This window comes from Pantoea deleyi, from assembly GCF_022647325.1.
In the GTDB taxonomy this organism is placed as follows: Bacteria; Pseudomonadota; Gammaproteobacteria; order Enterobacterales; family Enterobacteriaceae; genus Pantoea; species Pantoea deleyi.
Genome location: NZ_CP071406.1, coordinates 1 through 115,343 on the forward strand (window position 1 = coordinate 1; position 115,343 = coordinate 115,343).

The window sequence follows — 115,343 nt, forward strand, 5'->3', positions numbered from 1 at the left end:
ATGCCAAGAAAAGAACCAGATATCCTGAACATAGCGGAGGCGTTTAGCGAAACGGATAAACGCACCGGTGAAGTTGTTACGCTGACTCCCAACAGCAATAACACCGTGCAGCCGGTAGCGCTGATGCGACTTGGCCTGTTTGTTCCCACGCTTAAATCCACCGCACGCAGCCAGAAAAACCAGATGAACGCCATGGACGTGACTCAGGATCTGAAACAGTTATCCCTGGTCAGGTCAGAAGGCTACGACAACATCAAGATCCTGGGTGCACGGCTGGATATGGATAACGATTTCAAAACCTGGGTCGGGATCATCCGCGCGTTTGCCACGCATGAGTGTCTGGGAGACACGGTAACGCTCTCATTCGTCGAGTTTGCCAAACTCTGCGGCATACCCTCTGCGCGGCTCTCCTCGAAGCTCAGGAGCCGTCTGGACGCGTCGCTGACGCGCATCGCCTCCAATACCCTGACATTTACCAGCAAAGGCGGCGAAAACTACACCACGCACCTGGTGCAGTCGGCTAAATACAGCATCAAGAAGGACACGGTAACGCTGCAGGCGGATCCCAAGATCTTCGAACTCTACCAGTTTGACAGAAAGGTTCTGCTTCAGCTGAAAGCCATCAATGAGCTGGCACGCAAAGAGTCTGCTCAGGCGCTCTACACCTTTATCGAAAGCCTGCCGCCAAAGCCCGCACCGATCTCCATGGCCCGTCTGCGCGCCCGGCTTAACCTGACCTCGCGCGTGATCACCCAGAATGCCACGGTCAGAAAGGCCATGGAGCAGTTAAAAGAGATTGGCTATCTCGACTACACTGAAACGCGTCGCGGCTCGTCAGTCTACTTCTGGGTTCACTATCGCCATCCGAAGCTGCGCCCGGCCGAACTGCCGCTCAGTAAGTCCGGCCTGATCGATGATGAGATGGATGAATTTGACGATCTGGATATCGACCCCGGCGTAATCGATGTCAGCCTGCCTGAACCCTTGCTCGAAGAGGAGAGCAGTGAACTGGTCATGGTGTCGCGCGAAGAAAAAGAGTTACTCAACAAGATCCGCAAGCAGAAGAAGCTGTAAGGGACGAGCGTTGCATACCGCAGATCTCCCGGCACCTTTCAGCAACCACTGTAGTGAGTCACGTTACTCGCTACAGTGGATATCTGCAAAATATCCTCTCCCGAACTCACACTTACTGCTTACTGCTTACTGCTTACTGCTTACTGCGCGCCTGGCCTGCTGCGGCGCAGGCGAAGTCCGGCTGCTGACGATGTGACAGGGTCAGGCCAGCTTTTACTCGCTACAGTGGTTACTCACTGCGTTCAGGAGAGAAGAGGGGCTGATAAACCTCTACTGTTAACTCGCTACAGTGGTTATTTTCTCTTTTCAGCAGATGACAGCCCGGACTGACGCAGGACGCGGCACGGTTCAGGGGCCATCATCCCGCCTGCGCCTTTCCTGATTTACTCGCTATAGTGGTTATCTGACCTGTCAGGGCACTTTAATCTGCCATTTCAGCTCTGTTCTGATCCGTGTTTTACTCGCTATAGTGGTTGCCCGCTCACTTTTTCGCTAAATTGCCGGTTTATCAGACGGATTAGCGCGCGGGCAGAGGAAACGTTCTCGCTACAGTGGTTATCAGATGAGTACAGAAAAGCGCAGTTTACTCACCATAGTGGTTGTTAACATGTAAGCGCTGTGATTGCAGCGGCCACATAATCAAGATTGTAAGTACTCACTATCAATATGAACCAGGTTTTCAGGTTTTATCCCCACGCTATTGCTCTGGCTAACGGATACACCACTACTCGCTACAGTGGTTAGCCATCAGCAATCCTGATCTTGTTTGAATGATGCCCGCCATCAGAACAGCCCCGGCACCGTGCCTCTCTGACGCCCGCCGACAGCATTACACTCCCGTTTACGCCGCACAGGGCGCCCGTTGCGGCTCTTCTCGCTATAGTGGTTACCCTAAAAGAAAACCTTAACGGGCGGTTAAACCAGCAGGCGGCCAGAACCGGCGTACGTAAGGAGCCGCGATGGCGGGTGGTGTGCATTAATCCGCTGTGCCACTGAAGGCACGGGCTGAGGTGAAAGGGTACTCGCTACAGTGGATAGCCGGTGCATTGTGTTATCCGGTTCAATGATGGCCTTTCCGGGATCTCTTTCTCTGCCGGACAGGATTACTCGCTATAGTGGTTATCTACAGAAGCTCAGCGGCGCGGTGGTGTAACCACGGGATCTCGTGACGTGGTCACGCAGGGGAAGAGAATATCGCAGGGCAGGGGGAGGGGGAGTATGTCTCTTTCTGCCGGCGGCAAAAAAAAGCGGCACTGAGAAGTGCCGCCTGACCAGGCTGTGCTGCGCGAAGGTTACATCGCTTCCCGGTATTCGGGCCAGGCGACAGACTGCGCCTCGTAGCGACCCGCCGCGGCAAACAGCGTGCCCTGGAAGTTGATAACCCCTGCCGCTTCCAGCCACATCCACTCTTCAGCCTGCACGATACCCGCCGCGATAACGGTGATCTCCAGCGCTGAACAGCATTTAATAATGGCCTGTACCACTGCCTGCTTAGGTCCGCTGCGATGGACGTCGCGGGTGATGCCGGCATCGATACGAATGCGGTCAGGCTGAATGTGGGTGAGCAGGGATAATCCTGCTGAACCGTCACCGAAATTGTCGATCGACAGGCTGATGCCGACGGCTTTCAGGGCGCGCACAGCGTCAGAGAACGCCTCCAGCTGCGAGATCACCGCGGTTTCACTCACTCCGATCACCACCTGCTCGGGCACCAGTCCTGCCTGCCCAATGGCGGACACGATCTGCGCGACAGCATCGGGAACGATAACCAGCGTCATCGGCAGCAGGCTGACGTAGAGCGTCATGCCGTCCGGGCAGACTCTGCCGGCATGGCTGAGGGACTGCTTAAGCGTTTCCAGGTCTTCGGTATAAAGCGCATCGCCGGCAACCGCCTCAGACGCTGCCGGACGTACCGTGGTGGCTTCAATCGCCGTCACGCGACGTGCCAGCGGATCCACGACCGGACGGAAGCTGACGCCTTCTGTCTCCGGACGCGACGCGGGCACCTCGTTGTGTTCAGAAATAAATTCCCAGTAACCCGGCGGGAGAACCTCGTAATAGTTCTCTTTCTCGCGGGATTCGACGAAGGTACGCAGGAATTGCAGTGCCCGATCATCATAGGTCAGCTGATATTTCGACGTTCCCTTATCCAGCACCGCCTGCAGCAGTGATGAGCGGTCATGTTCACGCAGGTCGAACAGCGACATGCCCGCGTTACCAAAGCGGCGGTAAGGCGCATAGTCACGCATCAGTTCCACGACATTATGATGCCGGCGGTCGGCACAGATACGCTCATAAACCGCGAGGATGCCCGCTTCAGGGCCCTCAAGCAGCTGGAAGAAGTGCGTACCGTTGAAAAGCAGAATGCCGGTCACGTCGTGAGCCGTATTGATTTTGCTGGCGTTATCGACCATCTCTGGCAGGGTTCTGACCGGAAAATCATCTGAAATATGGCTGCGGTAAATGATGGTAGTTAACATGTGCAGCTCCTGTTCATATAGTTGTTGCGCACACGCTAACATTGTTCAAAAAATGTTTCATCTCTCTTTGCAGGATCCCGCACAGCGTGCACCACGCAAGGCGGCACTAAGCGAAGCGGCAAACGGCTGAGCGGTAAAAGATATCAGAATGTCCTGATAACGGTGAACCGCAACACGACAATCGATCGCGCCGGATTGCTTTAAAAACAGTCACCACGCAGTTTCCAGTGAAGCCACTGGTCCAGGGCCTGCTCGTCCAGGGGTTTCGAATAGAAGAAGCCCTGTGCCTGATCGCAGCCATATTCCGTCAGGGAAGCCACCGTATCCGTACACTCAACCCCCTCTGCCACCACGGTGTAGTCCAGCTCTTTCAGCATGGCGATGATGCTGCGGGCAATAATGCGTGAAGCCGTATCGGAGGAAAGCTCGCTGATCAGGGATCGATCCAGCTTAATGACGTCCAGCGGCATACGGCGCAGATAGCTGATATTGCTGTAGCCGGAGCCAAAATCATCGAGTGAAATCGTGAATCCCCGCTCCCGGAGCATCTCCAGCCCGCGCAGGGCGGTCGGGCTTTCCAGAATACGTTCCGTCTCCAGACATTCAATGCCCAGCAGAGAGGTCGGCAGCTTAGCCCTTTGCATCTTACTTTCCAGCTCGGCGGCAAATCCCTCGCGGGCAAAGTCCCGTACGCTGACGTTAATCGTCAGGGGCAGCTGAATGCAGTGATTTCGCAGACGGCTGAGGCGTTCGATGGCCTGATCGATGATCCACACGGTCAGTACGGAGAGCAGATCTGTCTGCTCTGCCAGCGGGATAAACGCGCCGGGTGAAAGTTCGCCCCGGCAGGGATGCTTCCAGCGGATCAGCGCTTCCAGTCCGACCGGTTTCCCCTTCTGCAGACAGATTTTCGGCTGATACACCATATAAAGCCCGATATTCTCACGCAGCGCGGTTTTAAGATCGGTCATCAGCAGGAAATCTTCCGAGCGCTGCGTTTCTGCCTCTTCGTCAAAGCGCTGCGAGGGCAGCCCGCGGCCTACCGCTTCATTCAGGGCCGTGCTGGCGCGACGTAATACGTCAGACGCTGACATGCTGCCCGCCACAAAACCTGCTTCTCCGGTGTGCGGCGTCAGGGCGACAGAGAGCCCTTCATCGATGTCTGCGCTGATCCCTTCCAGACGCCCGGCGACCCAGGCTGCGCTGAGGCGGCTATCCGCCCGTGTCAGAATGGCAAACCGGCCCGTAGCCACGGTGTAGATCATCTCGCCGACCGCCGGACGCAGGCGCAGCGGCAGCAGGGTCGCCATATCTTTCAGCAGACTCTCGACCGGGCCCATCCCCATGGTGCGGGCCATCTCATAAGCCCGAGACATATCGATACAGTCGATCAGCACCAGACGGCGCGGCGTGATATCCCCGGCCACGGCCAGATACTGTAAATCACGGATCAGGCGCTGACGGTTAGGTAACCCGGTGACCGGATCCGTAAATCCTGCCGAGTGCCAGGCCTCCAGAAAGGACATCACCAGCGTGGAGAGCAGCGTCAGTGTGGTGATCTGATCGAAGGCAAAGGCATGGGGCTCGGTGTCGGTAACGCAGAGCGTGCCAAGGATGATACCGTCGCGGGTTTTCAGCGGCACACCGGCATAAAAGCGGATAAAGGGCGCACCGGTAATCAGCGGATGGGTGACAAACCGCACATCGTGATAGGTATCCGGGACGATCACCGCGCTGTCGCTGTCAACAACATGGCGGCAGAGGGAATCTGCGCGCGTAGAACGCTGCAGATCAAAATTATGAGACGCGCGGATGGTCTGATACTCATCATCCAGCACCGAAATAAAGCTGCCCGGGATCCCCAGAGCCTGGCTGGCCAGCCGGACAAATTTGCGCAGCACGTCATCGCGGCTCTCATCGGGGTCGCGCAGCGCCTGCAAGGCACGGCTTCGGCGCTCACTGTCGCCGTGTAAATGGTTAAGCATGTGTGTAAAACCCCCGCACCGGCTGATTACGGAGCGAAAAAGAAAACGGCCCGGAGCGAAATGTTATTCGGGCGGCAGGCAATAGTGCGTATTTTTTATTTTCATCTGAATGATAGGTGACGGCGCGGCAGGTGTCTCTTATTATTTTCTTTAACGCATAAAAGGGGGATTTACGATTCGAAAATTTAATCGAAGCAGGGATAGCGGCTTTCTGGCGGCAGATTTTATATTTGCAGGCTAAGCGTTAAGAAGTATGAATAATTATTTCCCGCCCGTGAACATTTAACATCCGGACAGATTACCGGTGATATTAACCCGGTTTTAACCGCAGCACGCCGGAAGCGTCAGACCGTGGATCGCGGCCCGCCCAGGCGTGAAAAGATAACCCGTTCAAACAACAGCTAAAAGCCGGGATGGCGCAGAAGCCCGCAGGGGAAACTGGTCGGCCTGCACCCGGCTGAAAGGGAAGAATCCACTCTGATGCTGGCGTTCACACAGCCTGTCAGTCAGCAGACAGTTTAGCGCTGGATATCATTCAGTGACTGGGCCGGACGACGAGGCGGTGGATTCTGTGCCAGCCATGCACGTACCTGTTCAATCTGCGGCCCGTTTTCGCGGATAGCGCGCGTCAGTCGCTCCTGTGTCGTTCCCAGCTCCTGTGTCCAGTAGGTGATCTGCCACTGTTCTCGGATCTCGACCTGCGACAGATCGTCGGGCGAGCGACGCTGGATAGCGTGTTTCATTTATGTCCTCCTCGGGTTGCAATGATTCGCCCGAAAAATGCCTCAGGCGAAACGCTTATCCTGATCAAGAAAGAAGCAGTGAGATAGCGGATTAATCCCTGAATGGCTTCCAGGGGGAATAACAGGATAATTCCTGGCCCGGGAAATAAGGCACTCAAACAAAATAGAAAAGTCCTCTTTCGGTCAAAATATGCCGCTTCGCTTGTGGCAGGATGAGCCGTAAATGGCTGACCTGATATTTGACAATTATTTAAAATAGTCAATTATTCACAGGTCTTTTCTCTGACCGCTTTCGGATCGCTTCGCTTTTAGTGATGACGCTGCTGTGATCGCTGGCGGTTCCACCCCTGTTAAAGGAGCGTTGTTTGGTTAATCGTCCCCCCCAGCCACCTGTACTTGTTCAGAGTAATGTGCGTGAACTTCGTCTGGCCGCCGGACTCTCTCAGCAGAGTGCGGCTGAACGTTTTGACCTGAGCCTGCGTGTCTGGCAAACCAAAGAAGCCGCGGGCAACCCGGCCTTATTAAGTCAGGGCGAATATGAATTACTGCTGTTGCTGGCCGGGCGTCATCCGCATTACGTGCTGGCACCCCACAATAAAAAATAGCCACGGCGTGAAAGCCTGATATTCACGTCAGGATAAAGGGCGGCTGAAGATAAAAAAAGTGCGCGTTGCCGACTTGAAAGTGCGCAGCTTATCCCTATTTATGAAGATGACCGGGAGAAATAAACCGGTCAGATGAACTTTTGGATGAACCTGTTCAGGAGATTATCACTATGTCATTACAACCCTTCTCAGCATTTCCTTCGCTGGCAGATTCTGTATTTTCAGATCGCTTCAGCCGTATCGATAAATTATTCAGTCAGCTTACCGGCGACACGCCGGTGACCTCCGCGCCTGCTTACGATCTGCAACGGTCTGAGACCAACCGTTATACGCTGACCGTCAGTGTACCGGGCTGGAAAGAGCATGAACTGGAGATCGAGCTTCGTGGCGGCCGGTTGTCCGTGGCGGGGCACAGAGAAAAAGAGGGCCAGGAAGCGTCTGGCGAGGCCCGCCAGCAGGAGAGTGGCTGGATCCATCGCGGTATCGCCCGACACGATTTCCAGCTGAGCTTTTCGATTCCCGAGCACATGAAGGTCACCGGTGCCGCGCTGGCAGAGGGCTTACTGAAGATCGATCTGTATCAGGAGATTCCGGAGAGCGAAAAACCGCGTCGTATCCCGATTGCGACCGACGGTCCGCGCACGCTTGAACATCAGTAAGGGTATCCGGGCGGAAACGGCTGAGGCTGTTCCGCCCTTTTATAATCCGGAAGAAAGCGCGGGGAAACCGGGGTCAGGCGCGTGTGGACTCAGCCTTAACCGGTGCCCGCAGGGCAGTATCAGTACCGGTCAGCATGACCGGTTCGCCGGCCTCAAGACTGGCGTGAAAGGCCGCCTTCATTGAGGCGCAGATACCATCGCCACACCACATGATATGATGCTCAAAACGTTGCCGGGCCACGGCAGGCACGCCAGACGCTTCTGCAGCCACTTCGACCCGGAATCCCTGGCCATTCAGCCGGATCGCCTCCATCCAGATTTCAGTTTCATCCGTGACGCTGACCGCCTCAAGAAACAGCGGCACGGTGCTGCGCCGAAGGGCGCCCCGTGCCAGCCGCTCCCACTGCCTGAGCACCGCGTGGTGAAAGCGCGCCTGACGCTGCGCGGCGCCTGCACTGAGGTCACTGCGCAGCCAGAGATTGAGCGGCCGCAGATAGCGGTTGACGTAATCATCACCACAGTAGTCTGTGCTCATGATCTGCAGTTCACGTTCGATATCGGCGTCAGAGTGCGAGGCCAGCAGTTGCAACATATCCTCTTCGCGGCAGGCCCAGCCACCCGGCAGCGTCACGCCGGGCCAGTTAAGCGCAGCGTGGATATCAAAAAGGGTATGGCCGCCTGACGTCATTTCGCGCACGCAGAGCGCGCGCGTAAGCTGCTGATCGGAATAGCCAGACGCACCCGGGGGTGTTATCAGTCCGGCCCTGCGCCAGCGGCGCAGCGTTTCTGGCAGGACACCGACGAGACCACAAACTGTGTCGGTAGAGTGATGAGGCATAGTGGATATCCGGAAAACTTAACGATCCCCTGTTCTGGGAAGATAAGCGGATTATGCGCGCCAGGAGTAAATAAAGAAACTATCATTTCCAAATTATTTGGCTTAGTGGATACCGGGGCCAGGCATGACGTTAAGCGGTGAGGTGGAGAGGCGGTCAGGGCAGAGGCCGGGCACAAAGATGCCCGGCAGCAGGTAACGCGTTACCACTGGTACTTGTTAGAATCTTCCCAGTCTTTGACTTCTTTCTCGGCACGATCTTTTTCGTAGCCGTAGCGTTCCTGAATTTTGCCGACCAGCTGGTCACGCTTCCCTTCCACAACGGTCATGTCGTCATCCGTGAGATCGCCCCATTTTTCCTTCACCTTGCCTTTGAACTGCTTCCAGTTACCGCCAATGCGATCTTCGTTCATGGTGATTCTCCTGATTACGGTTTTAGTCCAGGGACCTGATGGATATCTGTATTGCCTGATGGCTGTCAGATGGATCAAGCATGGCACAGCTTTTGCTTTTTGCAGCGAGGCGGTGTGAGCGGCATCAAACTCTGAGTAAAAGAGCGGCCGCAGCAGGCGATTCTCGGATGGCGCTAGGCGGGACGGCGTGCAGGCCAGCGCACTTCGGGCAGGCTATTCAGGGCCGGACGGGCAAACAGAAAGCCCTGGTAATAGCGGACGCCGGCACTTTCCAGCCAGAGCCACTCTTCCATTTTTTCAACGCCTTCTGCGATGACGGTAATCTCCAGCGCCTGGCAGCACTTCAGGATCGCCAGCACGATGGCCTGACGCGGGCCGCTGCGATGGATGTCAGTGATGAGCTTGCGGTCAATCTTCACCTTATCAGGCTGAAAATCGGCTAACAGGGATAAACCGGCAAACCCGGCGCCAAAATCGTCGAGCGCCAGGCTGATCCCGGCGGCTTTGAGCTGCTTAACCGCCAGATGAAAGGCATCGAAGCGGGAGATGATCTCATCTTCCGTCACCTCGACCACGATCTGCTCCGGCCGCAGCCCCTGTTGCCGGATCTGATCGAGCAGATGCTCCACGGCATCTTCGATCACCACCAGTGACATGGGCAGCAGATTGACGGAAAGCGTCTGCTCCCGCAGTCCCAGATGCCGCGCCAGCTGGAAAGCGTAAGTCTTGGAAGAGAGATCGGCCCGGTAGCGTTCACTTTCGGGCAGCCGGGCAAAGTAGTCAGCAGGCGAAGCGCCATGCCGACCGCGGATTAACGCTTCGCAGGAAACAATCCGGCGGTGGGTGGCATCCACAATGGGCTGTAGCGCAAATTCGCAGTGCTGATCCGCGGCCGGTTGAAAGGCGGTCGGCTCAGCAGTGAGGGAGAGGGGGGTTAGCGTCCATTCGCTGGCGGGATCAATTTCGATAAAGTTCTCTTTGTCCCGCCCCTCGACGAATGACCGCAGGAACTTCACGACCCTGTCATGCCTGATGCGCTCATCATTCAGCGTGACCCGCTTCAGCAGGGCATCCACCACGGCGTGCTTCGGATAATCACGCAAATCGAACAGCGCCATGCCGGCATCGGCAAAGCGACGCGCAGGCGCGTAATCCCGCATCAGTTCAATCAGGTTAAAATGGCGATCGTCCGTGCTGATGCGCTGATAAACCCTCTGGACATTATCCACACTGCCTTCCAGTACCTGAAAAAAATGCTGGCCGTCATAGAGCAGGATCCCGGTGACCTCCGCTTCGGCATTTTTAACACTGGCGCGCTCCACCAGCGCTTTTAACCGCTCTGGCGAGACAGAACCCGCAAGCTGGCTACGGTAAATGAGGGTGGAGAGCATAAGCGGACTCGCATGGCAGAAAGTGACCTGTCAAACATATCACAGAACAGTCGCGACTAAGGGCGCAACTGCGGCCATTATGCGACGCTGCTCGCGGCATCAGCGGGAATGATCCTGCCGTCAGGCTACAGACAGAGCGGACAGATACAAAGAAAAGCCCCCGCATACGCGGGGGCAAACAGCGGATAAAGCTCATTTTTATTACGTCACGGCATCCCTGGTGAGGCGCCGGTCAATCGGGCAGGGCCTGATTATGACCCACTTTTTATTCTCCTTACCATGTTGTTATGGCAGGCTTTTAAAGCGGGAAACCATCAGTTTTTCCGATAGATTCAGGAAATTCATTGCAATTCAAATAATTACTTTCCGGACGAGACAGCTCAGGTTCAGCCTGTGAATCATCAGGTTACAAATCAATCATCTTGTCAGATAGCGGCTTAACAGAACCCATACAGTCTGCATCACGGCCTGCGGAGCATGAAACGCGCCCGCTGTCTTACCTGAAAAAGTGCCCCCTGTTTAAAGGGGGCAAGGGTAGGAGTCAGAACACACTGTAAAAAATGTGGATTTCTTTACAGAGCCATTTAAAGATAGGGCAAAACGGTCTCTGATGCCGCTGCGGTTATTCTTTTTTTTGAGGTGCATTCTCATTTGCAGAGATCTGATCATGATTAAACTTATTTAAATTCAGTGCGTTAATCGATTATGAAAACGATTTCTAAGATTTGGATTAAAGTCTGCTTTCGGTCGCCGCTTCGGCTATGACTGGCCACAATCCGCCCTTTTTTCCGCATCAGTGACCGGTCAGACAGGCAGACTTGACCTCGTCAGTGAGTAAATATACTGTTTATGTATACAGTAACATCCCACTTAACGATGCCCGGAGCCAACGGTATGTCACAGGATGATGAGATCTGGACGGCGTTCAGAGAAGCGATACGGCGTGATGACACAGGTCACTGCTCTGTCAGTACCCGTGATTTTGTGGCCGCCCTGCAGCAGCACAACGCCCCGCATTCGCTGCGGGCTGCGAACCGGTGGATAGAGATACATATCTCTACGTTCAGTGACATCTCCGTTGAGGCGGGGGAATGTCGTCTGTTTCAGGTGCCCGCGGTACGCGATTAACCGCGCCGCGGGACCGGAATAAAGTGAGCGGAAAGTGTCTCAGCCGGACCGCTGCAGAACGTGCAGGCTGATTCGCCGGTCAGACTCTGGAGACAGAGGGATGCTGCTGGCCAGCCCGATCCTGATAGTTTGCGCTGGTAACAGGGCTTTTCTCGCAGGCGATGCGGGCCCGCTTCATTGCGTTCTTGCGCTTTTTAAGCTTGATCTTCGGTAACCCTTCCTTGAACTGTGCCGTCAGTGACGCAGCCTGCTGCTCGTTCGCAACGCGACAGATAAAGAGTTTGCTCTTGGTCTGACGGCTGACATCAATGGCATAGATCTCCACGCCTCTGCTGCACACTTCATATTCTACGTCCGTAAACTGCATGTGTGGCCAAAGACCGGTTCTGGTTTCAAATTGAGCTAAATTCATGGCGACGACCTTTTTTTATTGTAAGCGTTATTGCTACCCGTCAGACAGACATAAGCCTGGTCGGGCCAGTGAGCATAGACCAGAATCAGCATTCCGCCAGTCGATTCACTGATTTAATCTGGCCCTGCCACAAATGGCTAAAATCTCAGCCAGCAGCGCGCAGAAGAGCAGCCACTGAGACCATGATTATCAGAGAACCGCCTGCTGGCATCCCACACGCACTTCTGTTCTCATCGCCCGATCAGGGACATCATCCCGCCCTCTCTGAAACCACAGGACCGTTCATCGGTAAAGCCCGGATCCCTGGCGGCACACAAGAGCGTCAGCAGGTGCCGGGGGAGGGAGCCATGAAGGGTGGCGGCTGCGCGGCAGCGGTGAGAGGCGGTCAGAGCGATCCGGCGGCATCGCCAGGAGTAACCGGTAAGCGTTGTACGCAGCGCCGGTCGCCCCATAGTTCACGCTGTGAGAGACGCAAGGAAAAATAAAAAAATATCGTCACGGCGATCTGTTAAAGCCGCGCACGATGCCGCCGATAAGAACGATCGGCATCGTAGCCATTTTTAGTTTTATCTTCTCCCAGGGGCCTCATCATGACTATTACACAGCGTCTTATGCTGATTTTCTCGTTGCTTGCAATGTCACTGATTGTATTGGTGATCATCTCGGTATCCGTGATTTCGGGCTTTCAGTCACGTTTCGAATATGTGCAGACGAATGCGATACCCAGCATTCGGGACCTGAACAAATCGATCGGCGTCACTAATCAGTTGGGTATTGCGCTTTATCGTCATTACAGCATCCGCGATGCAGAAAAATATCCGGCTGCAGAAGAGCGCATTGAGAATCTGCTGCAGCAGATTAAAACGTTAAATGACCATTACATGGCGAACGACATCTCGAATGAAGAAGACAGGGCACTGACTGAGCAGGCTGAAAAAAATCTGGATGCCGTGCGCGGCGCGCTGCCGGCCTTTCTGGCCGCCTCGCGCGGCCATGATGAAGCCGTTACGCTGCCACTGTTACAGGGTGAGAACGGCATCGGTGCCGCGGCCCGTAAGATGGAGTCTGATTATACCCGCCAGATTCAGTTAAATATCGATATCGGTGAACAGCTCCGTGCAGAGAACCAGCGTGTCTACAGCCGGACACTGTGGGCGATGTCGGTCGGCTCGCTGCTGCTGATCCTGGTACTGGCCGCGTTCTCCGCCAGGGTTATCCTGGGTATCCGAAAAAGTCTGAATGGCATGGTCAGTACCATGACGCAGGTCAGCCATACCCTTGATCTGACCCATATGGCTGAGGTTCGCGGAAAAGACGAAATCAGTAAAACGGCGTCAGCCTTTAATCAGCTGCTGGCGCGGGTGTCCGGCACGCTGCTCTCCGTCAGTCACGCAGCACAGTCAGTCAGCACCGGTTCGACCCAGATAGCGGCGGGCAACGAAGATCTATCGGCGCGTACCGAAGAACAGGCGGCCTCGCTGGAGCAGACGTCCGCCAGCATGGCAACGCTGAGCGATACGGTGCGCCAGAACGCAGAAGGCGCAACTCAGGCCAGCACGCTGGCGAATAACGCCAATCAGATGTCGATTCAGAACGGTACGGCCGTGAAGCAGATGCTGACGACGATGGATGATATCCGCGCCAGCTCGGCAAAAATCTCTGAAATCACCGGCCTGATCGAGGGGATTGCATTCCAGACCAATATCCTGGCGCTTAACGCAGCAGTTGAAGCCGCGCGTGCCGGTGAACATGGCCGCGGCTTTGCGGTGGTCGCCTCTGAAGTCCGTAATCTTGCGCAGCGATCCTCTTCAGCAGCACGCGAGATCAAGGATCTGATCTCCACCTCCGTTTCACAGGTCGAACATGGCTTAGAGCAGGCGGGCGGTGTCGGTTCAAACAGTGAAAATGTCCGTCAGGCGATTCAGCAGGTCACCGATCTGGTTAATGAGATTGCGGCGGCAACCGCCGAGCAGAGCAAAGGCATTGAGCAGGTTCATCAGGCGATCGGCCAGATGGATGAGGTCACACAGCAGAACGCCTCGCTGGTGGAAGAAGCGTCATCCGCTTCGAAATCGCTGCAGGAGCAGGCGGAGGCGCTGTCAGGCCTGGTCGCCACCTTTACGCTGGAGAGCAACAGGCGTGCCGGACCTCAGCCGCAGGCGGCGGCTGTGCGTCGTCCTGCATTCCGGGCCCGTCAGCCGGAACGCCAGGGCATAGATATGGCGCAGGCCAACTGGGAAAGCTTCTGATAGCCAGGCCGTAATATCATCGCCTCCACACCGTGGGGGCTTTTTTATTCCGGTCAGAATGAAAACGGGCGCATATGATTTAATAAACAATGAAAACGATTTCATTCTGAAAAAGGAAAGAGTAAATTAACTCTTTCGGGTTAGGATCGGCGCAGGCCCTATTTCAGTTAAAAGCCGCCATGGCCATTAATATCGAAATGAGAATCGATCAGATACAGTGCGAAGCTCAGTTATCGGCGACATCTTATTTATCTTGAATTTCTTTGTTTTCAAAACATGCATGCTGAAGACAGGCTAACGGCTAAAATGATTACATGCGGTAAGATTAATTTATATTGCTGTTTTATATGCCTATTATCAGGTTTGGCTTAAGCGAATGTTGCAGTAAATATCGTCATTTTATTCACTGTAAAATAACAGAACGCAACCTATACTCCTTTCCGTTGTGGTACGTATTTCTGAACTTTAAAGAAATCCCCTTTCTTCATAGCGATATTTCGTCGCATGAGACGCCTATGGTTATGTCACGGAAAGGGTAAAAATAAAATTACATCACACATTTTGTGCACGGCACCCCTGCACACCTCACACACATCAGAGCGGAAAGAATGAAGAAAATACTCGACCGGATTAATTTACCTGCGAAGTTCCTGTTACTGGGTTCTTTTGCGTTGGTACTGTTTATTCTCCCTACCTTCCTGTTTATTCAGACGGGCAATCAACTTATCGATACTAAAAATGTCGAGCTGTCGGGCATACCGGTAGAGAAGAAAGTCCTGAAATTACTTAACCTGTTGCAGCGTCATCGTGCTGAGAGCGCTATCGCCATCTCCCTGAATAAGGCAGATAACGCACCCCGTATGGAGCTGGTCGCGCAAATCAATACCTTATCCCGGACGATTGAGGATGATCTGCGTAAGAATGACGAACAGGCGCCGCCGCTGAAGTCGCTGCAACGGGTCACCCAGGAGTGGGACCAGCTGCAGAATGATATCAATGCAGGCCAGCTGACGCTGGCAACCAGCCTGACGCGCCACGCGCATCTGATTCAGGGTCTGCTGGACACCAATCAGGATGTGCTGGATTTCTATCAGCTGTCGCTGGATGCTGACTTAAACACCTATCAGCTGATCGTCAGTATCTACAGCCGCCTGCCGCTGCTGACCGAAACCCTGGGTCAGATCCGCGCCAATGGCACCTCGCTGATTGCGTCCGGTAACATCTCAGAGACCGATCGCAGTCGTCTGGCGTTCCAGATCGACAATGGCAGAACGGCGCTGACGCAGTTCAGCAAAAACATGGATAAAGTTTTCTCCATTGAGCCTGAGCTGAAAAGTGCGTTTTCCGGCCTGGCCCAGGACGCCAGTCAGCAGGCACAGGATGCGCTGCAGCTGGCAGATAGCATTTTTGTCAGCGGGCACGCCAGCGTGGCACCGGTGGAATATGTCCGGGTCTTTACACAGGCGATCAACCGCTATGCCGAACTGGGCAACCAGAGCAGCATCCGGCTGGAGCAGATGATGGAGCTTCAGATCGATCAGAAACGCCAGTCGCAGTATCTGCTGCTGGCAGGACTGCTGGCGGTGGCGCTGCTGGCCATCATCGTGGCCGTCATGATCACCCGCTCGGTTACCCGACCGGTTAAAGAGGCGGTCGAAGTGGCCAGCCGCGTGGCCGCCGGGGATCTGACGGCGCAGATGATCGTTTCCGGCAGCAACGAAATGGCGGAGCTGCTGAATGCGCTGCTGCGTATGCAGGAGCGTCTTTCCCAGCTGGTCTCCGATATCAAAGGTAACGCCGCCACCATTGCCAACTCTTCCGAAGAGATCGCGCGCGGCAACGGCGATCTCTCGTCACGCACGGAAGAGCAGGCGGCGTCACTGGCGGAAACCGCGGCCAGTATGGAGCAGCTGGCGGCCATCATTAAGCAGAATGCGGATAACACCCGCTTCGCGTCGGATCGCGCCGAGTCTGCGACCCAGGCGGCCCTCTCCAGTGGTGCCGCGATGGATTCCGTGATGGAGACCATGCATAAAATCCGTGGCAGCTCCGGCAAGATTGAAGAGATCACCTCGGTCATCGACAGCATCGCCTTCCAGACCAATATCCTGGCGCTGAATGCGGCGGTTGAAGCCGCGCGTGCCGGTGAACAGGGCAAAGGGTTCGCGGTCGTCGCTTCTGAAGTCCGGGCGCTGGCGCAGCGTTCAGCCAGCGCAGCAAAAGAGATCAAGGGCCTGATTGAGCAGTCAGTGGGTCATGCGCAGGAAGGGATTGCGATGGCGCAGAATGCCGGTAATAAAGTTAAGCAGAGCGTCAGCGCCATTGAACAGACCTCTCAGCTGATGCGCGACATCTCCTCCTCATCGGAAGAGCAGAGCAGCGGCATCCTGCAGGTCAATATTGCGGTAAACCAGATGGATCAGGTGACGCAGCAGAACGCCGTGCTGGTGGAAGAGTCAGCCTCGTCAGCCGATGAGCTGGCCGCGCGGGCAGTGCAGCTTCGTACGATGGTAGCCGTGTTCCAGACGGCATAACCGAGCCGGACAGCCACCCGCGGGTGGCTGTTCTTTCTGTCAACCCATCCCGCTACGCCTGATGATCCCGCAGACAGGCCAGATAACGCGCGCCCGACCGCATAACCTTCTCTTTAGCCTCCTGACGCATATCCTGACCGTCAAAAGCCCCGTAGAGCCGATCAAACTTCACGCCGGCAAGCCGATGCAGAATATCGCCTACCGTCGCGGCCGACAGCGGCAGCATATTGGGATAGCTCCACATAAACGACGCGCCATGGGCGCCCGGCGTCACCTGAATAATGTCACCCGCCAGCATGACGCCGCCATGCTCATCCCAGTGCAGCACGCTGCCACCGGGAAAATGTCCGCCCAGCCGCATCAGCGTGACAGACGGCATCAGCGTCAGTGATTCCCCCTCCCAGAAGCGGATATGCGGACTCTCCCGCACAATCCACTGCCGATCGCGGGCGTGCAGATGAATGGGCGCGTTAAAGGCTTCGGCCCACTCCTGCATGGTGGTGTAGTAGTGCGGATGCGAAATCGCTATCGCATCAATGCCGCCCAGCGCCGTGATCAGGGTGCAGGTGGCGTCATCCAGATTGGCAATACAGTCCCAGAGCACGTTGCCGTGCGGGGTGCGCAGCAGAAAGGCGCGCTGGTTGATGGCAAAGGCCGGCACGGTTTTAATACTCAGCAGCGTGTCGCTGTGCGCCTTCCACTGGTTGGCATGGCTGGCGCGCAGCGCGTCCAGCGCGATCCAGTGCTGACCGTCGGCCGGGATATACTGGCGCTCATCCTCACAGATTTTACAGTGCGGATAGGTGGCCTGAAGAGGGTAAGCGGTGCCGCAGGCGGTACATAACATGGTCATAGTGATCTCCTTTATCTCACTCAAGCTTATGCCGCCCGGCGGAAACCGCCCACCCATCATCGGGCGTGACGCTACTAAGGCTGACGACGCAGAGTGATCCGCGTCAGCTCTGAGGGGCGGCCCAGCCGGACCGCCATGCCGGGCCAGAGCGCCGTGCCGTTATTCACATAGAGCTGCATCCCGTCGACCTGATAAAGCCCGGAGACGAACCCGGCATTAGGCTTCGCAAACAGCCGATCCAGTCCGATAATCAGGCCGCCATGCGTATGGCCGGAGAGCTGGACATCCACCCCCTGCGCCGCGTTCTGTCGGGCATTGCGGGGCTGATGGTCCAGCAGGATCACCGGCGCGTCGTCCGGTGCCTGGGCCAGCGCGTGCGCCAGATCGGGCCCGGTCGCATTTCTGCCGGGCGCGGAGGCATCCGGCAGACCGGCGAGCACCAGCTTCGCGTCGCCGCGGCGGATAACGTTATGGCGGTTAAGCAGCGGCTGCAGCCCCAGCGATGCCAGATGCGCCGTCCAGATCGCCTGATGAAAGAAATATTCGTGGTTGCCGGTAATCGCCCAGACGCCGTCAGGGGCAGCAAGCCCGCTCAGCGGCGCCACATCCTGCCGCCGGTGCGCCAGGCTGCCATCGATTACATCGCCCGTTACCACGATCAGATCGGCATTCAGGGACATCGCCCGCGCCACCATCGCGCGGGTCCAGGCGGCATTAAACAGCCGGGTGATGTGCAGGTCCGTGAGCTGCAGAAGCTGATAACCCTCAAACTCCGCGGGCAGGTTAGGTAACACCAGCGTCACCTCTTTCACCGGCGGAACCCGGATGGCCTGCTCTACCCCGACTACCGCCAGCACCATCGCCAGCCCGGTGGCCAGATAACGCACGCCGGGCGCCAGCTCCAGCGGGTGACGCAGCAGCAGGGCGAGCAGCATCACGGCATCCATCAGCATCTGTAACAGCGCCAGCAGCAGAACCGTGCTGTAGGCCCAGTTAAACAGAATAATGAGCATGCGGGGCATTTCAGCGGAAAAAAGGCCGCCCGAGGTGAAGCGACTCACCAGCAGATACTGCGAAGCTAGCAGCACCAGCGCGGAGAGCAGGATCTTCAGGGCCAGAGGCAGAGACAAAGGAATAATAACGCGCACAATTACATACCAGCTGGGTAAGCTGAAAATCAGGTGAAACATGGCAATCTTCCGGTAGGGCGCCAAGCATCAGCGCAGGCAGTAAAGAGATGATCGTGCATAAAAGCGGTGTTTCGCTTTGTAGTGTATACGATGCCAGGGCAGGCGATGCTTCACGCGCTGTGCTTAAGGGAAGAATGCAGAAAAAGAGGAGGGTAGTGCAGAAGAAAACAGCGTGACCGGGCGATTGGTCACGCTGACATCACAGGGTATTAACGTAACATGCCCGACGTGGGTTCAGTCGTTTCAGTTACGCGCGTCATGGCGATCGGAATGCTTTTATACGCCGGGATGCCGCTTTTGGTATCGTGACTGTCGATGGGAACCATCACGTTGGCTTCCGGGTAGTAAGCGCCAACCGAACCCGGTGCCATATCGATAATCACGATGGTCAGGTTTTTCATCTGGCGCGAGGTGGGATTACCCTCCGGATCCAGCGCCACCAGATCGACACGGTCACCGCTCCGCACCTGCCGTTTTTCCGCCTCTTCACCGTTGATGAACAGCACATCGCGACGGCCCGTCACGCCCCGATAGCGGTCATTGAGCCCGTACAGCGTGGTGTTGTACTGGTCATGGCTGCGCAGCGTGGTGAGCACCAGATCGTGGCATTTCAGCGAGCGGGGATCTTCATTGATGCCCTGCATCACCTTAAATTCGGCACGGCCTGAAGGCGTCAGCCAGACGCGCTCCGACGCCGCATTGTAGAGCCGGAAGCCACCGGGATGCTGGATCCGCTCATTAAAGTTTTCAAACGCCGGGAAAACCGCCTCAATCGCGTCGCGGATGCGGCTGTAGTCGGCGACCATGGCTGACCAGTCCACCACGCTGTCCGGCAGCGTGGCTTTGGCCAGTGAAGCCACCAGCGCCGGTTCTGATTTCAGATGCGGCGACGCCGGATCCAGTGAGCCGCGCGAGGCATGCACCATCGACATCGAATCTTCCACGGTTACACTCTGTGCGCCGCTTGCCTGCATGTCCGTCTCGGTCCGGCCGAGCACCGGCAGCAGATAGTTGTGCTTGCCGAGCAGCAGATGTGATCGGTTCAGTTTGGTTGCCATATGCACGACCAGATCGAGGTTGCGCATCGCCGGGAAGGTCACCTGCGGATCGGAAATCGCCTCCGCCAGGTTGCCGCCGAGGCAGAGCAGCGCTTTCGCTTTGCCATCGCGCATCGCCTTGATCGCCTCAATCGCGCCATGACCATGCTTCTGCGGCGGACGAAAACCAAACACTTTCTCCAGGTTATCGAGCAGCGACTGTGGCGGGATCTCGGTGATACCGACCGTGCGGTCGCCCTGCACGTTGGAGTGACCGCGTAACGGACAGATGCCCGCACCGGGTTTACCGATGTTGCCGCGCATCAGCAGCAGGTTCGCGATTTGCTGTACGTTCTGGGTGCCGTACTGGTGCTGGGTAATCCCCATGCCGTAGCAGATGATGGTGCGTTCCGCGCTGGCGTAGAGACGGGCAATATGCTGAATCTCTTCACGCGCCATGCCGGAGACTTTCAGGATATGCGCCCAGTCGGTGCTTTCCAGATCCGCTTTCAGCGCATCGAAGCCTCTTGTATGTTCGCGGATAAACGCTTCGTCGATCACACCCGGTTTGCCCGCGCTCAGCGCCTCTTCGTGCATGCTGAGCAGGATTTTCATCACCCCTTTCAGCATCGCCGCATCGCCGCCGACCCGCACCTTGTAGTAGGTCGAAGCCAGCTCGGTCGAGCTCATGGACAGCATCTCGATCGGGCTCTGCGGCGAGGTGAAGCGCTCCAGGCCGCGTTCCCGCAGCGGGTTAATTGCGACGATTGTCGCCCCACGCTTAGAGACTTCCCGCAGCGTGCCCAGCATGCGCGGATGGTTAGTGCCGGGGTTGTGGCCGATGCAGAGCACCAGATCGCAGTGATCGAAATCTTCCAGTTCGACCGTGCCCTTACCGACGCCGATCGACTCCGGCAGTCCGACGCTGGTCGGCTCGTGGCACATGTTCGAACAGTCGGGGAAATTATTGGTGCCATACTCGCGGGCGAAGAGCTGCCACAAAAACGCCGCTTCATTCGAGGCGCGGCCCGAGGTGTAGAACTCCACGCTATGCGGGTCATCATAGCTGCGCAGATGCTCCCCAATCTCCCGGAATGCGGTTTCCCATTCGATGGGCTGATAGATGTCGGTTGCGGCATCATATTTCATCGGATGGGTGAGACGGCCTTCGCCCTCCAGATGCAGGGCGCTGCGTTCCCACAGCTCGCTCACCTTGTGTGCGGCAAAAAACTCCGGTGTGGTGCGCTTGCTGGTGGCTTCCCATGAAACGGCTTTTGCCCCGTTTTCACAGAATTCAAAAGAGGAAGCGTGTTGCGGGTCGGGCCATGCACAGCCCGGACAGTCAAAGCCCTGAGGCTGATTAACTTTGAACAGGGCGATCACATCCTGTTTTACCGCCATCTGGCCGCGGATCGCGTCGGCCACGGCCTTTAAGGCACCCCAGCCGCCAGCCGCACCCCGATAGGGTGCGATGCCTTTTGTGCGATTTTGCTCTTTCATAATGCTCCACATTGTCTCTATTTTGTTATGGGTTAAGCCTGGTACAGAAAAACGCATAGCGACGTGGGTTCTGACTAATATTTACCGAAAATCTTTCTCAAAATGTTTCGATGGGCCATGGCTGGCATAACGGAAGCACGAAATAAGAAAAATCGCTTACGGGTTTAACGGGGAAATAACCGGAACGGTCTGCCGGAAATTGTTTCAGACGTGGTGAAGAGTTATGCGACGCGACAGGCGGCGTGAAGCTAATTGTCTGTTTTAAAAGCCACATTCCGGAGTATCCTTATTTATGGCTCGGGAATAGCTTTCGGCCAGGCTCCTGTTATCCGCGCATTAACGTAAACCGGTGGCCCGGCAAGCGTTATTAGCGTAACGAAGACAGGATAGCGCAGAAGATGAGTGGTAAATAACGGCGGGTAATTACCGCACGTTCTGTTCAGTGCGTTATTTAACGGCAGATGAGATGCCCGGCTTCGGTTTATTGTTATCCGCGTCAGGCAGCCAAATAAGGCTCTGGCCGATCGGTGAGACCCGGTGGCGCTGATCGCCGGATAAAGCGTTGCGGATAAACCGGCCTGAACAGGCAGAAGGCGGGTCGGATGCAGCCGTCATGGCCTCAGCCGTTGTCCGGCTCACCTTCAGGAAACGTCGGTGCGATCTCCCCGCGTCGTGGGATGGGAGATCACCAGAAACTCCACCGGTTCATCGCGGTTATTCCGGGCCTGATGCTTCGACTGTGGCGGGATCTCAATACCCTGCTGCGCAGCGATATCGTGGAGGGTGCCATCCAGTTCCATCGTCAGCACACCCTGAAGCACAAAGAAGAACTGCCGGGACGACGCATGAAAGTGTCTTTTCTCACCGGTGCCGGGCGGCATTTTCTCATGAATGATCAGCATATCCGGACGGTTCATCAGGTACCAGCCATCGCAGCCATCGCCCCAGTTGTAGTGTTCTGCGTTCTCTTTAGCGATCATAATTCTGCTCCGTCTCTGACAGTGTGGGATGAGTCTGTTAGCGCCGGGCTGTTCATCCTGTCAGGCTTGCTGGCAGCACAGACGTTATGAAAACAGCGAGATCGTCACAGGGTGAGCAGGGGATCGCGGATTCAGGACGGGATGGCACCTGTCAGACCATGACGCGTCTGACAGGCAGCAGGCGCAGGCGTTACTTCTTACTATTCAGCCTCGATCTGAGGTCAGCGAACGGGTTATAGGTCGCTTCGCCCACATCTTTCTGGGCATCTTCGCCGGCAACCACGCGGGTACCATATTGATCGGCCTCAGTGTACTTCGAGTGCTCGTGGTCGTGACAGTAGAGACAGAGTAACTCCCAGTTACTGCCATCTTCCGGGTTGTTGGTATGGTCGTGATCGATGTGATGCACCGTCAGTTCGCGCAGGTTGGAGTAGACAAACTCGCGCGAGCAGCGTCCGCAGACCCACGGATAGATTTTAAGGGCTTTCTCACGGTAGCCACTTTCCAGCCGCGAATAGTTTTTTGGAATCAGAGCCATTGCCGATGTTACCTGTTATGCAGAGATGTTCACGATAGTGCTGCCACTATATCGCACAAGGCAGCAGAAGGAGAACTACTGCTGCCGTGCGGGAATTTCCGGCGACTGTTTACCTTGCGCGGCGCGGAAGCACGATGTCGTCAGCGCGAGGCCGGATAACGGCGATCTTTGTATTTCCGGGCCTGATTTATCATGACGATGGTGTTGATACAGGCAGGATTTACCGCGTTGCCGGACATCCTGCCCTAAATGTAATGCAGAACGCCATAAACCGCCCAGAAGATGGCGTTAGCCCCCAGATAAGTCCAGCAGCCCCAGTAGGCAATAGGTTCGCGCCGGGTGCGAAGTTTGGGCAGAAACACCAGCAAATAGAGCGCAGAGGCGATAAGCGAAACGAAGTAGAAAAATTTCATCATTCTCTCCTGATAATTATCCTTTCTTTCAGGATAGTCAGGGATCCCTGTTTTGCTTGCCCGGTACGAGGCGTTTCCTTCAGTCTGGTTCGCTGAATGGGAGCGGGGCGGTCACAACCGGGTGGGGGCGAACAGCCGCATCGGCACCCGGCTCATTGGCAGAGCACGGGCTGACACGGTTCTGTGGACGGAGAAAGCACTTTCTGACCCGGCGCGGTCGCAGCCGGAACCGTCCGCCAGCAGATAACCGCAGGCGGGCGGAGGAGAGGGGGCCGAACTACAGATGCTGCCTGAAGAAGCGGGTCAGTTTGTCGAACGGGATCAGGTCAGTGCGATCGTAGAGGTCGACATGGCCCGCATCAGGCACGATGTATAACTCTTTGGGTTCTGCCGCACGCTGATAGGCCACTTCGCTGAACTCGCGTGAGTGCGCCTGATCGCCGGTAATAAAGAGCAGCGGCCGCGGAGAGAGGGTTTCGATGTCATCGAACGGATAGAAGTTCATGAACTTCACGTTGCTGGTGAGCATCGGATGCGTGGTCAGCGCAGCGGAGCTGCCCTTCGGCGTGAACTCACCGCGGGGCGTGCGGTAAAAGTCGTAAAACTCTTTTGCCACAGGTGACGAATCCGCATCAATGTTATGCGGCGTGCCGCCGGTGTACGCCGTTTTCCCCCCGGTAAACTCCACATAACGCTGCTCTGCGGCCGCCGCAAGGATCTGTTTACGCTGCGCCAGCGTCTGGCTTTTGTTCAGCCCGTCGCGGTTAGCTGCGCCCATGTCATACATGCTGACGGTTGCAATCGCTTTCATGCGTGGATCAAGCTTCGCGGCGCTGATGACGAAACTGCCACTGCCGCAGATCCCCAGTACCCCAATCCGGTTGCGGTCAACAAAATCGCGGGTACCCAGGTAGTCCACGGCGGCGCTGAAGTCTTCGGCATAGATATCCGGCGCAACCGCGTTACGCGGCTGCCCTTCACTTTCGCCCCAGAATGAGATGTCGATGGCCAGGGTAACAAAGCCCTGTTCCGCCATTTTCTGCGCGTAGAGGCTGGCACTCTGCTCTTTCACTGCCCCCATTGGATGGCCCACTACAATCGCCGGAAGACGCGCAGTCTGACTGGCCGTTTTCGGCCGGAACAGCGTGCCGGTTACGCCCATCTGATACTGATTTTTAAAACTGACCTTTTCGCGGGTCACCTTATCGCTTTGATAAAAGTTATCGGCTCCGCGCGACATATCGGCCGCGCTGGCCGCAAAGGCACTGATCAACAGGCCAAACAGCAGGGTTAATGCTCTCATAACACGATCCTCAGGGGTTGACGACAGGAGGGCAACGGCGTGCCCGGTTAAAAACCAGTAATCAGGTCATGCGGGCCAGGCGTGCAGTGATCGTCACCAGCCCGGCGGCCAGGATCAGCAGTAGGGCGCTGAGGGCAAAGGTGGTCTGCCAGCCCGCATGGTCAAAAGCGATTCCTCCCAGCGTTGAACCTGCGGCGATCGACAGCTGGACGATGGCAACCATCAGCCCGCCGCCAGACTCTGCGTTGTCCGGAAAGGCACGGGCGACCCAGGCCCACCATCCGGCCGGCGCGGCGGTGGCCACCAGCCCCCAGATTGCGAGCAGTGGCGCTACCCACCACAGATGATGGCCGGAGAGGATCAGCAGTACCGCCACGGCTGCCATCACCAGCGGGATGGTCATCAGAGTGAAATAGAATCCACGCTGTAAAACCGCCCCGACAATGACCGTTCCGATAAATCCGCTCGCGCCCAGGGTCAGCAGCACCAGCGACAGCGTGGAAACCTCAATCTGCGTCACGGTTTCCAGAAACGGGCGAAGATAGGTAAACAGGGTGAGCTGGCCCATAAACAGCAGGCCGCAGGCGGCCAGTCCCGATCTGACGCGCGGCGCGCGCAGCAGCTTCAGGAGGCTTTGGCGGCGCGGCCGCGCGCGGTCAACCGGCATCGACGGCAACGCGATTGCCTGCCAGAGCAGGGCGATCAGCGCCACCGGGACCAGGCTGAAAACCGCTTCCCGCCAGCCAGTCACCGCGCCAAGATAGCTGCTCAGCGGCGCCGCAATCACCGTCGCCAGGGCATTCCCGCCGTTGAAAATGGCCAGTGCGCGCGGCACCTGCTCAGCCGGTACCAGCCGGATAGCGACCGCGGCAGACATCGACCAGAATCCGCCAATCACCACGCCCGTTAACGCCCGGCCAGCCATATAGGTCAGATAGTCGGGTGCCAGCGCCACGATCAGGCCGGACAGGGCCATCAGCAGCGTCAGCGTCAGCAACAGGATTTTGCGATCGAGATGACCGGCGAGTCGGGTTATCGAGAGACTGGTGATCACCGCCAGTGCGCCTGAAATCGCAATACCCTGTCCGGCCAGGCCTTCGCTGACCCGGAGATCCTGCGACAGGGGCGACAGCAGGCTGACCGGCATAAACTCCGAGGCGATCAGCGTGAAGACACAGAGCGTCATCGCCCAGACGCCGCTCCAGTGCGCTTTATTCTGCTGAGGGGCGGCGCTGAGGGTGTCATCAGTCGTCATGATCTTTCCTGTTTCAATAATTGCGGTGGCAGATGCAGGCAATCTTACGGTTTCGGTTTATATTGACTAGCTAATGAAACCTTAATGAGGTTATAACCACAGCTTATTAATCGCAGAGGGGATGGGCAGCATGAAGCGCAATATGAACGATCTGCAGGCGTTTGTTACCGTGGCGCGTGAAGGGAGTTTTACCCGTGCAGCGGCGCTGCTGGGCGTCACTCAGCCTGCGCTGAGCCAGACGATTACGGCGCTGGAAAACCGGATGGCGATCCGGCTGCTGACCCGCACGACCCGCAACGTTTCCCCCACCGCGGCGGGTGAGCGGCTGCTGCAGGCTATCGGCGACAGGTTCGATGAGATCGAAGCGGAACTGGATATGCTGACCGCGATGCGCGACAAGCCCGCCGGAACGGTGCGTATCACCTGTGGTCCGCATGTTCTGAGCACGCTGCTGCTGCCAGCGCTGACGCCGCTGCTGGCGGACTATCCCGATATCCGGCTCGAATTCGACGCCAGTCACGGGTTTCGTAATATCGTGGCCGACCGGTTCGATGCGGGTGTCAGACTGGGCGACACCATTGACAAAGATATGGTCGCGATGCCGATCAGCCCACCCTTACGGATGGCCGCCGTGGCTACGCCCGACTACTTTCGGCGTCATCCCGCTCCCCAGGTTCCGCACGATCTGCTGCAGCACAACTGCATTAACATGCGGCAGGCATCGGCTGGCGGCTTGTACGTCTGGGAGTTTGACGGAGAAGAGGGTCCGCTGAATGTGCGGGTGGACGGGCAGCTCACGTTTAATACGTCGGCTCACATCGCCGAAGCGGCGCTGGCCGGACAGGGGATTGCGTTCCTGCCGGAACAGGAGTTTGCTGACGGGCTGGCGCAGGGCACGCTGGTCCGGGTGCTGGAGCGCTGGTGTCAGCCCTTTCCCGGCTATTTCCTCTATTATCCCAGCCGCAAACAGCACTCACCGGCCTTTGCGCTGGTCAGGGAGGCGCTGCGGCTCAAAGAGAAAGCGTGAAGGCGGAAGATGCCACTCCATGGCGTAAAACTTCCTAAAGCGCTTTATTCAGAATTACTTAGAAGGACGTCGACTGACTTTGCCCCCTTTCCGACCGGCTTCCCTGGCTTTTTCATGATCATTTTTGAAATTGCCCCCACTGACTTTGCCTCCTGCACTGCCAGCTTCACTCGCACGTTCTGGATCGTTGGCAAAATTGCCGGCACCACCTCTGTACTTCTGTTGTGTCATAGGAAGACCTCATATCAATGTTCCGTTAGATAAAAAGGACTAGCTAGTCACAGCAGGAAGCATAGCCTTCCGCTTCGGTTATGCAAATCCTGAAGGCGACGTCACTGATAAGGCTGCTTTTTTTCTTGCGTCCGCGTTTCTTGGCGGCGGGAGAGCGGCGGATAAACTACGCTTAAAGGCCTGAAGAAAAAGGAGAACGTTATGGCCGATGCAACCTTAATCGACACTCTGGAACTGGGTTCTGATGATCAGAAGCAGAAATATGAAATCTATGGTGAAGATGCACAGACGCCTACCCATGCGGTGATCTACCGGCAGCAGGGTAATGACTGGCAGCCGCTGGAGGAGACGCTCACCTTCGCCGCACAGGATGAACAGCAGGAAGCGACCGGATCGATGGGCTATGGCTCCGGAGATACGCTGCCGGATCTGCGCGATCTGCCTGCCGAAGCGCGTGAGCGCTGCGAGCGGCACTGGCACGAACAGCAGGGCGGGTAAACCCGCCCGTTACCGCCGGGGCGTCCGGATGCGATAATCGCGCTCCGATTGCGCCCGCTTCATTCTCTGCCGCAGAGACGTCACGGTAAACACGGGTTGATGCCTGCTTCTGAGGCGCCCCGCCTTCGTATCGGATTCTGTGCTCAGAAATCTGCCCGTTTTCCTCCTCCCCGCAAACTGTAAAAAGTGTGACCTGCTCAGGCGGATATCGTCTACATAATCGGCATCTGAACATATTTACTGCTACAGATGTGCAACAAACTCAGGCATTAAACTGATTGCAGCAATCGCTAAAGGTTTTCGCACTGCTGGCGATAACCCATTGGCGCTGAACACGTCGATCATTGACGACCCCGACCCTCATCGCCGAGTTCTGAATGCGAACGGACCTGCCTTTAGCCCTCTCTTCACACACACCAGAAAGCGCCGACTTCGGCGCAGATTACTCAGATAAAAGCGAAAATAATAATATGTCGATCCTGAAGACGATCAAACGATGCCTGCCTGTTTCCCGTGTCCGCCGACGCAGCCAGCCCGCCAATGGCACCTGGGATTGTCGTGCATTGCCGGATTCACTGAGCGCGATTGGATTGAGTTCACGCGCGGGCGGGATCCTGATGACCTTTGTGCCGCCTGAGGCGGATTTTCAGCGGGTCAGCCAGGCGTGGCAGCGCTTCAATTCTGCCAGCCTGACGGTGCTGACGCTCTCCTCCAACGGTGCGCTGAGCAGCAGCCGGGCGCAGAGCACCTATTGCGACGGAGACGGCCCGGAGGGAAGTTACCTCTGGCTGCCGGACAGCCTGATTGCCCGTCATGAGACGCATATCGTCGATCTGCACGTCAGCGACACACAGACCGCCAGCCAGCGCATCACGGCTATTCAGCAGGAGCTGATGCGACTGCAGGTCCGCCTGCCGCTCTCGGCCGATCGCACGTTCGCCATGATCTACTGCGATGGTCTTTCAGCCTCAGAAGGTTTTCTGATGCAGGCCTGGTACAACAGCGGCCGCTTCCCCTGCCTGGCGATTGGCGGCTCAGCGGGCGGCAAAATCACGTTTGATGGCACCTGGATTGGTACCGGTGGCCGGGTGCTGCAGGGCAAGGCCGTGATTATCTTCTGTCAGATGGCCGCCGGAAAATCCTTTGCGCCTTTCAAAAGCCAGAACTTTACGCCACGCGACCAGAGCTGGCTGATTGCCGAGGCGGATCCGATCGCGCGCAGCGTCACCTCCGTGTTTAACAGCAACGGCCAGCAGCAGCCGTTTGTGGCGACGCTGTGTGACTATCTCAGCTGCACTGAAGCACAACTTACTGACCGCCTGAAGGGGTTAACCTTTGGCGTCAAAGTCGGCGGTGAGTTCTTTATTCGCTCTATCGCCAAAATCGGGCCGGGCGGCGTCACCTTCTTCTGCGATCTGGAGTTTGGCGATCGGCTTTACCTGATGCAGGAAAAGGATTTCCGGCAGGCGACACAGCAGGAGTGGCAGGCCTTTACCGCGAAGCATGGCAAACCGGCCGCTATCCTGATGAACGACTGTATCCTGCGTCGTGTCGGCAACGCCGGGCAGCTGCAGAATGCCCATTTCTTCAAGGGAATTGCCGCCGCCGGTTTTTCCAGTTTTGGCGAAATCCTGGGCGTGCCAATCAATCAGACGCTCTCTGCGCTGGTGTTCTTTAATCATGACGTCAAAGCGATGCGTCAGTTCCCGGTTGAGTATGCCGGCTATGCCGCACACTACGCCCAGCGCGCACTCCGTCGCTGGGAAGCGCTGAACAGTGTCCAGACGCGGGTGCTGGATCGGGTGATTAACTATCAGCAGGCACTGACACCGCTGATGCAGGCTCTGCCGGTGCTGGAAACGGCCACCCAGAGCCAGGGCGAAACGCTGAGTCTTGCCGAAAGCAGCATCCGTAACATCAGCCACATCGCCACCGAGAGTCAGCAGGCGCAGGGGCGGCTGGATGAAGGGCTGGATGACCTGGAAAAGATCTCCCACGGCATCAACGAGATCACGCACGGCATCAGCAACATCGCCTTCCAGACAAACATTCTGGCGCTGAACGCCGCCGTTGAAGCGGCACGCGCCGGGGAAGCGGGCCGGGGATTTGCGGTGGTCGCGGGCGAAGTGCGTCGGCTGGCGCACTCCTCGAAAGAGCAGGCTGAAGCCACGGCCAGTAACATCGGCGACGCGGTTTCCACCATCTCACGTATCCGTCTGGTCGCCAGCGATTCAGCGCAGACCGCCGCGCAGATGGCAGAGCGCAGCATCAGCGCGGCCGATACGCTCGCCGCCATGAATCAGCAGACCCGGCACGAGCGCGCCGACATTGCGAAGCATCTCGGCAGTCTGCGCGAGCTGACGCAGGGAATGGATGCGATGCAGGAAGCCGTCGCGCAGCTTAAAGTGTTACAAACGCTTTCCGGCACGCAGGTTAAGGCCTGATTTATCAGCATAAAGTGACAAAAAAATGCGGTGTAAGCGTAACGGCCAGGCAAAGCCGCCGTCAGGTTGTTACACTTGTCGGTGATTAACCACGCAGAGGTAAGAATGAAAATCAAAAGTTATGCAGCCATGCAGGCTGGCCAGGCCCTTGAACTCTACGAATACGATGCCCCTGAACTGGCAGCCGAAGAAGTCGAAGTCCAGGTCGAGTACTGTGGTGTCTGTCACTCGGATCTGTCGATGATCGACAACGAGTGGGGCATTTCACAGTTTCCGGTGATTGCAGGACATGAAGTGATTGGCCGCGTTTCTGCGCTGGGCGCAGCGGCTAAAAACAAAGGTCTCTCTGTTGGTCAGCGTGTAGGGATTGGCTGGACGGCGAAAAGCTGTCAGCACTGCGATGCCTGTATCAATGGTGAGCATGTTAACTGCCATCAGGGCAGCACGCCTACCATCATGAACAAAGGCGGATTCGCCGAGAAGCTGCGCGCAGACTGGCAGTGGGTGATCCCACTGCCAGAAAAACTGGACGCTGAAACGGCGGGTCCGCTGCTGTGCGGCGGGATCACCGTTTTCAAACCGCTGCTGATGAGTAACATCTCTGTCTCCAGCCGCGTCGGTGTGATTGGTATCGGTGGTCTGGGCCACATCGCGATCAAAATTCTGCACGCGATGGGCGCGGAAGTGGTTGCATTCAGCTCCACCCCGGATAAGAAGCAGTCGATTCTGGATATGGGTGCGGATGAGGTGGTTAACAGCCGCGATCCTGAAGCCCTGAAGCAGCAGGCGGGCCGTTTCGACCTGATCCTCAGCACCGTTGCTGTCGATCTGGACTGGAAGCCTTATTTCGCGGCGCTGGCACCGCACGGTAAGTTCCATACCGTGGGCGCTGTGCTGAAGCCGATTGAAGTCAGTGCGTTTGAACTGATCATGGGCGACAAAGCCGTCACCGGTTCATCTACCGGCTCACCGGGTCAGCTGCGTTCGCTGCTGAAACTCGCATCGCGTGCCGATATTGCGCCGCAGGTGGAGTACTTCCCGATGTCAGACATCAATAAAGCGCTGGATCATGTTCGTGCCGGTAAAGCAAATTACCGTGTGGTACTGAAAGCTGATTTCTGATGATCTGCTGATATAAAATGCCGCAGCACGCTGCGGCATTTTTTTATGCGTTTTAACCAGCCACTTATTTACCCGCCACGCTGATGCAGCAGGCTGAGCAACCGGTGCGGAATTATTGCGCCGGGATCAGGAAGTCATCCAGCGACCCGCCGTTTTCGATGGCGTCTTTAATCACAGAGGGCGTACGTCCCTGACCCGTCCAGTAACGAACCTGACCGTTCTCTTCCGTGTAGCAATATTTTGCCGGACGCTTTGCGCGTTTCTTTTTGCCGGTTTCGGCTGGAGAGAGGCTATTTACCAGCTCGGCGGGATTAATTCCCTCTTCCATTAACAGCTCCTGGTAAAACGCCAGCTTTTCTGCTTTTGCGCGCGCTTCCGCTGCCCGTGCACTTTCTTCTTCACGGCGTTCGTTTACCACGGTCTCCAGTTTCTGGTGTAATTCTTCCAGCACAGCCAGCTCAATATTGCGCGCCTCGGCCCGAAGTGTGCGGATATTGTTCAGGTTGTTCAGGTTCTTACTCATAAAATTCCTCAAATACTCAAGTTAATCAATTAAGTGCAAATTATTCAGCAGGCAAGGGTAACATTACCCCGCCCGATAATTGAAGCGCCGGACTGGCTTTATTAGCTACTAAAGTTTCATCAGGGAGGCTGATTGAGCCGGTCCGGAACAGGAATTAAGCGGAATCTGCTGGCTAAGTGTAAATCAGCGCGATGGAAGCGTAATTAGGGCAAGGGCATTCTTGCTTCCGGTTAACTGTGTTTAAATCGTGCAAAAGGTTTATTAAGGACTGGCATGAAGTTTCGCCGCAAAAATGATGGCCCGGTGCCTGTAATCTCACCGCTGCTGAGAAGCATCATGCTCTCTGGCGTATTACTCACCGCAACTGTAGTTGGTCTGGATCTGTGGACACTGCGTGAAGACTGGTATGAAACCGTAGGTAAAGCGGAAGATACGGCGGTCAATCTGTCGTTATCACAGGCGCGCCAGGCGGATGATACGTTTCTACAGACCGAAATCGCTTTGCGTGAAGTCCAGCGTGAGCTGGAAAAGCAGATGATCACGACCGGTGTGGATGGCGAGGCGCTCAGCCAGACGATGCGTCTGCTGCAGAGCCGTCTGCCGCAGCTGCACGGTCTGTTCTACTATGATGCCAAAGGAACCTGGGTAGCGACCTCCATGAGCAGCGTGCCACCGGGCATTGATAATTCCGATCGTGAATATTTTGACTATCACCGCGCCAGTCCGCGCAATAACCTGCACGTCGGCCCGGTGCTGCGCAGCCGTACCACGCACGAGCTGGTGATCCCGGTTACGCTTCGGGTAAACGATGCGTTTAACGGTTTCCGGGGCGTCTTACTGGCCACGATCAAAGTGGACTATTTTCGCCGTTTCTACAGCTACTATGAGCTTAGCGAGGGAGATGTTCTGGTGCTGATGCTGGCCGACAGCACGGTGCTTTATGCCCGCCCGATGCCGGATAGCTACATCGGCAAAAATCTCTCAGTCAGTCCGCTGTTCCTCCGGATGCTGGCGAATTCGGACAAAGGCAGCGGCCAGTGGACCGCAGCGCTGGATGGTAAAAAACGCATCTTCGGCTTTGTCCGCTCACAGCGCTATCCTCTGGTGGTGGCCGCAGGCTATGACAAGCATGCACTTTTTACTCACTGGCTGAAGAGCTGGGTTCAGGATCTGATACTGAATGCGGCACTGCTGGGGGTAATCCTTTTGCTGGGATCCTTTGTACTGCGCCAGGCACGGCATACGCTGCGTTATCAGCTGGAGCTGACCCGATTACGCGATGAACTGACCGCAGCTAATCGTACGCTGGAAAATCTGGCGCACAATGACGGGCTTACCGGGGTCGCCAACCGGCGTCATTTTGATGAAAGGCTGGCTGAAAGCCTGGAGAACGCGGCGCGTAGCGGAAAGCCGGTCTCGTTAATCCTGTTCGATATCGATTATTTTAAACGTTATAACGACAACTATGGTCATGTCGCCGGTGACGACTGCCTGAAAAAAGTGGCGGGAGTGCTGAAAAACGCGGTCCGGCGTAAAGATGAGCTTGCAGCCCGTTATGGTGGCGAAGAGTTCGCGATTATTCTGACGGAACAACCTCTCTCTGCGGCGGTGAGTCTTGCGGAATCTATTACTGCTGCCGTCAGTCAGCTCGCTATCCCGCATCTCACTTCGGAATTACCGCAGAAGCAGGTCACGCTGAGTGCAGGCTGCGCCGTATATCTGACCTCTGATCCAGAGGAATGGAAAAATACGCTGATAGAGCGGGCAGACGAGGCGTTATATCGGGCTAAGCGGGCGGGGCGTAATCAGGTTAAAAGCGAAGATCGTCAGGCGTGAGCCATCGGCTGGTTTTAACAGGATGCCGTGGAATTAAGCAAAAAATTCGGTGAGCATCAGCAAATAGATGTTAAAAAACCGCCTGAGTACGATCAGGCGGTTGTCATTCGGGCACCGGTATCAGATCAGGAAATCATCCAGTGATTTACCGGCATCCATCGCGGATTTAATGGCAGACGGCGTGCGGCCCTGACCGGTCCACTGTTTAACTTCGCCATTTTCGTCAGTGTACTGATATTTAGCAGGACGAGGCGCGCGTTTTTTCTTCTCTGCGGGTGCAGCCTGCATGCCATTTAACAGTTCGTTAGGATCGATGCCTTCCTGCAGCAGCAGTTCACGATATTTTGCCAGTTTTTCTGCTTTTTCACGGTTAGCCGCTTCAGAAGCCTGTGCTTCTTCACGACGCTCACTGACGACAACCGACAGTTTTTCAAGCATTTCTTCCAGGGCAGCAAGGTCAAGCTCGCGAGCATTGGCGCGCAGGGTGCGGATATTATTCAAGCTGTTGAGAGTGTCACTCATCAAAGTCACCATAGTCATGTTCAGATAATAAAATACAGAATAGCGGGTTCACGCTGATGCTTTTCGTCAGACCTGCTTTTTTGAAAATGCTTGCCTTCGAATAATCATAATACAGAACCGGGAGTTCAACGCTGACATATTAATCTCTTTCTCAGAGAGTTTAAACTCTAATTAACGTCTGCACCTTAAACAAAAGTAAAGTTACTCTTTTTTTACGAACATCGCTCAAAATGTCAAAAAGAAGGAGCATCTGATAGGGGGGGTAATTTAGTCACGTGATGGATTAATCGCCCTTTTGGCGAATGTCTGGCGCTGTCGCTTCGCTAATCCCACGCTGCTGAGTTCTCCGGTTAAATGGGATGCACGATGCACAACCGGATAAGAGCTGGCGTTGAGCGTAATAGCGGAGAGTGTAGCAGCAGCAGACTTTCGAAAAATTATTTCATCGTCCGCTGATAATTTAAGAACATCTGTAACCTGCTGATAATCGGATATTTTGTCATCGATGAAAAAAGCCCGATCTGGAAAGCCGCGCTGCGCGGGCGAGTACTTACCGTTCAGGCGAAGCGGAAGGTTAAAAATAAATGGACAGAAACTCATCACGCAGACATTCAATCACCTCGTTGCCGGATAAATTATTTACGTGTGCAATGAATTTTTTAACCAGAGTGTATGTCGTGAGGTTGGTTGTTACCCTGCAGACTTAGTGGGTAATAACACCACGACACATTATCGTGTAAACCGCAGCCTGTCAGGGAGCGGGGTTTCACTGACAGATACCGTACGCGCCCTCTGTGAGAGTCTGATGCTGAGTAATGCACATCGTGGCCGGCCATGATCGGATCAGATATATCAGTAACGTTAAGACCCGGCGGTGATGGACAGCCGCCGTTTATTCATCCGCTACACGACGCGGCACGAACGCAGCGTGCAGGCGTGCTGAAAGGCCATCATCTGGCAGTCATGGGTGCCGGGCACGCACTTTATGTTATCTCTCCTCCGCTTGCCGGAACAGGTGATGCGCTACACTTAACAGCCGCAGCAGAAGGTTTTGTCAGGAGGGCTGACGTGTTTAAAGGTAATAAAAAAGCGTTACCGGTTCGCTACTGTAAAACGTGCAGGAAACCGATGACATGGCGAAAAAAATGGGAAAAGTGCTGGGATGAGGTGATGTACTGTTCAGAACGTTGCCGGCGACAGCGCAATAAACAGCAAAATGAGAATGGCGCATCCGCTGAGCCTGATGCCTGACCATTAATCGTGCGGGTCAGGACGTGGCCTGACCCGGTCACACAGAGGCAGCTATTGCTGGACCTCTATCTGCTGCCAGCCTTTTCTGAACATACAATCCTTGACCAGAATCTCACGCTGACTTTCATTGGCATCGCTGGTCGAGTAGTCCGTGTCGGTGGTTTTGTACTTACTGTCTTTTGAGGTGTATTTGCCGCTCACGATATTGTCTGGCGGTAAATCGCGCAGTGCCTGAGCCTGACAGGCCGTTTCTGCCACCGTCTCCTGCTGTTCTGACGCATCGGGTTTGACCCATTTATACTGTACGCATCCAGTCAGACAGAGAGTAAAGCACATCAGCATTAGCGTTTTCATAATCTGCTTCTCAGTAATCCCGTCTGAAATGAGACGGGAAGGAAGGCGAGGAAACCGGACGCTGTGTCGGCGGGTTTCCTCACGGTATAAAGTGGGATCGCTATCCGACCTCAGAATGTCAGGCCGCCACCAATATAGGGGCCATCGATCAGGGTATGGCCAGGACGACCGTCTTTGCCATCGACACCCGCATAGCGATAACCCACTTTCAGCGTCAGCGGTCCCAGCGGCGACCAGCTAATTCCGCCATCGGCTTCCACAAAGTTTTTAACGCTATTGGCCAGGCCTTCCGGCGCGGAGTAGCCTTCGCCGTAGATCGCAAAGTCAGCAGGCAGCGAGAGTTTTACGCCGCCACCGACAGGAAAGGCAACGCCATCATCACCTTTCTTCCCACCGATATAGGTCGCTTTTACGCCTGCGGTCAGCATCAGCGGGCCAAGCGCCAGGTTATAGCCGGTGCCCGCCTGCCCGATCTGCACGCCATCCGAAGTGTTTTTGATCCACTGGCTGTCCAGATAAATCCCGCCGGATGAACGGCCCATTTCTGCATCCAGCACAGAGTAATTTTTGCCTTGTTCCGCAGTCAGGCCCATCGCCATTGCAGAAGAAGAGACGCACAGCAGTACGCCAAGGCTGATAACAGACATTTTCATTGCTGATTTATTCCACAGGATAAGATTTCAGGATGGCTGACCCAGTTACTTTTGCACGATCTCTTTAACATCGCGCTGCTGCATCTGATGCGTGTTTCCATCCATATCGCGGTAAGAGATCATGCCGGTTTCTTTGTCTTTGGCAGGCTTGCCGTGGGCGGTAATCATATGCCCGTCATTGGTGGAGATCACATAATCGCTGGAGCAGGCTGAGAGGGTGAGGGCGGACGTCATCATCACAATCGCGAAGGCGATTTTTTTGCCAGAATTTGAAGATGTCATTTTACTTACCTGTCATTACTTTTTAAGAAGATGCGGCATTATTTGCTCTGATTGTTAAACGACATGATAACAGTGCGCCTGTCCGGCTATTAATACGGGAAAAGATGATCTGGATCAATTTCAAAGATTTATTGATAAATTTAATGCCTTTTTCAATGCGGATTCCATTGGAGTTGATAATTTCATTTGAGAGCGATGCCTGAAAGAGGGAGTTTATAGAATGATAACTTTCATTGTGTGAAGCAACGACAATGCTTAATTAAGCAATAAAAGAGAAACCTCATGTTTCAATTAATCTCTTGTGGCTGCTCTCCGGTTCGCTATATTGAGTGAGCGCAAGCACACTAAACAGTCTATTTTAACAAGGATTTAATATAGATATGAGAAAGACAATTATCGCGATAACCCTCATCGCATTACCGTTTACAGGGTTTGCGGCGACAGATTCCTGTTACGCCCAGCTGGCCGATATTTCAGCGAAAATGGAACGGGCTAAAAGCCTGGGGGACAGTGCCGCCGTCGCCCGGCTCAATATTGCCCAGGATAAAGTACGGACTTATTGCTCAGACGATCGTCAGGCAAGGCGGGCTTCTCACGATGTCGCGCAGCGCGAGATGAAAGTAAAAAAGGCGGAGCTTGAGCTTCAGGACGCGCAGAAGGAGCTGGCAGAAGCAAAAGCAGAGGGGCGTACCGACAGGATCAGAAAGAAAACTAACAGAGTCGAAGAGAAAAAACGCAGACTCGAATCCGCAAAATTAGATTTGCAGCAGGCGCAGGCCGATGCTCAGCGTCTGAATTAATCTCCTAATCCTCAGAGGCTCCATCTGTGGGCCTCTGACTGATCGTAACCATTCTCTTTCTGTCGTTCACAGTATGCGATTCAATCGCTGAGAGCAGCAGCAGGCTCTCATTTAAAGCCCCGCCTTACCCTCACTGAATTCAGGCCTGTACGGCAGTTTCTCTTCTGATAACGATAACGCTGGTTTATGACAGATTGGATAGGCAGTCTGATACTTTTCCGGTCAGCCTGAAGGTTATTTGTAACGGCAAGGAGCAAAAAAAACCACTCCGAAGAGTGGTCGTATTCAGTACAAATACTTAATGAGCAAAGCTGTCAAATAAATCATTCAAAACCGGGGTGCGTCTATGCAGGAAAATATTAGCGTCTCACGGTCAGACAATCGAAGTCTTTTTTTGCTAAATAATGGAAGTCGGCATTTTAATAAACGTCATATTCAACGATATGTTAAAACCACACATATTAAATGAAACATTTGTTTATCCTGCAGGTTAATTTCAGCTGTTTTATCTTCCTGCAGTCAGAGAAGAATCTCATCGCTGTGTCTGCAGAGAGGTTACCGGGGTCAGCGATGCAGGATGGGACAGTCAGCGTTACCCGGTGACAAGGTTCAGCCCGACCGTGAAAGTGATGAGGGGCGGAAGGGCACAGGTAACGATGTAAAACCAGGTTATGCCACAAAGTGACATCTGGCGCAGAGCGGGATCATCGTTAAAGACCGGCAGCGATCTTCTGGCGATGCCTGACAGAAACAGTCAGCGACTGCATCGTGCAGCAACCTATCACTGAGACGAGTAAAGTCAGACGCTGGCAGAATTATTGGACGTTCAGTCAGCGGCAGAAATTAACACTCCTTAAGGATGACAGGAGAAGATTTGCTGCAAGCCCGATGTTTCAACGCTGAAGCTGTGAAGGTTAGTTACAACACCCTAAGTTAGCACTGATTAAAACCGCGATTAGCCTGTTAGCCCCTGCCCGTGGGTTAGCACCCCCAGACGGAGCCGATCTGAAAACCCGAGTGCTCATTGACAAGCCGTCCGCCCCGGCCCGCAGGGCCGTAACTACAGTAATTTTTAATGGATGGTGTAACTAATCCCCTAAGTTTTACTGTTCATACTGAACAGTAAAACTAGGCCCCGGAAATCACGCCCTTTACGTCGCAGGCGCCGTAAAGCCCGCTCACCGGGGCTTGCGGGATTAAATTAACTAAATCGTCGCGGTAAGGCCGTATGGCTTAACAGGAAGGGGGTAGAGCACCATATCAGCCCGCAACCTGCTGCGCCGTCTGACCTGACAGCACTGGCGGCGTTAGGCCGTTGACGCGGCATTTTGAATGTACCCCTTATTATGGGGGAGTGATTCAGATAAAATATCCGCTCTGTGAATAGCTGATTCAGACTGCAGAGCAGGGCATATCTTCCATCTGCGTGAAATTTGTAGCTAAGGTGCTCATAAATGGTCTCAAGAGCAGCAAGCGAAGACAATGTCAGAGTTTCATTAGCCGGTCTGTTTCAGTCATATCATTCCTTTTAAAGGTAAAAACAAGTTGGTCCACTCTTGCACTAACTTTAATAATCATAAAGTTACTATATGGAAATCAGAGTTTCGTCACATAACGAGATGTTCTGTTGCGATATTTATACAACACCTTAAATCAATGGGTTTTTTTATGAGGATGTTAAATATCTCAGATGTAAGTTATATCTCGGGAGCCGGTGCAGAATCTTATAGAATGGCTATTAATCTAGACATCGCAAAGGTTATGACTGCAAAATTCAAGCAATGTAATGTAAATGATTTGACTACGAATATGTTCCAGTCTGCAGTATCCGGTGGTGTATTAACCGGATACGTAGCAGTTCCGGGAACAGGAATGGTTCCTGGATGGCTTTTCGGGGCAGCTTCAGGTGCAGCTGGAGGTGCTTTCACTTACGGATTATCCTGCTGGTGGTAATTACGCAGGTGAAAACATTCGTTTTGAACACATTGCTGGTAATTGCAATCTTACTTTTAATTAACTATTTTACTGTTGATAACTTCCTGACATTCAAGAATTCAATTAGAATATTGCTGACAGGCATTTTTATAGCCTTGATAAATTATAAGTTTCGAGCAAAATAAAATATAAGTAGTCACGGCCTTTCAGCCAAATACTGGCTGAAAGTCTTGTTACAGCGACGGGCCATTATAGGTTCGATACCGCTAAGACCGCAAATCTCTCCGCTACAACGCGAGTAACGAACCGCATGATATACCTGGTTACAACGATATTGAGCGGCTTCGGTACGCCTGAAGGCGATAATATCCGCCGTCTGTGGGTTGCCGTTGAAAGCGGCGGTTCATGCCAGTGGCAACTGAACTCGCTAAAGGTGAGCTTCAGAATTGCAGACAACATTGTGCTGGTGAAGAGAAATGACGTTATCAATACCAGTTATATTTTCGATTTCGGGGAATACGGACTCAGTAGCGGCTACGGGACCGGGCGGGCGAAAGGGTTTAGCGAGAAAAGATTGCATCTGAATACAGATATCTTCCCTATGGTCGCTAATCATATCGATAATACGGTTAGTCTGAAGTTATTCGGGTGGAGACTGGAACAGAAAAGTGGCGCAGGCGTTTTAGTCGGATTAATACACAACATACAGCTATTCCAGTCTCTCAATCTACGCGTTTTGATAATGTCTCCTATACCAGCCTGGCGCCACTGCGTCTTCATATAACAGATGAGTGGCCAAAATTATCCTTAACATACAATAATTTTCGATATCCATACTGGCCCAGGAGCACTGCTTTATCGGCCTTCTTCATAACACGGCCTTCCCGCACGGCGGTGTCTGCTGTCACCGCTCAGCCCCATAGCCTGTTGAGCTGCCGTTGACTCTGGCGGCAATTTTCTTTGCAGGCCTGATGTCAGATCAAAAATCGAAACGCTTATCATTTATAGAATAAGGGCTTCTTACAGAGAGGCGGGGCGTGGAATGACAGTAAACATGGGCAGTTCTTACCGGGTTCTTGGCTATCGGCCGTCGGTGAATTCCGCCTGGCGACAGAAATTGCTGACGATGGGCATTTTACCGGGTGCCACCATCGATGTTATCCGCGTGGCCCCCCTGGGCGACCCGGTACAGATCCGCACCCGTCGCGTCAGTCTGGCAGTGCGCCAGCGTGATTTGGCCGACATCCTCCTGCAGGAGGTCCTCTGATGAAAAAGATAACCATCGGGTTGATTGGCAATCCTAACACCGGCAAAACCACGCTGTTTAACCAGCTTACCGGCGCCCGTCAGCGGGTCGGAAACTGGGCTGGTGTGACGGTCGAACGCAAAGAGGGACACTTTTTTACCGCACGGTCCGATGTCCGGCTCGTTGATTTGCCCGGCACCCGTTCACTGACGACGCTCTCCGCTGACAGTTCGATTGATGAGAGCATCGCCTGCCAGTATCTCTATCAGGATAACGCCGACCTGGTGATCAACGTCGTCGACGCCTCCAGCCTGGAGAGTAATCTGTTCCTGACCTTGCAGCTGCTGGCGCTGGGCGTACCCTGTATTGTCGCCCTGAATATGCAGGATATCGCCGCCAGCCAGAATATCAGCATCGATGTCACGGCGCTTTCGGCGCGGCTGGGATGTCCGGTCGTTGCGCTGACCTCGACAAAAGGGGACGGCATCGCGCGGCTTAAAGCGATGATCGACCAGCCGAATATTTATCAGTCACCAGAACAGATTCGTTATCCGGCCGCGATTGAAACGGCTATCACGCAACTCTGCCAGCGGATGCCTGCTGAGATCCCCTCCCGGAAAGGTTACTGGCTGGCGCTGCAGCTACTGGAAGGCGATATCAATAGCCAGAAACTTTGTCCGGCGCTGCTGCCTTTTCTGCCCGACGTTATGGCGCAGGCGGGGGGTGATCCGGGCGTAGAGATTGCCGACTCCCGTTTCCGTACCATCAGCGCCATCTGCGCCGCTGTCAGTAACATCGATCAGGCGCTGCCCGCCACGCTGACCCAACAGATTGATAAGGTGGTGCTGAACCGCTGGCTCGGCATTCCGATATTCCTGACCGTGATGTACGTGATGTTTGTCCTTTCGATTAACATCGGCGCCGCGCTGCAGCCCCTGTTTGACAGCAGCTCGGTGGCGATATTTATTCACGGCGCGCAGTGGCTGGGGTATGTCTGTCACTTCCCGGACTGGCTGACGGTTTTTCTGGCACAGGGTATCGGGGCCGGGATCAATACCGTGCTGCCCATCATTCCGCAGATTGGCCTGATGTTCCTGTTCCTCGCTTTTCTGGAGGACTCCGGTTATATGGCGCGTGCGGCTTTTGTGATGGATCGTCTGATGCAGTCGCTGGGGCTGCCGGGCAAGTCTTTTGTACCGCTGATTGTCGGTTTTGGCTGTAACGTTCCGGCCGTGATGGGCACGCGCACGCTGGATACGCCGCGCGAGCGACTGCTGACCATCCTGATCGCGCCGTTCATGTCATGTGGCGCACGGCTGGCCATCTTTGCGGTGTTCGCCGCAACCTTCTTTAACATTCACAGTTCCAGCGTGGTTTTCTCGCTCTATCTGCTGGGTATCGTCGTTGCGATTGTGACGGGCCTGATACTCAAACACACTCTGCTGGATGGCGAAGCCACGCCGTTCATCATGGCGCTGCCGGTTTATCACCGGCCTCATCTGAAAAGCCTGCTGCTGCAGACCTGGCAGCGGCTGAAAATGTTCGTCATACGGGCCGGACAGGTCATTGTTCTGGTGAGCATGCTGATTGGTCTGCTGAGCAGCTTTACCTTCAATGGCCAGCTGGTTGATGACATTAACCACTCAGCGCTGGCGACAACCAGCAAAGTGATCACCCCCGCGCTGTTGCCGATTGGGGTGACGCAGGATAACTGGCAGGCGACCGTAGGGCTGGTCAGTGGCATCATGGCCAAAGAGGTAGTGGTCGGTACTCTCAACAGCCTTTACACCACGGAGGCGCTACAGAGCAGTGCGTTTGATCCACAGACGTTTAATCTGCCTGGTGAGCTGAAAGAGGCGCTGACAGAAACCTGGGCGGGATTGTCGGCCGCGTTCAGAATCGATGCGCTGGCCCATCCCCTCGATGCCAGCAAGGGCGACGGTGAGATGGCATCCGGCCCGATGAGTGTGATGTCGGCAAAATTTGGCGGCGGTTTTGCTGCCTACAGCTACCTGATATTCGTGCTGCTCTATGTGCCCTGTGTATCGGTAATGGGCGCCATCGCGCGCGAAGCGGGTAAAAAGTGGATGGTCTTCTCGTTTTTCTGGGGGCTGAACATTGCCTATACCACGGCAACGCTCTTTTATCAGACGGTGACGTTTGCCAGTCATCCCGCTTACAGCGCGGCCTGCCTGCTGAGCGTGGTGGCAATAAACGGCATCATTCTGCTGGCAATGCGCCATGCGGGTAGCCGGTTAACGCTGCCGGTAATCGTCGGCAAGGAGAAAGAGGGTTGCACTGGCTGCCACGGCGGTTGTGACAAACAGCAAGGCCTGGCGCAGTAATCCGGCGCTGAGAGGGTCATCGCGAGCTGATAGCGCGTGCGACGCAGGCACGCCCCGGGCTCAGGTTCAGATCGGTTATCGACGGTGCAGAGGCGCCTGCACCGGCAACGTGCGTCAAAGTTAAACGAACCGCGATCACCTTTTGCCGGCCTGGAGCAGATTAAATATACTCCCGACCGGTGAGCAGAGACCGAAACGTCTCTATTAGCCAGTATTGCAGGATAAACAGGCGTTGTTTGTCAAAGCATGGGTCAATTCAGTCAGTCAGATGCGAACGGGTTACCGTTAACAGCCCTATTCAGCAGGTCCGCGCAGAAAACGGGTTGTTAACAGGGCGCAGCAAAAAGGGCGATAATGAAATTCAGATATATTGTTGTGACAGGCGTGATCCTGCTTGCTGTGGCGTCCGTCGTGATGCTTTCAGATATCATTTCCGGCCTGAAAAATTCGCCCAGGATCGTTTTTTACCACAACCATCCGGACCGGGCTTATAGCGTGTTCAGCGTTTGCAAAGATCATCCGGAACCCATTGATGACTGCTATGCGGCTTACAGTGCCGCCGTTGCTCTGGCCGATTCAGAAGATTGCACCGCAACGGGCATAGAGACCAAACGCCGCTTCAAGCGGCTTGTCGAACATGCAAAAGAAGAGACGATTACGGAAGAAATAAATTCAGATTGCCAGACAGGTAAGCAGCTCTCCTTGTTAGAAAAATGGAACCGGAAAAACGGATAACGGTGTTAACGAAAAAGAGGGAGTGTAGCCGCCATCAGCTTTGAATCACCCGAAATAAGTGGCTGTTCTCCCGATTAACGCGGCTATGTTGTCCAGGCAGATGTGATAACATTCTTTCTATGGGAGCTCTATTAATTAGAGCTTATGTTAATCTGACTTTAGTTGGGTGTTATGAAAAAGACTCTTGTTATAACGCTGATCCTGACAGCGCTGACGGGTTGTGTTGACTATCAATGGGTAAAACCGGGCATGGACAAACAGCAGGAAGAGATCGCGGAAACGCAGTGTAAAGCGCAGGCACTCAGAGACTTACCGCCAGACAATGAGATCACGGGTAAGTACACGTCCAAAGATGAAAAGCATAAAACGACGGACACCAGCTATTCATCAACCGATGAAAACGAGAGTAACCGTGATATTCTGGTGAAAGATTGCATGTACAGAAAAGGCTGGACGCAGATCGAAGTTCAGCAATAACTGACGCCACATCCTGACGCAGAAAACCCCACACCGGAATACGCTGTGGGGTGAAAATTTTATTTCTCAACCATATTGCTAATCTGATCGCGGTTAATTTCGTGTTTGTAGCCACCCGCATCTTTGTACGTTACCAGTCCGGTAGATTTATCAATTTCCGGCTTTCCTTTAGTCACAATCATTTCGCCTGATTTGGTCTGCATAACATAGTCACTGGAACAACCCGCCAGTACGGTCACTGCCGCCGCAACACAAACGGCCATAACAAAAGATTTGCTCATCACGCTTTCCTTCTTAAGGAGAAAATTATCAATATATTGCGCTATTATTTTATTTAACCTACCGATATAAAGCCAGCACAGTCACTCCTGCCGCTCGGAAATAGCACGATATGCCGATATATTCCGGAATTAAACTTATGTTAGTTAACACCTCATTTCGGGTAGTTTAGCTAAACACCAGTAATATGCGCAGCATTAAACTCCGTTGATTTGCCTCAGGCTAAGAGCAAATATATTTGCCGATCGCAGAAGGCCATCGATTAATAACGCGCTGAAGGGATCGAGAGAAAGATCGCTTCTCACCGGCACTTTTAACGCAAATTAATACACGCTGTGTGGGCATTTTACCGCACCGGTTTCCTGTTAAAGAGGGGACGAATAGCGCAGGGAATGCGCCCTGCAAGCGGCCTGGTTTTAACGCCAGACCGCCTTCATAAATTCATGCCGTTAAATCAGCGATCTGGAAGATGCTCCACAGGCTGCGACACACCTCTGTACCGGCTTACCCACAGCCTGTCCACTTTTTCTGTGGATAACTTCATGCTGAGAAGGGCGCTTAACTGCTCTGGCCGGAATGGTCACCGTCGGCGATCTGCTCCATAAATTCCACCATTGCGCCTTTGTGCGCATCGACATGCCGGATATAACGCATCAGCGTTTCCGGCTTTTTCCAGGTGCCTTCCTGCATAATCCGGGCAATCGAATAGCCTTTATCTGCCATATCCTGGGCTGCGCCGACCCTGGCACTGTGACCACTCCAGCCAGTGTAGCGATTTTTGTTAGCTTTCACCGCGCCGCTTTTCCCGGCGATTGCCCATGCCCGGCTGAAAATCTGCTCCAGTGCCCGTGTAGTCATGGGTTTATCGGTAATCTGCGCCCGGCCTGAACGATGCACGGCAGAAAACAGATAGGCATCAGGATGGCTGGCCAGCCCGGAGACTGTAATCCACTCCTCCAGTCGCTGAGTTGAATGACGGCTGAGAGCTTTGATCAGTCCACCGGTCTGCACAATCGTTTTTGTCCACGCGACATCCAGGATAATCCGGCCATCGCCGGCGCGCATAACATCACGTACCCGTAACCGCGACAGTTCACTGATGCGCAGCAAGGTGGCGTAGGCGACATGCAGGAAAGCCAGGTCACGAAGGGATTGCAGGTTTTCAGAACCTGACCAGTGCCGATCGACCATCAGCAGATCGCGCAGCCTGAACGGAACGGCCTGACCCGCCCGTTCGCCGTTGATCACCGCCACCCGGTTTATTTTCTTCATCGTACGAAAAACCAGCGGAGATGCGTTTGGCACATCCAGTCCTGCGTTACGGTGTAACATCGAGATCAGCGCAGCGTGTGAGGTGACGGTGGAGGAAGCCCGGCCGCTCTCTGCCAGGAAGGCGAGATAGTCACGAAGATCTTCCGCACGCATCGGCAGGAAAGTGCGCTGATTAACCTCTGACCACTGATGACAGATTCGCATAACGCTGATCAGCTGGCGCCAGGTATTAGGGGAGAAGGCCTCTTTATCCTGAACGAACTGCCTGAGACGCTCGGCGATGTCGTCGCTCCGGTTCACCGTCAGGTTTATCAGGGATGCTGATTCACGCATTTTTGCTCACTTATTAACCCGAAACGCCCGCGATCGCGCTACGTAAATTCTGAGGAATATGCAGGGGGATACCCGGTCAGATTTCACGTAGCGTCGCCATTTTCAGGCGCGCAAAGATTGATACCCATCATAACCCGACGATCGTTCCCTGTCATGACTTCGTATAAGAACAATTATACGAAGTCAGGATCCTGAAGCGATCTCCTGTGTATTTTTGCGCCGTTCAGGCTGGCTTGTTTGACAGGGCGGAATCGGAAAATCTGAACCGGCAGCGGTGTCGCCTCTTTTTAGCCGTATCTGAAAGGAGGGCGGGGAAAAACCAGTGAGTAATCACTTCTGCGTCTCAGAAGCGATCTTGCCGACACGACGTTGTCCGTCATAAAGTCACGCCGGTGTTCTGAATACAAACGTTTAACCGCCGATAATTAAGTTAATTAATTCTTATTAATGCTGCAGTTAAGTTATATTTCAGGGGGATTTTAAAAACATCATAAAAATACGTAAACTCTCTGCTTCCGGCAGAACTCAAGCGTTTATCATGATACTTTAAGCGCAGAAAAATCAGATGAAGGATAAAAAATAAATATCCCAATTTATACTAATTAAATAACCAAATCTCTTGTCACACGCTATCCTTAGCCGTAATATCCTGTTAATAAATCCAGGAAAAATATTTAGTTTAACCGTTAACTTTTCATTTAATGAGATTCAGAGTCGAGTCGCATCTTTAATCGCTCACCTGGAATTTAAATTAACAATTTTTAGCTAAACTTCTGGCAAATACTGCTATTTTTTGCAACAAAACCGGGTTTAAAAAAGGGATTTCAATGAAAAAAAACCTGCTATTAACGACACTTCTTGCCCTCTTTAGCATGCCTGCGCTATCGCTGGCACAGTCACCGCAGCGTTGTGTCAGCGCTTCGGAACAGGATGTCGCCAGTCTGTTTGATAAGTGGAACGATTCGCTGGCAACCGGCGAAGCGACTAAGGTATCAGAGCTTTACGTCAGCGACAGCGTGCTGCTGCCAGCACTTTCGCATCGTACGCGCCTGACCGACCAGGAACGCATCGATTACTTCAATGACTTTCTGAAAAAAGAACCGCGCGGTAAAATCAACGTTCGCACAATCAGTATCGGCTGTAATCAAGCCACAGACAAGGGTGTTTATACGTTTACCTTTAAGGATGGCTCACACGTTAAAGCACGTTACCTGTTTAATTACGTCTGGGATGGCGGCAGCTGGAAAATAGCCGCTCACCGATCTGCAGCACTGCCAGAAAAAAGCCGTCATTAGCAGCTGTTTAAACTGACATGCAGATACGGCCTCTGAATATCTCAGAGGCGCTTGCCTGAAAATCACCGTTAACTCCCTCATCGACACTGTAAAAAAACCAAAGCTCAATTCTTAATTAGCTTTGCGGATATTGTAATAACCACGCTATTTACTTCGTTCTGAACAACTGACTATTATCGCTCTCACTCTGTTAATAAATGTAACGGGCTTAATTCAGCCTGCGTGCGTTGACGTCCTTTTTTTACTGGAAACGCCATGAATCTCTCTTTTGCTTCACCCGAACCCCGTCAGGCGGCGGTCATCACCCGACGCGATCAGGCTATCCAGGCGGCGCATTCGCTGGCTGAACAGGCGAAGCCCGGTGCCGTTGAGCGCGATCAGCAGCGGATTTATCCCGTTGATCTGCTTAATGAGTTCACCCGGCTCGGGCTGGGCAGCATCAGCGTGCCGCGTCGTTTTGGCGGAGGCGGGCTGGACTATCAGACCCTGGCGGAGGTCTTCCGCATTATCTCTGCCAGCGATCCTTCTCTGGGCCAGATCCCGCAGAACCACTTTGGGCTGATTCAGTTCATCCTGGGTGAAGGCGAACCGGAACAGCAGGAAACGCTGCTGCAGGCTGTCGTGAACGGCCACCGGCTGGGTAACGGTGGTCCCGAAAAAAATACCCGTCATACGCGTGATGTTCAGGCCCGGCTGAGTGGGAAGGGGGACTCGCGGTTTCTGACCGGTGAGAAGTTTTATTCAACCGGCGCGCTGTTTGCCGACATTCTGGTTACCACCGCTCTTCAGGATGATGACAGGCCAGTGATGGCTTTTATCCCGCTGCCTGCCGCTGGCATAGAGATCGTCGATGACTGGTCTGGCATGGGGCAGCGGACCACGGCCAGCGGCACGGTCAGACTGAATCAGGTGGCGGTCGATCCGGCCTGGATTATTCCGTTGCCGTCGCCAGAGAAACCGACGCTGCGCGGTGCTGTATCGCAGCTCATCCAGGCGGCGATCGATGCCGGCATCGCGCAGGGCGCGCTGGACGATGCGCTGGCGTTCGTCCGTGATCATTCCCGTCCCTGGGTCGATGCCGGTGTGGCGCGCAACGCGGACGATCCTTACATTCTCGCCGATATCGGCCGCATCAGTACCGAACTGAGCGCCGCCAATGCTCTGCTGCGAAGGGCGGCCCGCGTGCTCGACGCCATCGATCCGGCCGCGCTGACAGCCGAAAACAGCGCAGCCGCCTCAATCGCCGTGGCAGAAGCTAAAGTGCTGACCACGGAGATCGCCCTGCGCGCCAGCGAAAAGCTGCTGGAGTGGGGCGGCAGTCGCGCGACGCTGTTACAGCATGGTCTGGATCGCCACTGGCGCAACGCACGCACCCACACCCTGCACGACCCGGTGCGCTGGAAAACCCACGCTATCGGCAACTACTACCTGAATGCAGTCTATCCCGCGCGCCATGCGTGGATTTAAGGAGAACGTATGAGTCAGGTTCAGCCGAAACAGCCCGCGGAGCGCGTGCGCAGCGAACAGCAGGCGCTGGACGTCGCCGCACAGCTGGCGCAGCAGTTTCGTGAAGGCGCCGCAACGCGGGATCGCGAACGTGAGTTGCCACATCATCCACTGCGGGTGCTGTTTCAGTCCGGATTAGGGGCGATTACCGTGCCTGAAGCCTATGGCGGCATCGCGGCATCCACAGCCACGCTGACCTCGGTGATCAGCCTGCTCAGCGAGGCCGATGCGGCAGTGGGTCAGGTTCCGCAGAACCATTTTTACGCGCTGGAAGTCCTGCGCCTTAACGGCAGCGAGTCTCAGAAACAACGCTTTTACGCTGAAGTGCTGGCTGGCGTCCATCTGGGAAATGCGCTGGCGGAATTTTCAGCCCGCGCCGCGCATCAGCGCACCACAGCGATCCGCAATAACGTCCTTAACGGCAGCAAATTCTACGCCACCGGCGCGCTGTTCGCCGACCGCATTCCCACTGCGGCACGCGATGAAGCGGGCATAGAGCAACTGGTGTTTGTGCCGCGACATCAGCCAGGTGTCACGGTGATCGACGACTGGAGTGGTTTTGGTCAGCGTACCACCGGCAGCGGCAGCGTGATGTTCGATAATGTCCCGGTCGGGCCGGATGATGTTGTGCCGTTTCAGTCGGCCTTTGAGCGTCCCACCGCTCTCGGCCCGTTTGCCCAGATTCTGCATGCCGCTATCGACCAGGGCATTGCCCGGGCCGCCTTTAACGACATGCTCGCTTTTCTCCGTCAACGTGCCAGACCCTGGCCAGACAGTGGTGTCAGCTGCGCCAGCGACGATCCGTTAACGCTTGATCGTACCGGCCGTCTGGCCGCACAGCTGCGAGCAGGCGAGGCATTAATAGCGGAGGCGGCGGCCGCCATTGATGCGGCGCAACGGCAGCCCGACGCCGGCACGGTCGCGCGGGCCTCTGTTGAGGTAGCCAAAGCGCGAGCCTGGACAACCGACGTGTCGCTGGCGGCCGCAAACCTGCTGTTTGAACTCGGCGGCACGCGCGCCAGCCTGCGGGAACACAACCTTGACCGCCACTGGCGCAATGCGCGCACGCATACCCTGCACGACCCGGTGCGCTGGAAATATCCCGCGATAGGCAACTATCTGCTCAATGGCGTGTTGCCTGCCCGCCGGGGCACCCTATGAGCCAGAAACAGGTTCTGCTTAACGCCTTCAATATGAACTGCGTCGGCCACATCCATCACGGCATGTGGACACACCCGCAGGATCACTCCACGGAATTTAACACGCTGCGCTACTGGACAGATCTGGCGCGCCTGCTGGAAAAAGGCCTGTTCGACGGGCTGTTTATCGCCGATATCCAGGGCGTCTATGACGTTTATCAGCAGGGGATTGCGCTGACGGCACGCGAGTCGATTCAGCTGCCGGTCAACGATCCGCTGATGCTGGTTTCCGCGATGGCGGGAGTCACCGAGCATCTGGGTTTTGCCGTTACCGCCAACCTCAGCTATGAAGCACCTTATCCCTTTGCCCGTCGCCTCTCAACGCTGGATCACCTTACTCAGGGACGCATCGGCTGGAACATCGTGACCGGCTATCTGGACAGCGCGGCACGGGCAATGGGCAATAAGCAGCTGCTGGCGCATGACCAGCGCTATGCCCAGGCCGATGAGTTTCTTGATGTCAGCTACCAGCTCTGGGAGGGAAGCTGGCAGGATGATGCGCTGGTGGTGGATCGTCAGCGCCGCCTCTATGCCGATGCCAGCAAAATACACCCCGTCAGGCACCAGGGGGCGTTCTATCAGGTTCAGGGCTATCACCTCAGCAGCCCTTCACCACAACGCACGCCGCTGCTGTTTCAGGCCGGCACATCGGCGCGGGGCATCCGGTTCGCTGCCCGTCATGCCGAATGTACCTTCGTCAATGCCGCCACACCCGCCGCGATGCGCCAGCAGACACAGCGTCTGCGCCAGGCTGCGACAGAAGCAGGTCGCCGTGCCGACGATATACGCATTTTTATGGGGGTCGGCGTGATTGTCGCCCCTACCGAGCGCGAAGCGCAGGAGAAGCACCAGAGCTACCTGGCCTATGCCAGCCCGGAAGCGGGTATTGCCCATTTTTCCAGCTCAATTGGCCTCGATCTGGCCGCCTTCGATCTGGATGAGCCGATCGTTAACGGTGAAACCCGCGCGATTGAGTCGGTGAGTCAGGCCTACAGCGGCTGGACCCGCCGTCGCCTGCTGGAGCAGCACGCCATGGGCAGCCGGTATCCGCTGATTATCGGTAATCCCTCACAGGTAGCGGACGCGCTGCTGCACTGGATGGATGAGGGGGATATCGACGGCTTCAACCTGACACGCATTCTCAACCCGCAGAGTTACCGCGATTTTATCGAGCTGGTCGTACCGGAATTACAACAGCGCGGGCGCTATAAAACGGCTTATCAGCCCGGCTCACTGCGCAACAAAATTTTCCGGCAGGATCGCCTGCCCGATCGTCACCCGGCCGCGCGATGGCGTCATGCCACCGGACACCGTTGAACCGTTGAACTGTTTAACCTCAAGGAATCATCATGACATCTATCAATCCCTTACGCGCCGCGCTGGGCGCAATACTGCTGACCCTCAGTGCCGTTGCCGCTGCCGACTATTCGGGGCCGCTGAAAGTCGGAACGACTGCCGCCTTCGCTCCGCCGCTGGAGAGCGCCGTGGCGGAAGCAAAGAAGCAGGGACTGGCGGTTGATCTGGTCGAGTTCACCGACTGGACCGCGCCCAACGTCAGCGTGGAAAATGGTGATATCGACGTTAACCTGTTCCAGCATAAGCCTTTTCTGGAGAATGCGAATCAGTCCGGCGGCTTCCATCTGGTCGCCTACGCGCCCGCCATCATCAATAACATCGGACTCTACTCGAAAAAGCACAGCGCGATTGACCAGATACCCGAAGGCGGTACCGTTGCCATCGCCAACGACCCGATAAACGGTGCCCGCGGATTGCTTCTTTTGCAGAAAGCGGGACTGATTACGCTGAAGCCGGGAGCCGGACTCAAATCCACCCCCGACGATATCGTCAATAACCCGAAGAAACTAAAAATCATCGAAGTAGAAGCGGTGCAGCTCTCGCGCTCACTGGAAGAGGTCGATCTGGCGCAGGGTTATCCGCACTATCTGCGTCTGGCCAAAACGATCGATCCCAACAAGGCGCTGCTGTTCGATGGGCTGGAACACCCTGAATATGTGATTCAGTTCGTCATCCGTCAGGGGCATGAGAACGATCCGCGCCTGGCAAAGTTTGTCGATATTTATCAACACTCGCCGGTAGTACGCGCCAGTCTCGACAGCTTCTATGGCAAACTTTATCAGCCAGGCTGGAGCCAGTAATCATGGTCAGCCTCAGCTATCCTGACACCGGCGCATTGTCCCATTCCGCCGTTGCCACGCGGGCCAGCGGCGCCGCGCACATTACCCTGGAGGCGCTGAGCAAACGCTATCCCGGTCAGGCGGTGGATGCGCTGCATAACATCCATCTGCAGATCCAGCGCGGCGAGATTTTCGGCATCATTGGCCGCAGCGGGGCAGGCAAATCAACCCTGATCCGCTGCCTTAACCGGCTGGAAGAGCCTTCCGGCGGGCGGATTGTTATCGATGGTACCGACATCAGCGCCCTGACGTCCCGCCAGCTGGTCGAATGGCGGCGCAGCACCGGCATGATCTTCCAGCACTTCAATCTGCTCTCCGCCAAAACGGTCAGGCAGAATATCGAGCTGCCGCTCAGGGTTGCGGGCGTACCGGCGGCTGAGCGGGCGCGCAAGGTCGATGCGTTACTGGCGCTGGTCGGGCTGGAGTCGCGTCAGCACGCCTGGCCCGCTCAGCTCTCCGGAGGACAGAAACAGCGCGTCGGCATTGCGCGTGCGCTGGTGCACGACCCGGAACTGCTGCTGTGCGACGAAGCCACGTCGGCCCTCGATCCTGAAACCACGCGCGCCATCCTGGCGCTGCTGAAGAAAATCAATCAGCAGCGCCACATTACCATTGTGCTCATTACTCATGAGATGGATGTCGTTCATGACCTCTGCCACAACGTGGCGGTAATCGATCAGGGAGAAATCATTGAGCGCGGCCCGGTCTGGCAGGTCTACAGCGACCCGCAGCAGGAAACCACGCGACAGCTGCTGAATCCCGATCATCAGACACTGCCAGAATCGGTCGCCAGCCGCCTGAGCGACCGCCGCCTGCAGCCCGATGACCGGCTGTTGCTGCGGCTGCGCTACACCGGGCGGGGTGCTCAGCCGGATATTGGTGCGCTGAGCGCCCTGATTCCGGGTGAAATCACCGTGATCCACAGCGCGATTGAGTGGGTGGCTAATAAGCCGATTGGCCAGATGCTGGTCCTGCTGGATGCCCGGCATGAGGCGCAGGCAGTCACCCCGCAGCTGGCGCATATCGCCGATCAACTGGAGGTATCAGGTTATGTCACAGGCTATTGACCGTTTATGGAGCGCACTGCTGGATACCCTGCTGATGGTCGGCGTCTCTTCGGCGCTGGCGCTGGCTTTGGGGTTACCGATGGCGGTGCTTCTGGTGGTGAGCGGACGGGGGGATCTTTTCCCCAGTCCGGCACTCAACCGGGTGCTGGGCTGGATGGTTAATCTCTTTCGCTCGGTTCCCTTCCTGATCCTGATGGTGGCGCTGATCCCGTTTACCCGCTGGATAGTCGGCACGACCTATGGCGTCTGGGCCGCAGTAGTGCCACTGACCCTGGCAGCCACGCCGTTTTTTGCCCGGATTGCCGAAGTAAGCCTGCGTGAAGTGGATAAAGGACTGACGGAAGCGGCGCAGGCGATGGGCTTTCACCGCTGGCATATTGTCTGGCATGTGCTGCTGCCTGAAGCGCGGCCTGGCATCGTCAGCGGCTTCACCATTACGCTGGTGACGATGATCAATGCGTCGGCGATGGCGGGTGCCATCGGTGCCGGTGGTCTGGGCGATCTGGCCTATCGGTATGGCTATCAGCGTTTTGATATGCAGGTGATGGTGACCGTGATCGTGGTGCTGGTCGCGCTGGTGACGCTGCTTCAGCTCTGCGGCGATCGTTTATCGCGACGGCTGAACCATCGTTAACCCCTGAGGCCGGGTTTCCCCGGCCTTTTTTATTACGCGTCCCTGCCGTTCCCTATCTGCCAGATAAAGGTCGGATCCTTGCCATTCACTTCCCAGTCACCCACATTGCGGATTTTGTAGATCACCGGATTGTGTGAGGACACCGTACGGGCGTTGCGCCAGTGCCGATCCAGCGCCTTGCTGACGCGGGTATCGGACGCCCCCAGCGCGTTAAACAGCTCAGTCGCGGCCCGGGGCACCAGCTCCGTCGCCACGGCCTGCGCCCGGGCTGACTCCACCTCGGCCAGCACATTGGCCGCATGCCGTGCGGATTCACCGGCACCGCTCTGCTCAAGCTCAAACACCCGCTGCAGAGCGTGAGTGGCGCGCTCAGCCGCCGCCTCCACAGCCCAGGCCCAGCTGCTAATCTGGCCCACGACCTGTAACACCTGAACATCCTGTCTGACCTGAGGCGCATTGCCGTGACTGTAAATCCGCTTACGCTGCGCCACAGCCTGTGCCGCATCACGCACCACCGCCCGGCCAATGCCGGCCAGCGTAGAGAGCAAGACGTGCTGATAAAAGGCGGTCTGATAGCGGAAGCGCGCACTGAAGTCGTACACATGAGCGGGCTCAACATGGGCCTGATCGAAACGCGTCGTGCCGCTGCCGGTCAGGCGCTGTCCGAACCCATCCCAGTCATCGTCACGCTCAACGCCCTTCTGGTGCGTGCTGACCAGCGCAATGACGTCGCGGCCGTTGTCGGCTCGTCGGGCAAAGACATCAATCCAGTCAGCATAGAGCGTTCCGGTGCTGTAAAATTTTTCACCGCTGATCGTCCAGCCATCCGGGGCCGGGGAAACCTGGGTGATGACCTCACCCAGTTTCACCGCGCCCGTTTCACTCCAGCCGCTGCCCACCAGCTCGCCATCCACAAAACGGCGGAACCAGCGAAGTCGTTCAGCATCCGCAGGCTGATTCAGGCGATCTTCGACAAAGGCGAAGTGTGCACGCAGCGCCTGAGGCAGGTTTGAATCCGCCTCGGCCAGTGCGGTCAGCAGCGAAAAGAGCTGGGGCAGTGACACCCCGAAGCCACCTTCTTCTTTCGGGATGCGCAGCGTGCCGAAGCGCGCCTCTTTCAGCCAGGCGATGGGCGTATGCAACAGCGTACGGGTTGTTTCACGCCCGGCGGCGGCTTCGGCGATACGGGCAAACAGCGGCCTGAACTGTTCGGTCAGTGCGGCAAACTCAGTCCGGGTTAATTCAGACATGATCTTCTCCTGTGGCGGGTTGTTCATCAATGTCCTGTCGGGTCGGTTCAAACCGGACGACTAACAGGAAAATTATCGGGATCAGCGCAGCGAGCGAGACAATCCAGAACATGTTGGTGCCGTATCGGGCCTGCAGAATCGGCAGGATAAACAGCGCCAGCGCACTGCCGATGCCCGAAAGGGAACGGCTGAAGCCGACGCCGGTCGCGCGGATATGGGTCGGGTAGGAGAGCGCCGGATAGATCATCAGCTGGGCGCCGGGGCCGAAACCCTCAGCAAACAGCCAGAGCCCCAGCATCAGCACGGCGAACACCACCCCAATCGTCGCCTGCGGATGACCAATCAGCGCCAGGGAGATCAGCGCGATAAACTGCAGCGCAAAGCCGGCGATCGCTACATGCCGTGAAGGAAACTTCCAGGCCAGACGCATCCCCAGCAGCCCGCCGGTAAAGGCGAACAGGGCATTAAGTCCCAGCGATGCGGAGATGGTTTCGAAGACGCCCGCACCCAGAAACTGCGCCAGAATAGAGGGCAGAAAAAAGGCGATGGCCGTGTACTCAAAGGCGATACAGACGTTCATTACCGCGCTGACGAGGGTACGTTCCAGATAAGGCTTCTGAAACAGCACCTTAAAACTCACTCTGGGCGCGGCGCTGACCGGCTCTCTGGTCGCTGGCTGGGCTTCATGGGCGATGATGCCGTAGGAGTCGCGCAGAATGCGCACGGCACCGCTCAGATCGCCCTGATTTGCGGCCCAGAGCGGTGATTCATTCATGAACTTACTGCGCACCGCGATAATCAGCAGCGCCGGTACGGCACCAAACAGCAGCGAGGCACGCCACAGCCAGTCGATATGCGCAGCAGGCAACAGGAAGTAGAGCGCAAAGATGATAAAGAAGCAGGCCGAAGACGCGGCGTACCACATCGGACACCAGGCGGCGAGACGCGACGCTTTGTTGCCTTTGCCGGAGAATTTCGAGAACTCAGCGAGATAGGCCATGGCGACCGGCAGGTCAATCCCTACCCCAACTCCCATCAGGAAACGCGCGCCAATCAGCACCCAGACGTTGGGCGCCAGGCCCGCCGCAATGGCCGAGACCACGAAGAACAGCATGTCCGCCATAAACACCGAATAGCGACCATATCTGTCGGTCAGCCAGCCGCCGACCAGATTACCCACGATGGTTCCTATCATGATGGAGGAGGTCACCAGCCCGGTGAGAAGCGGGGTCAGCCCGAACGCCTTCACCACATCATCAATGCCATAAGAGAGCGTCGTGAGATCGTAGGCATCGAGAAATACGCCGCCCAGTGCCAGAAACACGATCCAGCGGGCGTAGCTGTTTTTCTCACTGTTACTGTTAATCAGCCGGGCCACATCACTGACCGAACGGACCGGTGTGGAATGGGGCGGCGGGGCGGTCAGGGTGTCGTCAATATTCAGTGTACTCATCGTATCCTCGTTATTATTTCAGCAGGTCACGAGGCTGTTATAAGTTCAGTCTGCCGGGTAAACAACCAACAATTCCGGATAAGGATTATATTAAAATCAATAAGTTAAACCCTTTTTTCAGGCACGGGAAAGGCCGGATAAATCGCCTGATTTATCCGGTTCAGCTCTGCGGCTGTCTGATTTTTTCCTGCCCGAAACGACGCGGACAAAGGGCTGACGTCTCCTGTTATCGTCAGACCTTTTCGCTTTCTGCCTGCTGTTTCACGTCTGATGTGCGGCGATATCCGGCTCCCGGATGCGGCGAGGTCAGTCGTGGCCCCTGTCCGAACAGTTTTTCACGCAGCGTGCCCGCCTGATAAGCCTGCTTGTAGACGCCGCGCTTTTGCAGTTCCGGCACCAGCAGTTCCACCACGTCGGTAAAGGTTTCATGCGTCACCGCGTAAGCAAGGTTGAAGCCATCCACATCGGTTTCCTCAACCCAGCTCTGCAGCTCATCCGCCACGGTTTCGGCACTGCCCACCAGCAGCGGTCCAAATCCGCCAATGCCGACCCAGTCTGCCAGCCCCTGAACCGTCCACTGACGGTTGGGATCGGCGGTGGAAAACGTCTCAACCGCTGACTGAATTGCATTGGTGTGCAGATGCTTAAGAACCTGATCTGGCTGATACTGACCAAAGTCGATACCGGTCCAGCCGGAGATCAGCGCCAGCGCCCCTTCGTAGCTGACATAATCTTTGTACTCCTGCCATCGGGCCTGAGCCGCCAGGTCCGTCTCGCCCACAATCACGGTCTGCAGATTAAAGATCAGGATGGATCGCGGGTCGCGTCCCGCCTCTGCGGTCCGCTGCCGAATATCCGCCACCGTTTTTTTCAGCAGCACTTTCGACGGCGCTGCAACGAACACGCACTCCGCATGCGCCGCCGCAAACGCCTTGCCACGGCTGGACGCGCCCGCCTGGTAGAGCACTGGCGTGCGCTGCGGTGACGGCTCGCACAGGTGAATACCCGGCACCTGAAAGAAGGTGCCCTGATGATTAATCGGATGAATTTTATCGGGATCGCTGAAAATACGACGTTCGCGGTCACGCAATATCGCGCCCTCTTCCCAGCTGCCTTCCAGCAGCTTGTAGACAACCTGAAGATATTCATCTGCATAGTCGTAGCGAGCGTCGTGATCGGTCTGAGCCTGATGACCGATATTCCGCGCGCCACTTTCCAGATAAGAGGTCACGATATTCCAGCCGACCCGGCCTTTGGTCAGATGATCGAGGGTAGAGAGACGGCGCGCAAAGGGATAGGGGTGTTCGAAGGACAGCGAAGCAGTCAGACCAAAACCCAGATGTTCCGTGACCAACGCCATCGGCGTAATCAGCGCAAGGGGGTCGTTAACCGGTACCTGCGTGGCCTGACGGATAGCCGCCTGATTATTGCCGTTGTACACATCATAGACACCCAGCACGTCGGCAATAAACAGCCCGTCAAATTTACCGCGCTCCAGCAGACGCGCTAAGTCGGTCCAGTAGGTCAGATCCTTGTACTGCCATGAACGATCGCGCGGATGCGCCCACAGGCCGGGAGACTGGTGACCGACGCAGTTCATATCAAAAGCATTCAGACGAATTTCACGTTTCGATGACATAGCGACTCCTGAGCGGATGCGGCATCACGCTGCCGCCCACTTTTTCAGATTAATATTGTGAGAAGGGGATCAGTGCGTCAGGGAGCCGGGACATCGCTCGCTGAGGGGGGAGGGTGTGGCGCTGAGCACCATGCGGGCGACGGACTCAGCATGCTCGGCCACCTGCGGCAGTCCCATCAGCTCGCCAAAGCGCCCCCGCGCGGCGGGCCCGGCCACATAGAGCCAGGGGCTGGCTTCACCCTGTGCATTCACGGCCTGCGACAGGGCGTTTACCTGAATGCCCAGCGCCAGCGCATCGGGCTGGATCACGCCGTCACCCTGCAACTGACTCAGCAGCGGGTTACTGTCCAGCAGCGCGTTGTGCGCCGGCCCGGTAGTCACAATCACCTTATCCACCTCGCAAATCTCCTGATCTGCCCCCCGCAGGCGCAGCGTCAGCCGCAGCGCGTCACCGGCCGGTTCAGCCGCAATCAGACGGGCGGCGCGTAGCGAGAGCTGACCGCTGGCCTGCAGTTGCGACAGAACCTGGCTGACCTGTGGCGCGATGCGATAGCGGTGAACATCCCACCAGGGACGAAGATGCTGCAGAAACCGCTGCTGTTCCTGCAGTGGCAGACTCTGCCAGATACGCTGACCGTTGCGGCGGATATCATCCAGCACCAGCTGCCACGGCAGACTCATCGCGGCCGCCTGTTTCAGCTCCTGGCGCACCCGATGTAACCAGCCGCGCGCGCTGGCGGGTTGCGGCTGACTGTAATCCAGGGTGTAGGGCGCCTCGCTGCCACTCAGATTGGCGCGCGGCAACAGTCCGCGACGGGAGAAAACGGTGATGTGTCCCCGATGCTGCTGACGATGCAGCGAGGCGACCACATCGGACATCGTCAGTCCCGAGCCGATAATCGCGATCCGGTTCTCTGGCGCAATCTGCGTCAGCGCGTTGCGCTGCCAGGGATCAGCAATCACGCCGGGATGCGCCTGTAACGGCTTCAGCAGCGCAGGCAGCGCGGGCGGGGGATGGCTGATGGCCAGCACCACCTGATCCGCCCGAATCTGCTCTCCCCGGGCGGTGGTCACGATCCCCTCCCGCAGCGACACGGCGCTGTCCTGCAGGTGTCTCAGCGTCACCGCAGAGTGTTTCTGCTGATGGATAAACTGCGCGTTCACCCAGCGACCAAACTCACCGCGCTGCGGATAGACGTTGCCGTCATGCCACAACGCGTCCGGATCGTTCAGATAACCGGGCGAGGCCCGGTAGTCACGATCAAACCGGCCCTCTTCATCGCCCGCAAGCTGCATCCGGGAAGCCGGAACATTGATACGGTGCGCCGGATCGCGGGTACCGTAGGCCACGCCCTGTGCCAGCCCGTCACGCGGTTCAACCACCGTCACGCTCAGGCCCGGCTTGCCCTGTCTGGCAAGATGGATCGCCAGCGCAGTGCCGGTGAAGCCTCCGCCGATAATGACAATCTGCTGTTGCGACATAAGCGAGCCTTCTCTTCTGTTGACGGGGTTAACCCGGACGGCGGTCGCCGCCAATGGTTTCACCAAACGGGCCGGTATTCACGCTGCGCTGTTTCTTTTCGGCGTTGGACGCCAGGGGTAACAGCGGCATCACCAGCTCGGCAAAGCGGTGCGCCTCTTCGAGATGCGGATAACCGGAGAAGATAAAGTTCTCGATCCCCAGCGCCTGATATTCACGAATGCGGTCGGCGACCTGCTGCGGGCTGCCCACCAGCGCGGTGCCTGCACCGCCCCGTACCAGCCCCACGCCTGCCCACAGATTAGGGCCGATGCGCAGGCTCTCGCGTGAGCCCTGATGCAGCGCGCTCATCCGCGCCTGTCCGGCCGAATCCATGCGGGCAAAGATTTTCTGGGCCGCCGCGATGGTCTCTTCATCGAGATGAGAGATCAGCCGGTCGGCCGCCGCCCAGGCTTCCTCTTCGGTTTCACGCACGATGACATGCAGGCGAATGCCGTAAGAGAGCGTGCGGCCTTTCTCCTCCGCCCGCTGACGGACGACCGCCAGCTTCTCCGCCACCTGCGCCACCGGTTCGCCCCATGTCAGATAGGTATCGATCTGACTGGCCGCCACGTCAATAGCCGCCTCCGAGGATCCGCCAAAATAGAGCGGCGGGCCATCTTCCTGCACCGGCGGGAAGAGGATTTCGGCGCCTTCGACGCGGATATGATCGCCGGTAAAATCGACCTTTTCACCTTTGAGCAGACGCGAGTAGACCTCAAGAAACTCCTGCGTAACCTGATAACGTTCAGCATGGCTCAGAAAGATCCCGTCGCCTTTGTTCTCGACCGGATCGCCTCCGGTTACCACGTTTATCAGCAGCCGCCCGCCGGAGAGACGGTCCAGCGTGGCGGCCATGCGCGCGGCCAGGCTGGGTGGCTGCAGGCCCGGACGCACGGCCACTAAATAGCGCAGCGTTTTGGTGATCGGGGCCAGCGCCGACGCCACCAGCCATGAATCTTCGCAGCTCTTCCCGGTCGGGATTAACACACCATAAAAGCCCAGATTATCTGCCGCCAGCGCAACCTGCTGTAAGTAGGGTAAATCGACCGCTCTGCCACCCTCCGTCGTGCCCAGATAGCGCCCGTCGCCGTGGGTCGGCAGAAACCAGAAGAGGTTGAGGTTTTCCTGTGTCGTATGGCTCATTAGCAGATTCCTTTATAACGATATTTGAATTTATCACATAGGGCTAATCCCTTTGGTTATATAGCTCTTAGCAGCAATCGTGCCAGCGCTCATACCGGGATCTTTTCTTTTTAATCAAATGGATAGCACGGCTGACGTTTTCCCGGCGCTGTTGCATTTGCAACAGCGGCAGCCGCACGCTGCTGCATTCGCAACAATCCGACGCGCTGAGCCTCTCGTTTCCGGGATGACCGCGCGGTATGGTCTCTATTCCCCCGTTAAGCCGGTAAAACGAGATGCAGATTGCTACCCCAGAGTTGATCGACCCCGCCTCAAAGGCGTTTCAGAGTGTGCTGGATCAGCTCGCGCCAACGGATGCGACCGTATTAATTATTGGCGAAACCGGAACGGGTAAAGAGGTCATGGCGCGTTATCTGCATCACCACAGCGCGCGCAGCGACAAGCCCTTTCTGGCCGTCAACTGCGGCGCACTCACCGAAAGTCTGGCGGAGTCCGAACTCTTTGGTCATGAGAAAGGGGCGTTCACCGGCGCGCAGGATCGCCATCGCGGCTGGTTTGAAGCCGCCGAGGGCGGCACGCTGTTACTGGATGAGGTAGGAGAACTGAGTCTGCCGCTGCAGATAAAACTGCTGCGTGTGCTGCAGGAGCGTGAAATCACCCGCGTCGGTTCCTCCCGAGCGATTAAAGTCAATGTGCGGGTGATCGCGGCCACCAATCGCGATCTGGCCGCCGCCATCCGTGAGCGGCGTTTCCGTGAGGATCTCTATTACCGACTCAATGTGGCGAGCGTCACGCTGCCGCCGCTGCGCCAGCGCTGCGAAGACATACCAGTGCTCGCGCACCATTTTCTGCAGCTTTATGCGCGCCGGCTTGGCCGCCCTCAGCTCCGGCTCAGCGACGAGGCGCTGGCCACGCTGATGGCCTACAGCTGGCCGGGCAACATCCGGGAACTGGAGAACACGCTGCACAACGCCGTGCTGCTCAGTCAGAGCGCGCTGGTGACTGAGCAGCAGCTCCGGCTGAGTCCGCTGGCAGGGCAGGAGATGCCGCCGGGCGAAGAGGCGCTGGATCAGTTTCTGAAACAGCAGATGCAGCAAGGCGAGACGCCGCTCTATCCGCGGATGATCGCCGCGCTGGTCAGAAATGCGCTGGAACTGACCCAGGGCAATCAGCTTCAGGCTGCGGCGCTGCTTGGCATCAGCCGTCATACGCTGCGGACGCACCTCGGGCATCTCGGGATCATCAGGCCACGCCGCAGTCAGCCGCCTGCGCGCAGCGCTTCCCCCTTTCAGCCCGCCGCAAAAGAGCGCGAGCTGCGCATCGGCTATCAGAAGTTCGGCAATCTGGGGATCCTGAAAGCCCGTCAGTCGCTGGAACAGCAGCTGGCCCATCGCGGCGTCAGCGTCTTGTGGAGTGAGTTTCCCGCTGGCCCGCAGCTGCTGCATGCGCTCAGCAATAAGGAGATCGATTTTGGCACCACCGGGGAAGTACCGCCGCTGTTTGCGCAGGCCGACCAGAGCCCGATGCTGTATGTCGCCTGGGAACCCGCAGCGCCGCAGAGCGTCGCGCTGGTGGTGCCAGACAGCAGTCCGATTCATCACGTCAGCGAACTCAGAGGAAAACGCATCGCCGTGAACCGGGGATCCAACGTTCACTACCTGTTGTTACAGATTCTGGATGAGGCGGGATTAGCCCTGGATGAGGTGCGCATCCTCTACGCGCCCCCTAAATATCCGTTCACGCCCAGCGATCTTAACGCCGTGGATGCCTGGATGATGTGGGATCCGCTGCTCAGCGATGCAGAGAACAGCGGGCAGTTCAGGGTGATCGCTGACGGCAGTGGCCGGGTCAGCAACCATCAGTTCTACCTTGCTGAACGCGGGTTCGCCGCGCAGGCCGGGGATCTGATAACGGTTCTGCTGACCGCGCTGGAGCAGACCGGCCGCTACATTGATGCGCACCGCGCAGAAGCGGCGGGCCTGCTCTCCACTGAACTGGGCATCCCGACGAGCGCGTTGCTGCACGCCCTGGCGCGCCGCAGTCACCAGACGCAGCGAATGAACTTAGCCATCATCCGGGAGCAGCAGATGATCGCTGATCGCTTCTATGCGCTGGGGCTGCTTAATCGCGCAATTCGGGTCCGCGAGTCCGTCTGGCATCCATAGCGTTTTTTCAGATAAGCATCGAACTTTTCATCGCTAAGCACCTGAACGTGCGTTTGTTATGTTGCGCTGACTACAACAGACTCAGGAATGAGAAATGAAAAAAGTTCTACTCAGCGCACTGATTATTGCCGCCCAGGCGGGCTTTGCATTCAACATCCAGGCAGCCGATAAGCCCGATACGGTAAATATCGGTTTTCAGAAAGCAAATATCTTCGCGCTGCTTAAATATCGCGGCACGCTGGATGAGGAGTTCAGAAAGCAGGGGATCGCGGTTCACTGGATTGAGTTTCCGGCCGGACCGCAGATGCTGGAAGGTCTGAATATCGGCAGTATCGATCTCGCGGCCACCGGCGATGCCCCGCCTACGTTTGCTCAGGCGGCGCAGGCCGATCTGGTTTATCTGGCGCACTCCCCAGCTAACCCGAAAACCGAAGCGATCGTTGTTCCGGCCGACTCACCTGTGAAAAGTGTGGCGGACCTTAAGGGTAAGCGCGTGGCGCTGAATAAAGGGTCTGACGTTAACTATCTGCTGGTTACGGCGCTGGAGAAGGCAGGGCTGACCTACAAAGATATAACGCCGGTCTATCTGCCGCCCGCCGATGCGCGAGCGGCCTTCCAGCGCGGCGCGGTCGATGCATGGGTTATCTGGGACCCTTACTACGCGGAAGTTGAAACCAATGCTCACGCCCGGTTAATCAGCAACGCCGAAGGGCTGGTGCCGCACTACACCTTCTATCTGGCCAGCCGCAAGTTTGCGGAGCGTTATCCGGCAATCGCCAGCAAGGTGGTGGATGAGCTGGGCACGCTCAGCACCTGGGCCAATCAGCATCAGGATGAGGCGGCAAAAATCATGTCTGCCTCGACAGGTCTGCCGCAGCCCATCTGGCAGCGCGCGCTGGCGAGGATGCCTTTTGGCGCAGAGCGTATGACGCCTGACGTCTTCACGCAGCAGCAGGCCCTGGCGGATACCTTTACCCGGATTGGTCTGCTGCCGGTGAAGGTGGATATCCGCAGCGCGACCTGGTCGCAGGATAAGAAATAGGGCGGTCGGGCTTCCGTTAGCCATTCAACCTGATGTGCTGGCGGAAAGGTGAGCCGACGGGCCTGATGCTGCTGAATGCGGTTAAGGAGGGTAATGCCATCAGGGATGATGACCGGCTCGCTCTGCTTCAGTGGTGGTAGCTCATCGCCGCATAATGTCAGAGAGGGGGAAGGGAATGACGCATTATCCGCCTATAACCGGCCTCACCAGGCTGACTGACCTGCCCCTGGTATGAGATACAACCGTCAGCGAGTAATCTGGGTTTGTTTATCTTCACTTTTCCCTGTTCGTCATATAAACGCTTCTTCATGAGGATGTCCTCATGTGGCTTTTGAGACATTACGAATATGGCGGTGTATTAATCAATCGGGAGCAGGGCAAACCTTATTTTTATTATCTTCAGAGATGCCCTCTGTTTACGTGTGCATCTGCTATGCTTACGTAAGGATTTCATATTTAACATAATTAGTATTGTACGAACTTATTGTTATTACAAAATGCTAAGGTCATACAGAACAATACACAGAATTAGCCTTTCCGCCTGACACCATACTTATTTCACTTACGTCCAGTTCTCTCATCCTCTTACTATCGAAATGTTGATCGAGTCAGCCCGGGCCAGGCGATGGTACTATGGCTGATACGTAAGACGCATGAGACAGTTATCAACGTTAAGGCGCATAAGCCTTAGTTCCTTAAGTCATCTTAAATGACTCAGAGATGTTTGTTCAAAACGATGGCGATTCAGCCATACTGGCGTGAATTACAAAATTGTAGGCGGAAAAATACCTGAACAGTCACTGCTGACTGATGAACTCAATCCTTTTTTATCAGAATAAGCTTCTCCGGAAAAAGCCCTCTGAGCAGCGAAAGTCAGCGACTTCCCTATAAAAATGCCCCACTGTCATGTGAGGCATATACTCAATTGCTGAAAAATGCTTATTTAAAATTGCCGTTCACAAAATTGTTCAGCCATTGCGTTGCGATGGCAGTGACAGAATCGGGGTCATTCCAGCCCATTACTGCACCCAGAATAAAGCCTCCAATGACACCTACAATGGGCCCGATTATAACCCCAGCCAGCTGGCCGATGATGCCAACACCCAGCAGACCACCCTGATCACCCCCATGGATACCGCCATAAGCCGCGCCGGCTGCAAAACCAGTTGTGGCCAGAATAATCGCGCTGGTCAGTGAACTAAAAATATCACCACCAGAAACCTCGTTAATTTCCATTACATTTAATTCACGCACTTTATTGCTCCCTAGATTGAAGGTTATGTTTTTCAGAAGGCAGGAAGATGTTAAAACCATTAACACCTCAGCCCTCTGGCGCGAAAAAAATAATGCATTCTTAAAGGGGTGATTAATATAGAACTAATTCTATATTCAGTTTGCGATTAAATATTTATTCGCCTTAGTACCTGTTAATATGCGCCACGACAATAACGCACATTTTTTGTTGCTCATTTAACGCGTGAGAAGCTTCTGATCGCCTCAGTCTTACCGACAAAATTCTGTTCAGCAGACTGATAATTTTCAGGCAGGGTAACCGATGGATAACCCGCTTCTGACTATGCCGGAGAGCACGGCAGCCCCGCTCCCTTGAGGAATCCCGCACGGTAACCTACCTTCTATCACTCTCCCTGACGCTGCACCCCTCAGATGCATCAACATAACCGGAGGTCAGATGACCCACAGCTCCCCTTCCACACCCTGCAGCGGCACGCTGTTTTTTGATGTTAATGAAACTCTGCTGGATATGTCAGGACTGAATCAGGCGGTGGCGCAGCGGCTTGGTAACAGGCCTGAGCGCGCCGAAGCCTGGTTCACCTCGGTGTTACATCATTCGCTGGTGGGGACCGTAACCGGCAGCTTCCACAATTTTGGTGATATCGCCGAAGCCGTACTGGAGATGACTGCCGCGCGATACGGTATCACCCTGCCGGAGGAGGCAACGCCGCTGGCCGAAATCATCGCCGCGATGCCTGCTCATCCGGATGTGGCCAGAGGGCTGACCGCTCTGCAGCAGCAGGGATATACGCTGGTCGCGCTTACCAACTCCTCTGCCGCGCTGGCGGAAAAGCAGCTGAGTTCCGCCGGGCTGGCCCCCCTGTTCACCCGTATTCTCAGCGTGGAACAGGTTCAGGTTTATAAACCCGATCTGAGGGTCTATCAGTGGGCGATGAAGGAGATGGGCCAGTCCGCGTCTGCCTGCATGATGGTGGCGGCGCATGGCTGGGATGTCGGCGGGGCAAAATGTGCAGGGATGAAAACGGCCTTTGTCGCCCGCCGGGGCCAGGCGCTCTATCCGCTGGCGCCCTCACCGGATCGCGTCGTCGATGATATCGTTGCGCTGGCTGCAGAGATCACCCCGCTCTGCTGAGCCGCATCAATGGATGTGCAGCGATGTACTGCACACTCACTGTTCTGTCTCAAACGCCGATCTGACCGCCTCGACGATACGCTGGGAGGTGGCATCATCCTCAAACAGCGGGAAGTTTTTTTTCAGCTTGCCGGAAATCTGCCAGCCGTTCTCCTTCAATGACCGGATGATGCGGCTGGCATCCTGATCCGGCATCTCAACCACCTCCTTCAGCTGCTGCTGGGCGCGCTGAAACAGAACCAGCACCCGCGCTTCATCGGCCATTTCGGTTCGCACGGTATGCTCGATCACTCTGCCCGTGTAGAGAACATGCTCGGTCAGATCGGGATAGCGCCAGGCAAAGCGGGCATCCTCATAGTCGCTGAAAATGAAGTTGCTCCGGGTGCCGTCCTCATACGTTTTCAGTTCGCCAAAACGGTAGCAGCCCGCATAGCGCCGCATCAGTTTTTTAGAAAAGAGATCCAGCGTGCGATCGTAGCCGACCCGGAAATCCATCGAGCTGGTAATGGTGGCAGAAACCGGCAGGATGACGCCGTCCGGTATTGCGCCATCCCGGTTCAGCGTGTCATTGATCAGAAACCGGTGGATGCGGCCATTGCCGTCGCGCATCGGGTGGATATAGACAAAACCAAACGCGATAACGCCCGCCCGGGCCAGCGGCGCGGCGCCCTTTGTCGCCTCCTCAAAGGCTTTCAGCCCCTGCATAAAGCGCGGGACATCCTCGTAGTGTGGCGCAATATAGTGGACGATATCTTCACGCATCGTCGACTGTCCGACAAACACCGGTGAACGTCGCAGCCCCAGGCCCAGCGCATCCTGCCCCAGAATCCCCTGCTGTATGGTATGCAGGCTCTCCTCGCTGAGCGGATCGTCGAGCTGCCCACAATACTGCGCGATCACATGAGCAAAGCGCTGGATGCGGTCGCCCTGGTCAGACTCTTTTTCAATCAGGAAACTGGCGCGCGACTCTTTAAAAGTCAGCCAGCTGGCGGTGCGCATCAGAATATCTGCGCCAAAGGCGTTATCCAGGTCTTTTAAGGCGTCATTCAGATCGAAGGCCAGCGCCTGCTCAACGGCGGGCGTTCTCCGCACCAGCGGACAGAAATCTGCCGAGCCCGGCAGGTTATCGTTGATGCGCCAGCGGCGGTTACGCTTCAGCGTGGTGCGGGTGAGCCAGGCATCGGATGAAATGGCCTCGACATAACCGCCGTTGGTCACATCGGGCACCTGTAGCGGGCTGCCGGTCAGCCATTCATAGAAAAATCCGGCCCGCCGCGCATACTGCCCGAACGGCTCCTGGCGACACCACTGTTCCACTGGTTCAGGTCCGATGGCCGTAAACAGCCGGGCAAAGAACTCAAGATGGATCTCTTCATATTTGAGGCCAAAGGCGAAGTGACCGGCAAAAGAATCTTCCGGCTGATAGCCAGGCGGATAGTGATTCTCTACCCGTCCCTGGCTCTCGTGATGGGATCGTACCGTGCCGATGGCCGACTTCACGCGCAACGGTTGCGCCAGTTCAATTGCATAACGTTCGCGCAGCGCGCTGAAGCCGACCAGCATAACGAATCCTTTATCTGTCGAATGAAAACGGTAACAGAAAGGAGTTCTATCACGAAAACGTTAATTTCGCTATCGGGAAAGCGTTAACGGCCGCCTGAAAACGATAATAAAATGGCGGGATAATGCGAAAACAATAACGACACTGATGCGTCAGGGTTTAACCACGATGCAGAGCAGACCGGCAACAATCATCACCACACCGGCCAGACTGTGCCAGCTGAAAGCCTCCTGAAATACCGGCAGGCTGACGGCCACCAGCCACACCAGCACGTAGCTGAGACTCAGCAGCGGATAGACCCGGTTGAGCGGGAAAAAGTGCAGCGCCCGGATCCAGCAGAGCATCGAGACGCCATAGGCCCCCAGCCCGGCCAGCAGCATCAGGGCGGGCAGGATAGCCACCGCAGGCAGCGACAGGAGGCTGCTGAACTCAGGCAGCCGCGGCATCGCCCAGCGCATCATTAACTGTGCCGCAGAAACCAGCAGCACGCTGCAGGCCACCCATCCATACCCTTTCATAGCTGACTCGCCATCAGTGCCACGCCGGTTACCACCAGCAACGTGCCCGCCATCTGGCGCAGCGTCAGTCGCTCGCGCCAGAGGAGCCGCCCGGCCAGCGCGACGAAAATGAAATTAAGGCTCAGCATCGGATAGGCCTGGCTCACCGGCACCTGCTGTAGCACCCGCAGCCAGAGAAGCATGGCGACACCTAACAACAGCATGCTGAAGGCGATCCAGCTTAACCGCCCCTGACGTGACAGCGCATGGGTCGCCTGCTTCTGGCAGAGCTGCGCGCTGCAGCTGAGCAGGCTGACCAGGACAATCAGCAGCAGCATCATTTCAACTGGCTATAGTAAAGGCTGACCAGCCTGCCCTGACGATACACCGCATCCGGCACCGGAACCTCCTCATCGATATCGCTGTGAACCGAGTCGACCAGCAGCAGCAGCGACACGCTGCCCAGCTGGCGATGCGCCGCCAGCCAGCGGCTGAAGTCTGTCGCAGAGACGAAGCGGGACTGCGCATCGGGGTAGCTCAGCCCATACTCCAGCTCGCCTTTGGAATCATAGAAACCGATATCGCTGCGGTGCAGATGCCACGCGGCGGCGGAGGCCACACCGGGGTTATCCGCCAGGATAAAGCGGCTGGCCGCCAGCCGATCACCCGTGACCGAGACAAAGTTCTGCGGCTGCTTAGCGTCACGAATTTTCTCCGGGATCGCAGAGCCGATGAGCAGCGCCACCCCCAGCGGACAGAGCGCGGAGACCAGCCAGCGGCGTGGAGCGGATCGGCAACTGTACGCGCCCGCCACGCCCCAGACGAGAAACGCCAGTGCTGCCAGACCCAGCTTCAGCTTCTCCTGCGCGGCGAACAGCGGATGGTGCGTCACACTCCACGGCGCCAGCACCAGCAGGACCGTCGCCACGGTCAGGATACCAAAAATCAGGTTAATCCAGCCGTTGACGGTTAACACCCGCCCTGCCCGCTGCGCAGCATTCAGGCCGTAGTGCGCCATCAGCAGCGACAGCGGTACAAAACAGGGCAGGATGTAGGTCGGCAGCTTGCCTTTTGCCAGACTGAAGAACAGCAGCGGCATCACCGTCCAGCTCAGCAGATAGAGCGCGCCCGGATGCTGCCGGCGTTCACGCCAGCCACTCATCAAGGCGCCAGGCAGCAGCGCCAGCCACGGCAGCGTGCCAAGCAGCAGCACCGGCAGGTAATACCAGAACGGCGCTTTGTGCTGCGCATTCTCCTCTGCGAAGCGCTGAATATGTTCCACCCAGAAGAAGTAGTGCCAGAAATCAGGCGCCTGATGATAGATCGCCAGCGCCCAGGGGGCGCTGATCGCCGCCGCAGAGAGCAGCGCCAGTGGTCCGTAGCAGAAGAGTTCCCGCAGCCGCTGCCGCCAGATCGCCCAAGGCAGGATCGCCAGGACCGGCACCACCAGCGCCAGAAACCCTTTGGTCATGAAGCCCATGCCGCAGGCGAGCCCCAGCAGCAGATAACCGCCTGCGCGCCCGGCGCGCCCGCTGGCCTCGGTCGCCAGCCAGAAGCTGCACATCGCCGCCGCCAGCCAGAGCATCAGCATGGGGTCAAGCACCGCATAGGTGCCGACGCCATAGACCAGCAGCGAACTGAGGAAAATCACGCTGCCGACAGCGGCGGTGCGCGCAGAACCAAACAGCCGTCTGCCGAGCCAGTAAATCAGTAGCGCGGTGACCGTCGTGGAGGCGATCGACCCCGCCCGCACGCCGAAATTGTTATGGCCAAACAGCCATTGCCCCAGCGAGTTGATCCAGTAACCGGCTACCGGTTTTTCGAAGTAGCGCAGGCCGAAGAAGTGAGGGGTGATCCAGTTCCCGCTTGCCAGCATCTCACGGCTGATCTCCGCATAGCGGGTCTCATCGGGCTGCCAGAGATCGCGGAACACCGGCGGGATCAGGTAATAAAGGATAAAAAAGCTGAAAAAAAGTAACCACGTCGTGTTGTTACGTATCCGCACTAGTTCGCCTCTTCAGTGAGTTTCTGACAACCCAGCCACCCTTCCCGGCCGGCGATTTCCCCTCTGACAACCCGGCCCAGCGGCAGGGTATTCAGATCGGCGGGCAGCAGCTCGTTTAACGGGCAGAACTGAATGCCATGGCGGGCAGCCGCCGTCAGCAGCCGGTCAAAGTCCGGGGAGCCGATGATGCCTTCCACTTCAGCGTGGATGGTGTAAACCGCCCCGTCATCTGCGGCGAGCATCTTCGCCAGAATATAGTCGTTGTAGCCTTCCGCGCTGACCTCACGGCCAACCACCTCATCCCATGTCGGCAGCGTCACCGGGATCTGAACGGTGCCAATCTGTCCATCCGGCAGCAGAGGCCGGAAAGGCCCGGTGCCGCGACAGTCGCTGTTGTAGTGGAAGCAGAAATCCTGCTTGGCCGCGAGCACCCGGCCATCGGCGCGCCAGCCGGCCACCGCCGAGCAGCTGACCGGATGGCCCAGGATCTCACTCAGCGTCTCGGTGCCACGCGCGATCTGCTCAACCAGCTTATCCTGCGGCCAGACACCCGCCCAGGTCTGCCAGGCAAAATGGTCCCAGGCGTGCAGCCCCATCTCGTGATAGCGGGCGGTATCCTGAATGATATGCCGCAGGCCGCGCCCCATCTGCTTACCGGGCCAGGCCGTGCCGGCGAGCAGAATGTCCCAGCCATAGAGCGATGCTGCGCGGGAGCGCAGCATCTTGATGAGGAAAGCCGGTTTGATCAGCCGCCAGAGATGGCGGCCCATGTTGTCCGGCCCGACGCTGAAGAAAAAGCTGGCCCGCACCGCGTGACGCTGAAACAGCTCCAGCAGCGTCGGCACACCCTGCTGCGTGCCGCGCCAGGTATCTACGTCAATCCGCAGACCAATCTTTTTCATCACTTATCAGCCTGTTGCTCAATGGTGCGCAGGAAGAAGTCCAGCGTATTGTCGATCGTGACATCCATCGTGACGGTTGGCGTCCAGCCCAGTAAGCGACGGGCATTGCGGATCGCCGGTTTACGGTGCTCCACATCCTGATAGCCTTTGCCGTAGTAGCTGCTGCTCTCCACTTCGCGGAAACCGGCAAACGGCGGGAACTGACTGCGCAGCGGATGACGCTCGAAGCTGGACAGCAGCTGCTCGGCCAGCTCTTTGATACTGGCTTCGTTGTCCGGATTACCGATGTTGATGATCTGCCCGTCGCAGTTCTGCTGCTTGTTTTCGATGATGCGGAACAGCGCTTCAACGCCATCGCGGATATCGGTGAAGCAGCGCTTCTGTTTGCCGCCATCGATCAGCTTGATGGGCGAGCCTTCCACCAGGTTCAGGATAAGCTGCGTAATCGCGCGGGAACTGCCGATACGCGCCGCATTGAGGTTATCCAGACGCGGGCCCATCCAGTTGAAAGGACGGAACAGAGTGAAACGCAGCCCCTCTTTTTCGCCGTAAGCCCAGATGACGCGGTCCAGCAGCTGTTTGGAGACCGAGTAGATCCAGCGCTGCTTGTTGATCGGTCCCACCACCAGGTTTGAGGTGTCCTCATCGAAGCTGTCGTCCGTACACATGCCGTACACCTCAGAGGTGGACGGAAAAATGATACGCTTCTGGTATTTCACGCAGTCGCGGATGATTTTCAGGTTCTCTTCGAAATCGAGTTCAAAGACGCGCAGCGGATTGCGGGTGTATTCGATCGGGGTAGCGATCGCGACCAGCGGCAGAATGACGTCACATTTTTTGATGTGATACTCAATCCATTCTGAGTGGATCGCGATATCCCCTTCCACAAAGTGGAAGCGCGGATGATCGAGGAAGCGGCTGATGGCGTCGGAGCTGATATCCAGCCCGTAAACCTCGAAATGCTCATCCTGCAGCAGTCGCTCTGTAAGATGGTTGCCGATGAAACCGTTGACGCCCAGGATCAGCACGCGGGTACGACGCTGCAGAACCGATTGCGGTTTGGAATAGAGCAGCGCGCCCGGCACCATGCCTAAACTTTGCGCCAGCTGGCTGCCGTTCATGTACACGCCGTGCTCAGACTGGCCGGTCAGAATTTCAAGCGCGCCCTCACCGCAGGCGACCAGGAACGGCTGCTTAGAGATCACCGTGCCAGGCTTCGCCTGCTGCTGCTGAGGATGAACCCGGCTCTTCCAGACGATGAATTTGACCGAACCGGCGAAGGCGAACGCGCCAGGCCAGGGATCGGTGACCGCTCTCACCAGATTGTGGATGGCTTCGGCGGGCTGATTCCAGTCGATGCGGCCATCTTCAGCCGTGCGACGGCCCACGCGGGACGCCTGGCTCTCATCCTGCGCCCACTCCGCCACATCCCCCTGACGCAGGCGTGGCAGCACGTCGGCAAGCAACTGCTCCGCAGCCTGGGTCAGTTTACGGTGCAGCGTCAGCGCGTTGTCCTGCTCCTCAATGGCAACCTTCTGCTGAGCCAGAATATTCCCGGCATCGGCGCGCTTCACCATGCGATGCAGCGTCACGCCCGTTTCGCGCTCGCCATTCACCAGCGCCCAGTTCAGCGGGGCGCGGCCACGGTATTTCGGCAGCAGCGAGCCGTGCAGGTTGAAAGCCCCCTTTTCGGCACATTGCAGGATCTCGTCGCTCAGCAGATTGCGATAGTAGAAAGAGAAGATCATCTCTGGTGCCATCGTGCGGATGCGGTCGAGCCAGATCGGATGATTTGCCTCGTCCGGCGCATAGACCGGAATGCCGTGTTCTGCCGCCAGACGGGCTACCGAGCCGAAAAACGGATTTTCGGTCGCCACATCGTTGTGCGTAAAGATGGCGGTGATCTCGTAGCCTGCTTTCAGCAGCGCATTGATGCCGACACAGCCCATGTCGTGATAGGCGAAAACGAGGGTCTTCATGATTGAGTATCCTGTACTGAAGGCTCTTCAGGAGCCTGAACAATGCGTTGAACGAAATAGCGCGGACGCGCGCGAACGTCGTTGTAAATGCGCCCGATGTACTCCCCGAGCAGTCCCATACCCACAAACTGGGCGCCGATAAACATGAACAGCACGGCGAACAGGACGAAGACACCATCCCCCGCCCACGCCGCACCAAAGAAGAGTCGCAGGATGATCAGCACCAGCGAGAAGGCAAAACCGGAGAGGGCAATCAGGCTGCCGACCACGCTGAGCAATCGCAGCGGTGTGGTGGTCAGGCAGGTCACCAGGTCGTACATCAGGTTGATGAGCCGCATAAAACTGTATTTCGAATCGCCAAAGGCGCGCTCGGCATGGATGACCGGCAGCTCAATCGTGTGACGGGCGAAAGTGTTGGCCAGAATCGGGATAAAGGTGCTGCGCTCATGGCAGTTCAGCATCGCATCGACGATGTGACGGCGATAGGCGCGCAGCATGCAGCCGTAATCGCCCATCGCTTTGCCGGTCACGCGCTGGATTAAGCGGTTGAGCGTGCGCGAGGCCTTACGACGGAACCAGGTGTCCTGGCGCTGCTGCCGGACGGTGCCCACCACGTCATATCCCTGACGGGCGGCCTCGACCAGACGCGGGATCTCTTCCGGCGGATTCTGCAGGTCGGCGTCAAGCGTAATAATCAGATCGCCGCGCACCTGGCTGAATCCGGCCATGATGGCGGAGTGCTGACCGTAGTTACGGTTGAGCAGCACGCCCTTTACCCGGCTATCGGGCAGGGTGGCAGCCTGTTCGATCAGTTCGGCTGATCGGTCACTGCTGCCGTCATCCACCAGCAGAATTTCATACTCCAGGTCGATACCGTCGCAGGCGGCGCCGGTGCGCTGTAACAGCTCCGGCAGGCTCTCTTCTTCGTTGTAGACCGGGATCACCACGGAAAGCATATTAATAGGTTGAATATCGCGCATCTCAGGCTCCGGCAATGTCATGTAAAGCCTGAATGACGCGCTCTACATCCTGGTCCGTCATCGACGGGAACAGCGGGATCGAACACATCTGCTGACTATTGCGTTCGCTGGCGGGCAGCGACAGATTCGGATAGTGATGGCGATAATATTTGTGGGTATGGGCCGCACGGAAATGCAGGCCGCTGCCGATGTTCCGCGCTTTCAGTGCCTGCATCAGCGCATCGCGTGACAGGCCGCAGCGCTGTTCATCCACCCGGATAATAAACAGATGCCACGCATGCTCATGGGGCCAGTCGGGCAGTGACAGCGGCGTAAACGGCAGCGTGCGCAGCGCCGCCAGATAGCGTTCCGCGATCTCACGACGGCGGGCAATAAAGCCCGGCAGTTTCTGCAGCTGAACCAGCGCGATCGCCGCGCTGATATCGGGCAGATTGTATTTGAAGCCCGGCATCATCACTTCCGCCTGCGGCAGCCGTCCCTGAGTCTGGCGATCGAAGGCATCGACTGCCAGGCCATGAAACTTCAGACTGCGGATGCGATCGGCGAGCGCGGCGTCATCCGTCACGACCAGACCGCCTTCTGCGCAGGTAATATTTTTAATGGCGTGGAACGAGAATATCGCCGTGCCGCGGTGACCCACCGGCTGGCCATGACAGGTGGTGCCCACCGCGTGAGCAGCATCCTCAATAATGGCGATGCCATGCTGTTCAGCCAGCGCATAAATCGGGTCGAGATTGGCGGGCGCACCGGCATAATGCACCGGAATGATGGCGCGCGTCCGCGGGGTAATCGCCTGTGCAATCTGTTCCGGCGTCACCATCAGGTTGTCAGGATCGACATCAATCATGACCGGTGTCGCGCCCAGCAGCGTAATCAGGTTCAGGGTTGAGACCCAGGTCATGGAGGGGGTGATCACTTCATCGCCCGGCCCGATCCCCATGGCCATCAGCGTAACGTGCATCCCCGCCGTGGCAGAACTGACCGCAATGGCGTGCTGATTGCCGGTCAGCTGAACAAAGGCCTGCTCCAGTTCGGCGCATTTTGCTCCGGTCGTAATCCATCCCGAATCAAATACGGCCTTAACGGCAGCCAGCTCTTCATCACCGAACGAAGGGCGGGAAAAGGGCAAAAAATCCATGCTAAAACTCCTGCAGATCAACCTGTAAGCTGTCGCGCGTTTTAATCAGGCACAACGCCGGAAAAAGAATTTGAATAGCGGTTTATTCTCGCCCGGCAATAGCGCTGTTGCGCCCCAATTTTCCCGTTATGGAATTAAGGTTACCGGACTGCTAATACAAGCTACCGCACAAAAGTTAACTGAACATTAAATGGATGAGATGAATAACAATAAAATCAACGAGGCATCAGTTAAGGAACGCTGAAAAAGTTCACTCACCACTCACAGATACTCTCCCTTATCCTTAATCTTTTCATTTCATTGATAATGTGTTTATAAATCAGCGAATTTTACCGGTAACAGCCGCAGGAAATGCCCGATCCATAAATTGTCACGATCGGGTCGGCGTTTACCTTTCGTTGATTTTTATCGCTTCGCTAATGCCGGTTTAATGCAGTGCGATCGCCGGAAAACCGGTAGCTTTGCGCGCGCCGGAATCGCCGGTTTAATAAAATCGTCTTAATGTAATCTTAATATTGCCGGTTACTCTTGTTCCGACCTCACATTAATCGTTATTTTCTGGTGAAATGAAGCAACACTCAGTTAATATCTTTCCGATAAAATGTACCCGCAGCGTAAAAACAGTGCTAAAAATTGAATAGAATCGCGGAGTCAGGCGTTAACGTTGGGTCTGCCAGAAAAAGAGAAAATAGTGATGAACCGTGCCGCCTGCTTATGCGCTCTGCTTGCCCTGCTCAGCCCGGTGCTTTATGCCGCACCGATGACTTATGCCATTATTCCGGATAAAACAACCATTGGTCTTTCCTGGCGTGCCTTTGGTCACGATTTTTCGCAGGCCAGACTGCAGGGCGTGACCGGAAGCGTGATACTGAATCCGGATGACGACCGTGATAACCATGTCGAAGTGAGTATCCCGGTGGGCACGCTGGTGGCGTCAAACAGCCTGCTCACCTGGCAGCTGAAGAGCGATCTGTTTTTTGATGCGGAGCACTACCCGCAGATTCATTTCGTCAGCAGCCGCGTTGTCGCGCTGGGCAGCGGTCAGTACCGGATTTTTGGCGTGCTGACGGTGAAAGATGTCAGCCGGCCGGTGATGATGCTCGCCTCGCTCGACAGCGGTGAGGCGATCGATCCTGCTTCGCGCTCGCTGGCGCTGCACGCATCAACCGCGATCTCCCGCACCGCATTCCGGGTGGATCGGCTGGTCGGGGTGGTGGATGACCGGGTGAACATTGCGCTGGCGATTGCCGCGCAGGTGAACGCCCCGCTCCGCTGAAGGCGCAGCCAGACTACGCCAGCGCGGTCTGCAGGGTAGTGGCGATAGCCGCCAGCTGGTGAGCCGGATTGCGGCCAATCAGCACATACTGGAAGCCATCCCGATTCCACCAGGCCAGCTCCATTCCATGCCGCCGTTCACGGGCGATCGGCTCCGGGCCGTGCGGGGCCGGTGAGATACAGAGCGCCATCGGGCCGTAATCCGCGTGCAGCCAGGCGATCTGCGCGATTGAAGTCCGTTCATAGCGCAGGATCCGGACCATTTTCAGTTCAGCACCCGGCAGGCGCAACTGCTGCGGGTGCAGCTGTAACCCTAAGTCGAGCCGTGTCCGGTCCAGCCCCTTCTGCAACAGGACGCCATCATCCGGCAGATCGGCCAGTGTTTCAGCACTGTATAGCGACATATACCGTGCCTCCAGATCGCGAATACTCTGGCTTTCATCCTCCCTCTCTTCGCCCGGTCTGGCCAGCAGACCGATGCCGCTGCCCACCAGCAGAAAACTTACCGAAGCGGCAATCAGGGCGCGGCGGCTATAGGTTCTGGCAGCGGGCGGTGGCGTGATGGCCGCCAGTCGTTCGGCCATTCTGGCCTGTGGCGCCTGCTCCAGCAGCGGGGCAAACGCCTGCCCGAAGTCGAGGCTGCTGTGCCGGAACTGCTCAACCCGCCGGTTCAGATCGGGATCGTCAGCCAGCGCCTGCTCAAACAGCCCGGCTTCCTGCGGGGTCATCTCACCATCCAGCCAGGCGACGATGGCCTCATCGCGCCAGGGTGGCGTAAACGTTTCTCTGCTCATCGCCGTTTCTCCTGCGGTGCGGGGGCGGTCGCCGTCTGCCTGGCCAGTGTGGCCCGGGCAGCGGCCAGACGGCTCATAATGGTGCCAATCGGGACGGAGAGGGTTTCTGCCGCCTCCTGATAGGTCAGTCCTTCAACGTAAACCAGAAACAGCGCGTTTCGCTGTGCCTCCGGCAGGGCGTTAACCTGCTGCATAATGCGCCGGAACTGGCGGTTGTCGTCGCTGAGGGCGTGCGTGTCACTGGCCAGCAGTGCATCGGGGTCTGCAAATCCCTGCCCCTGGCGGACCTTTCGCGCCCGCAGATCGCTGACCCAGATGGAGTGAAGGATCGAGAAGAGCCAGCGATCCATGCGTGTGCCTGGCGTGAACTGCGCGCTGCGTTCCAGCGCGCGTACGCAGGTTGACTACCAGCTCTTCTGCCAGGTCACGATCGTGTGACAGCACATAGCCGTAACGCCAGAGCCGGGTCAGATGCTCTGCGAGATGCTGACGGATGTCGCTGTGAGTGATTTTACGCTCCTCCCTGCCGTATCAGACCTCAGGATGGCCCTGAATGGCGGCCTGCAGATCGCGGTACTCCTCGCACCCGGTGCCACAGATTCCGGCAATCGTTTTCAGCTGTTCGCGCGCCAGGTCCGGACGCCCTTTAATCAGCCAGGCTTCTCCCAGATATTCACGTACCTTCGCATAACGGGGATCGAGTGCAATCGCACGCTGATAATAGCCAATCCCTTCATCCGTGCGCCCCAGTTTGCGGGTGGCATAGCCACGGTAGTTCCAGGCTTCGCGGGTATCGGGATTTTTCAGCGTATCCAGCAGGTTCAGGGCAGCCTGATAGTCACCCTTTTTCGCCAGATGGTACGCATAGCGCGTTTTATCGCCGTCACTCAGCCTGCTGGTCTTTTCGGGCACGCAGCTTTTCGTCTGACTGTCATAGACCTGGCCTTTAGGGCAGTCGGGCGTTTTTTTCTCGCTGTCGTTATCGCCCATCGCCATGCTCAGCGGCGCGTGCAGCATCAGTAACAGTGCCGGGACGGCAAACAGAGAAATACCAGAGCGCGTTGTCATCATTTATCCTCATCGGGGCTGTGGGGCAGACGCTGACGCCTGCCGGTTACCGTGCGCGGTTGCAGCACTCTGTAGTAAACAGCTCAGCAGCGGTTTCTATTCGATAAAAACAGCACTATTTTTTGTCAGCCTGCCCTCGCCGTTCGCCGTCGCCCTTTTTTCTCTGCCAGGTAACGCCGGGCTTAGTTCATATCAGCGCTTCTATGCCCCGTAACAGGCCGGTGATGTTTCTCACCTCTCGCGCAGCAAGTAAAGTCCCTGCGACATAGGGTTTAGCTGACGAGCCAGCATCATGTCTTCAGCAATCAGTTCGCGCCCTACCCAGCCGGTAGCGCCTGCAACGATAATGTTAAGCATTTAAGCCCCCGAATTGTCTTCAACAGGATTAATTCATTCGCGTCGAGCCTGATAACGTCAGATTCAGAAGCAAAGCGAACCTTGCAACTCAGCGCCGTCAGACGACATTTAGTTCTTATCGCATCGCGCTGTTCGCGATTGACGGATGCAGTAAAGCCGCCGCCGATCAAAGGCACACCTGGGAAAACATAATCCAGAGACGCCGGACATTTCTCCGCGGCTCCCTTACCGGATAGAGACGGAAGATCAGGCCGGGAGGGTATCGGATCTCAGACTCACGATCGGCCAGCCCTGCCTGATATTTTCTTCAGATCACCGAATGCTGACCTGAGGCGAAGCCTGCGTTTTCACCATGATCGCCCGGCCGCAGAGAAATTCAAACCCTCCCCTCAAGATATATTTCTAATTAAAACATAAATATAAGAATATAAATCTATATAAACGCCAATTACTGTTTTAATGTTTCACTCCGATCGTAACTTGCTATCATCACTCTGAATACAAAAGAGAGGGACCGGACAGGTCGCCAGAAGTGAACTGAGCGGTTCAGGATAACCACAGAGTGGGGGTTGAGCGGAGTGACGACTGAACCGACCATCGTGAACTCTGCATCGGTAAAGTTGATAAGCATCAATTCTGAATGTGATTCAGGTGGCGGCGCGCCGGGATGTTTCACATTCTCAGAGGGCGATGCTAAATTCTCAACGGTTTTAAAACAGGGGTATCCGGGGTGGCTGAACAGCGTCATGGGGTCACGCGGTTATCCTGCAATTACGGGTATCCGTCGCGGAGCCTGACTGATTATTGAGAGCCTGGTTTGGAATACGATTTATCGCCGGTGCGCACCCGAACGGAAAGAATGCTGCATGCGGTTATTTTCGAAGTCGCCGCGAACAGTCTGGTTTTCATTATCCTGATGTTCTGGGCTTCCGCGGCGCCTGCACAGTCAGCCCTGTTAACCGTGGTTTCATCAGCGCTGGCGATGGGATGGAACTATCTGTTCAACCTGATGTTTGACAGCGTTCAGCTGCGCATCGGTTTTAAAAAAGATTGGCGGATTCGCTGCCTGCATGCCGTTCTGTTTGAAGCGGGTCTGCTATGGGTATTAATCCCCTTTGCCGCATGGTGGCTGGATATTACGCTGCTCGCCGCGCTGAAACTGGAATGTGGTCTGGTGCTCTTTTTTCTGGTCTATACCTGGCTGTTCAATCTGCTATGGGATTATGGGCGCGCTGCATACAGCAGAAAATAGCAATTTCATTCAACGGGTTACGCTTATAATCCACGCTCTTTCGTCTGGCCGGTTCAGTGAGGTATCCGAAGCAGCAGACATCTGATGCCTGACTGGCGAAAGAGACATCTATATCGGCTGTCAGACCCCGCGTTATTTTCTGACGGCATTGATATGACAGCGCATCAGCGTAGATACGTCGAGACCGTCCACTAGCTCATTTTTTACAGGTTAACCTCAGCAAAATATTATGAATAAAGTCTATTATCTGAATAAATTAAGAAATTGTCCGTCAACCGATATTCTGGAGATCGTGACCAGCTATATGCGGAAAAAATTGCCTTCTGATGATCTCTCCTCTTTTGAAGGCGCTTATGATCATCGTAAAGCTGAGCTGATTATGAATGAGACCTACAGCGAAGTACCGGCTGAGGTCTGGCGGCAGGTGTGCTGAGCCTGAATCGCACGGCATAACGAACAGAGCCTCACGCTGAACAGCCGGTGAGGCTCTGTAATGATTACGCGGTATCAGAAATGCCAGGCAAAACCAACCTGACCGCTGTAATCCGTTTTAAACGTCCCGCCAAAACTGCTCTCAACGCTGGCGATAAGCGACAGATCAGATGCAATCTCCCCCTGCAGACTCACGCTGCTGCGATAGCGGTTGTCAGACCACGCACTGTACTGGCGATTCGACTGCCGGTCCGAAAGCGTGGTGGTCGACCCGTTTTTACCTGGCGAATACTGATATTCCAGACTTGCGCTCAGTTTTACTCCGGGCAACAGAGAACCCAGGCCGCGTTTCTGCGCCATGATCCCGGTCGTCGTGGCGTAAGGCGCTGATGAGCTGAGAGAAACATTGGCATCTTCGCCTTTCAGCGTATAACCGGACATCACACCGCCACTGACGCCCACGTAAGGCGAAATAAACAGTGTATCGTCAGCCAGCGCGAACTGGTAGCCGCTGCGCAGACTGCCGGCGAGCATATGGCTCTCTTTCCTGATGCCATTGATGTTCAGCGTCGGATCCAGCGATAACGTCTGATCAAGATAGAGGTAACGACTGGCGGCATCGATAAACCATCCCTGCTCAGACTGCCAGGAGTAGTAGGCGCCGACGGTGCCCAGCCGGTGTTTTTCATAGCCCTCCCCTTTTACCTCACCCTGCGTATAGCTGGCGCTCCAGCCCACTGTCTGCGCCTCATTGCGGGTATCCCAGCCAACGTTCAGGGTCTGCTGATGGTTTTTCAGCCCGAGGAATCGTCCTCTTCTCTGTTCAAGGATTGCCCAGGAACCACTGCTTTCCGGTGAGGCACGCAGCATGTCGGTGCGTTTATGTAACTGGCTGACAGCTTCGCTGAAAATGTACTGACGTGATGCCATCAGCGCACGCGTGCGCTGGATCAGTGGCAGGTTGTCGTAAATCGTAAACCAGTCATCCGGGTTAAAGGCCGCTTCAGGGGCTTCTTCCCCGGCTTTTTCCTGAGCTTCGGCTTCAGCTTTTGCTTTCTCATCGGCTTCCGCTTTTGCTTTAGCTTCTGCCTCTGCTTTCGCCTTCTCACTGGCGTTTGCAGGCTCCTCCGCTTCGGCTGTTTCTTCGGCGTTCTGAACCTCGGTCGCCTGGTTTTCTGCCGGTTCAGGGGTGGCGTCAGGCTCAGCCGTGACGTCCGGTGCAGGCGCGGGTTCAGGTGCTGGAGTCGGTTCAGGCTCCGGCGCGGGAGTTGGCTCTGGTTCTGGCGTTGGCTCCGGTTCCGGGGTTGGCTCCGGTTCCGGGGTTGGCTCCGGCGCTGGGGTTGGCTCCGGCGCTGGGGTTGGCTCCGGCGCTGGGGTTGGCTCCGGCGCTGGGGTTGGCTCCGGCACTGGCGTTGGCTCCGGCTCTGGCGTTGGCTCCGGCTCTGGCGTTGGCTCAGCCGCAGGGGTCTGTTCAGGTTCAGGCACCGGCGTCGGTTCCGGCATCAGCTCGGGTTCTGCAGTGACCTCAGGCGCTGGGTCTGGGGTGGTTTCCGTGACATCAGGCATTGGCTCCGGCGCTGGCGTGGGTTCAGGTTCGGCGGCTTTGTTACTTTTAAGCACCCACTGCACGCGATCACTCTCATCCTTTACCTGATAGTTCGGAGAGTAAATACTGAACCCCCTGTAACTGCTGGCAAAGGCGAAGTAACTGTGCGGAGTGCCAGCCGGTGCATCGACCATCACCAGGTCCTGTGTCAGTGCAACCTGCTCTTCATTGCCCATCAGCAGGGCCACATCCAGCAGGTTGTCGCTGCCCGTCGCCGAATTGTTAATGATGAGCCTGTCGCTTTCCAGCGAGGAGGGCTTAACGCCTAACACCAGATTCATCCCGGTCGCATCCAGGGTATCCAAGCTCAGGGTTTTAGCACGCCAGTTGCCCTGAGGCACCATCGACAGCATCGCTCCCCGCTTCGCCAGCAGCGACCCAACATAACTGTCACCTGTCATCGTCCAGTTTGCATTAGCATCCATTGTCATGATGCTGCTGCTGGCAGAGGTCACTGCGCCCTGGTAGTTCACTTTCCCCAGATAGAGCGACGCGTTGTTGCCCAGCTGGACATCACCCTGGACTTCACTGGCGGGCAAGTTTGCCAGTTCATCTGCATTACGCACTGGCTGGCTGCAGGCGACATCATTTGTGTAAATCACGGAGTAGCAGCGCCAGCTTTTCTCCTCCTTCTGCTGACTGTCGTTGTAACCAAAGGAGAGCGTGGCAGCGTCCGCAGCGGTTACGCTGGCTTTAACGCCCGCATACTCACCAACCTGAAGATGGGCACCTTTACCGACGTTGATCTGATCGGCGGCAAACAGAGAGGTTTCCCAGTCATCATCAATGATAACGTTGTTTGCATGCGGAACCGGATGACCGGAAAGAATCGCGGTGCCGTTCTTAACCTCCAGATTGCCATTCAGGTTCATCCCGCCCGTCAGCGCGAAGATCGCGGTGGCATTGCGCGGCATGATATTGACGTTCATGACGCCATTGAGCTTCTCTTTCAGTGTCTCCCCCAGAAAGCCGCGGAAGACCTGAACATTCAGCTGCGTCAGCCGATGATCGATGGCCTTGTCAGGATCGGTGCCGAGATAGGTCCAGGTAGAGGTCGACGATTTATCTGTCGGGTAATACCAGTATGATGTCGTGTTTAACTGGAAATACTCGGTTTCTTCGGTGTAGGGGTTGTTATACACATAGATGTCGCCCGGCGTGCCTTTAGGGTTACTCTCCTGAAAGGTGTTAAAGGGAACGTCTGCCACGGTGTATCCCGTCATATTAAGGGTGGAGGGGGCATCACTGTGGTTAACCAGTCTGGCACCCTCATCGGTATGATTGATTTTTTTCACGCTGGCCGTGTTACCGTTTAAATCCAGACGGCCGCCACGATAACCAAAATAGATCTTATCGACAGAAATCTGATTGGGATCGTTCAGCACAACGGTGGGACGCCCGCTGACCACGGTGATGGAAGAGAAGGCCCTTTTTTTACCTTTGGCATCGGCACGCTGATCCAGGATCACGGTGCCATCCCCCACATTCAGCGAACCCGGATTGACCCCTTCTGCGTTCACATGGAGGGTTCCTGCGCCAATTTTATGTAAGGGGTCGCTGGCTAAGCCATTCACCTGCCACAGAACGTCTTTGCCTGCGTCCACTTCCACACCGCCGCCTGCCCAGGTCGCATTGACGCCTTCGGCTGACGTCACCCGGTAGTCATTCGAAAACTGCAGCTTACCCGCGCCCATGTTCACCGGCGTATTCAGGGAAATCACGCCACCTGCGCCATTGAAGCGAAGATCTTTGGTCGCATCCAGTTCCTTAATGGAGGCTTTTGCAGGGGCAACGCTCTCATACTTTTTCGCCAGGCCCTGCCATGTCCAGCTATTCTCACCCTGTAAAATGGCATCGCTGTTCCAGTTGATAACCGCGCTGGTATCGCTGTCCGTCACATCCGGCGAGGTATTCGCAGCCTGTACGGCATCGATAAAATCCCCCTGAATATAGGTGGCCGTCGCACGCTTTAAGTAGAGGCCGGCATCCCTGTCATAGCCCTGATGAACCGCGACAAGTTTCCACTGCTTATCAACAGAATCGAAGGCAAAGACCGGACTGCCGCTGTCGCCGCCATTGGCACCGATCGAAAGTGGCGTGGTGTCAGGATCGTCCGGTCCCAGATTGTAGTAGCGCAACCAGTTGCTGTAGGAGAATTTGCGCACGCTCTCTGCGCTGATTGTGCCGCCTGACTTCCATTTATAAGCACTGGCCAGATGCACGCGTTCTGTCTGATCGTCGTTGATCTGCTCCTGTGTGCCCGTACCCAGTCGCGTATACCAGGCGTAACGTGTCTGGATGTCGGCCCGAAAGTCCGCTTCAGAGACATAGCTGTAAGGCGCCGCTTCCGTTACCACCTTATTCAGGCGCGGCACATGGAAATCTTTTGCGCTGTCCTCATTACGATTGATCAGCTTATAGGTGGTGCTGTAGGAGGCGCCGTTGCCAAATGATACCGTTTTATAGCCGGTATTATGTTTCACACTGGCGATATAAGAAGGCGAGATCAGGGTAGCGTACCCTAAATTAGCGACGCCGCCGAAGTCCGGCATAGGAAAATCAAGATAGCCCGATAGCGAGCCATCTTTGTTGTAGACGGCAATATTCTCCTCTCCGACTTTATATTTCCCCAGATTCTCAGCGAAATCACGATACTGCTGAACATCAATGTTATTAAGCATAATGCCCGCGTAAGATTTCGTGCAGATAAAAAAGGTGCAACAAATCGCTGCGCTTCCAAAGTGTCTCAATGGGTTGCTCCTGCAAAAATTATTCTTATTTAAGAGATCCTTTAACCAGGCAAATCCTAACATCGGGACAATTACTAACTGAATTCTGATTTGACTTAATAGTTGATTCAAATCAAAAAAAACAGCGCGCCGCCTGTAAAATAAAAGCTAACACACTGTTTTACTTGCAAATAGAAATGCAGTGCAAAATAATAACTTATGTTTATTTTTAATAATAAAACAAAACAGATTCTTATAAATGCATGCCAGATGCGCGGGATAAAATTAATGAAAACATCGGAGGATAAAAATCTCATCACTCGTTAGTGTAGAGATCCTACCTTCAGAAGGTTTATGCCTGAATTATTAGCTGAATATCTAAAGAATGATCTGAATCGCGAGAGTGCGAATAATTCTGGTTTACGGAAAAGCGTGCCTGCGCTTTCTGCCTTAACCAAAGTCAATCTGGTGAGGGTGTCAGCGCCGCAGATCAGCCAGACAGGGGCGAAAAGCGATCTCACAGAGGCGGAACAGAACGGAGGCTACGAGGAATGTCGTTGCCAGCTTCGTCGGCTGGCATCAGAGACGACCATAAAGGGGGATTTATTGCGGATGATCGCGATGAAACAGCGCCCACTGCTCAATACGCTCGCCATCCGGCAGCAGGCAGTAGTGCGTGCTGTTGTCAGGTGCTGAGCCCTGCACCAGTTCTCCGCCACGCTGGAGGCACCAGACGCTGGCCGGATTACGCATCGCCAGACGCTGCTGTTTGTCGCTATGAGGTGCGCAAGCCTGCAGGCAAAGCACCGTGAGCGAAAGAGCGATTAATTTGAAACCTGTTGCCATAGAAGCCTCATAGCCAGTGTAAAAAAGTGACTGAATAGCCGGAATCCATATCCTGCTAAAACGAATGATAATGATCAGAACGCGGCAGTGAGGGATGACGCGTTTCACTTTCGCGTTAAGCAGATTGCTGTACGCTTATGCTCATCATAATTTAAGCGCTAACCGTACGTTTAAACAGGCAGTTAACAGAACGGCTTTATGGATATCGCGAGATAAAGACCTGATGCAGCACTCTATTAATAACAGGATGCTGTATTATATTTACAACATCGCGTCAGGAAATTTCACATCAGGCTGACAGTCATTACATTAACAACCTGGTGGCTGAACTGAAATTCGTTACAGGAATTAACATTACTATCAAGTACACAATGAAATGAAACGGCTGCGGATAAGAAACGTTATCCTGACACAATGAGCTGGAAACAGACAAAGCCAGCGGGGCGCTGGCCTTGTGGCTATCGAATCGCGGAGGTCAACCTGTATATCGCTCCGCGCCCGGACACGCCTTTGCCAATAGAGGCTACGAATGATTTTTCCAGTAGATCGCCTGCTGAGTCGATGCAGAGGGATGCTGCTCGGCTGCAGAAGAGAAATAATTACCATAGATATAGCTGAAAAGTAAAAAAACCACACCCAGCAGAATGGCAGTCACAATACTGAAAGGAAAAATCAGAGTGCGGTTTTTTTTCTGTTCTTTTTTACTCATGAACATATTCCGGTTTTAGCTGCAGAATTCCTGTTGCACATAGATTATCGTGTAACCTCACTGTTGAGCACTTACACTTCGGTTGGGCTGATCACCCCTCTATACAACTCAAGCAGAGAGAGATCGTTGATAAATGCATTAAACTCTCTGTCACCACGCAAACTGAATTTTCTCATCACATTATATTTGTGTGCATAAATGGTTTTTGCCGCCAGATCCAGCCGACTCGCCGTCTGGCTCACGCTATAACCTTTTTTTAAAAAACTCAGCACCTGCAGCTGAATGACAGTGATGCGGGCAAAATCGCAATTCAGACAGTCCGATGGCTGAAATCCTCTCCCGGGTCCCTGAAAGTTGACCGCGGCGCGCATTAACTTGTCCGCTATTTTACTGACTGGGTCCAGACGAGAGAGCACAATGAGAGAGCGGTAGCAGACCGGAAGCTGTTCCATAATGATATCCGCAGATTCATCAACAAAGACCATTATGATGCTACCCGGTTTACGGGCGCGGTAAGCAGGCTGGCACATGTACAGACGCCATTGCGAAACATTAATCAGGATAAAATCTGCCTTTTCCAGACATTGCCTGTCTGAACCTGATAAAAAATTCACTTTAGCATCAGACAGAAATGCCTCCTCAATTACTTTTGAAATGCCTAGTCTGAAGAAGTAGTTCTCATCTGTACAAAAGACGTTAAAATCCATTTTTTCCCTTAGGCATCTCAAAAATAAAATATAATCAGGTAAATTTCCCGTTAATCAGAACCAGCTCACCTTTTTCTTTCAGCTCTTTCAACACTCTGCAGATCGAGCTTTTTGAAAGATGTGAACTGTTCTCAATCAGGTAGAGTGCTGAGAAACGTTTCTTGAGGTGGGGCGGCAGTTTTTTCCACCGGCCAATTAACGAAATCACCTCATCATGTGAATTGCTCTTGGGCAATTGGATGTAGTTCATCAAATCTGAATACTGACCTGACAGGATGGACATCGCATCATTGAAGATGTCTTTTTCAAAGACCAGACGCCAGAAGACATCGTAGTCCATATAGCTGACCTTACCGTAGTCGATCCTTTCAAGATAAACAGGCGGCTCATCCAGCGCGGGCGTCACACCGACGACAAAAGGAGCGGATAAGATGTTGAGGACCTTATTCTCACCCTTTATTTTGAGTAGAAAATCGCCGTCAAGAATGAACATCACGCGGCGAACATTATCTTTCGTTAAATGGTAACGACGCTTGCCCCGTGAAATTTCGTCCGGATTTGCAACCTGTGCATATCCTGCTAAGGCACTGATCACTCGCTCATGATTCTCAGTCACTCTATACATAATAATCAACTCAATCTGACTAACACGAAAGTAGTATTAGTAATAAAATTAGTAAAATCTGTTTGTAATAGTCCTTTCTTTCGCCTGGCGTACTGTGAATCTTTACTCGCCTCCAGAACTCGAGCAAAATAACGATGTTATGGGTTTCACTATAATAAAACCGAAACAGTAAAATTCAACACCACAAACAGGCTAAAAGGAAGAGACTTAAACCAACATACGTCATAACAACCAGATATTACACCTTACATTAATCAGTTATTCAGCATATCAATCCAATATGTGGCGACTTACTGATAGTGTTATAACTTTTTTCTAAAAAAGGGAATCTATCATTATCATTTGCGATCTAATGTTATCGCCCTGATAAATAAGAACGCCATATCTGGAAAAAAATCTATTAACTGAACTTTATATTTAAAAGGGTGGTGTCATATTGGAATCATTGTTAATTCTCCAGGTGAAACTGAAAGCACCAGTTCATTTCTTCTGAGGAGAATTAAACCATAACGATGTCAATCCGGACATTTAAATTGCAATTGCCTTTTTATTTAGTTTTTTATGCTGCATTGATGATTATTTTTAGACCTTGATTCTATTCTGGCTCTGACCAGCTTTCCCCCGGATTTAACCCGCAACAGCAATCCGTACCGGATTCTTACAAAGATGTTATTTGAAGAGGAGCCTGGCCGCTCTGGCAACCCGCTGTTCTGCTCATCCGCTCCGGGCGTTAACATCATATTTCTTGAGAAGTGATTATGAAAATCGACTTCATTCACAGATGCAAGAAGCAGAAAATAAACTATGGAAATAATCACTCTCCTCACCATGCTTATCCGGACGCTGATTTCCCGACTCTCCTTCTCGGCCTGATTTAACCCGGCTGGAACACGACTTTCCCCTCCTTAACTCTCTTATTTCACAATTCCCAAATCCCAATAGAGGACATCACAACCGTGATGCCTGAAAAGCATCCCCATGCTGACATACCTGACAGAGTGTCAGGAAAAATTGCGTACGAAAGATGTGAATATTTATCATGTACTCTTCAGTACACCCTGATGCATAAATATCTGTCGCGCTGTTACACGGCGCCAGTCAGAAAATGCTCATCAGCAAGGGGCGCCATCACCGAAATAATTCTGACAGATTTTCCCTGCTATCAGTGATCCATACTGGAACGTGGCGAATTCCGATTTTCGGTCCTGCTCCGACAGCCGTTAACGCTGCAAAATCTACAATATGCATATATCTCTTTAACTTCATCTCTATTTTTGTGATTCAGAAGACGAGCCTGCCGCTGGCTGAATCATTCCTTCGAGATAATAAGCCATTATCCTTAATTATGAGAATTAACATATTAACCGCCAGAATAACAATATGAACAACAGTTCGGTAAATTACGGACCTGAATATATTGGATTAAGCATTATTAAGATTACTTCAGAAGCAACATAACGCCCATCGCCTTACCCTCTGGTCGCCGGAATAAGCATATTTTTACCCTGGCGACTAATGTACATACCAACTCGTTTTGTTAAAAACAGTCTATTAATAGGGAAGTTTGATAATGAAAAAACTGGTTTTTTTATCCGCATCAGTAATGTCTGCTCTGTTTGCGTCACAGGCATTCGCAGTGTCAAATAATACGATTGCTTTTCAGGGTGAGGTCACTGCCGAAACCTGCTCTGTAACCGTAAATGGTAATACCGCAAAACCTACTATCCTCCTGCCCACCGTTAATGTTTCAGCACTGAATGGCAGCGGCAAAGTTGCTGGTCAGACGACGTTTGATATCGGTGTCACAAGCTGTGGAGGAAATAACATCACCAGCACGGCCATCTCAACCGTTTTCACCGGCAACAATGTAAGCGATAAAGGCAATCTGAGTAATCTGGCTGCAACGGATGCGGCAGGTAATGTAGAAATCCAGATCCTGGATACTAAAGGGAAAGGGATTAACTTCAATGACGGCTCCTTTAGCGGTGCTGGCGACCTGACACTGGCTGCGGGTAAGAAAGAGGCATCTGCAACCTACACAGCGCAATACTATGCAACTGGCGCTGCCACTGCCGGTGCTGTTGAAGCCACCATGCAGTACGCCATCAGCTACAAATAATAACTATATCCGCAGGGATGAAGATTTTTTCTGAAATATTCCAGATTAAATCGGGTCAGGGAAGGCCCGCTTTTTCTGTTCGGCCAGGGGTTGGCATTAATTTTTTATGGATAACTACTATGTCTCGATTACTTCGAAAAGATTCGTCATATCATCGCATTTTGTTTTTTTTGCTCTCTTTTCTTCTTTGCCAGTCGGTATATGCCAGTGTCGTAATGACAGGATCGCGGATAATTTATCCTTCGGATGCAAAGTCTGTCGACGTCCAGTTAAGAAATAACGATGACTTCCCGTACGTTATCCAGGCATGGTTTGACAGTGGTGACAACACATCCACAGCCGCCACGGGTAAGGCTCCGTTTGTGGTAGTGCCCCCTACATTCAGGATCGCAGAAAAAGAGGGTCAGGTATTACGTATTTTTTTCACTGGTAAAACAGCCTTACCTCAGGATCGCGAATCCGTTTTTTATTTTAATTTCCTTCAGATTCCACCGGGCAATGTTGCAGGTGACAAAGGCAGTCAGATGATGGTTATGCTGAAAAACAGATTGAAGCTGTTTTACCGTCCTGCCTCACTGAAAAATAACCCGAAAAAAGTATTCGATTTATTAACGTTTAGCGAAATTTCCTCTTCCAGCATCCGTATTACCAATCACTCACCCTATTACGTTTCGCTTAGCAAGGTTGCTGTCAGAGGCGCAGCAGCAAAACAAGAGCCACCGATGCTTGCACCGTTTGCAACGGCCGAAGTGGCTTTGAAGGAAAACAAGACAGGCTCCGGCACCCAGGGAATTGAAATTGGATTAATTAATGATTATGGGGCAATGGTGACGCATGAATATTCAATTCAGAAATAAAGGAACAGGCTTTCGCCTGGCTGTCATCAGTTGCCTTGTCAAAGCCGCGGTCTTTACTCAGGTTGTCCAGGCTCAGGAATACCGGTTCGACAATAATCTGCTGGCCGGTTCCGGCTTCTCAGAGGGCATTGACCTTGATCAGTTCAATGAAAAACAGGCCCAGATTCCTGAAGGTCAGCAAATCCTCGACATCAGTCTGAATGGGACAACCATCAGGAGTCAGGTACCGGTAAATTTTCGCAAAAAGAGCGCCGCCGATAAAAGTGCGCAACCCTGCATTGATGCCGACATGGTGAAACTGCTTCAGCTGAAATCCGGGCTGGCGGAGGCCACTAAACAAAAGTGTCTGCTGCTTTCGGATCTGACGACGCAGGGAAAATGGAATATCAGGCAGGCTACGCTGACGCTCAACTTTCTCATCCCGCAGATTTTGCTCAATCATCAGCCGCGTGATTACATCCCCGTTTCTGAATGGGATGCTGGTACGCCGCTGGTTTTTTTACGCCATAACACCAGCTTTACCCGCAATCTCCGGCGCGATACGCACTCCAGCTATCTCTGGAGTCTGATTAACGCAGGCGGCAATCTCGGCATGTGGCAGTTACGTCATCAGGCCAATATGCGCTATATGGATAGCACACCAGGCGATGCTCAGTATAAATGGAACGCCGTGCGCACATGGGTACAGCGTCCACTGCCAGCCCTCTCCAGCGAACTGATGGTAGGTGACACATTTACCGACAGTTCAATGTTCGGGTCGATCTCTTTTAACGGGGTGAAACTCGCGACCGATCAACGGATGTGGCCACAGGGCCGCCGTGGATATGCACCGGAAGTCCGGGGTGTGGCAATCAGTGATGCCCGAGTCCTGATCAGTCAGGGTGGCAGCGTGATCTACGAAACGCAGGTTCCACCCGGCCCCTTCCTGATTGATGATCTCTACAACACCCGCAGCCAGGGCGATTTGAAAGTCCAGATTATCGAAGCTGACGGCAAATCTTCTTTTTTTACCGTCCCTTACGCTGCCGTTCCGGAATCCATGCGTCCGGGAAATCTGAGCTATCAGTTTTCCGCCGGTAAAGTCAGGAATTACTACGCCGTCCAGAACGCCTTTACCGAAGGTGTATTGCAGTATGGTCTCAGCAACAGTATCACCGCTAACACCGGTGCCCGCTTCGGCAATGATTATCAGGCATTACTGATGGGCGGGGTATACGCCTCAGAACTGGGCGCGCTCTCGCTCAACACCACCTGGTCGCACGCCAGAGTGGAAGATGACCTGACCCGAAGCGGCTGGCGTGCGGAAGCCTCGTACAGCAAAACCTTCTCTACCAATACTAATCTGGTTCTCGCCGCCTACCGTTACTCCACCTCAGGCTACCGTGATCTTGAGGACGTGCTGGGCGTCCGGCGTCAGCAGAAGAGCGGAACACACTACTACTCCGATACGCTCAAACAGCGCAACCGCTTTACCGCGACGGTAAGCCAGAACATGGCTGATTACGGAACCCTTGCGCTCACCGGAAGCAGCACCGACTACTACAACAATCGGTCACGCATCAGCGAATTCCAGTTCTCCTATAACAATCTGTGGCGCAGGATGAGCTACAGCCTCAATGTCGGAAGGCAGCGTTCGAGCTGGAGCAGCAACGATTTCTATAGCGTCAGTGACAGTGACTACGACTCCGGCCGTTATCAGAAATACACAGAGAACATCGTCTCTGTTGGTATCTCCATTCCGCTCGACTGGCGTGATAGCCGCTCAACCATCGCGCTGGATATGACGCGGGATAAAAACACCACGTCCGCAATGAGCACGCTGTCGGGTTCAGCAGGTGAAAGCAGTGACTTTACCTATGCGTTTTACGCCGGTTACGACCGCTATCGTGATGACGCCCAGCGTAAAAATCACGACGCGCACTGGGGAACCAACGTACAGGAACGCACCCGAATGGGTACGCTTCGCGCCTCCTACGCCCGCAGTGATAATTACCACCAGCTCGGTCTGGGCACGGCGGGTACGCTCGCACTTCACGGCGGCGGCGTCACCTATGGCCCCTACGCCAGCGACACTTTTGCGCTGGTCGAGGCGAAAGGCGCCAGCGGCGCGAGCGTCAACAATGCGCAGGGGGCAAAAATCGATCCCTTTGGCTATGCCATCGTGCCATCGCTGGCCCCCTATCGCCATAACACCATCAGCCTGGACAGCAACTCCATCTCCAGAGACGTTGAACTCGAAAGCGGCAATGTACGCGTCGTACCAGTATTTGGCAGCGTGCCGAAAGTGACATTTAAAACCCTGAGTGGTTCGCCAGCCCTGATTTCGGCCACCCTGCCCGATGGCATGCCCGTCCCCATGGGCGCAGAAGTCAAAGACAGCCACGGCAACAGCATCGGAATGGCCGGTCAGAATGGTCAGATCTACGCCCGTCTTCCTGATGCGTCTGGCACGCTGTTTGTGAGCTGGGGCAGCGACAGGAAATGCCGCATTAACTATCAGTTGCCATCCGGAAAAGTGAGTGATGGCAGCTTCGCGCATTTGAACGGTGTCTGCTTCAAGTGAACTTCTTTCAGTGAGAACAGATATGAAATTTAACATCACTACATTAAGACCCTGGTTGTGCGCCGGCCTTTTCATGGCGTGCGCAACAGATGTGCAGGCATTCTGCTTCAAGGTTACGGGTGTTGGTACAGGCACCTCATCGATCCCGCAGAAAGTGGCCAATATGGGCTATACCGCAGCGCCCTGGGGAAACGGGGTGCTGAATGCTGCTGCGGGCACTATCTCCTTCGGCACCATCTCCATGGGCACCGGCGCTGAAGCGCTGGCACCCGCCGGAACTGTGATTGCCTCGGCTGACCTGCCGTTTCTCGATAAAGGAATGAAAGAGCCGTACGCCGCCAATCAGATCGTGTTTAAGTGCGCGCTGAGCGACGCTGAGGAGCTATACGAGGTTTACGCCCTGCCGGGCGGTTCAGGAATGTTTTATGGAGGAAAAGCCGTTACGGACATTGAAGGGGCTTATCAGACGCCAGCGATGGGGATCGCCTATCGTATTACCAATCAGAAGACCGGGCTCTATTACACTGGCTACTGGCAGGAACGCAAGCTGACCTCTGATGACTATTTTGTTGTAGATTCGACCCTCTACATTCCTGCTTCGTCTTTTGACAGCGCGACCTTTGAGTTACTCAAAACCAACGATGTTTATGGCACCCCTACACGCAACGCCTTCTCACAGATTGTGACGCCACAGGCTTATGAGGCGCTCAGAACCTCTGGCATCAATAACACCGCCAAAACGGGGAGCCTGGCTTATGCACCCACGCCAGCCATGACCTCGGCTGTCTGGAGTATGCGAGGCGGATCAACGACCATCATCCACGGCAATACCTGTACCCTCGCAGATTTTGATCAGGTTGTTAAATTGCCACCCATCAGCGTCGGCAATCTGCGAATCGGTGACAAGAGCAGTAACACCTTCAATGTCGCCATCAGTTGCGAAAAGGGTGCGCATTCTGGCACCGCAACCAACGTCAATGATGCGCCTGTCGCGGTCGGTTTTCTGGTGACACAGCCTGCCGCGCTGTCTCAGGCGAGTACGCTGGGTCTTCAGACCAGTGCTGGCGGCATCAGTCATCTTCTGGACAACAACTACGGTGCCAGTGGTGTCGCTTCGGGGGTTGGAATTCGTCTTTATGCTGCAACAGGCGAAGCACTGAATCTGTTGTCCAGCACCGCGACTACCGGCTCCGGAGCCGCCGCAGGCTGGTATGGCTATGCGGACCTGATGGGACAAAGAGGCGTAACGACCGAGGGCAACACGGAGTATGGAGGAACTTTTACCGCTTCACTCGAACAACTCCCGGGATTAACCGCTCAGGCAGGATCAGTTAATGCGCAAGCACAGATTATTGTCAGCCTTCAGTAACCTGCTGCTGACCGGTGTACTCATGCTGTGCACCGGCTCCGCCTCTGCGGTTGTTAACACCACGCAAAGCCGACTGGTCTTCGATGAAAACAGTGAGGTGCAATCGCTGACGGTGGTGAACTCCCACAGCGCACCGGCGCTGGTGCAAATCTGGACCGATGACAGCGATCCACTGAGTCCGCCGGATCGCATAAGTACGCCGCTGGTCGTCGTCCCTCCCCTGTTCAGGCTGGACCCGGCTGAATCGCGCACCCTGCGCGTGATGCTGCTTTCACGCAAAGATATGCCCCAGGATCGGGAACGATTGTACTGGCTGAATATTTACCAGATTCCACCGACGCCCCAGCCACAGGCCGCGCAGGAGAAGAAAGTCATTTTTCCGCTTCGTATCCGACTGAAGGTTTTTATACGACCCGCAGGGGTTAAAGCCCCGGAAGAGGAAATCGGCAAGAAGCTGAAGTTTACGCTTAAAGCACTCAACGCGCAGAGCAGAGAACTCTGTGTACAAAATCCGACTCCCTATTATATGAATCTCGGGAGTCTCAGCCTGGGTAAGGAAATGCTGACATCAGAGATGATTGCACCCTTCTCTTCCAGCACCGTTGCCCTGAAAAAAAAGAGCGACAGCCGCATATTAACGTGGTCTGTCATTGACGATTATGGCACACAGAAATCCTATAAAAGAGAGCTGAGCTGCCCGTGAAAACTGATACGCTCAAAACGATAAGTATGACATATTTCCACAGGTACCATATGTCCTACGATTTAATCGCTTCATTCATCCAGCATGAGATGAATATTCAAACCATTACCCTGAAACACTTTCCCGGCCTGGAGGATCTTTTAACTGCCATCGAAGAAAACAGCATTGACATCATTATTTTTAACTCCTCATGTTTATTTGATGGGTCGTTCCGCGAAAAAGAGATCCGGAGAGTGCTGGACGCATCGTGCGGTAACAAACATATCATCACCATTTTTTTTGCTCAGAATATGAAATCGGCGCTGCTGAAAAAAATGCTCGATGCGGGCGTCAATATTGTGGTCAGTCTGCAGGACAGACCGCAGGAGCTGATTAAAGCACTGGCAGAGAAAATGACCACCTCAGACGAAAAGACCTATATTTCTCAGTCTGTCTGTGAAAATCTGCAGCAGGAGTGTACTGAACTGACACCTAAAGAGTGGGAGGTGATTAACCTTATTCGGGAGGGATATTCGCTGTCAGAAATTGCCTCTAAAAAATGCCGTGCCATGAGCACTATTTCAACACAAAAAAGAAACGCAATGAATAAACTTCATCTGCGAAATGAAAACGAATTATTGCTTTTCCTGCATCAGAACGAATTCTTTTAATTTTATATTATTATCTGGAAATTCATGTTTATAAAATTCATCATGCCACTGGCAGGAGGACTCCTGCTGTCAACCCATGCCTGCGCACTGTCGCTGCAGGAATCGCTGATAGCGGCCAATAGCTATAATGCCGAAATTAAGGCTGCCCGAAGCGCTCATGACGCCGAGGGACAGAAAAAATATCAGGGCTTTGCCGGGCTGTTACCCGCGATCTCGCTTGACGGATCATGGAGTCAAAGCGATCAGCCCGATGCCGCCTACTCTGCGGGGGTCACGCGCCATAACTACAGCGTCAATCTGTCACAACCCCTGTTTGACCTGGCAAAATATGCAACCTGGCGCAGAACCGTTGTGGCCGGTGACTTAGCCGATGTGAATTTGCTGATTGCTCAGCAAAAACTGATCGGCGACGTGACGAACGCTTTTTACAGTGTGGTTTATCAGCGCAGTGTCCTTAACACAAAGCAGCGGATCCTCACCGCGTTCAGCGCCCGGCTGAAGCAGACACAGAAAGCGCTGGACGTCGGCGATGGCACCCACCTCGATGTAGCAGAAGCGCAGGCTAATTATGATAAAGCCGTCGCCGATGTGCTGGCGGCTGAAAATGATGTAAACGATGCCAGCCTCTATTTCCATCAGTTAACCGGCAGAGATCCCCAGGCTATTTCGGACAGCACGCTTCGCTGCGTGCGTTTTCAGGAAAAGATTAGGCCTGAACACGTAAAACGCACCGCCGCAGCCAATAATCTTGACGTGCTGGCCGCTATCGAAAGACGAAAATCCAGCGAGGCTGACATAGTCACTGCGACATCCGCGCATTTGCCAGTGGTGACCTTTCAGGCTGGCTACGGCAAAAACTGGAGTCGCGCCGAAAACGGAAATTATCTCGATACTCTGTTTGGCACCACATCCAAAACGGATAACACACAAATCAGTATCAATGTTTCAATTCCCCTCTTTGCCGGAGGCGGCCAGATTTCGCAGAGTCTGGAAGCCGCTCATCGCTATGAACAGAATAAAGACCAGGTTATCGATGCCCGCCGCAAAGCCGAACAGCAGGCCATTCAGGCAGCGTCCGGCGTTCAGAACAGCCAGACACAGATTAAAGCCTACGAACGCGCCATTCGTTCGGCGAATAAACGGCTGACGGCTACCCGTTATGGTCGCGAGATCGGCCAGCGCACGCTGATTGATGAGTTCAATGCCGAAAAAGATTACTTCCAGGCTATACAGGATCTGGCCCAGGCGCAGAACATCCTGATTCAGTCGATTGTGAAATTAAAAACAGCCACCGGCTCGCTCGATTACGCCGCGATGAAAATTTTTAACTGTGGTACGGCCTAATCGGGAATATTACGCATGAATAACGACTTATTTCGTCAGGAATCACTGGATGCAAAGAAGACCAAAGTATTGGGTTCCGTTGCACTCTATTGTCCGCCCTTCCGCTGGATGATTATTACTTTGGTCTGCCTGCTGGTTGCCGTCCTTATCGCCTTTTGCCTGTTTGGCAGTTACACCAAACGGGAAACCGCCCAGGGTGTACTGGTGCCGGAGAACGGCATGATGAATATCACCGCGATGAGCGCCGGCACGGTTATTTCCCTTCCCGTTCGTGAAGGTGAGAGCCTGCAGAAGAACAGCCGGATCGCGATCGTTTCTTCGGAGATCTCCACCCGCTATGGTCAGACCCGCGAGGCGATTGCTGCCCAGCTGGAGTTCCGGAAGGCGGGGCTGAGTAGCCAGCTGGACAATCTGGCCCAGCTCAACCGTGAAACGCTGAACGCGTTGCAGGAAAAAGTCACTCTGCTTGGCCAGCAGGCGAAAGAGCTGGACACCCTATACCGTCAGCGCACACAGCAGATCGAACTGTCAAAAACCCAGCATCGCAAGATGAACGCGATGCGCCGGGAGGGCTACGCCTCAAATACCCAGGTAGAGCAGCTGCAGAACGATCTGCTTGATGCCCGCGTACGCCTGCAGGACGTTGCCCGTCAGCGCATTGATGTCCGGCAGCAACTGGCTCAGGCGCGACAGCAGTTACGCGAACAGCCTATCAGCTACGACAGGCAGAAGAGTGAACTGCAGCAAAAACTCTCAGAGATTACGCAGTCGATCGTTGAGAACGAATCCCATCGCTCAATCGAACTGCGCGCCCCCGAAAAAGGCACCGTCAGTGCCGTTCTGGTTAAGCAGGGACAGGTCGTCAGTGCGGGCCAGACGCTCGCGACGGTGCTGCCGGACAATGTTCGTCTGCAGGCACGCATCATGCTCAGCAGCCGCGCGATCGGTTTTATCCGGCCCGGCCAGCGTGTGGTGTTGCGCTATCAGTCCTTTCCCTGGCAGAAGTTTGGACAGCAGTACGGAACGGTGCTGGAAATCTCGAAATCCGCGCTTTCCCCGCAGGAGGTGGCCACCATCACTGGCGACAACCAGGTTAAGGAGGCGATGTATCAGGTGAAAGTCACGCTGGATAAGCAGACCGTGCAGGCCTATGGCAGACAGAGCAGCCTCCGTCCCGGAAGCGGACTTGAAGCCGACTTCATTGTCGATAAGCGCCACATCTACGAATGGGTTCTTGAGCCGCTGAATGCCCTTGGCAAGATGACTTCACTCTAAATTTCTCTACTTAATCAGGTTTATCATGGATTTATTTCACAAACTTAATCTGTCCTTTCGTCAGAAGCTGCCTGTTTTACGCCAGACGCAGGCCGCGGAGTGCGGCCTGACCTGTATCGGCATGATTGCCGGATTTTATGGTCACCATATTGATATGGTTTCGCTGCGCCAGCGGTTCCCCACTTCCCTGAAAGGCAGCACGCTGGCGAATGTCATGTCATTCGCGCAGAACCTGGGCCTGGGCTGCCGCGCTGTCAGGCTGGAGCTGGAAGAGCTTGATAAGCTGAATACGCCCTGTGTGCTGCACTGGGATATGAATCATTTCGTGGTGCTTAAGGGCGTCGCCAGAAACAAACTGATTATCCACGATCCGGCGCGCGGAGTGCGCAAAGTCCCCATGGATGAGGTTTCAGCTTCGTTTACCGGCGTGGCGCTGGAACTCTATCCGGCCTCAACCTTTGAGAAGAAGGATGAAAAGAAATCCATCTCCATGCTCAGCCTGATACGGAATGTCTCCGGGTTAGGGTCGGCCTTTATGCAGGTAGCCCTGCTCTCGCTGGCGCTGGAATTCTTCGGCATCATTACACCGTTTTATATGCAGTGGGTGATCGACCAGGTGCTGGTATCGGCGGATCGCGATTTACTGACGCTGCTCGGTGTCGCGTTTGTCTGCATCACGCTGTTTCAGAATCTGATCTCAGCGCTGCGCAGCTGGGTCAGCACCTGGTTCTCCAGCCTGCTGAGCGTGCAGTGGTCATCCAATCTTTGTGCGCATCTGCTGGGTCTTCCGCTCAACTATTTTGAGGATCGCCACGTCGGGGACATTCTTTCGCGCTTTGGCTCCATCAGTAATATTCAGAGCACGCTCACTGGGCGCTTTATATCGTCCATTTTTGATGGCGTGATGGCCATCGTGACGCTGGCCATGATTTTTACCTACAACGTGACGCTGACCTTTGTGGTGATCGCTCTGTTCATATTGTATGCCCTGATACGCTGGATCTCATTTGAACCCTTTCGTCAGGCCAATGAGGATCAGCTGATGGCGTCGGCAGTTGTGCAGTCGCAACTGCTGGAATCTATCCGCGGCGTACAGGCGATAAAACTGAATAACAAGCAGGATCTGCGCGTCTCGACCTATACCAATGAGACGGTGGAATCGACCAACAAAGGGATCACCATCCAGAAACTGTCGATTGGTTTCAGCACATTGCAGGGCACGATTTCGGGCGTCGGCAAAATCATTCTTATCTGGCTGGCAGCGGTGCAGGTGCTGGATGGCAACTTTACCAGCGGTATGCTGGTGGCATTTATCTCCTTCTCCGATCAGTTCATCTCGCGCTCTGCCGGGCTGATCAACGCCCTTATCGAATTCAAAATGCTTCGCTTACACGGAGAACGTCTGTCCGACATTGTCCTGACTGAGAAAGAGCAGAACATGGAAAGCCATGTCGAATTGGCGGAACAGTCAGGGCCTGTAGGTCTCGATATCAGCGACCTCTCCTTCCGCTACTCCGCCACCGACGAAGAGATCTTTTCCGGTTTCAACCTGAGTATTGAGGCCGGAGAATCTGTCGCCATCATTGGCCCATCCGGGCAGGGAAAAACCACGCTGGCAAAACTGATGCTGGGTCTTCTGAAGCCTGAGGCGGGCGTCATCAGCGTGGATGGCATCGACCATATTAAGCTGGGCATGACCTGCTACAGAGATCTGGTCGGCAGCGTAATGCAGAGCGATATGATGTTTGCCGGTTCCATCATGGATAACATCAGCTTCTTCGATACCAGCCTCGACAGGAATCAGGTCGAGAGAGCGGCCCGCATCGCCCAGATTCATGACGACATTATTGCGATGCCGATGGGCTATAACAGCATGGTCGGTGACATGGGTTCGTCGCTCTCGGGCGGACAGGTTCAGCGCGTTATTCTGGCCCGTGCGCTTTATCGCCAGCCACGGCTGCTCATCCTTGACGAGGCGACCAGCCATCTGGATGTGGCCAGAGAGAGCGCCATTAATGATGCCATCAGGCAGATGAGTATGACGCGCGTCATCATTGCACATCGTCCGGAGACGATACTAAGCGCAGATCGGATCATTCACATCCACCGCCACGGCGTAAAAGAGATATCCAAAACGGACTTTGTGGCACTAATTAACTCTTCTCAGGTTCAACCATCAGCCAGCTAAGACGGGCCGCACTGCGCCTGTCTGACCATTACATCAAGGAGCCAGTATGAATAACAGCTTAATCTGCGTGGAAGGCACCCTCCGTTTTGACGAGGAAATCAAAACGCAGACAATTAACATGATCATGTTTAAGCATGGGCAGCAGATTACCGTCAACCGGGACACACTTCCGGCCGGCAGCACATTTTTCGGCCATATTTCACAACAGATCGCGAATGCCGAAAAGATTCTCAATAATTTCAGCCTCGTCAAAATGGATGAAGTCAAAGACGGGACCTTTTTTACAGATACCCTACAGACCATCTATACTTTCTCACCCAGCCCGGTCACTGATAATCGTATCTGGCAGGTCACCTGCTCCTGTCTTATTTCAGCCAATGAGATCATTAACTTCGGGTCGATGTATCCGGACGAGACCTCAATGAAAAATGAAATGCACAGGTTAGAACACTGTGTAAAAAACTTTTCGCCAAAAATAAGTTAATTAATTTAACATATAATCGTAAAGGAGATTAAATTAAATCATTCAACGCCACCATTGCTCTAAAAATAGAAATGGTTCTATTTCAGCTCATTCACGTTAAATGCATAATTAACGCCGTCAGTTAATAACAGAAACATTAACTGACTCCGATAATTAATTTAAGGGAATATAAAGTGCGTGATTTAAATATGATGGAAATTGAAGCGGTATCAGGGGCTGGCTTCTGGAGCGCGTTTAACAGTGCAATCCTCGGTGCAGTGGGTGCCGGAAGCGCCGGTGCAATCATCGGCGGTATGCATGGTGGTGACGGCGGTGGCATTCTGGGTGTCGGAGCAATCGGTCAGCTGGTCGGTATGCTGGGTGGCGGCCTGATCGGGGTGGTGGCCGGCTCCGTCGGTGGCTGGATTGTAGGCTGGAGTGATCCCGCAACCGTCATTGCCCTGGTCACGCAGTTCTTCAGCAACGCCTCTAGCGGTCTTTTCCATAACGGTCCGGCGGCTAAGTAATCTGAGCAGATTGATAACGTAACGGGATCAAAGGGGTGCTGGTAAAGCTCCCCTTTTTTTAATGGTTTATGATGCCCGGACGCTGTCGACAGGCTGAAGAACGCGGATTGAAAGAGCCGGTCTTCACTTTCTCGGTTTTCCTCTTAAACGAAACATCTGCGGCCAGAACAGGCAGATGAGAGAGGTGAAAATCTGTCGATTCTGGCCAGTACTCAGGAGGCTTCACACGCTTAAAACCAGAGGATAGGACCGGGACAGGCCAGAACTCACTTTTATGATTCAGGCATTATTCAATTAACGTCCCGCACTCTTAGCGCGTCCGGAATCAGCGATGTTGATAGTCTGAATATCGTCAAAATGACAACTCATTTTTTTCGTCTCTCTCGGGTTTCAGGCTCGATTGATGCAGGCGCGGCAAGAACAGTGAATGAGCAGATCGGTATCAGTCTCAACAGCATTAATATCATCAGCCTGATTAAAAGGACGAATATTCTGCCATTCTGTACAGTCAGCAGCGCGATCAGAAAGAAGTTAAATCTGGTAACTGCGATGAAATGATGCTTATTAAAAAAGATCTGTATTCACTAAATGGGCCTTTCTGCTGCCCGCCACGGGATAAAAGCATTGCCAAATGAGAATAGAATATTAGAAATTTACATCTCTTTAAGATAACTCCAGAACTATGAAAAAAGTTAAACTGTTTTCTTTATGCCAGGCACATTCAGATGCATAACTATTACATCATCAATGGCTTCATTGAGTTTCATCCCGCAACCAGTACACTGCGAAACCTTAACGACCCGGAAAAGGTGGTGGTCCTGAACTCTCCTGCAGGTCGCTGTCTGTTGTTGTTAATCAACAGGTATGACACGATCGTGACGCAGCAGGAGTTTATGGAGATTGTCTGGGAAAAAAATGGCATGCTGGTTTCGCCCAATACTTTCTACCAGAACATTTCAATTCTGCGCAAAGGATTAAGAAAAGCCGGTCTGTCTGTAGATCCTGTTGTGACGATTCCTCGGGTCGGGCTGACGCTGGCCAATGGCACCGAAATCAGAAAACGCAGCGGCGAAGAATCTGAAACTGATAGCCCCGGGAGCGTCGCTTCTGATGGAGAGCAATCTCCTGAAACTGCATTACAGGAGCGAAAGAGCCTGTTACATTCCCCTGAAGCAGTAGAGGCCGACACGCCCACGCCCCCCACCGAACCGCCACTCCCCGACAGCTCTATAAAAATCCCCCGCTCTGCAATAGCTTACCGAAACGCATCCTGTGTGCTGCTGTGGACCGCCGGGCTTATAACCATCGCTTTACTGGCCATGACAGTGAATTTTTACAGAAGCAGTGACAATAACCGACACTACTTCAGTAAATATTTTTTTCTGGCTCACGCTAACGGTTGTCACGTTTTTTTCGACAGTAAAAACACAACGCCGGATACCCGAATCAGGGTGATGAAGCTGGTTGAGCAGCTGGAGAGTTCCTGCAGCAATTATCCCTGGGTCTACATCACCTACTATTACATGCTGCCCCGGATTTCGGTTATCCGCTGCAACAGGCAGATGGAACAGCCAAATACCTGTATCTCAGATTACTATTTCAGAGGCCTGGAACAGAGTGATTAAGAAACTCGTGGGGGCGCTGTTATGTGCCATCATCATCTCTGAGAGTCTGTATTTATTCAATGCGTATCTTCAGCGTGAGCAAATCGATAGCTTTAACTGCACTGCAAACCAGCTCAAACATTACAGCAACGAAACTTATTACCTTACGCTTAATTTCATCGTACGCAGCAACTTTGGCCTGGTGCACATAACAGGACATTCCGATAAAAATCCTGAAAAGATCGTGAACCGTAAGATCTCTTTTAAACTGCAGCGTAATCGCGATCTCTATTATATGGTTTCGCAAAAAAATATCAGACTGCCGGATGACAACATCAGTGATGAAGAGTTGAGCCTTTATGTTCCGGCTTTTTTTGTCACTTCAGGCAGTGATATCTATATGCAGATCCTGAAACAGAACAACAGAAACTTTCTCTTTAAGGTGGAATCGATTCCTACCTATGTGTGCAATTCTGATAACGGCAAAGGCCACTGAAAGAGCACAGACGCTATTCACATTAAAGAAAGAAATCGAGGCCCCGCGCAGTGGCCTCGATTTTTGCCTTTCTCTGCTCGCCTGTTATCCGCTCAGTAACGCTCACAGGTAAAGAGATAGGAAAGCGGCCCGCTGATGAGGTAGCTCTTATCATCTACTTTTGTGAGATCCAGTTGCAGATAGGTCGGATCCAGCGTGATTTCTGAAAACAGCAAATTAAATATGGCATCCGGTGTTGTATCGTTGGTTGCGGTCACGATGGTTCTGATTTTATAGCGATAGGTGTTGCTCTCTATTCTGTTACCACTGCTCAACGCGATGCGCCGGTTAAGTACCGTTACGGCGTCACCGGCCGTCACCTGACCGTTCAGCAGAAGATAACCTGAATGCGGGTCGATAAAACGCAGGTCCTGTGAGACATAGAAGTCCAGGCGTTTACCTTCGTGACGGCTGAGGTCATAGCGGCTGAATGCTGAGCAGCGAAAAGGCAGATCGTTATCCTGACGTTTAAACATCACACCTGCGATAACGGCCACTAACAGGGTCAGTGACAGCGTTATTGTCACAATGACGCTCCGTTTCAATTCATTCTCCAGTCAAGGTAGTAGAAGTTGTCGCAGGAAATGATGTGGCCATCACTGTTCAGGTTGCAGGCAGAAAGAATGGTTCTGCCATAATTGGTCGTGTTAAAGGAGGGATTCTTATCAAAATAGATCCGCCTTCCCGGCACGCAGGATTGCTTGTTTTCCCGGAGCATCTGCAGAATCTGTTTATCCAGCGACTGCTTCTCAAACACATCCAGGCCCTGGATAATGACGGCCTCGCAGCCTCCGTCCAGTCTGATGGTACTCATCGATGAACGCTTTCCGAAGAGATTATGCGCAGTGTAGTAGCCATAAGCACCAGCCAGAACAGCCAGCACTACCAGGCCAGACACTACCTGTCTGAAGGAGATCAGAGGCTTTTTGTCCGCCGGGAGGGTGAGTTCTGGCACATCAACTACATCCTCACGATTAACCCCTTCCTCCGCCTGATCTTCCGTCTGAGCCTCTGAGTCCGCGAGTACAGGAGGAGATTCGCGTTCTATTTTTATCTCGGTATTTAACCGGATGCCAATCCTGGGAATGGTGATAATCAGATTTTCACAGCCATAGGCTGCCAGCGCCCTGCGCAGAATACTCAGATACTGATTCAGATTACTGTTTGATCCCCGCAGACCATATTTATCCCAGACCTCAGTCAGCAGAGTCTCACGCGCCAGTATTTCGCCCTGAGAATTCAGCAGCTGCTCAAACAATCTGCCGGATGAAATGCTCAGGCTCAGCGTCTCCTCAGTGGGAATATGGCTCAGCGTGCAGTCATCGGAGTTGTAAGCAATCTGGTCATCGATAATGTAAATCATTAAGAATTCACTGGATTTATGCTCATTTCTCACAGTATAAATCAGCTTATTTAAAGAAGCACCTGGGAGACAATATAAGCGGAAAGGCATCAGAACCGGGCGTTCAGGCCGGAGAAGCAGCCTGTATTGTTTATTTGAATCAGCGACGACAGTTATGACGCGTTAGCTAAAAAACTGCCGATTTAATGACTCATGTGCCTGCCAGAGCGCGCCCCGGTCGTGGCTGATTTATTGCGCAGGTCAGAGATCCCTTCTTTCAACCCTGGGTTCGCCTCATGATCAACGGCCCTTTCCGGCTGACGGCCGGGAAGGACCGTTGTCTCAGCCGGCAGAGGAATCCCGAAGAATCTGCACCTTTCCTGACAAAAATGGCCAGCGCCGCGCAGCCTGACGATTTTTAGCCGCACTACAATTAACCGGGAGAAAATCACCTTCGGGGACATCAATGAAAATTGCAGCTTTCGATATTGGCGGGACTTCATTAAAAATGGGTGTTGTGGACGACAGGGGAAACATCCTTGCCAGCGACAGTGCGGATATTTCACACAATGCACGCGACAGAATACTGCAAGACATGCTGGCCTGGCTGGAAAAGAATCCTGGCTGTGCGGGCATCGCCGTCAGCACGCCCGGTTATGTCGATGCCGACGCCGGATTTATCGCCATGGGCGGCACGATCCGTGACTTTGACCAGTTTCATCTGAGCCAGTGGCTGACGGAAAAAACGTCGCTGCCTGCCACGGTGGAAAATGATGCACATTGCGCCCTGCTGGCGGAGCAGTGGCTGGGTAAAGCCACAAAGCTGAATGATTTTCTGATGTTAACGATTGGTACCGGATTAGGCGGCGCGGCGTTCTGTAACGGCGCACTGATCCGCGGAGGCCGGAATCGGGCGGGTGAGTTTGGCTGTCTGCTCACTTCGCGTCCCACCAGCAGCGATATCGAACGCCACACCATGAGCCAGAGCTGTACCATGACGGCACTGCGAAAAAACTACAGTCAGCTGCAAGGGCTGGCCATCGATGACGTCACGGGTAAAGACGTTTTCGATGCGTATGAGCGAAATGAAGACGCTGCCCGGCAGAGTGTCGCTCAGTTCTACCAGGATCTTGCAGCCTGCTTATACAACCTGTTCAGCGTCTTTGATCCGCAGATGATTTTTATCGGGGGAGGAATTACAGCCCGCGAGCCATTTCTGGCGGAGCTGGGTGCGGAGCTGGCAAAATATGATCTGGATATTCACATCGATGCCGCCACCTATGGCAATGACTCCGGCATGCTGGGGGCAACCTGGAATTTTCTGCAGCGCCAGTCGCCCGCCGAAACACTAAAAAATGGCTGAAATACCGATATCAGTATAACCAGCCCGGTTCAGGCTCAGTGCCGGAGTTTTGCCAGCTCGTCTGACGTCAGGCCTGTCATCTCCATAATGGTCTTATGCTCCAGGCCATTCTGTAACATGGCGCGCGCGATTTTCAGGGTGGCTTCGCGTTCACCTTCCGCGCGCCCTATATCAACGCCTTTCTGCTCAAGCTGCTGTGCAATGGTCATCAGTGCATCTCCGTGTTGTGGCACCCGCTGTGCCAGTTCGCGAACGAAAGCTTCATAGTCAGCTGACTCACCAGCCTGCAGTAAATAGTTTATCAGCGTCAATACCTGGGGTGAAGAGAGATAATCAGCCATCAGCAAAGAGGAGAGACGGTCTGTCAGCGTTGCCATGTCACGTTGACGAATATGTTTCTGTAACAGCGTCAGCGCCGCCATACTGCGATGCGTCATGATCTCGTCATCCGGGATTACCGAAACGTCAACCAGAGGAAACGCGCCGCTATAAAGCGCCTCCGCCACATGGGGGTCCTCGAACTCGTCAAACCAGCGGGTTGACCAGGGATAGGGTGAGCGCTTTCCGGCATAGAACAAGACCGGGATCACCAGAGGCAGCCGCTTATGCCCTGCATCAAGATGACGCTGCATCGCCGCAACCGCATAACGCAGCAACCTGAAGGCCATATGCCTGTCCGGTGTGGACTGATGCTCAATCAGAACGTGGATATACCCGTCACCGTTCAGGGTTCTCAGGCTGTAAAGGATGTCACTGTAGTACTGACGCAGATCCTCTTCCACAAACGAGCCTGACTCAAGCTTCAGGGTGTTAAGGTCGCAGATCGCGAGCAGATTCTCCGGAAGATGGAGTTGCATAAAATCCCGCGCAATATCGGGATGCGTCAGAAATTGCCGGAAGGTGGCATCATGAGGTGTTGGATTATTTTTCTTTTCCATGGTCATATTTTGTATTCCTTTCGTACGTTATTAACATTACAAAGTGAAAATAATCCACACATGACCAGTATCGTGACATTGCGCGGCTATTCATTCACCTGACACGAAGGCTTCCATTATTCATCGATAATGCTGAACGACACAGACACTCGCGATAGCCTCATAAGCAATAAGCCATAAAGACATTAAAATTCAGCATGATGTAGAGAGCGTTCTCATTGAGAGATTAAATTCAGACATGAGGCGTGACAATATCGATACCGGTAAATAAGGCCTTAAAGGCGCCGGATATTCGTCCAGAATGAAACCGCAGACAGTTAAAAACTTATTCACACGATTATTGACGTGCCTGTAAACCTGACCTGTTTATTTAATAACGGTCAGCGACGACAACCATTCCTGGCTGCCGTATTCGCGGGTTCGATTTTGGGTAAATGGGCTATGGGCTAAAGAAGGATCGTTATACCAGCCTATTTTTGCCTGCAGAGAGACATCAGACAGAAGGCCAGCTGCCTCTGACTAATAAACCGGCATCATCAGCAGAACCGTCCGGCAAAGGTGCATTCCGGTAGTGTCAGGATAGCGGTCAGAACGAGTAGCTCAGTGCCAGCGTCGCGGATGCGTTGTTGCGCCGGGCAACGATTGGGCTGTCCGAAGCGTGTTTATCCAGCCAGGTGTAATCACCGATAACGCTGGCGGCCCACGCGGGCGTAAACTGATGGCTCCATGTCAGACTGCTGTCGGTGCCATAAAATCCACCCGCCGCGTCATAACGCTTAAACCCGCTCTGGGCGCTTTGCTGGCTGCTCACGCCATACCAGGTGTTCATATAGCGTCCATCGCCTGATAATGCCGCGACCTGCAGGGCCACGGTGTCGCTGCTGGTCTGCCAGGGAATCAGCGTTACCGATGTCCGGTACTGAACCCCCTGGCTGTCACTCAGCGGCAGCGTCGCTTTCTCCTCCAGCACCAGCCACGGCGTGACTGACCATCCCAGCGCCAGTGACGTGTTCAGCGTCGGGTCGATCTTTCCCATTCCTCTGAGCCGATCGTCACCGTCGCGCCAGGAGGAGTTCCGGTCAGAACGTCCCAGCCCGTACCCCAGCGTATGTTCCAGGTAGACGCCATTGTCCGTCTGCAGGTCATAACCCACCCCTTTCTGCGAGTCGAAAAAGAGTGCGCCATCGCGTGCCTGGACCAGCGGCATCAGCTGCCAGTGCTGTTTATCTGCGCCGCTGTAGCGCGGTGCATTGATTGCGGCGATGCCCAGCGTCACGCTCGGAGGCGGTGTTGCTGACGCATCTGCAACCGCATCAGCCGTCAAACAGCCCAGCGAAAAACAGACCATGTGAAGCGTTATTTTTCCGGTTATCATCACATCTCCTCATTATCACATCAGGGGCGGAGCTGAAGGATCCAGTGCCGCATCACCGCCCGGAGTATGCGCGGCGAGTGTCAATGAACGGCCAGGGATTTATGAAGAAACAGTCAAGGTGATCCGGAAATGCAGTCAAAACGTGTACTGATTATTGAAGATGACGCCGATGCCGCGGGCGTACTTGAGGCTTACCTGAAACGTGAAAATTATGAGGTCACGATTGCCGGTGACGGTCCTGGCGGGCTGGAGATAGCCAGACGCTGGCAGCCTGATCTGATCCTGCTGGATATCATGCTGCCGGGCATGAACGGCACCGAAGTGCTGGCTGCGCTGCGACGCCGCGATGACACGCCGGTGATCATGGTAACGGCGATGGGTGATGCGCCGGATCGCATCGGTGCCCTGCGCTATGGCGCAGATGACTATGTGGTCAAACCCTATCATCCGGGCGAAGTGGTGGCGCGCGTGCAGGCTGTGCTGCGCCGCAGCCAGAGTCATGCACCGGTCAGCGAGACCCTGCGCTGGGCCGATCTCGTGGTTGATCCCGTGGCACTCACCGCCGTGGTCGACAGCGGCAGTGCTGCGCCGCGCCGTCTGGATCTGACGCCAACCGAATTTTCTCTGCTGGTCACCCTGATGCGCGCCCCGACGCGCCCGTTCACCCGTCTGTTCCTGCTGGAACAGTGCCTGCCGGAGAGCGATGCGCTGGAGCGGGTAGTCGATACCCATGTCTATAACCTGCGCCGCAAGCTGGAAGCTGCGGGCATCTCAGACGTATTACCGGCGGTACGCAGCGTCGGCTACCGGTTCAGACAGCCATGAAGAACGATACCCATACATCGCTGTGGCGCTGGATCTGCCTGCGGGTGCTGTTTCTGGCCATCGGCAGCGTAATCCTGATCGCCATCTGCATGTGGCTGCGCTTTGCGGTGCAGGCCTTCTGGGTGTATCAGCGGATGCCGGCGGCGGTGGCAGAAGAGTTCACCCGGCTGCGCGTCAATCCCGCCAGCGATCCGGCGCGCTTTCACCAGATTGTCGATCGCTGGTGGGGAATTACCTTTTCCGATCCCTCGCTGGCCTCTTCTGACTGGCTGACCGTGCTGGTACTGGTCATGGTGGCCATTCCGTTTATGGTGCTAATCGCGCTGCGGTTTGCCCGACCGCTCTCCGTGCAGTTCAGCCAGCTGGCAGGCGCGGCGCGGGCCGTATCGAAAGGCGAATTTGGCCGGACGGCCGCGGTGGTGAAAGAGGCCCCGCAGGAGCTGGTGCGTTTTACGGAAGACTTTAACCAGATGACGCAGCAGCTGGCCCGTTATGATCGTGAGCTGCGCACCTCGCATGTGGCGATGGCCCACGAACTCCGCTCGCCGCTGACGGCCGCGATGGGCCGTCTGCAGGGCATTCTGGATGGCGTTTTTCCGGCCGAGCCGCAGCAGCTGGCGATGATCATGAAGCAGCTGACGCAGCTCAGTCGCCTGACCGACGAACTGCATCTGCTTTCACTGGCGGATGCGGGGCAGCTGACCCTGAACCGCGAGTGGATCAATCCCGGCGAGCTGCTGCGCGAGCGCAGCGGCTGGCTGCTGCCGCAGGCGGAACAGGCGGGCGTGAGCATCAGCGTGACCTCGCCGGAGGATCTGCTGCTTTACGGTGATGCTTTCCGCCTGGGTCAGGTGGTCACCATCCTCATTGAAAATGCGCTGCGCTACGCGGCAGAGGGTGGCGCACTGCAGATCACGGCCAGCGCGCGCAATGGGGCTATTGTGCTGACTTTCCGGGATTACGGTCAGGGTGTGGAGCCGGCATTTCTGCCCCGTCTGTTTGACCGCTTTACCCGCGCCGACTCCTCCCGCGCCCGTCATTCGGGCGGCAGCGGCCTGGGCCTGTCGATCGCCAAAGCGATTGTCGAGGCGCACGGCGGGGCACTTGAGGCCACGCTGCCTGCCGACGGCGGATTGCTGATTGGGATCACGCTGCCTGTGGAATAAAGCGTTCTGACTTGACCGTTTCTTGATGGTTCATGGAACGTTTCTGGACACAAGCCGGGTTCAATGAGCACAACTCATTAAAGGAACCCGGTTATGACAGACTTCTTATCTGATGCTGCCCGTCAGGTGTGGCGTCATCTCTTCACCGTTCACATCGTTGCGCCCGTGGTGTTTGTCCTGCTCGGCGTGTTCATTCTGGCTGGCTGCCGGGATAATAATCCGCCGCCCGCCGCTGCGCCGATCCGCCCCGTCAGAACCACGATCGCCCCGCCGCCCAGTACCGATGCGTCACAGGTGCTGACCGGCGAAATCCGCGCCCATGAGGAGGTTGCGCTGGCGTTCCGGCTGGATGGCCGGGTAGTCAGCCGCACGGCGGAACTGGGCGATCGCGTCAGCGTCGGCCAGCCGCTGGCAGCCCTGGAAAAGAGTCAGTCGCGTAATCAGCTTAGCAGTGCGCAGGCCGATCTGGACAGCGCCCGCGCCGCCGAACAGGTCGCCGCGCTTAATCTGCACCGCATGACGCTGCTGATGCCCGGCGGTGCCATCGCCCGCAGTCAGCTGGACAGCGCGCGGGCAGACTGGCAGAGCGCGCAGTCGCGCCGTATCAGCAGCGAGGCCGCGCTGAAAAATGCCCGGGATAACCTCAGCTGGACGCAACTCAATGCACCCGCGGCGGGCCGGATCACTGCGGTTTCCGTTCAGCCGGGTCAGGTGGTCAGCGCCGGACAAACGGTGATGACGCTGGCCGCAGATGATGCGCGCGATGCGGTGTTTGATCTGACCACACCTGCCCTGTTACGTCCGGAAGAGGGCGCACCGCTGAAAGTTACGCTGCTCGCCGATCCCAGCGTTCAGGCCAGTGGCACGGTGCGCGACATCAGCCCGCAGGCCGACCCCCAGACCCGCACCTGGCGGCTGCGAATCACCCTGCATCAGCCACCTGAGGCGATGGCGCCCGGATCCACGGTTATCGTCAGCCTGCCCGATGCGCAGCCCCCGGTCATCGCCCTGCCCGCCAGCGCCCTGACCCGCTCAGCGGACCAGCCCGCGCTGCTGGTGGTGGATGCCGCTTCACGCCTGCAGCTCCGGCCTGTGGTGCTGGCGCGCTTCAGCGCCCGGCAGATCTTTGTCGCCTCGGGAGTGCGGCCCGGTGAACGCATCGTTACCGCCGGAATCAGCACGCTGCAGCCCGGTGAAAAAGTGAATGTGATGCAGGAGGCGCAATGAACAGACCGGCTGGCATCAATTTCTCTGGCTGGGCGCTGGCCCATCAGCAGCTGGTGATCTTCTTTATGCTGCTGATCATGGCCGCCGGAGTGCTGAGTTATGAGCATCTGTCTCGCAATGAAGATCCGGCGTTTACCATCAAAACGGCGGTCATCTCGGCGCAGTGGCCGGGTGCGGATGTGAATACCACCGTGCAACTGCTCACGGACGTGCTGGAACAGAAGGTGCAGGAGATCCCCTCACTGGATGCGGTAGAGAGTGAAACCCGCGCCGGACGAACGGTCATTTACGTCAACCTGCGCGATGACACCCCCCCCTCGCAGGTAGCGGGCATCTGGTATCAGTTGCGCAAAAAGATGCAGGATGTCACCCCCTCACTGCCGCAGGGCGTCGTGGGTCCGGCGGTGAACGACGAATTTGATGACACCTTCGGCACGATTTATGGCTTCACGGCTGATGGATTCAGCGACAGAGAGTTACGCGACCGGGTCGATGCAGTGCGCCGGAGCCTTGCCAGCCTGCCCGACATCGGCAAAACCCGGCTGCTTGGCGTACAGGAGCAGCAGGTCGTCATCGCCTTTTCTCCGCGCAGGCTTAACGGCATGGGGCTGGATTTACAGCAGGTCAGCGACGCCATCAAGGCGCAGAACGACGTCGTTCCGGCGGGCAGCCTGCGCACCGATCGCGAGAATATCGCATTGCGGGTCAGCGGCACCCTGACCTCGGTAGAGAGTCTGCGGGCGATAACCCTGCACATCGGCGACCGCTTTATACCGCTCACCGATCTCGCCACCCTCAGCCTGCAACCGGCCGATCCCCCGACACCGACGTTCCGGGTCAACGGCGTGCCCGCTATCGGGCTGGCGATCTCCATGGCGGCCAGCGGCAACATGCTCGATTTCGGCAAACAGCTCAATCAGCGCATGCAGACGCTGGCCGATCAGCTGCCGCACGGCATCACCCTAACCCGCGTGGCCGATCAATCTTCTGTGGTCAGGAGCGCGGTCAGCGGGTTTGTCCGGATCCTGGGCGAAGCGGTGGTCATCGTACTGGCCGTCTCCTTTGTCTCGCTGGGTCTGCGTGCCGGGCTGGTAGTCGCCGCGGCCATTCCGCTGGTGCTGGCAATGACCTTTACCGGCATGTTACTGGCAGGCATCGGCCTGCAGCGGATCTCGCTGGGCGCACTGATTATCGCGCTGGGGCTGCTGGTGGATGATGCCATGATCACCGTCGAGACGATGGTGGCGCGGCTGGAGGCGGGCGACAGCCGATGGCAGGCCGCGACGTATGCCTTTAAAACCACCGCGTTCCCGATGCTGACCGGTACGCTGGTAATGATCGCCGGTTTTATTCCGGTCGGGTTCGCCGCCTCCAGCGCGGGCGAGTACTGCTACTCGCTGTTTGTGGTAATCACCCTGGCGCTGCTCTGCTCCTGGGTCGTCGCGGTGATCTTCTCTCCGCTGACCGGCTGCTGGCTGCTGTCCGCGACGGCAATCAGGACCCAACAGCCGGGCTGGCTGATGCGCGGCTATCATCGCCTGCTGGCGCTGATCCTGCGCCACCGGCTGATGACAATTGGCGCGGCCCTGGCGACGCTGCTGGTCAGCCTTTACGCCACCAGCTTTATGCAGGGTGAATTTTTCCCTGCCTCCGATCGGCCGGAGCTGCTGGTCAGCCTGACGCTGCCTGCCAGCGCGGCCCAGGCGGAAACCACCCGCCGGACTGTCCGGCTGGAACAGATGTTGCGCGATGATCGGGATGTGGCGAACTTCACCAGTTACGTGGGGTCGGGAGCGATACGCTTCTATCTGCCGATGGATGTGCTGCCTGACAATGAAAACATCGCGCAACTGGTGGTGGTGGCGAAGGATCTGGCGGCGCGCGATCGGCTGCGCAACAGGCTGGAACAGGAACTGGCGGCAGATTTCAGCGACATCACCACCCGCGTCTCGCCGCTGGAGCTGGGCCCGCCGGTGGGCTGGCCGCTGAAATATCGCATCACCGGCCCGGACAATGCCAGGGTACGTCAGGCTGCCAGCCAGCTGGCGGCGCAGCTCGCCCGCTCTCCGCTGACCCGCGACGTCAATCTCACCGCGGGCGAACCGGAGCGGGTCATGACGCTGGCGGTCGATCAGACCGCCGCGCGCGCCGCCGGACTCTCCTCCGACACGATAGCCCAGGCGCTGAACACCCTGCTGTCCGGCAGCGTGGTGACCACCCTGCGCGATCGCAACCGGCTGATCGATGTGGTGCTGCGCAGCAATGATGCAGAACGGCAGGACACCGACACGCTGGCCGGATTAATGATCACCAATGCCAGCGGAAAAAAAATCCCGCTGCGGCAGGTGGCGACCCTGAACTGGGGCGTGGATGATCCGGTCATCTGGCGACGCCAGCGGTTGGCCGCCATCACCGTCCAGACGGATATCGCGCCCGGCCTGCGGGCGGAACAGGTTTCACAGCAGCTTGCTCCGGCCATTGCCTCGCTGCGCGCCACGCTGCCCGCCGGATACCGCATCGAAGAAGGCGGCGTGGTGGCGGAGTCGGATAAAGGCAACGGTTCGGTGTTTGCCCTGCTGCCGATCACGCTCTGCGCCATGCTGCTCCTGCTGATGATCCAGCTCCAGCGCTTTTCCGGCATGCTGCTGGCGCTGAGCATGGCCCCGTTTGGCCTGCCCGGCATTGTTCTGGCGATGCTTCCGGCGGGGACGCCGCTGGGATTTGTGGCGCTGCTGGGCATTATCGCGCTGGCAGGCATTATCATCCGCAACGCGGTGATCATGATCAGTGAAGTGGATGCCAACCGTCGGGCCGGGCTGCCCGCCAGTGACGCGATCAGGGAGGCCGCACATCACCGTGCGCGTCCTATTGTGCTGACCGCCTGTGCGGCCATCCTCGGCATGATCCCGATTGCCCATCAGGTGTTCTGGGGACCGATGGCGCTGGCGATCATCGGCGGGCTGATCAGCGCAACGCTGGTTACGCTCACGGTGCTGCCCGCGGCGTTAAGCCTGCTGTTGCAGCGCAGTGCGCGGTAAACCGCCTCCGGCGGAAACGCCGGAGGCAGTCAGTTCATCACCTCGACCAGAATCAGCGGGCACTTTCTGACTTTGCAGGCCTGACTGTAGGCCAGCGAGCAGACCGAACAGAGGTCGCGCACGTCAGACTGGTACTCATACTCCATGAAATAGCGGAAACGGCCGCCGGCAG

The 115,343-nt window shown here is 55.2% G+C and carries 99 protein-coding genes and 2 pseudogenes (1 of these 101 running past the window's edge); 50 read left to right on the plus strand and 51 right to left on the minus strand.

Going from position 1 to position 115,343, the window contains the following annotated elements; genetic code table 11:
- Complete coding sequence (locus J1C59_RS18655; RefSeq protein ID WP_128084302.1) at nucleotides 1-1,074, plus strand: RepB family plasmid replication initiator protein; 1,074 nt, start codon at nucleotides 1-3, stop codon at nucleotides 1,072-1,074.
- Nucleotides 1,075-2,366: 1,292 nt separating this feature from the next.
- Here J1C59_RS18655 and J1C59_RS18660 read toward each other — a convergent pair.
- The 3 genes from J1C59_RS18660 to J1C59_RS18670 all read right to left on the minus strand — a co-directional run bounded on the left by J1C59_RS18660 (nucleotide 2,367) and on the right by J1C59_RS18670 (nucleotide 6,282).
- Nucleotides 2,367-3,554 (minus strand): diguanylate phosphodiesterase, encoded by a 1,188-nt coding sequence (locus J1C59_RS18660; protein ID WP_128084301.1) that lies wholly within the window; start codon nucleotides 3,552-3,554, stop codon nucleotides 2,367-2,369.
- 200 nt (nucleotides 3,555-3,754) lie between these two features.
- A complete protein-coding gene (locus J1C59_RS18665) occupies nucleotides 3,755-5,539 on the minus strand; it encodes a GGDEF domain-containing phosphodiesterase (RefSeq protein ID WP_128084300.1) in 1,785 nt (594 codons plus the stop codon).
- Nucleotides 5,540-6,057: 518 nt separating this feature from the next.
- Nucleotides 6,058-6,282 (minus strand): DUF3606 domain-containing protein, encoded by a 225-nt coding sequence (locus tag J1C59_RS18670; RefSeq protein ID WP_128084299.1) that lies wholly within the window; start codon nucleotides 6,280-6,282, stop codon nucleotides 6,058-6,060.
- A gap of 365 nt (nucleotides 6,283-6,647) precedes the next feature.
- Here J1C59_RS18670 and J1C59_RS18675 point away from each other — a divergent pair, with 365 nt between their 5' ends.
- The gene (locus J1C59_RS18675) at nucleotides 6,648-6,887 is read left to right on the plus strand and encodes a transcriptional regulator (RefSeq protein WP_128084298.1); all 240 of its coding nucleotides are present in this window, start codon (nucleotides 6,648-6,650) and stop codon (nucleotides 6,885-6,887) included.
- 170 nt (nucleotides 6,888-7,057) lie between these two features.
- On the plus strand, nucleotides 7,058-7,546 hold the full coding sequence (locus J1C59_RS18680; RefSeq protein ID WP_128084297.1) for an Hsp20 family protein: 489 nt from the start codon (nucleotides 7,058-7,060) through the stop codon (nucleotides 7,544-7,546).
- 73 nt (nucleotides 7,547-7,619) lie between these two features.
- On the opposite strand, the gene J1C59_RS18685 is transcribed toward J1C59_RS18680, so the two are convergent.
- The 3 genes from J1C59_RS18685 to J1C59_RS18695 all read right to left on the minus strand — a co-directional run bounded on the left by J1C59_RS18685 (nucleotide 7,620) and on the right by J1C59_RS18695 (nucleotide 10,185).
- Complete coding sequence (locus J1C59_RS18685; protein WP_128084296.1) at nucleotides 7,620-8,384, minus strand: helix-turn-helix domain-containing protein; 765 nt, start codon at nucleotides 8,382-8,384, stop codon at nucleotides 7,620-7,622.
- 200 nt (nucleotides 8,385-8,584) lie between these two features.
- Nucleotides 8,585-8,794, minus strand: coding sequence for a CsbD family protein (locus tag J1C59_RS18690; protein WP_111138333.1), 210 nt, complete (start codon nucleotides 8,792-8,794; stop codon nucleotides 8,585-8,587).
- A gap of 173 nt (nucleotides 8,795-8,967) precedes the next feature.
- Nucleotides 8,968-10,185: a diguanylate phosphodiesterase gene (locus tag J1C59_RS18695; protein ID WP_128084295.1), complete on the minus strand. Its 1,218-nt coding sequence runs from the start codon at nucleotides 10,183-10,185 to the stop codon at nucleotides 8,968-8,970.
- Nucleotides 10,186-11,079: 894 nt separating this feature from the next.
- Between J1C59_RS18695 and J1C59_RS18700 the strand changes: the two genes are divergently transcribed.
- Entirely contained in the window at nucleotides 11,080-11,313 is a 234-nt protein-coding gene (locus J1C59_RS18700) for a DNA polymerase V subunit (protein WP_128084294.1), read from the plus strand.
- 79 nt (nucleotides 11,314-11,392) lie between these two features.
- Here the strand turns inward: J1C59_RS18700 and J1C59_RS18705 are convergent, their stop codons facing one another.
- Nucleotides 11,393-11,725: a hypothetical protein gene (locus J1C59_RS18705; protein WP_128084293.1), complete on the minus strand. Its 333-nt coding sequence runs from the start codon at nucleotides 11,723-11,725 to the stop codon at nucleotides 11,393-11,395.
- Nucleotides 11,726-12,315: 590 nt separating this feature from the next.
- Here J1C59_RS18705 and J1C59_RS18710 point away from each other — a divergent pair.
- The gene (locus J1C59_RS18710) at nucleotides 12,316-13,974 is read left to right on the plus strand and encodes a methyl-accepting chemotaxis protein (protein WP_128084292.1); all 1,659 of its coding nucleotides are present in this window, start codon (nucleotides 12,316-12,318) and stop codon (nucleotides 13,972-13,974) included.
- Nucleotides 13,975-14,582: 608 nt separating this feature from the next.
- Entirely contained in the window at nucleotides 14,583-16,508 is a 1,926-nt protein-coding gene (locus J1C59_RS18715; protein ID WP_128084291.1) for a methyl-accepting chemotaxis protein, read from the plus strand.
- A gap of 52 nt (nucleotides 16,509-16,560) precedes the next feature.
- On the opposite strand, the gene J1C59_RS18720 is transcribed toward J1C59_RS18715, so the two are convergent.
- From J1C59_RS18720 to J1C59_RS18755, 8 genes are all read right to left on the minus strand, one after another.
- Nucleotides 16,561-17,361 (minus strand): MBL fold metallo-hydrolase, encoded by an 801-nt coding sequence (locus J1C59_RS18720; RefSeq protein WP_128084290.1) that lies wholly within the window; start codon nucleotides 17,359-17,361, stop codon nucleotides 16,561-16,563.
- Nucleotides 17,362-17,435: 74 nt separating this feature from the next.
- Nucleotides 17,436-18,551 carry a metallophosphoesterase gene (locus J1C59_RS18725; protein ID WP_140916963.1) on the minus strand — a complete coding sequence of 372 codons (1,116 nt, stop codon included), beginning with the start codon at nucleotides 18,549-18,551 and terminating at the stop codon, nucleotides 17,436-17,438.
- Nucleotides 18,552-18,760: 209 nt separating this feature from the next.
- Complete coding sequence (locus tag J1C59_RS18730) at nucleotides 18,761-21,088, minus strand: FdhF/YdeP family oxidoreductase (protein ID WP_128086703.1); 2,328 nt, start codon at nucleotides 21,086-21,088, stop codon at nucleotides 18,761-18,763.
- 641 nt (nucleotides 21,089-21,729) lie between these two features.
- A complete protein-coding gene (locus tag J1C59_RS18735; protein WP_128086702.1) occupies nucleotides 21,730-22,068 on the minus strand; it encodes a cupin domain-containing protein in 339 nt (112 codons plus the stop codon).
- Nucleotides 22,069-22,258: 190 nt separating this feature from the next.
- Complete coding sequence (yajD, locus tag J1C59_RS18740; protein WP_128086701.1) at nucleotides 22,259-22,606, minus strand: HNH nuclease YajD; 348 nt, start codon at nucleotides 22,604-22,606, stop codon at nucleotides 22,259-22,261.
- A 245-nt stretch (nucleotides 22,607-22,851) separates the two neighbouring features.
- The gene (locus J1C59_RS18745; protein WP_167498255.1) at nucleotides 22,852-23,022 is read right to left on the minus strand and encodes a hypothetical protein; all 171 of its coding nucleotides are present in this window, start codon (nucleotides 23,020-23,022) and stop codon (nucleotides 22,852-22,854) included.
- 274 nt (nucleotides 23,023-23,296) lie between these two features.
- Nucleotides 23,297-24,322, minus strand: coding sequence for an alpha/beta hydrolase (locus J1C59_RS18750; protein ID WP_128086700.1), 1,026 nt, complete (start codon nucleotides 24,320-24,322; stop codon nucleotides 23,297-23,299).
- 61 nt (nucleotides 24,323-24,383) lie between these two features.
- A complete protein-coding gene (locus tag J1C59_RS18755) occupies nucleotides 24,384-25,508 on the minus strand; it encodes an MFS transporter (RefSeq protein WP_140916964.1) in 1,125 nt (374 codons plus the stop codon).
- Between the two features lie 199 nt (nucleotides 25,509-25,707).
- Here J1C59_RS18755 and J1C59_RS18760 point away from each other — a divergent pair, with 199 nt between their 5' ends.
- Nucleotides 25,708-26,604: a LysR family transcriptional regulator gene (locus tag J1C59_RS18760; RefSeq protein ID WP_128085521.1), complete on the plus strand. Its 897-nt coding sequence runs from the start codon at nucleotides 25,708-25,710 to the stop codon at nucleotides 26,602-26,604.
- A 54-nt stretch (nucleotides 26,605-26,658) separates the two neighbouring features.
- Here J1C59_RS18760 and J1C59_RS18765 read toward each other — a convergent pair whose 3' ends face one another.
- Nucleotides 26,659-26,835 carry a con-10 family general stress protein gene (locus J1C59_RS18765; protein WP_111138321.1) on the minus strand — a complete coding sequence of 59 codons (177 nt, stop codon included), beginning with the start codon at nucleotides 26,833-26,835 and terminating at the stop codon, nucleotides 26,659-26,661.
- Nucleotides 26,836-27,036: 201 nt separating this feature from the next.
- On the opposite strand from J1C59_RS18765, the gene J1C59_RS18770 reads away from it, so the two are divergent.
- The 3 genes from J1C59_RS18770 to ahr all read left to right on the plus strand — a co-directional run bounded on the left by J1C59_RS18770 (nucleotide 27,037) and on the right by ahr (nucleotide 30,899).
- Nucleotides 27,037-27,333, plus strand: coding sequence for a hypothetical protein (locus tag J1C59_RS18770; protein WP_128085520.1), 297 nt, complete (start codon nucleotides 27,037-27,039; stop codon nucleotides 27,331-27,333).
- Nucleotides 27,334-27,803: 470 nt separating this feature from the next.
- Complete coding sequence (locus J1C59_RS18775; protein ID WP_140916962.1) at nucleotides 27,804-29,777, plus strand: methyl-accepting chemotaxis protein; 1,974 nt, start codon at nucleotides 27,804-27,806, stop codon at nucleotides 29,775-29,777.
- A gap of 105 nt (nucleotides 29,778-29,882) precedes the next feature.
- Entirely contained in the window at nucleotides 29,883-30,899 is a 1,017-nt protein-coding gene (gene ahr, locus J1C59_RS18780; protein ID WP_140916961.1) for an NADPH-dependent aldehyde reductase Ahr, read from the plus strand.
- Nucleotides 30,900-31,011: 112 nt separating this feature from the next.
- On the opposite strand, the gene J1C59_RS18785 is transcribed toward ahr, so the two are convergent.
- Nucleotides 31,012-31,422 carry an H-NS family histone-like protein gene (locus tag J1C59_RS18785; protein WP_128085519.1) on the minus strand — a complete coding sequence of 137 codons (411 nt, stop codon included), beginning with the start codon at nucleotides 31,420-31,422 and terminating at the stop codon, nucleotides 31,012-31,014.
- Between the two features lie 273 nt (nucleotides 31,423-31,695).
- On the opposite strand from J1C59_RS18785, the gene J1C59_RS18790 reads away from it, so the two are divergent.
- Nucleotides 31,696-33,258, plus strand: coding sequence for a sensor domain-containing diguanylate cyclase (locus J1C59_RS18790; RefSeq protein WP_128085518.1), 1,563 nt, complete (start codon nucleotides 31,696-31,698; stop codon nucleotides 33,256-33,258).
- Nucleotides 33,259-33,378: 120 nt separating this feature from the next.
- Here the strand turns inward: J1C59_RS18790 and J1C59_RS18795 are convergent, their stop codons facing one another.
- Both J1C59_RS18795 and J1C59_RS18800 read right to left on the minus strand, forming a co-directional pair.
- Complete coding sequence (locus J1C59_RS18795) at nucleotides 33,379-33,780, minus strand: H-NS family histone-like protein (protein WP_128085517.1); 402 nt, start codon at nucleotides 33,778-33,780, stop codon at nucleotides 33,379-33,381.
- 267 nt (nucleotides 33,781-34,047) lie between these two features.
- Nucleotides 34,048-34,383, minus strand: coding sequence for a hypothetical protein (locus J1C59_RS18800; protein ID WP_140916960.1), 336 nt, complete (start codon nucleotides 34,381-34,383; stop codon nucleotides 34,048-34,050).
- Between the two features lie 465 nt (nucleotides 34,384-34,848).
- Here J1C59_RS18800 and J1C59_RS18805 point away from each other — a divergent pair, with 465 nt between their 5' ends.
- Nucleotides 34,849-35,031 (plus strand): DUF2256 domain-containing protein, encoded by a 183-nt coding sequence (locus J1C59_RS18805; protein WP_242281400.1) that lies wholly within the window; start codon nucleotides 34,849-34,851, stop codon nucleotides 35,029-35,031.
- 51 nt (nucleotides 35,032-35,082) lie between these two features.
- On the opposite strand, the gene J1C59_RS18810 is transcribed toward J1C59_RS18805, so the two are convergent.
- The 3 genes from J1C59_RS18810 to J1C59_RS18820 form a co-directional block, all read right to left on the minus strand.
- On the minus strand, nucleotides 35,083-35,385 hold the full coding sequence (locus J1C59_RS18810) for a hypothetical protein (protein WP_128085516.1): 303 nt from the start codon (nucleotides 35,383-35,385) through the stop codon (nucleotides 35,083-35,085).
- A 110-nt stretch (nucleotides 35,386-35,495) separates the two neighbouring features.
- A complete protein-coding gene (locus J1C59_RS18815) occupies nucleotides 35,496-36,038 on the minus strand; it encodes a YfaZ family outer membrane protein (protein ID WP_128085515.1) in 543 nt (180 codons plus the stop codon).
- Between the two features lie 45 nt (nucleotides 36,039-36,083).
- Nucleotides 36,084-36,320 carry a YgdI/YgdR family lipoprotein gene (locus J1C59_RS18820; RefSeq protein ID WP_128085514.1) on the minus strand — a complete coding sequence of 79 codons (237 nt, stop codon included), beginning with the start codon at nucleotides 36,318-36,320 and terminating at the stop codon, nucleotides 36,084-36,086.
- Nucleotides 36,321-36,700: 380 nt separating this feature from the next.
- Here J1C59_RS18820 and J1C59_RS18825 point away from each other — a divergent pair, with 380 nt between their 5' ends.
- The 6 genes from J1C59_RS18825 (at nucleotide 36,701) to J1C59_RS18850 (ending at nucleotide 43,858) form a co-directional block, all read left to right on the plus strand.
- On the plus strand, nucleotides 36,701-37,120 hold the full coding sequence (locus J1C59_RS18825; RefSeq protein ID WP_128085513.1) for a DUF1090 family protein: 420 nt from the start codon (nucleotides 36,701-36,703) through the stop codon (nucleotides 37,118-37,120).
- Between the two features lie 1,731 nt (nucleotides 37,121-38,851).
- Nucleotides 38,852-39,073 carry a hypothetical protein gene (locus J1C59_RS18830; RefSeq protein WP_140916959.1) on the plus strand — a complete coding sequence of 74 codons (222 nt, stop codon included), beginning with the start codon at nucleotides 38,852-38,854 and terminating at the stop codon, nucleotides 39,071-39,073.
- 1,024 nt (nucleotides 39,074-40,097) lie between these two features.
- On the plus strand, nucleotides 40,098-40,322 hold the full coding sequence (locus J1C59_RS18835) for a FeoA domain-containing protein (RefSeq protein ID WP_128085512.1): 225 nt from the start codon (nucleotides 40,098-40,100) through the stop codon (nucleotides 40,320-40,322).
- Entirely contained in the window at nucleotides 40,322-42,646 is a 2,325-nt protein-coding gene (gene feoB, locus J1C59_RS18840; protein ID WP_140916958.1) for a Fe(2+) transporter permease subunit FeoB, read from the plus strand. Before J1C59_RS18835 ends, feoB begins: the two co-directional genes overlap by 1 nt.
- Nucleotides 42,647-43,000: 354 nt before the next feature.
- Complete coding sequence (locus J1C59_RS18845; RefSeq protein ID WP_128085511.1) at nucleotides 43,001-43,381, plus strand: hypothetical protein; 381 nt, start codon at nucleotides 43,001-43,003, stop codon at nucleotides 43,379-43,381.
- 171 nt (nucleotides 43,382-43,552) lie between these two features.
- Nucleotides 43,553-43,858: a membrane lipoprotein lipid attachment site-containing protein gene (locus tag J1C59_RS18850; RefSeq protein WP_128085510.1), complete on the plus strand. Its 306-nt coding sequence runs from the start codon at nucleotides 43,553-43,555 to the stop codon at nucleotides 43,856-43,858.
- Between the two features lie 59 nt (nucleotides 43,859-43,917).
- Here J1C59_RS18850 and J1C59_RS18855 read toward each other — a convergent pair whose 3' ends face one another.
- Both J1C59_RS18855 and J1C59_RS18860 read right to left on the minus strand, forming a co-directional pair.
- Nucleotides 43,918-44,139, minus strand: a complete 222-nt coding sequence (locus J1C59_RS18855; protein ID WP_128085509.1) for a YgdI/YgdR family lipoprotein — start codon at nucleotides 44,137-44,139, stop codon at nucleotides 43,918-43,920.
- 556 nt (nucleotides 44,140-44,695) lie between these two features.
- Entirely contained in the window at nucleotides 44,696-45,742 is a 1,047-nt protein-coding gene (locus J1C59_RS18860; protein WP_128085508.1) for a tyrosine-type recombinase/integrase, read from the minus strand.
- A gap of 827 nt (nucleotides 45,743-46,569) precedes the next feature.
- On the opposite strand from J1C59_RS18860, the gene J1C59_RS18865 reads away from it, so the two are divergent.
- The 7 genes from J1C59_RS18865 (at nucleotide 46,570) to J1C59_RS18895 (ending at nucleotide 53,638) form a co-directional block, all read left to right on the plus strand.
- Nucleotides 46,570-47,037, plus strand: a complete 468-nt coding sequence (locus J1C59_RS18865) for a DUF4440 domain-containing protein (protein ID WP_128085507.1) — start codon at nucleotides 46,570-46,572, stop codon at nucleotides 47,035-47,037.
- Nucleotides 47,038-47,292: 255 nt separating this feature from the next.
- Nucleotides 47,293-48,504, plus strand: a complete 1,212-nt coding sequence (locus J1C59_RS18870) for an SfnB family sulfur acquisition oxidoreductase (RefSeq protein WP_128085506.1) — start codon at nucleotides 47,293-47,295, stop codon at nucleotides 48,502-48,504.
- A gap of 9 nt (nucleotides 48,505-48,513) precedes the next feature.
- On the plus strand, nucleotides 48,514-49,704 hold the full coding sequence (locus tag J1C59_RS18875; protein WP_140916772.1) for an SfnB family sulfur acquisition oxidoreductase: 1,191 nt from the start codon (nucleotides 48,514-48,516) through the stop codon (nucleotides 49,702-49,704).
- The gene (locus tag J1C59_RS18880; RefSeq protein ID WP_128085505.1) at nucleotides 49,701-51,059 is read left to right on the plus strand and encodes an LLM class flavin-dependent oxidoreductase; all 1,359 of its coding nucleotides are present in this window, start codon (nucleotides 49,701-49,703) and stop codon (nucleotides 51,057-51,059) included. Before J1C59_RS18875 ends, J1C59_RS18880 begins: the two co-directional genes overlap by 4 nt.
- A 32-nt stretch (nucleotides 51,060-51,091) precedes the next feature.
- Nucleotides 51,092-51,898: a MetQ/NlpA family ABC transporter substrate-binding protein gene (locus J1C59_RS18885; RefSeq protein ID WP_128085504.1), complete on the plus strand. Its 807-nt coding sequence runs from the start codon at nucleotides 51,092-51,094 to the stop codon at nucleotides 51,896-51,898.
- Nucleotides 51,899-51,900: 2 nt separating this feature from the next.
- Entirely contained in the window at nucleotides 51,901-53,004 is a 1,104-nt protein-coding gene (locus J1C59_RS18890) for a methionine ABC transporter ATP-binding protein (protein WP_128085503.1), read from the plus strand.
- Nucleotides 52,988-53,638 carry a methionine ABC transporter permease gene (locus J1C59_RS18895; protein ID WP_128085502.1) on the plus strand — a complete coding sequence of 217 codons (651 nt, stop codon included), beginning with the start codon at nucleotides 52,988-52,990 and terminating at the stop codon, nucleotides 53,636-53,638. The genes J1C59_RS18890 and J1C59_RS18895 overlap by 17 nt, the downstream gene beginning before the upstream one ends.
- A 32-nt stretch (nucleotides 53,639-53,670) precedes the next feature.
- Here the strand turns inward: J1C59_RS18895 and J1C59_RS18900 are convergent, their stop codons facing one another.
- The 5 genes from J1C59_RS18900 to ssuD form a co-directional block, all read right to left on the minus strand.
- Complete coding sequence (locus J1C59_RS18900; RefSeq protein WP_140916771.1) at nucleotides 53,671-54,888, minus strand: acyl-CoA dehydrogenase family protein; 1,218 nt, start codon at nucleotides 54,886-54,888, stop codon at nucleotides 53,671-53,673.
- Nucleotides 54,881-56,341, minus strand: a complete 1,461-nt coding sequence (locus J1C59_RS18905) for an MFS transporter (RefSeq protein ID WP_128086188.1) — start codon at nucleotides 56,339-56,341, stop codon at nucleotides 54,881-54,883. Before J1C59_RS18905 ends, J1C59_RS18900 begins: the two co-directional genes overlap by 8 nt.
- A 232-nt stretch (nucleotides 56,342-56,573) precedes the next feature.
- On the minus strand, nucleotides 56,574-57,980 hold the full coding sequence (locus J1C59_RS18910) for an LLM class flavin-dependent oxidoreductase (RefSeq protein ID WP_128086187.1): 1,407 nt from the start codon (nucleotides 57,978-57,980) through the stop codon (nucleotides 56,574-56,576).
- 69 nt (nucleotides 57,981-58,049) lie between these two features.
- On the minus strand, nucleotides 58,050-59,462 hold the full coding sequence (locus tag J1C59_RS18915; RefSeq protein WP_140916770.1) for an FAD/NAD(P)-binding protein: 1,413 nt from the start codon (nucleotides 59,460-59,462) through the stop codon (nucleotides 58,050-58,052).
- Nucleotides 59,463-59,490: 28 nt separating this feature from the next.
- Nucleotides 59,491-60,645 carry an FMNH2-dependent alkanesulfonate monooxygenase gene (gene ssuD / locus J1C59_RS18920; RefSeq protein ID WP_140916769.1) on the minus strand — a complete coding sequence of 385 codons (1,155 nt, stop codon included), beginning with the start codon at nucleotides 60,643-60,645 and terminating at the stop codon, nucleotides 59,491-59,493.
- 275 nt (nucleotides 60,646-60,920) lie between these two features.
- On the opposite strand from ssuD, the gene J1C59_RS18925 reads away from it, so the two are divergent.
- From J1C59_RS18925 to J1C59_RS21915, 3 genes and pseudogenes are all read left to right on the plus strand, one after another.
- The gene (locus tag J1C59_RS18925; RefSeq protein WP_140916768.1) at nucleotides 60,921-62,810 is read left to right on the plus strand and encodes an aliphatic sulfonate ABC transporter substrate-binding protein; all 1,890 of its coding nucleotides are present in this window, start codon (nucleotides 60,921-60,923) and stop codon (nucleotides 62,808-62,810) included.
- A 94-nt stretch (nucleotides 62,811-62,904) separates the two neighbouring features.
- Nucleotides 62,905-63,852, plus strand: coding sequence for a sulfonate ABC transporter substrate-binding protein (locus J1C59_RS18930; protein ID WP_128086186.1), 948 nt, complete (start codon nucleotides 62,905-62,907; stop codon nucleotides 63,850-63,852).
- A 575-nt stretch (nucleotides 63,853-64,427) separates the two neighbouring features.
- Nucleotides 64,428-64,493 (plus strand): annotated as a pseudogene (locus tag J1C59_RS21915) (DUF1493 family protein); the annotation flags it as partial.
- Nucleotides 64,494-64,791: 298 nt separating this feature from the next.
- On the opposite strand, the gene J1C59_RS18935 reads toward J1C59_RS21915, so the two are convergent.
- The gene (locus J1C59_RS18935; RefSeq protein WP_422615492.1) at nucleotides 64,792-65,172 is read right to left on the minus strand and encodes a colicin V synthesis protein; all 381 of its coding nucleotides are present in this window, start codon (nucleotides 65,170-65,172) and stop codon (nucleotides 64,792-64,794) included.
- A gap of 370 nt (nucleotides 65,173-65,542) precedes the next feature.
- On the opposite strand from J1C59_RS18935, the gene J1C59_RS18940 reads away from it, so the two are divergent.
- On the plus strand, nucleotides 65,543-66,238 hold the full coding sequence (locus tag J1C59_RS18940) for a haloacid dehalogenase type II (RefSeq protein ID WP_128086185.1): 696 nt from the start codon (nucleotides 65,543-65,545) through the stop codon (nucleotides 66,236-66,238).
- Between the two features lie 36 nt (nucleotides 66,239-66,274).
- Here J1C59_RS18940 and J1C59_RS18945 read toward each other — a convergent pair whose 3' ends face one another.
- The 8 genes from J1C59_RS18945 to arnB all read right to left on the minus strand — a co-directional run bounded on the left by J1C59_RS18945 (nucleotide 66,275) and on the right by arnB (nucleotide 75,300).
- Nucleotides 66,275-67,801, minus strand: a complete 1,527-nt coding sequence (locus J1C59_RS18945; protein ID WP_128086184.1) for a Fic family protein — start codon at nucleotides 67,799-67,801, stop codon at nucleotides 66,275-66,277.
- 150 nt (nucleotides 67,802-67,951) lie between these two features.
- Nucleotides 67,952-68,317 carry a 4-amino-4-deoxy-L-arabinose-phosphoundecaprenol flippase subunit ArnF gene (gene arnF, locus J1C59_RS18950; protein WP_128086183.1) on the minus strand — a complete coding sequence of 122 codons (366 nt, stop codon included), beginning with the start codon at nucleotides 68,315-68,317 and terminating at the stop codon, nucleotides 67,952-67,954.
- Nucleotides 68,314-68,634, minus strand: a complete 321-nt coding sequence (gene arnE / locus J1C59_RS18955) for a 4-amino-4-deoxy-L-arabinose-phosphoundecaprenol flippase subunit ArnE (RefSeq protein ID WP_128086190.1) — start codon at nucleotides 68,632-68,634, stop codon at nucleotides 68,314-68,316. The genes arnF and arnE overlap by 4 nt, the downstream gene beginning before the upstream one ends.
- Complete coding sequence (gene arnT, locus J1C59_RS18960) at nucleotides 68,634-70,301, minus strand: lipid IV(A) 4-amino-4-deoxy-L-arabinosyltransferase (RefSeq protein WP_140916784.1); 1,668 nt, start codon at nucleotides 70,299-70,301, stop codon at nucleotides 68,634-68,636. Before arnT ends, arnE begins: the two co-directional genes overlap by 1 nt.
- Nucleotides 70,301-71,203, minus strand: a complete 903-nt coding sequence (arnD, locus tag J1C59_RS18965; protein ID WP_128086387.1) for a 4-deoxy-4-formamido-L-arabinose-phosphoundecaprenol deformylase — start codon at nucleotides 71,201-71,203, stop codon at nucleotides 70,301-70,303. The genes arnT and arnD overlap by 1 nt, the downstream gene beginning before the upstream one ends.
- Nucleotides 71,203-73,182: a bifunctional UDP-4-amino-4-deoxy-L-arabinose formyltransferase/UDP-glucuronic acid oxidase ArnA gene (gene arnA / locus J1C59_RS18970; protein ID WP_128086388.1), complete on the minus strand. Its 1,980-nt coding sequence runs from the start codon at nucleotides 73,180-73,182 to the stop codon at nucleotides 71,203-71,205. Before arnA ends, arnD begins: the two co-directional genes overlap by 1 nt.
- Nucleotides 73,179-74,162 (minus strand): undecaprenyl-phosphate 4-deoxy-4-formamido-L-arabinose transferase, encoded by a 984-nt coding sequence (gene arnC, locus J1C59_RS18975; protein ID WP_128086389.1) that lies wholly within the window; start codon nucleotides 74,160-74,162, stop codon nucleotides 73,179-73,181. The genes arnA and arnC overlap by 4 nt, the downstream gene beginning before the upstream one ends.
- Before the next feature lies 1 nt (nucleotide 74,163).
- On the minus strand, nucleotides 74,164-75,300 hold the full coding sequence (gene arnB, locus J1C59_RS18980) for a UDP-4-amino-4-deoxy-L-arabinose aminotransferase (protein WP_128086390.1): 1,137 nt from the start codon (nucleotides 75,298-75,300) through the stop codon (nucleotides 74,164-74,166).
- A gap of 694 nt (nucleotides 75,301-75,994) precedes the next feature.
- On the opposite strand from arnB, the gene J1C59_RS18985 reads away from it, so the two are divergent.
- On the plus strand, nucleotides 75,995-76,576 hold the full coding sequence (locus J1C59_RS18985) for a YceI family protein (RefSeq protein ID WP_128086397.1): 582 nt from the start codon (nucleotides 75,995-75,997) through the stop codon (nucleotides 76,574-76,576).
- 13 nt (nucleotides 76,577-76,589) lie between these two features.
- Here the strand turns inward: J1C59_RS18985 and J1C59_RS18990 are convergent, their stop codons facing one another.
- From J1C59_RS18990 to J1C59_RS19000, 3 genes and pseudogenes are all read right to left on the minus strand, one after another.
- Nucleotides 76,590-77,369, minus strand: coding sequence for an anti-sigma factor family protein (locus tag J1C59_RS18990; RefSeq protein ID WP_128086391.1), 780 nt, complete (start codon nucleotides 77,367-77,369; stop codon nucleotides 76,590-76,592).
- Nucleotides 77,366-77,813 (minus strand): annotated as a pseudogene (locus J1C59_RS18995) (sigma-70 family RNA polymerase sigma factor). Before J1C59_RS18995 ends, J1C59_RS18990 begins: the two are co-directional and overlap by 4 nt.
- Nucleotides 77,814-77,900: 87 nt before the next feature.
- Entirely contained in the window at nucleotides 77,901-78,437 is a 537-nt protein-coding gene (locus J1C59_RS19000) for a tetratricopeptide repeat protein (protein ID WP_128086393.1), read from the minus strand.
- A 1,195-nt stretch (nucleotides 78,438-79,632) separates the two neighbouring features.
- Here J1C59_RS19000 and J1C59_RS19005 point away from each other — a divergent pair.
- Together J1C59_RS19005 and J1C59_RS19010 are read left to right on the plus strand one after the other, a co-directional pair.
- Nucleotides 79,633-80,046: a PACE efflux transporter gene (locus J1C59_RS19005; RefSeq protein WP_277933483.1), complete on the plus strand. Its 414-nt coding sequence runs from the start codon at nucleotides 79,633-79,635 to the stop codon at nucleotides 80,044-80,046.
- Nucleotides 80,047-80,275: 229 nt separating this feature from the next.
- Entirely contained in the window at nucleotides 80,276-80,479 is a 204-nt protein-coding gene (locus J1C59_RS19010; RefSeq protein ID WP_128086395.1) for an Hha/YmoA family nucleoid-associated regulatory protein, read from the plus strand.
- A 74-nt stretch (nucleotides 80,480-80,553) separates the two neighbouring features.
- Here J1C59_RS19010 and J1C59_RS19015 read toward each other — a convergent pair whose 3' ends face one another.
- The 5 genes from J1C59_RS19015 to J1C59_RS19035 form a co-directional block, all read right to left on the minus strand.
- A complete protein-coding gene (locus J1C59_RS19015) occupies nucleotides 80,554-84,765 on the minus strand; it encodes a S6 family peptidase (protein WP_167498241.1) in 4,212 nt (1,403 codons plus the stop codon).
- A 651-nt stretch (nucleotides 84,766-85,416) separates the two neighbouring features.
- The gene (locus J1C59_RS19020; protein ID WP_128085430.1) at nucleotides 85,417-85,659 is read right to left on the minus strand and encodes a putative hemolysin; all 243 of its coding nucleotides are present in this window, start codon (nucleotides 85,657-85,659) and stop codon (nucleotides 85,417-85,419) included.
- A gap of 523 nt (nucleotides 85,660-86,182) precedes the next feature.
- On the minus strand, nucleotides 86,183-86,368 hold the full coding sequence (locus J1C59_RS19025) for a hypothetical protein (protein WP_128085429.1): 186 nt from the start codon (nucleotides 86,366-86,368) through the stop codon (nucleotides 86,183-86,185).
- A gap of 71 nt (nucleotides 86,369-86,439) precedes the next feature.
- Nucleotides 86,440-87,075: a helix-turn-helix transcriptional regulator gene (locus J1C59_RS19030; RefSeq protein WP_128085428.1), complete on the minus strand. Its 636-nt coding sequence runs from the start codon at nucleotides 87,073-87,075 to the stop codon at nucleotides 86,440-86,442.
- A 34-nt stretch (nucleotides 87,076-87,109) separates the two neighbouring features.
- Nucleotides 87,110-87,700 (minus strand): helix-turn-helix domain-containing protein, encoded by a 591-nt coding sequence (locus J1C59_RS19035; RefSeq protein ID WP_128085427.1) that lies wholly within the window; start codon nucleotides 87,698-87,700, stop codon nucleotides 87,110-87,112.
- A 1,570-nt stretch (nucleotides 87,701-89,270) separates the two neighbouring features.
- On the opposite strand from J1C59_RS19035, the gene J1C59_RS19040 reads away from it, so the two are divergent.
- The 13 genes from J1C59_RS19040 to J1C59_RS19100 all read left to right on the plus strand — a co-directional run bounded on the left by J1C59_RS19040 (nucleotide 89,271) and on the right by J1C59_RS19100 (nucleotide 103,858).
- The gene (locus tag J1C59_RS19040; RefSeq protein ID WP_128085426.1) at nucleotides 89,271-89,819 is read left to right on the plus strand and encodes a fimbrial protein; all 549 of its coding nucleotides are present in this window, start codon (nucleotides 89,271-89,273) and stop codon (nucleotides 89,817-89,819) included.
- Between the two features lie 119 nt (nucleotides 89,820-89,938).
- The gene (locus tag J1C59_RS19045) at nucleotides 89,939-90,676 is read left to right on the plus strand and encodes a fimbria/pilus periplasmic chaperone (protein ID WP_128085425.1); all 738 of its coding nucleotides are present in this window, start codon (nucleotides 89,939-89,941) and stop codon (nucleotides 90,674-90,676) included.
- Nucleotides 90,654-93,239 (plus strand): fimbrial outer membrane usher protein, encoded by a 2,586-nt coding sequence (locus J1C59_RS19050; RefSeq protein ID WP_128085424.1) that lies wholly within the window; start codon nucleotides 90,654-90,656, stop codon nucleotides 93,237-93,239. The genes J1C59_RS19045 and J1C59_RS19050 overlap by 23 nt, the downstream gene beginning before the upstream one ends.
- A gap of 22 nt (nucleotides 93,240-93,261) precedes the next feature.
- Nucleotides 93,262-94,608 (plus strand): fimbrial protein, encoded by a 1,347-nt coding sequence (locus J1C59_RS19055; protein ID WP_140916781.1) that lies wholly within the window; start codon nucleotides 93,262-93,264, stop codon nucleotides 94,606-94,608.
- Nucleotides 94,574-95,311: a fimbria/pilus periplasmic chaperone gene (locus J1C59_RS19060; RefSeq protein WP_242281395.1), complete on the plus strand. Its 738-nt coding sequence runs from the start codon at nucleotides 94,574-94,576 to the stop codon at nucleotides 95,309-95,311. Before J1C59_RS19055 ends, J1C59_RS19060 begins: the two co-directional genes overlap by 35 nt.
- Before the next feature lie 50 nt (nucleotides 95,312-95,361).
- Entirely contained in the window at nucleotides 95,362-95,961 is a 600-nt protein-coding gene (locus J1C59_RS19065; protein ID WP_158086880.1) for a LuxR C-terminal-related transcriptional regulator, read from the plus strand.
- Between the two features lie 24 nt (nucleotides 95,962-95,985).
- Nucleotides 95,986-97,305, plus strand: coding sequence for a TolC family outer membrane protein (locus tag J1C59_RS19070; RefSeq protein WP_128085419.1), 1,320 nt, complete (start codon nucleotides 95,986-95,988; stop codon nucleotides 97,303-97,305).
- Nucleotides 97,306-97,320: 15 nt separating this feature from the next.
- Nucleotides 97,321-98,580, plus strand: coding sequence for an HlyD family secretion protein (locus J1C59_RS19075; RefSeq protein ID WP_140916782.1), 1,260 nt, complete (start codon nucleotides 97,321-97,323; stop codon nucleotides 98,578-98,580).
- A gap of 25 nt (nucleotides 98,581-98,605) precedes the next feature.
- Nucleotides 98,606-100,768 (plus strand): peptidase domain-containing ABC transporter, encoded by a 2,163-nt coding sequence (locus J1C59_RS19080; RefSeq protein ID WP_128085418.1) that lies wholly within the window; start codon nucleotides 98,606-98,608, stop codon nucleotides 100,766-100,768.
- A 46-nt stretch (nucleotides 100,769-100,814) separates the two neighbouring features.
- Nucleotides 100,815-101,252, plus strand: a complete 438-nt coding sequence (locus J1C59_RS19085; protein ID WP_128085417.1) for a DcrB-related protein — start codon at nucleotides 100,815-100,817, stop codon at nucleotides 101,250-101,252.
- Between the two features lie 173 nt (nucleotides 101,253-101,425).
- On the plus strand, nucleotides 101,426-101,758 hold the full coding sequence (locus tag J1C59_RS19090; RefSeq protein ID WP_128085416.1) for a colicin V synthesis protein: 333 nt from the start codon (nucleotides 101,426-101,428) through the stop codon (nucleotides 101,756-101,758).
- A gap of 725 nt (nucleotides 101,759-102,483) precedes the next feature.
- Entirely contained in the window at nucleotides 102,484-103,383 is a 900-nt protein-coding gene (locus J1C59_RS19095) for a winged helix-turn-helix domain-containing protein (protein WP_128085415.1), read from the plus strand.
- Nucleotides 103,376-103,858 (plus strand): hypothetical protein, encoded by a 483-nt coding sequence (locus tag J1C59_RS19100; RefSeq protein ID WP_242281396.1) that lies wholly within the window; start codon nucleotides 103,376-103,378, stop codon nucleotides 103,856-103,858. The genes J1C59_RS19095 and J1C59_RS19100 overlap by 8 nt, the downstream gene beginning before the upstream one ends.
- A 92-nt stretch (nucleotides 103,859-103,950) precedes the next feature.
- On the opposite strand, the gene J1C59_RS19105 is transcribed toward J1C59_RS19100, so the two are convergent.
- The gene (locus J1C59_RS19105) at nucleotides 103,951-104,424 is read right to left on the minus strand and encodes a FidL-like protein (RefSeq protein ID WP_242281397.1); all 474 of its coding nucleotides are present in this window, start codon (nucleotides 104,422-104,424) and stop codon (nucleotides 103,951-103,953) included.
- Between the two features lie 14 nt (nucleotides 104,425-104,438).
- Nucleotides 104,439-105,260 carry a winged helix-turn-helix domain-containing protein gene (locus tag J1C59_RS19110; protein WP_128085433.1) on the minus strand — a complete coding sequence of 274 codons (822 nt, stop codon included), beginning with the start codon at nucleotides 105,258-105,260 and terminating at the stop codon, nucleotides 104,439-104,441.
- Between the two features lie 445 nt (nucleotides 105,261-105,705).
- Here J1C59_RS19110 and J1C59_RS19115 point away from each other — a divergent pair, with 445 nt between their 5' ends.
- On the plus strand, nucleotides 105,706-106,602 hold the full coding sequence (locus tag J1C59_RS19115) for an ROK family protein (protein WP_128085412.1): 897 nt from the start codon (nucleotides 105,706-105,708) through the stop codon (nucleotides 106,600-106,602).
- Nucleotides 106,603-106,637: 35 nt separating this feature from the next.
- Here the strand turns inward: J1C59_RS19115 and J1C59_RS19120 are convergent, their stop codons facing one another.
- The gene (locus tag J1C59_RS19120) at nucleotides 106,638-107,540 is read right to left on the minus strand and encodes an Rpn family recombination-promoting nuclease/putative transposase (RefSeq protein ID WP_128085432.1); all 903 of its coding nucleotides are present in this window, start codon (nucleotides 107,538-107,540) and stop codon (nucleotides 106,638-106,640) included.
- A gap of 586 nt (nucleotides 107,541-108,126) precedes the next feature.
- A complete protein-coding gene (locus J1C59_RS19125; RefSeq protein WP_128085411.1) occupies nucleotides 108,127-108,915 on the minus strand; it encodes a MipA/OmpV family protein in 789 nt (262 codons plus the stop codon).
- Nucleotides 108,916-109,044: 129 nt separating this feature from the next.
- On the opposite strand from J1C59_RS19125, the gene J1C59_RS19130 reads away from it, so the two are divergent.
- From J1C59_RS19130 to J1C59_RS19145, 4 genes are all read left to right on the plus strand, one after another.
- Complete coding sequence (locus J1C59_RS19130; protein ID WP_128085410.1) at nucleotides 109,045-109,740, plus strand: response regulator; 696 nt, start codon at nucleotides 109,045-109,047, stop codon at nucleotides 109,738-109,740.
- A complete protein-coding gene (locus tag J1C59_RS19135) occupies nucleotides 109,737-110,906 on the plus strand; it encodes a sensor histidine kinase (protein WP_128085409.1) in 1,170 nt (389 codons plus the stop codon). Before J1C59_RS19130 ends, J1C59_RS19135 begins: the two co-directional genes overlap by 4 nt.
- Before the next feature lie 93 nt (nucleotides 110,907-110,999).
- Nucleotides 111,000-112,133, plus strand: coding sequence for an efflux RND transporter periplasmic adaptor subunit (locus J1C59_RS19140; RefSeq protein WP_140916773.1), 1,134 nt, complete (start codon nucleotides 111,000-111,002; stop codon nucleotides 112,131-112,133).
- Nucleotides 112,130-115,171, plus strand: a complete 3,042-nt coding sequence (locus tag J1C59_RS19145) for an efflux RND transporter permease subunit (protein WP_140916774.1) — start codon at nucleotides 112,130-112,132, stop codon at nucleotides 115,169-115,171. The genes J1C59_RS19140 and J1C59_RS19145 overlap by 4 nt, the downstream gene beginning before the upstream one ends.
- A gap of 29 nt (nucleotides 115,172-115,200) precedes the next feature.
- Here the strand turns inward: J1C59_RS19145 and J1C59_RS19150 are convergent, their stop codons facing one another.
- Nucleotides 115,201-115,343 carry the 3' portion of a hypothetical protein gene (locus J1C59_RS19150; protein WP_111138264.1) on the minus strand. 103 nt of this gene lie beyond the right edge of the window, so only the last 143 of its 246 coding nucleotides appear in the window; its start codon lies beyond the right edge, outside the window; its stop codon occupies nucleotides 115,201-115,203.

Coding starts and splice junctions, on each gene's coding strand:
- J1C59_RS18655 (WP_128084302.1), top strand. CDS start 1: ATGCCAAGAAAAGAACCAGATATCCTGAACATAGCGGAGGCGTTTAGC.
- J1C59_RS18660 (WP_128084301.1), bottom strand. CDS start 3,554: ATGTTAACTACCATCATTTACCGCAGCCATATTTCAGATGATTTTCCG.
- J1C59_RS18665 (WP_128084300.1), bottom strand. CDS start 5,539: ATGCTTAACCATTTACACGGCGACAGTGAGCGCCGAAGCCGTGCCTTG.
- J1C59_RS18670 (WP_128084299.1), bottom strand. CDS start 6,282: ATGAAACACGCTATCCAGCGTCGCTCGCCCGACGATCTGTCGCAGGTC.
- J1C59_RS18680 (WP_128084297.1), top strand. CDS start 7,058: ATGTCATTACAACCCTTCTCAGCATTTCCTTCGCTGGCAGATTCTGTA.
- J1C59_RS18685 (WP_128084296.1), bottom strand. CDS start 8,384: ATGCCTCATCACTCTACCGACACAGTTTGTGGTCTCGTCGGTGTCCTG.
- J1C59_RS18690 (WP_111138333.1), bottom strand. CDS start 8,794: ATGAACGAAGATCGCATTGGCGGTAACTGGAAGCAGTTCAAAGGCAAG.
- J1C59_RS18695 (WP_128084295.1), bottom strand. CDS start 10,185: ATGCTCTCCACCCTCATTTACCGTAGCCAGCTTGCGGGTTCTGTCTCG.
- J1C59_RS18700 (WP_128084294.1), top strand. CDS start 11,080: ATGTCACAGGATGATGAGATCTGGACGGCGTTCAGAGAAGCGATACGG.
- J1C59_RS18705 (WP_128084293.1), bottom strand. CDS start 11,725: ATGAATTTAGCTCAATTTGAAACCAGAACCGGTCTTTGGCCACACATG.
- J1C59_RS18710 (WP_128084292.1), top strand. CDS start 12,316: ATGACTATTACACAGCGTCTTATGCTGATTTTCTCGTTGCTTGCAATG.
- J1C59_RS18715 (WP_128084291.1), top strand. CDS start 14,583: ATGAAGAAAATACTCGACCGGATTAATTTACCTGCGAAGTTCCTGTTA.
- J1C59_RS18720 (WP_128084290.1), bottom strand. CDS start 17,361: ATGACCATGTTATGTACCGCCTGCGGCACCGCTTACCCTCTTCAGGCC.
- J1C59_RS18725 (WP_140916963.1), bottom strand. CDS start 18,551: ATGTTTCACCTGATTTTCAGCTTACCCAGCTGGTATGTAATTGTGCGC.
- J1C59_RS18730 (WP_128086703.1), bottom strand. CDS start 21,088: ATGAAAGAGCAAAATCGCACAAAAGGCATCGCACCCTATCGGGGTGCG.
- J1C59_RS18735 (WP_128086702.1), bottom strand. CDS start 22,068: ATGATCGCTAAAGAGAACGCAGAACACTACAACTGGGGCGATGGCTGC.
- yajD (WP_128086701.1), bottom strand. CDS start 22,606: ATGGCTCTGATTCCAAAAAACTATTCGCGGCTGGAAAGTGGCTACCGT.
- J1C59_RS18745 (WP_167498255.1), bottom strand. CDS start 23,022: ATGATGAAATTTTTCTACTTCGTTTCGCTTATCGCCTCTGCGCTCTAT.
- J1C59_RS18750 (WP_128086700.1), bottom strand. CDS start 24,322: ATGAGAGCATTAACCCTGCTGTTTGGCCTGTTGATCAGTGCCTTTGCG.
- J1C59_RS18755 (WP_140916964.1), bottom strand. CDS start 25,508: ATGACGCTCTGTGTCTTCACGCTGATCGCCTCGGAGTTTATGCCGGTC.
- J1C59_RS18760 (WP_128085521.1), top strand. CDS start 25,708: ATGAAGCGCAATATGAACGATCTGCAGGCGTTTGTTACCGTGGCGCGT.
- J1C59_RS18765 (WP_111138321.1), bottom strand. CDS start 26,835: ATGACACAACAGAAGTACAGAGGTGGTGCCGGCAATTTTGCCAACGAT.
- J1C59_RS18770 (WP_128085520.1), top strand. CDS start 27,037: ATGGCCGATGCAACCTTAATCGACACTCTGGAACTGGGTTCTGATGAT.
- J1C59_RS18775 (WP_140916962.1), top strand. CDS start 27,804: ATGTCGATCCTGAAGACGATCAAACGATGCCTGCCTGTTTCCCGTGTC.
- ahr (WP_140916961.1), top strand. CDS start 29,883: ATGAAAATCAAAAGTTATGCAGCCATGCAGGCTGGCCAGGCCCTTGAA.
- J1C59_RS18785 (WP_128085519.1), bottom strand. CDS start 31,422: ATGAGTAAGAACCTGAACAACCTGAACAATATCCGCACACTTCGGGCC.
- J1C59_RS18790 (WP_128085518.1), top strand. CDS start 31,696: ATGAAGTTTCGCCGCAAAAATGATGGCCCGGTGCCTGTAATCTCACCG.
- J1C59_RS18795 (WP_128085517.1), bottom strand. CDS start 33,780: ATGAGTGACACTCTCAACAGCTTGAATAATATCCGCACCCTGCGCGCC.
- J1C59_RS18810 (WP_128085516.1), bottom strand. CDS start 35,385: ATGAAAACGCTAATGCTGATGTGCTTTACTCTCTGTCTGACTGGATGC.
- J1C59_RS18815 (WP_128085515.1), bottom strand. CDS start 36,038: ATGAAAATGTCTGTTATCAGCCTTGGCGTACTGCTGTGCGTCTCTTCT.
- J1C59_RS18820 (WP_128085514.1), bottom strand. CDS start 36,320: ATGACATCTTCAAATTCTGGCAAAAAAATCGCCTTCGCGATTGTGATG.
- J1C59_RS18825 (WP_128085513.1), top strand. CDS start 36,701: ATGAGAAAGACAATTATCGCGATAACCCTCATCGCATTACCGTTTACA.
- J1C59_RS18830 (WP_140916959.1), top strand. CDS start 38,852: ATGGCTATTAATCTAGACATCGCAAAGGTTATGACTGCAAAATTCAAG.
- J1C59_RS18835 (WP_128085512.1), top strand. CDS start 40,098: ATGACAGTAAACATGGGCAGTTCTTACCGGGTTCTTGGCTATCGGCCG.
- feoB (WP_140916958.1), top strand. CDS start 40,322: ATGAAAAAGATAACCATCGGGTTGATTGGCAATCCTAACACCGGCAAA.
- J1C59_RS18845 (WP_128085511.1), top strand. CDS start 43,001: ATGAAATTCAGATATATTGTTGTGACAGGCGTGATCCTGCTTGCTGTG.
- J1C59_RS18850 (WP_128085510.1), top strand. CDS start 43,553: ATGAAAAAGACTCTTGTTATAACGCTGATCCTGACAGCGCTGACGGGT.
- J1C59_RS18855 (WP_128085509.1), bottom strand. CDS start 44,139: ATGAGCAAATCTTTTGTTATGGCCGTTTGTGTTGCGGCGGCAGTGACC.
- J1C59_RS18860 (WP_128085508.1), bottom strand. CDS start 45,742: ATGCGTGAATCAGCATCCCTGATAAACCTGACGGTGAACCGGAGCGAC.
- J1C59_RS18865 (WP_128085507.1), top strand. CDS start 46,570: ATGAAAAAAAACCTGCTATTAACGACACTTCTTGCCCTCTTTAGCATG.
- J1C59_RS18870 (WP_128085506.1), top strand. CDS start 47,293: ATGAATCTCTCTTTTGCTTCACCCGAACCCCGTCAGGCGGCGGTCATC.
- J1C59_RS18875 (WP_140916772.1), top strand. CDS start 48,514: ATGAGTCAGGTTCAGCCGAAACAGCCCGCGGAGCGCGTGCGCAGCGAA.
- J1C59_RS18880 (WP_128085505.1), top strand. CDS start 49,701: ATGAGCCAGAAACAGGTTCTGCTTAACGCCTTCAATATGAACTGCGTC.
- J1C59_RS18885 (WP_128085504.1), top strand. CDS start 51,092: ATGACATCTATCAATCCCTTACGCGCCGCGCTGGGCGCAATACTGCTG.
- J1C59_RS18890 (WP_128085503.1), top strand. CDS start 51,901: ATGGTCAGCCTCAGCTATCCTGACACCGGCGCATTGTCCCATTCCGCC.
- J1C59_RS18895 (WP_128085502.1), top strand. CDS start 52,988: ATGTCACAGGCTATTGACCGTTTATGGAGCGCACTGCTGGATACCCTG.
- J1C59_RS18900 (WP_140916771.1), bottom strand. CDS start 54,888: ATGTCTGAATTAACCCGGACTGAGTTTGCCGCACTGACCGAACAGTTC.
- J1C59_RS18905 (WP_128086188.1), bottom strand. CDS start 56,341: ATGAGTACACTGAATATTGACGACACCCTGACCGCCCCGCCGCCCCAT.
- J1C59_RS18910 (WP_128086187.1), bottom strand. CDS start 57,980: ATGTCATCGAAACGTGAAATTCGTCTGAATGCTTTTGATATGAACTGC.
- J1C59_RS18915 (WP_140916770.1), bottom strand. CDS start 59,462: ATGTCGCAACAGCAGATTGTCATTATCGGCGGAGGCTTCACCGGCACT.
- ssuD (WP_140916769.1), bottom strand. CDS start 60,645: ATGAGCCATACGACACAGGAAAACCTCAACCTCTTCTGGTTTCTGCCG.
- J1C59_RS18925 (WP_140916768.1), top strand. CDS start 60,921: ATGCAGATTGCTACCCCAGAGTTGATCGACCCCGCCTCAAAGGCGTTT.
- J1C59_RS18930 (WP_128086186.1), top strand. CDS start 62,905: ATGAAAAAAGTTCTACTCAGCGCACTGATTATTGCCGCCCAGGCGGGC.
- J1C59_RS18940 (WP_128086185.1), top strand. CDS start 65,543: ATGACCCACAGCTCCCCTTCCACACCCTGCAGCGGCACGCTGTTTTTT.
- J1C59_RS18945 (WP_128086184.1), bottom strand. CDS start 67,801: ATGCTGGTCGGCTTCAGCGCGCTGCGCGAACGTTATGCAATTGAACTG.
- arnF (WP_128086183.1), bottom strand. CDS start 68,317: ATGAAAGGGTATGGATGGGTGGCCTGCAGCGTGCTGCTGGTTTCTGCG.
- arnE (WP_128086190.1), bottom strand. CDS start 68,634: ATGCTGCTGCTGATTGTCCTGGTCAGCCTGCTCAGCTGCAGCGCGCAG.
- arnD (WP_128086387.1), bottom strand. CDS start 71,203: ATGAAAAAGATTGGTCTGCGGATTGACGTAGATACCTGGCGCGGCACG.
- arnA (WP_128086388.1), bottom strand. CDS start 73,182: ATGAAGACCCTCGTTTTCGCCTATCACGACATGGGCTGTGTCGGCATC.
- arnC (WP_128086389.1), bottom strand. CDS start 74,162: ATGCGCGATATTCAACCTATTAATATGCTTTCCGTGGTGATCCCGGTC.
- arnB (WP_128086390.1), bottom strand. CDS start 75,300: ATGGATTTTTTGCCCTTTTCCCGCCCTTCGTTCGGTGATGAAGAGCTG.
- J1C59_RS18985 (WP_128086397.1), top strand. CDS start 75,995: ATGAACCGTGCCGCCTGCTTATGCGCTCTGCTTGCCCTGCTCAGCCCG.
- J1C59_RS18990 (WP_128086391.1), bottom strand. CDS start 77,369: ATGAGCAGAGAAACGTTTACGCCACCCTGGCGCGATGAGGCCATCGTC.
- J1C59_RS19000 (WP_128086393.1), bottom strand. CDS start 78,437: ATGACAACGCGCTCTGGTATTTCTCTGTTTGCCGTCCCGGCACTGTTA.
- J1C59_RS19010 (WP_128086395.1), top strand. CDS start 80,276: ATGAATAAAGTCTATTATCTGAATAAATTAAGAAATTGTCCGTCAACC.
- J1C59_RS19015 (WP_167498241.1), bottom strand. CDS start 84,765: ATGCTTAATAACATTGATGTTCAGCAGTATCGTGATTTCGCTGAGAAT.
- J1C59_RS19020 (WP_128085430.1), bottom strand. CDS start 85,659: ATGGCAACAGGTTTCAAATTAATCGCTCTTTCGCTCACGGTGCTTTGC.
- J1C59_RS19025 (WP_128085429.1), bottom strand. CDS start 86,368: ATGAGTAAAAAAGAACAGAAAAAAAACCGCACTCTGATTTTTCCTTTC.
- J1C59_RS19030 (WP_128085428.1), bottom strand. CDS start 87,075: ATGGATTTTAACGTCTTTTGTACAGATGAGAACTACTTCTTCAGACTA.
- J1C59_RS19035 (WP_128085427.1), bottom strand. CDS start 87,700: ATGTATAGAGTGACTGAGAATCATGAGCGAGTGATCAGTGCCTTAGCA.
- J1C59_RS19040 (WP_128085426.1), top strand. CDS start 89,271: ATGAAAAAACTGGTTTTTTTATCCGCATCAGTAATGTCTGCTCTGTTT.
- J1C59_RS19045 (WP_128085425.1), top strand. CDS start 89,939: ATGTCTCGATTACTTCGAAAAGATTCGTCATATCATCGCATTTTGTTT.
- J1C59_RS19050 (WP_128085424.1), top strand. CDS start 90,654: ATGAATATTCAATTCAGAAATAAAGGAACAGGCTTTCGCCTGGCTGTC.
- J1C59_RS19055 (WP_140916781.1), top strand. CDS start 93,262: ATGAAATTTAACATCACTACATTAAGACCCTGGTTGTGCGCCGGCCTT.
- J1C59_RS19060 (WP_242281395.1), top strand. CDS start 94,574: ATGCGCAAGCACAGATTATTGTCAGCCTTCAGTAACCTGCTGCTGACC.
- J1C59_RS19065 (WP_158086880.1), top strand. CDS start 95,362: ATGTCCTACGATTTAATCGCTTCATTCATCCAGCATGAGATGAATATT.
- J1C59_RS19070 (WP_128085419.1), top strand. CDS start 95,986: ATGTTTATAAAATTCATCATGCCACTGGCAGGAGGACTCCTGCTGTCA.
- J1C59_RS19075 (WP_140916782.1), top strand. CDS start 97,321: ATGAATAACGACTTATTTCGTCAGGAATCACTGGATGCAAAGAAGACC.
- J1C59_RS19080 (WP_128085418.1), top strand. CDS start 98,606: ATGGATTTATTTCACAAACTTAATCTGTCCTTTCGTCAGAAGCTGCCT.
- J1C59_RS19085 (WP_128085417.1), top strand. CDS start 100,815: ATGAATAACAGCTTAATCTGCGTGGAAGGCACCCTCCGTTTTGACGAG.
- J1C59_RS19095 (WP_128085415.1), top strand. CDS start 102,484: ATGCATAACTATTACATCATCAATGGCTTCATTGAGTTTCATCCCGCA.
- J1C59_RS19110 (WP_128085433.1), bottom strand. CDS start 105,260: ATGATTTACATTATCGATGACCAGATTGCTTACAACTCCGATGACTGC.
- J1C59_RS19115 (WP_128085412.1), top strand. CDS start 105,706: ATGAAAATTGCAGCTTTCGATATTGGCGGGACTTCATTAAAAATGGGT.
- J1C59_RS19120 (WP_128085432.1), bottom strand. CDS start 107,540: ATGGAAAAGAAAAATAATCCAACACCTCATGATGCCACCTTCCGGCAA.
- J1C59_RS19125 (WP_128085411.1), bottom strand. CDS start 108,915: ATGATAACCGGAAAAATAACGCTTCACATGGTCTGTTTTTCGCTGGGC.
- J1C59_RS19130 (WP_128085410.1), top strand. CDS start 109,045: ATGCAGTCAAAACGTGTACTGATTATTGAAGATGACGCCGATGCCGCG.
- J1C59_RS19135 (WP_128085409.1), top strand. CDS start 109,737: ATGAAGAACGATACCCATACATCGCTGTGGCGCTGGATCTGCCTGCGG.
- J1C59_RS19140 (WP_140916773.1), top strand. CDS start 111,000: ATGACAGACTTCTTATCTGATGCTGCCCGTCAGGTGTGGCGTCATCTC.
- J1C59_RS19145 (WP_140916774.1), top strand. CDS start 112,130: ATGAACAGACCGGCTGGCATCAATTTCTCTGGCTGGGCGCTGGCCCAT.